General features: G+C 62.1%; 102 protein-coding genes and 1 tRNA gene (2 of these 103 only partly in view). 38 read left to right on the top strand and 65 right to left on the bottom strand.

What is annotated here, in order from left to right:
* Positions 1-185: the final stretch of a UDP-N-acetylmuramoyl-L-alanyl-D-glutamate--2,6-diaminopimelate ligase gene (locus IPM16_18865; protein ID MBK9125165.1), read on the top strand. The gene continues 1,390 nt to the left of window position 1, outside the view; only the last 185 of its 1,575 coding nucleotides appear in the window; its start codon lies off the left edge, out of view; it ends in the stop codon at positions 183-185.
* Between the two features lie 78 nt (positions 186-263).
* Here IPM16_18865 and IPM16_18860 read toward each other — a convergent pair whose 3' ends face one another.
* Both IPM16_18860 and IPM16_18855 read right to left on the bottom strand, forming a co-directional pair.
* Entirely contained in the window at positions 264-1,172 is a 909-nt protein-coding gene (locus IPM16_18860) for a hypothetical protein (protein MBK9125164.1), read from the bottom strand.
* The gene (locus IPM16_18855; protein MBK9125163.1) at positions 1,169-2,311 is read right to left on the bottom strand and encodes a hypothetical protein; all 1,143 of its coding nucleotides are present in this window, start codon (positions 2,309-2,311) and stop codon (positions 1,169-1,171) included. The genes IPM16_18860 and IPM16_18855 overlap by 4 nt, the downstream gene beginning before the upstream one ends.
* 193 nt (positions 2,312-2,504) lie before the next feature.
* On the opposite strand from IPM16_18855, the gene ccsA reads away from it, so the two are divergent.
* Both ccsA and IPM16_18845 read left to right on the top strand, forming a co-directional pair.
* Complete coding sequence (gene ccsA, locus IPM16_18850) at positions 2,505-3,251, top strand: cytochrome c biogenesis protein CcsA (GenBank protein MBK9125162.1); 747 nt, start codon at positions 2,505-2,507, stop codon at positions 3,249-3,251.
* Between the two features lie 15 nt (positions 3,252-3,266).
* Complete coding sequence (locus tag IPM16_18845; GenBank protein ID MBK9125161.1) at positions 3,267-3,404, top strand: hypothetical protein; 138 nt, start codon at positions 3,267-3,269, stop codon at positions 3,402-3,404.
* 68 nt (positions 3,405-3,472) lie between these two features.
* Here the strand turns inward: IPM16_18845 and ilvD are convergent, their stop codons facing one another.
* The 10 genes from ilvD to IPM16_18795 all read right to left on the bottom strand — a co-directional run bounded on the left by ilvD (position 3,473) and on the right by IPM16_18795 (position 17,216).
* On the bottom strand, positions 3,473-5,188 hold the full coding sequence (gene ilvD, locus IPM16_18840) for a dihydroxy-acid dehydratase (protein ID MBK9125160.1): 1,716 nt from the start codon (positions 5,186-5,188) through the stop codon (positions 3,473-3,475).
* A 60-nt stretch (positions 5,189-5,248) separates the two neighbouring features.
* A complete protein-coding gene (locus IPM16_18835) occupies positions 5,249-6,040 on the bottom strand; it encodes an MBL fold metallo-hydrolase (GenBank protein ID MBK9125159.1) in 792 nt (263 codons plus the stop codon).
* A gap of 135 nt (positions 6,041-6,175) precedes the next feature.
* Positions 6,176-6,814 (bottom strand): ThuA domain-containing protein, encoded by a 639-nt coding sequence (locus IPM16_18830; protein ID MBK9125158.1) that lies wholly within the window; start codon positions 6,812-6,814, stop codon positions 6,176-6,178.
* A 56-nt stretch (positions 6,815-6,870) separates the two neighbouring features.
* Positions 6,871-7,941 carry a Gfo/Idh/MocA family oxidoreductase gene (locus IPM16_18825; GenBank protein MBK9125157.1) on the bottom strand — a complete coding sequence of 357 codons (1,071 nt, stop codon included), beginning with the start codon at positions 7,939-7,941 and terminating at the stop codon, positions 6,871-6,873.
* Between the two features lie 198 nt (positions 7,942-8,139).
* Positions 8,140-9,039: a carbohydrate ABC transporter permease gene (locus IPM16_18820; GenBank protein ID MBK9125156.1), complete on the bottom strand. Its 900-nt coding sequence runs from the start codon at positions 9,037-9,039 to the stop codon at positions 8,140-8,142.
* The gene (locus IPM16_18815; GenBank protein ID MBK9125155.1) at positions 9,039-10,007 is read right to left on the bottom strand and encodes a sugar ABC transporter permease; all 969 of its coding nucleotides are present in this window, start codon (positions 10,005-10,007) and stop codon (positions 9,039-9,041) included. The genes IPM16_18820 and IPM16_18815 overlap by 1 nt, the downstream gene beginning before the upstream one ends.
* A gap of 9 nt (positions 10,008-10,016) precedes the next feature.
* Positions 10,017-11,084 carry an ABC transporter ATP-binding protein gene (locus tag IPM16_18810; protein MBK9125154.1) on the bottom strand — a complete coding sequence of 356 codons (1,068 nt, stop codon included), beginning with the start codon at positions 11,082-11,084 and terminating at the stop codon, positions 10,017-10,019.
* Between the two features lie 127 nt (positions 11,085-11,211).
* Positions 11,212-12,615: an extracellular solute-binding protein gene (locus IPM16_18805; protein ID MBK9125153.1), complete on the bottom strand. Its 1,404-nt coding sequence runs from the start codon at positions 12,613-12,615 to the stop codon at positions 11,212-11,214.
* Between the two features lie 498 nt (positions 12,616-13,113).
* Positions 13,114-14,403 (bottom strand): 2-oxoglutarate dehydrogenase complex dihydrolipoyllysine-residue succinyltransferase, encoded by a 1,290-nt coding sequence (odhB, locus tag IPM16_18800; GenBank protein ID MBK9125152.1) that lies wholly within the window; start codon positions 14,401-14,403, stop codon positions 13,114-13,116.
* Positions 14,404-14,432: 29 nt separating this feature from the next.
* Positions 14,433-17,216, bottom strand: a complete 2,784-nt coding sequence (locus tag IPM16_18795; GenBank protein ID MBK9125151.1) for a 2-oxoglutarate dehydrogenase E1 component — start codon at positions 17,214-17,216, stop codon at positions 14,433-14,435.
* 244 nt (positions 17,217-17,460) lie between these two features.
* Here IPM16_18795 and IPM16_18790 point away from each other — a divergent pair, with 244 nt between their 5' ends.
* From IPM16_18790 to IPM16_18780, 3 genes are all read left to right on the top strand, one after another.
* A complete protein-coding gene (locus tag IPM16_18790) occupies positions 17,461-18,711 on the top strand; it encodes an MFS transporter (GenBank protein ID MBK9125150.1) in 1,251 nt (416 codons plus the stop codon).
* Positions 18,712-18,786: 75 nt separating this feature from the next.
* Positions 18,787-19,944 carry a hypothetical protein gene (locus IPM16_18785; GenBank protein ID MBK9125149.1) on the top strand — a complete coding sequence of 386 codons (1,158 nt, stop codon included), beginning with the start codon at positions 18,787-18,789 and terminating at the stop codon, positions 19,942-19,944.
* A gap of 88 nt (positions 19,945-20,032) precedes the next feature.
* On the top strand, positions 20,033-20,569 hold the full coding sequence (locus tag IPM16_18780) for a hypothetical protein (GenBank protein MBK9125148.1): 537 nt from the start codon (positions 20,033-20,035) through the stop codon (positions 20,567-20,569).
* Positions 20,570-20,581: 12 nt separating this feature from the next.
* Here IPM16_18780 and IPM16_18775 read toward each other — a convergent pair whose 3' ends face one another.
* The 4 genes from IPM16_18775 to IPM16_18760 form a co-directional block, all read right to left on the bottom strand.
* Complete coding sequence (locus IPM16_18775) at positions 20,582-21,058, bottom strand: maleylpyruvate isomerase N-terminal domain-containing protein (protein ID MBK9125147.1); 477 nt, start codon at positions 21,056-21,058, stop codon at positions 20,582-20,584.
* A 45-nt stretch (positions 21,059-21,103) separates the two neighbouring features.
* Entirely contained in the window at positions 21,104-22,498 is a 1,395-nt protein-coding gene (locus tag IPM16_18770) for an aldehyde dehydrogenase family protein (protein ID MBK9125146.1), read from the bottom strand.
* An 8-nt stretch (positions 22,499-22,506) separates the two neighbouring features.
* Positions 22,507-23,280, bottom strand: coding sequence for a glucose 1-dehydrogenase (locus IPM16_18765; protein ID MBK9125145.1), 774 nt, complete (start codon positions 23,278-23,280; stop codon positions 22,507-22,509).
* Positions 23,281-23,472: 192 nt separating this feature from the next.
* Positions 23,473-24,831, bottom strand: a complete 1,359-nt coding sequence (locus IPM16_18760; protein ID MBK9125144.1) for a glutamine synthetase — start codon at positions 24,829-24,831, stop codon at positions 23,473-23,475.
* Between the two features lie 227 nt (positions 24,832-25,058).
* Between IPM16_18760 and IPM16_18755 the strand changes: the two genes are divergently transcribed.
* The 5 genes from IPM16_18755 to IPM16_18735 all read left to right on the top strand — a co-directional run bounded on the left by IPM16_18755 (position 25,059) and on the right by IPM16_18735 (position 31,387).
* A complete protein-coding gene (locus tag IPM16_18755) occupies positions 25,059-26,672 on the top strand; it encodes a methylcrotonoyl-CoA carboxylase (GenBank protein ID MBK9125143.1) in 1,614 nt (537 codons plus the stop codon).
* Between the two features lie 6 nt (positions 26,673-26,678).
* Positions 26,679-28,379 (top strand): CHASE domain-containing protein, encoded by a 1,701-nt coding sequence (locus IPM16_18750; protein MBK9125142.1) that lies wholly within the window; start codon positions 26,679-26,681, stop codon positions 28,377-28,379.
* Between the two features lie 110 nt (positions 28,380-28,489).
* The gene (locus tag IPM16_18745; GenBank protein MBK9125141.1) at positions 28,490-29,995 is read left to right on the top strand and encodes an amino acid decarboxylase; all 1,506 of its coding nucleotides are present in this window, start codon (positions 28,490-28,492) and stop codon (positions 29,993-29,995) included.
* 146 nt (positions 29,996-30,141) lie between these two features.
* Positions 30,142-30,891 carry a hypothetical protein gene (locus IPM16_18740; GenBank protein ID MBK9125140.1) on the top strand — a complete coding sequence of 250 codons (750 nt, stop codon included), beginning with the start codon at positions 30,142-30,144 and terminating at the stop codon, positions 30,889-30,891.
* A 115-nt stretch (positions 30,892-31,006) separates the two neighbouring features.
* On the top strand, positions 31,007-31,387 hold the full coding sequence (locus IPM16_18735) for a VOC family protein (GenBank protein MBK9125139.1): 381 nt from the start codon (positions 31,007-31,009) through the stop codon (positions 31,385-31,387).
* 7 nt (positions 31,388-31,394) lie between these two features.
* Here IPM16_18735 and IPM16_18730 read toward each other — a convergent pair whose 3' ends face one another.
* The 3 genes from IPM16_18730 to IPM16_18720 all read right to left on the bottom strand — a co-directional run bounded on the left by IPM16_18730 (position 31,395) and on the right by IPM16_18720 (position 32,532).
* Positions 31,395-31,571, bottom strand: coding sequence for a hypothetical protein (locus IPM16_18730; protein MBK9125138.1), 177 nt, complete (start codon positions 31,569-31,571; stop codon positions 31,395-31,397).
* A gap of 1 nt (position 31,572) precedes the next feature.
* Positions 31,573-31,746, bottom strand: coding sequence for a hypothetical protein (locus IPM16_18725; protein ID MBK9125137.1), 174 nt, complete (start codon positions 31,744-31,746; stop codon positions 31,573-31,575).
* A 69-nt stretch (positions 31,747-31,815) separates the two neighbouring features.
* Positions 31,816-32,532 (bottom strand): hypothetical protein, encoded by a 717-nt coding sequence (locus tag IPM16_18720; protein MBK9125136.1) that lies wholly within the window; start codon positions 32,530-32,532, stop codon positions 31,816-31,818.
* Positions 32,533-32,766: 234 nt separating this feature from the next.
* On the opposite strand from IPM16_18720, the gene IPM16_18715 reads away from it, so the two are divergent.
* Complete coding sequence (locus IPM16_18715) at positions 32,767-33,636, top strand: sulfotransferase family 2 domain-containing protein (protein ID MBK9125135.1); 870 nt, start codon at positions 32,767-32,769, stop codon at positions 33,634-33,636.
* A gap of 50 nt (positions 33,637-33,686) precedes the next feature.
* Here IPM16_18715 and IPM16_18710 read toward each other — a convergent pair whose 3' ends face one another.
* From IPM16_18710 to IPM16_18700, 3 genes are all read right to left on the bottom strand, one after another.
* Positions 33,687-34,307: a hypothetical protein gene (locus IPM16_18710; protein MBK9125134.1), complete on the bottom strand. Its 621-nt coding sequence runs from the start codon at positions 34,305-34,307 to the stop codon at positions 33,687-33,689.
* Between the two features lie 55 nt (positions 34,308-34,362).
* Complete coding sequence (locus tag IPM16_18705) at positions 34,363-35,208, bottom strand: hypothetical protein (GenBank protein MBK9125133.1); 846 nt, start codon at positions 35,206-35,208, stop codon at positions 34,363-34,365.
* Between the two features lie 111 nt (positions 35,209-35,319).
* Positions 35,320-36,132 (bottom strand): IS5 family transposase, encoded by an 813-nt coding sequence (locus IPM16_18700; protein ID MBK9125132.1) that lies wholly within the window; start codon positions 36,130-36,132, stop codon positions 35,320-35,322.
* A gap of 200 nt (positions 36,133-36,332) precedes the next feature.
* Here IPM16_18700 and IPM16_18695 point away from each other — a divergent pair, with 200 nt between their 5' ends.
* Complete coding sequence (locus IPM16_18695; protein MBK9125131.1) at positions 36,333-36,482, top strand: hypothetical protein; 150 nt, start codon at positions 36,333-36,335, stop codon at positions 36,480-36,482.
* Here IPM16_18695 and IPM16_18690 read toward each other — a convergent pair.
* The 15 genes from IPM16_18690 to greA form a co-directional block, all read right to left on the bottom strand.
* Positions 36,479-36,820 (bottom strand): thiol reductase thioredoxin, encoded by a 342-nt coding sequence (locus IPM16_18690; GenBank protein MBK9125130.1) that lies wholly within the window; start codon positions 36,818-36,820, stop codon positions 36,479-36,481. The genes IPM16_18695 and IPM16_18690 overlap by 4 nt on opposite strands.
* Before the next feature lie 77 nt (positions 36,821-36,897).
* Positions 36,898-37,182, bottom strand: coding sequence for a hypothetical protein (locus tag IPM16_18685; GenBank protein MBK9125129.1), 285 nt, complete (start codon positions 37,180-37,182; stop codon positions 36,898-36,900).
* A 90-nt stretch (positions 37,183-37,272) separates the two neighbouring features.
* A complete protein-coding gene (locus tag IPM16_18680; protein MBK9125128.1) occupies positions 37,273-38,109 on the bottom strand; it encodes an aminotransferase class IV family protein in 837 nt (278 codons plus the stop codon).
* Between the two features lie 5 nt (positions 38,110-38,114).
* Entirely contained in the window at positions 38,115-39,476 is a 1,362-nt protein-coding gene (locus IPM16_18675) for a glycoside hydrolase family 18 protein (protein MBK9125127.1), read from the bottom strand.
* Positions 39,477-39,489: 13 nt separating this feature from the next.
* The gene (locus IPM16_18670) at positions 39,490-39,933 is read right to left on the bottom strand and encodes a diacylglycerol kinase family protein (GenBank protein MBK9125126.1); all 444 of its coding nucleotides are present in this window, start codon (positions 39,931-39,933) and stop codon (positions 39,490-39,492) included.
* Entirely contained in the window at positions 39,926-40,429 is a 504-nt protein-coding gene (ybeY, locus tag IPM16_18665; protein MBK9125125.1) for an rRNA maturation RNase YbeY, read from the bottom strand. The genes IPM16_18670 and ybeY overlap by 8 nt, the downstream gene beginning before the upstream one ends.
* Positions 40,404-42,674, bottom strand: coding sequence for an HDIG domain-containing protein (locus tag IPM16_18660; GenBank protein MBK9125124.1), 2,271 nt, complete (start codon positions 42,672-42,674; stop codon positions 40,404-40,406). Before IPM16_18660 ends, ybeY begins: the two co-directional genes overlap by 26 nt.
* Positions 42,675-42,677: 3 nt before the next feature.
* Positions 42,678-43,127 (bottom strand): GatB/YqeY domain-containing protein, encoded by a 450-nt coding sequence (locus tag IPM16_18655; protein MBK9125123.1) that lies wholly within the window; start codon positions 43,125-43,127, stop codon positions 42,678-42,680.
* Position 43,128: 1 nt separating this feature from the next.
* Positions 43,129-44,412 carry a tRNA (N(6)-L-threonylcarbamoyladenosine(37)-C(2))-methylthiotransferase MtaB gene (gene mtaB, locus IPM16_18650; protein MBK9125122.1) on the bottom strand — a complete coding sequence of 428 codons (1,284 nt, stop codon included), beginning with the start codon at positions 44,410-44,412 and terminating at the stop codon, positions 43,129-43,131.
* Positions 44,409-45,140, bottom strand: a complete 732-nt coding sequence (locus IPM16_18645) for a hypothetical protein (GenBank protein ID MBK9125121.1) — start codon at positions 45,138-45,140, stop codon at positions 44,409-44,411. The genes mtaB and IPM16_18645 overlap by 4 nt, the downstream gene beginning before the upstream one ends.
* Positions 45,141-45,157: 17 nt before the next feature.
* Complete coding sequence (serS, locus tag IPM16_18640) at positions 45,158-46,564, bottom strand: serine--tRNA ligase (protein MBK9125120.1); 1,407 nt, start codon at positions 46,562-46,564, stop codon at positions 45,158-45,160.
* An 11-nt stretch (positions 46,565-46,575) separates the two neighbouring features.
* Positions 46,576-46,794: a hypothetical protein gene (locus IPM16_18635; GenBank protein MBK9125119.1), complete on the bottom strand. Its 219-nt coding sequence runs from the start codon at positions 46,792-46,794 to the stop codon at positions 46,576-46,578.
* An 87-nt stretch (positions 46,795-46,881) separates the two neighbouring features.
* Positions 46,882-48,009: a sensor histidine kinase gene (locus IPM16_18630; GenBank protein MBK9125118.1), complete on the bottom strand. Its 1,128-nt coding sequence runs from the start codon at positions 48,007-48,009 to the stop codon at positions 46,882-46,884.
* A 39-nt stretch (positions 48,010-48,048) separates the two neighbouring features.
* Entirely contained in the window at positions 48,049-49,572 is a 1,524-nt protein-coding gene (gene lysS, locus IPM16_18625) for a lysine--tRNA ligase (GenBank protein MBK9125117.1), read from the bottom strand.
* Between the two features lie 4 nt (positions 49,573-49,576).
* Positions 49,577-50,050 (bottom strand): transcription elongation factor GreA, encoded by a 474-nt coding sequence (gene greA / locus IPM16_18620; GenBank protein MBK9125116.1) that lies wholly within the window; start codon positions 50,048-50,050, stop codon positions 49,577-49,579.
* Between the two features lie 320 nt (positions 50,051-50,370).
* On the opposite strand from greA, the gene IPM16_18615 reads away from it, so the two are divergent.
* Positions 50,371-51,267: a DUF368 domain-containing protein gene (locus IPM16_18615; GenBank protein ID MBK9125115.1), complete on the top strand. Its 897-nt coding sequence runs from the start codon at positions 50,371-50,373 to the stop codon at positions 51,265-51,267.
* A gap of 2 nt (positions 51,268-51,269) precedes the next feature.
* Here the strand turns inward: IPM16_18615 and IPM16_18610 are convergent, their stop codons facing one another.
* From IPM16_18610 to IPM16_18565, 10 genes are all read right to left on the bottom strand, one after another.
* Entirely contained in the window at positions 51,270-52,250 is a 981-nt protein-coding gene (locus IPM16_18610) for a hypothetical protein (protein MBK9125114.1), read from the bottom strand.
* Positions 52,251-52,252: 2 nt separating this feature from the next.
* Positions 52,253-52,888, bottom strand: a complete 636-nt coding sequence (locus tag IPM16_18605; GenBank protein ID MBK9125113.1) for a haloacid dehalogenase — start codon at positions 52,886-52,888, stop codon at positions 52,253-52,255.
* A gap of 9 nt (positions 52,889-52,897) precedes the next feature.
* A complete protein-coding gene (locus tag IPM16_18600; GenBank protein ID MBK9125112.1) occupies positions 52,898-53,242 on the bottom strand; it encodes a DUF3467 domain-containing protein in 345 nt (114 codons plus the stop codon).
* A gap of 6 nt (positions 53,243-53,248) precedes the next feature.
* Complete coding sequence (locus IPM16_18595) at positions 53,249-55,324, bottom strand: hypothetical protein (protein MBK9125111.1); 2,076 nt, start codon at positions 55,322-55,324, stop codon at positions 53,249-53,251.
* A gap of 120 nt (positions 55,325-55,444) precedes the next feature.
* Complete coding sequence (locus IPM16_18590; protein MBK9125110.1) at positions 55,445-56,275, bottom strand: LLM class flavin-dependent oxidoreductase; 831 nt, start codon at positions 56,273-56,275, stop codon at positions 55,445-55,447.
* A gap of 135 nt (positions 56,276-56,410) precedes the next feature.
* The gene (locus IPM16_18585) at positions 56,411-57,502 is read right to left on the bottom strand and encodes a cellulase family glycosylhydrolase (protein MBK9125109.1); all 1,092 of its coding nucleotides are present in this window, start codon (positions 57,500-57,502) and stop codon (positions 56,411-56,413) included.
* Between the two features lie 13 nt (positions 57,503-57,515).
* Positions 57,516-58,412, bottom strand: coding sequence for a carbohydrate ABC transporter permease (locus IPM16_18580; protein MBK9125108.1), 897 nt, complete (start codon positions 58,410-58,412; stop codon positions 57,516-57,518).
* 3 nt (positions 58,413-58,415) lie between these two features.
* On the bottom strand, positions 58,416-59,474 hold the full coding sequence (locus tag IPM16_18575) for a sugar ABC transporter permease (GenBank protein MBK9125107.1): 1,059 nt from the start codon (positions 59,472-59,474) through the stop codon (positions 58,416-58,418).
* Positions 59,475-59,696: 222 nt separating this feature from the next.
* Complete coding sequence (locus IPM16_18570; GenBank protein ID MBK9125106.1) at positions 59,697-61,058, bottom strand: extracellular solute-binding protein; 1,362 nt, start codon at positions 61,056-61,058, stop codon at positions 59,697-59,699.
* A 134-nt stretch (positions 61,059-61,192) separates the two neighbouring features.
* Positions 61,193-62,215, bottom strand: a complete 1,023-nt coding sequence (locus tag IPM16_18565; GenBank protein MBK9125105.1) for an MBL fold metallo-hydrolase — start codon at positions 62,213-62,215, stop codon at positions 61,193-61,195.
* Between the two features lie 231 nt (positions 62,216-62,446).
* Between IPM16_18565 and IPM16_18560 the strand changes: the two genes are divergently transcribed.
* From IPM16_18560 to IPM16_18515, 10 genes are all read left to right on the top strand, one after another.
* Positions 62,447-63,766 (top strand): ABC transporter substrate-binding protein, encoded by a 1,320-nt coding sequence (locus IPM16_18560; protein MBK9125104.1) that lies wholly within the window; start codon positions 62,447-62,449, stop codon positions 63,764-63,766.
* Positions 63,767-63,880: 114 nt separating this feature from the next.
* Positions 63,881-64,114, top strand: a complete 234-nt coding sequence (locus IPM16_18555; protein MBK9125103.1) for a hypothetical protein — start codon at positions 63,881-63,883, stop codon at positions 64,112-64,114.
* A 131-nt stretch (positions 64,115-64,245) separates the two neighbouring features.
* A complete protein-coding gene (locus tag IPM16_18550) occupies positions 64,246-65,430 on the top strand; it encodes a sugar ABC transporter permease (GenBank protein ID MBK9125102.1) in 1,185 nt (394 codons plus the stop codon).
* Positions 65,427-66,317: a carbohydrate ABC transporter permease gene (locus IPM16_18545; protein ID MBK9125101.1), complete on the top strand. Its 891-nt coding sequence runs from the start codon at positions 65,427-65,429 to the stop codon at positions 66,315-66,317. Before IPM16_18550 ends, IPM16_18545 begins: the two co-directional genes overlap by 4 nt.
* 125 nt (positions 66,318-66,442) lie before the next feature.
* Positions 66,443-67,141: a TetR/AcrR family transcriptional regulator gene (locus tag IPM16_18540; GenBank protein ID MBK9125100.1), complete on the top strand. Its 699-nt coding sequence runs from the start codon at positions 66,443-66,445 to the stop codon at positions 67,139-67,141.
* Positions 67,134-68,084: an ABC transporter ATP-binding protein gene (locus tag IPM16_18535; protein MBK9125099.1), complete on the top strand. Its 951-nt coding sequence runs from the start codon at positions 67,134-67,136 to the stop codon at positions 68,082-68,084. Before IPM16_18540 ends, IPM16_18535 begins: the two co-directional genes overlap by 8 nt.
* 11 nt (positions 68,085-68,095) lie before the next feature.
* Positions 68,096-68,908 (top strand): ABC transporter permease subunit, encoded by an 813-nt coding sequence (locus tag IPM16_18530; protein ID MBK9125098.1) that lies wholly within the window; start codon positions 68,096-68,098, stop codon positions 68,906-68,908.
* A gap of 11 nt (positions 68,909-68,919) precedes the next feature.
* Positions 68,920-69,729 carry an ABC transporter permease subunit gene (locus IPM16_18525; GenBank protein MBK9125097.1) on the top strand — a complete coding sequence of 270 codons (810 nt, stop codon included), beginning with the start codon at positions 68,920-68,922 and terminating at the stop codon, positions 69,727-69,729.
* Positions 69,730-69,907: 178 nt separating this feature from the next.
* Entirely contained in the window at positions 69,908-72,586 is a 2,679-nt protein-coding gene (locus IPM16_18520) for a BMP family ABC transporter substrate-binding protein (protein ID MBK9125096.1), read from the top strand.
* A gap of 110 nt (positions 72,587-72,696) precedes the next feature.
* Positions 72,697-74,709: a BMP family ABC transporter substrate-binding protein gene (locus IPM16_18515; protein MBK9125095.1), complete on the top strand. Its 2,013-nt coding sequence runs from the start codon at positions 72,697-72,699 to the stop codon at positions 74,707-74,709.
* A gap of 198 nt (positions 74,710-74,907) precedes the next feature.
* Here IPM16_18515 and rny read toward each other — a convergent pair whose 3' ends face one another.
* Entirely contained in the window at positions 74,908-76,449 is a 1,542-nt protein-coding gene (gene rny, locus IPM16_18510; protein ID MBK9125094.1) for a ribonuclease Y, read from the bottom strand.
* A 15-nt stretch (positions 76,450-76,464) separates the two neighbouring features.
* On the bottom strand, positions 76,465-77,136 hold the full coding sequence (locus tag IPM16_18505) for a RecX family transcriptional regulator (protein ID MBK9125093.1): 672 nt from the start codon (positions 77,134-77,136) through the stop codon (positions 76,465-76,467).
* Between the two features lie 123 nt (positions 77,137-77,259).
* Here IPM16_18505 and IPM16_18500 point away from each other — a divergent pair, with 123 nt between their 5' ends.
* The 9 genes from IPM16_18500 (at position 77,260) to IPM16_18460 (ending at position 92,371) form a co-directional block, all read left to right on the top strand.
* The gene (locus IPM16_18500) at positions 77,260-78,120 is read left to right on the top strand and encodes a YdcF family protein (GenBank protein MBK9125092.1); all 861 of its coding nucleotides are present in this window, start codon (positions 77,260-77,262) and stop codon (positions 78,118-78,120) included.
* A 112-nt stretch (positions 78,121-78,232) separates the two neighbouring features.
* Positions 78,233-78,871, top strand: a complete 639-nt coding sequence (locus IPM16_18495; GenBank protein ID MBK9125091.1) for a YdcF family protein — start codon at positions 78,233-78,235, stop codon at positions 78,869-78,871.
* Between the two features lie 8 nt (positions 78,872-78,879).
* Positions 78,880-79,860 (top strand): NAD-dependent epimerase/dehydratase family protein, encoded by a 981-nt coding sequence (locus tag IPM16_18490; protein MBK9125090.1) that lies wholly within the window; start codon positions 78,880-78,882, stop codon positions 79,858-79,860.
* A gap of 52 nt (positions 79,861-79,912) precedes the next feature.
* Positions 79,913-79,985 (top strand) — tRNA-Val (locus IPM16_18485).
* A gap of 687 nt (positions 79,986-80,672) precedes the next feature.
* A complete protein-coding gene (locus tag IPM16_18480) occupies positions 80,673-83,207 on the top strand; it encodes a tetratricopeptide repeat protein (protein ID MBK9125089.1) in 2,535 nt (844 codons plus the stop codon).
* A gap of 195 nt (positions 83,208-83,402) precedes the next feature.
* Positions 83,403-83,834 carry a cupin domain-containing protein gene (locus tag IPM16_18475; GenBank protein ID MBK9125088.1) on the top strand — a complete coding sequence of 144 codons (432 nt, stop codon included), beginning with the start codon at positions 83,403-83,405 and terminating at the stop codon, positions 83,832-83,834.
* A gap of 210 nt (positions 83,835-84,044) precedes the next feature.
* Entirely contained in the window at positions 84,045-85,388 is a 1,344-nt protein-coding gene (locus IPM16_18470; protein MBK9125087.1) for an NAD(P)/FAD-dependent oxidoreductase, read from the top strand.
* Positions 85,389-85,728: 340 nt separating this feature from the next.
* Complete coding sequence (locus tag IPM16_18465; protein MBK9125086.1) at positions 85,729-86,700, top strand: hypothetical protein; 972 nt, start codon at positions 85,729-85,731, stop codon at positions 86,698-86,700.
* A gap of 55 nt (positions 86,701-86,755) precedes the next feature.
* Positions 86,756-92,371: a pyridoxal phosphate-dependent aminotransferase gene (locus IPM16_18460; GenBank protein MBK9125085.1), complete on the top strand. Its 5,616-nt coding sequence runs from the start codon at positions 86,756-86,758 to the stop codon at positions 92,369-92,371.
* A 359-nt stretch (positions 92,372-92,730) separates the two neighbouring features.
* On the opposite strand, the gene IPM16_18455 is transcribed toward IPM16_18460, so the two are convergent.
* The 5 genes from IPM16_18455 to IPM16_18435 form a co-directional block, all read right to left on the bottom strand.
* Positions 92,731-94,158 (bottom strand): sulfatase-like hydrolase/transferase, encoded by a 1,428-nt coding sequence (locus tag IPM16_18455; protein MBK9125084.1) that lies wholly within the window; start codon positions 94,156-94,158, stop codon positions 92,731-92,733.
* A 25-nt stretch (positions 94,159-94,183) separates the two neighbouring features.
* Positions 94,184-94,375 carry a hypothetical protein gene (locus tag IPM16_18450; GenBank protein ID MBK9125083.1) on the bottom strand — a complete coding sequence of 64 codons (192 nt, stop codon included), beginning with the start codon at positions 94,373-94,375 and terminating at the stop codon, positions 94,184-94,186.
* A gap of 81 nt (positions 94,376-94,456) precedes the next feature.
* Positions 94,457-95,404, bottom strand: coding sequence for an alpha/beta hydrolase (locus tag IPM16_18445; protein ID MBK9125082.1), 948 nt, complete (start codon positions 95,402-95,404; stop codon positions 94,457-94,459).
* 62 nt (positions 95,405-95,466) lie between these two features.
* The gene (locus IPM16_18440) at positions 95,467-95,688 is read right to left on the bottom strand and encodes a hypothetical protein (protein ID MBK9125081.1); all 222 of its coding nucleotides are present in this window, start codon (positions 95,686-95,688) and stop codon (positions 95,467-95,469) included.
* A 7-nt stretch (positions 95,689-95,695) separates the two neighbouring features.
* Positions 95,696-96,124 (bottom strand): response regulator transcription factor, encoded by a 429-nt coding sequence (locus tag IPM16_18435; protein ID MBK9125080.1) that lies wholly within the window; start codon positions 96,122-96,124, stop codon positions 95,696-95,698.
* A gap of 291 nt (positions 96,125-96,415) precedes the next feature.
* On the opposite strand from IPM16_18435, the gene IPM16_18430 reads away from it, so the two are divergent.
* Positions 96,416-96,565, top strand: coding sequence for a hypothetical protein (locus IPM16_18430; GenBank protein MBK9125079.1), 150 nt, complete (start codon positions 96,416-96,418; stop codon positions 96,563-96,565).
* Positions 96,566-96,692: 127 nt separating this feature from the next.
* On the opposite strand, the gene IPM16_18425 is transcribed toward IPM16_18430, so the two are convergent.
* Genes IPM16_18425 through IPM16_18405 form a run of 5 tightly spaced genes read right to left on the bottom strand, consistent with a single transcriptional unit; the run spans position 96,693 to position 104,326 of the window.
* A complete protein-coding gene (locus IPM16_18425; protein ID MBK9125078.1) occupies positions 96,693-98,081 on the bottom strand; it encodes a response regulator in 1,389 nt (462 codons plus the stop codon).
* A 14-nt stretch (positions 98,082-98,095) separates the two neighbouring features.
* Positions 98,096-98,461, bottom strand: coding sequence for an Hpt domain-containing protein (locus IPM16_18420; protein MBK9125077.1), 366 nt, complete (start codon positions 98,459-98,461; stop codon positions 98,096-98,098).
* The gene (locus IPM16_18415; GenBank protein ID MBK9125076.1) at positions 98,458-101,994 is read right to left on the bottom strand and encodes a GAF domain-containing protein; all 3,537 of its coding nucleotides are present in this window, start codon (positions 101,992-101,994) and stop codon (positions 98,458-98,460) included. The genes IPM16_18420 and IPM16_18415 overlap by 4 nt, the downstream gene beginning before the upstream one ends.
* Positions 101,995-102,035: 41 nt before the next feature.
* Positions 102,036-102,605 (bottom strand): hypothetical protein, encoded by a 570-nt coding sequence (locus IPM16_18410; protein MBK9125075.1) that lies wholly within the window; start codon positions 102,603-102,605, stop codon positions 102,036-102,038.
* Positions 102,606-102,664: 59 nt separating this feature from the next.
* A complete protein-coding gene (locus IPM16_18405; protein MBK9125074.1) occupies positions 102,665-104,326 on the bottom strand; it encodes an FAD-dependent oxidoreductase in 1,662 nt (553 codons plus the stop codon).
* Positions 104,327-104,979: 653 nt separating this feature from the next.
* Between IPM16_18405 and IPM16_18400 the strand changes: the two genes are divergently transcribed.
* On the top strand, positions 104,980-105,567 hold the full coding sequence (locus tag IPM16_18400; protein MBK9125073.1) for a methyltransferase domain-containing protein: 588 nt from the start codon (positions 104,980-104,982) through the stop codon (positions 105,565-105,567).
* 115 nt (positions 105,568-105,682) lie between these two features.
* Here IPM16_18400 and IPM16_18395 read toward each other — a convergent pair whose 3' ends face one another.
* The 6 genes from IPM16_18395 to IPM16_18370 form a co-directional block, all read right to left on the bottom strand.
* Positions 105,683-106,567, bottom strand: a complete 885-nt coding sequence (locus tag IPM16_18395) for an NAD(P)/FAD-dependent oxidoreductase (GenBank protein ID MBK9125072.1) — start codon at positions 106,565-106,567, stop codon at positions 105,683-105,685.
* A 1-nt stretch (position 106,568) separates the two neighbouring features.
* Positions 106,569-107,564 (bottom strand): NAD(P)-dependent alcohol dehydrogenase, encoded by a 996-nt coding sequence (locus IPM16_18390; GenBank protein MBK9125071.1) that lies wholly within the window; start codon positions 107,562-107,564, stop codon positions 106,569-106,571.
* A 45-nt stretch (positions 107,565-107,609) separates the two neighbouring features.
* Positions 107,610-108,599: an NAD(P)-dependent alcohol dehydrogenase gene (locus IPM16_18385; protein ID MBK9125070.1), complete on the bottom strand. Its 990-nt coding sequence runs from the start codon at positions 108,597-108,599 to the stop codon at positions 107,610-107,612.
* A 102-nt stretch (positions 108,600-108,701) separates the two neighbouring features.
* Positions 108,702-109,463, bottom strand: a complete 762-nt coding sequence (locus IPM16_18380; GenBank protein ID MBK9125069.1) for a DUF4386 domain-containing protein — start codon at positions 109,461-109,463, stop codon at positions 108,702-108,704.
* Between the two features lie 49 nt (positions 109,464-109,512).
* Positions 109,513-109,728, bottom strand: coding sequence for a hypothetical protein (locus IPM16_18375; GenBank protein ID MBK9125068.1), 216 nt, complete (start codon positions 109,726-109,728; stop codon positions 109,513-109,515).
* Positions 109,729-109,924: 196 nt separating this feature from the next.
* Positions 109,925-112,630: a helix-turn-helix transcriptional regulator gene (locus IPM16_18370; GenBank protein MBK9125067.1), complete on the bottom strand. Its 2,706-nt coding sequence runs from the start codon at positions 112,628-112,630 to the stop codon at positions 109,925-109,927.
* Positions 112,631-113,136: 506 nt separating this feature from the next.
* Between IPM16_18370 and IPM16_18365 the strand changes: the two genes are divergently transcribed.
* The 3 genes from IPM16_18365 to IPM16_18355 form a co-directional block, all read left to right on the top strand.
* Positions 113,137-114,069 carry a GNAT family N-acetyltransferase gene (locus IPM16_18365; GenBank protein ID MBK9125066.1) on the top strand — a complete coding sequence of 311 codons (933 nt, stop codon included), beginning with the start codon at positions 113,137-113,139 and terminating at the stop codon, positions 114,067-114,069.
* Between the two features lie 73 nt (positions 114,070-114,142).
* On the top strand, positions 114,143-114,763 hold the full coding sequence (locus tag IPM16_18360) for a LysE family transporter (protein MBK9125065.1): 621 nt from the start codon (positions 114,143-114,145) through the stop codon (positions 114,761-114,763).
* Positions 114,764-114,854: 91 nt separating this feature from the next.
* A protein-coding gene (locus IPM16_18355; GenBank protein ID MBK9125064.1) for an FHA domain-containing protein crosses the window boundary here: on the top strand, positions 114,855-115,343 show its start. 1,563 nt of this gene lie beyond the right edge of the window; only the first 489 of its 2,052 coding nucleotides appear in the window; it begins with the start codon at positions 114,855-114,857; its stop codon lies beyond the right edge, outside the window.

Raw genomic sequence — 115,343 nt, 5'->3', positions numbered from 1 at the left:
GCGGCGAGGCGATCTTCCGCGCCTGCCAGATGGCCCGCCCCGGCGACATCGTGATGGCGTGTGGCAAGGGCCACGAGCAGTCGATGTGTTTCGGGACGATCGAATACCCGTGGGACGACCGCGACGCGCTACGCGCTGCCCTGCGCGGCGAACCCCTCAAGACGCTGCCGACCGCACGGCATTGAGCTGTCCGTCTGGGCGGAGGCGTCGTCTGTACACCGCCGCGGCGGGCGAACGCCGAGAATGTTTGTCAGTACCGGGGCTTATCCCTGCGACGGGTTCGGCAGGTTCTGCGGCTCGGAGTCAACGCTTGGCGGCCAATCCTGCGATCGCGGCGGGACGCTCAGATATGGCGACGCGTGCGCCAGACGTGCAGCGACTTCCACCACGCGCACCGATGCGAACACGAATCCGGCAAGGACCGTCAGGCCAATAAGACCGTACACGACAAATCCGAGACGGTCCGGCTCGCTCAACATCCGGTTGATCATCCCCGCCAGCCAAAACACGCCGCCGAACAGCGTGATGCCGCGCACCGCCAGCGCCACCGGCAGCATTACCGGGCGCCACTGCGGGGCCAGTGCCGACGCGATCGCCGCCGAGACCGACAGCACAGTGTCCATCACCGTCCACAACACGACCCACATTGTCAGATACAGCGCGTCGAACGGCGTGAACTGCGACCCGGCGTACAGGTCGCGAATGAGGTCGATAGCCAGCATCAGCAGGCCGACGCGCAGGATCGTGACGATGGCGGTGTCGCGGCGCAGCACCCACAACGACGCGGCGATTTTGCCGAGCGCGATTGCCCGTGCGCTCTGCTTCGTCAGGACCAGCAGGTCCCACGTATGATTGCGCTGCTCGCGCTGAACGCTCATCACGGCGAGTCCGCTCGACACCAGCGCGACGACGAGGTAGTGCGCCAGATTCATCGTGATCAGCGCAATAGCGCCAATGGTGTAGACCGCCTCGCCCACGGTATCGATATTCGAGATTATGGGAATTGGGGGAAGCCGGACGCCGAGTACGCCGACCAGCACGGTAAACGCGCCCGAAGCGATCAACGCGGGGACGAGCAGCACCAGCGCCAGCAGAATCCAAAGCGTCGGGCTGCGGTTGGTACGCAGCACGTAATCTTGATGTCGTACTTCCGCACGATAGACCGGATTCACGAGATCAGGCCGATTTCCTTCGCCTGATCCCAGTCGAGCTTGCCTTTGCCAGCCTGAGACGACTTGCTCAAGTCCTCGAGCACATCGAGATCGAAGAGTTGATCGGCGTCGCCTTCGACCGCGATGTCGTCGCTGAACAGCGCGTCGAGGTCGAGGTCTTCGATCGGTTCGAGCGTCAGCTCCGGCTGAGGTTCGTACTCGGGTGTCGTTTCAATGAACTCCGCCTTCGCCAGCGGCACTTCGAGCGTCGAGTCGCTGCGCTCAAGCCGGACAGCCTTCAAGCGCGCGGTCGAACGCACCGGCTCCGGTTCGTCCGTCGTGGGCTGCCAGATAAATGCGTCCGCGCCGATCAACGCGATGATGTCCTCCGCGCCGCGCCGGCCAAACCGGTTGACCGCGCCGAACTGGCGCGCGCCGTTCGACCCGCCGTATAGCACGCACAAGAAGTGATGCAGCCCGATCGACAGCACGAACACGGCGTACGACTCGCCGTCGTAGAACTGCACGGTCGAGATCTGGCCGCCCACCACATCGCGGACGTCACGCCCGGTCTTCATGGTCGGGGCCAGCATGCCCACCAACCGGTCGGAATCAAGCGTGCCGAGCGCACCCTTCGACACGACTAAATGGCCAGTGCGGGCGGCCAGCAGCAGACCCAACGCGCCGAGATCGATTTGAAGCTGTTCCAGTACACGGTCAAGCGCAACCGGATCGACGTGGGGGATGTGCGAGCTTTCGGGTTCGGTCATGAGCGGGATGGCGGCGGTACGGCGAACCGCTTCGCGGATGCTGCGGCGGTGAATTGCCGCCTCGACGGCGCGCACGAACGAGATGGCATTCCCACGGCTGATCACGACGACCGAGTCGTGGGGGGCTTCCTCGTCGTCTTCGGTGACCAGCACCACGGCGATGTCGTCGTTGTGGTTGGCCACCTGTGCGGCGATCTCGCTGCCGGACTGTGCGTCAAGTTCTTCCGCGACGACCAGCAGTGTCGCCCCGCGGTCGATCTCGCGCATCGCAGCTTCCACCGTTGGCGCATCGACCTGAACCGGCACGAGATCCAGCAGTTCCAATGCACTGCGGACCATCCGTCCAGCGGTTCCCGATGGATCCAAGGTGATGATGCGCGCATCAGCCATAGTGTCAACCCTCACGCTGTAAACATGGCGTATGTCGCCTGTGTTGTGGCGGACTCACATTATACTCGACCATTGTACGCCAAACCGTGAAGCTCTTGCGTTGCATTCTCTAGGCAATTCTTCCCAGGGTTTGTATACTTTTGGAGCTTTACACAGATTTCTTTAGGTTCGAGACAGGCAGGAGTCTTCACCTATGAGTGCAGTCACGCAATCCCCCGTTACACAAGTCGAAGTCGCACGCACCCCTATGCCTCGCCGGTTGTTGATCTTGACGGTCGTCACGGCCGTCGCGGTCGCCGTCGGCACCGTTCTGGCGCTGTTCGTCGTCAGCCCCGACGCCGACCAGGGAGACGTTCAGCGGCTGTTCTACATCCACATGCCATCCTTCTTCGGCGCGTTCTTTGCGTTCGGTGCCGCGGTTGTTGGCGGCATCGGATACTTGCGCACGCGCAACGTCAAATGGGACACGCTTGCCCTGAGCGGCATCGAGGTCGGTCTCGCCTGCTCGATCGTGACGCTGGCGACCGGATCGATCTGGGCGCGCCCGATCTGGAACACGTGGTGGACGTGGGACCCGCGCCTGACATCCGCCGCCATTATGGCGCTGACCTACGCGGCGTACCTGATGCTGCGCGGCGCCATCGAGAACCCCGATCAGCGCCGGCGCTTCGCTTCGGTCTACGGAATCATCGCGTTCGTCACGGTGATCTACACGCTGGTCATCATCCGCATTCGGCCGGACACCATCCACCCGGTCGTGATCGGCGCTAGCCCGCAGAGCGCCGAAGGTACCTTCGAAGCCACCGTCGGTACGGCAGTCGCGCTCGTACCGAACCTGATCATCTGGGGCGTACTGCTGCCGCTGACGTTGATGTGGCACCGCATCCGCCTTCAGAACCTGCTCGAACGCGTCGCCCGCCGCCGCGCAGAGCGCGACTAACCGGAGGATTCACACATGCCGCAAACCGCTGAATACCTGTACTTGGGCGTGGCCGTCGTCATACTCGTCATGGGTGGCCTTGTCTTTAGCATGTGGACTCGGCTGCGCAGCGCCGAGCGAGCCCTGCACGAACTGGACGCCGACGGGAACTAGCCCGCTGCATCCCGCACCCGACGCAAACGAAACGGCGCTCCGGTAACGGAGCGCCGTTTTCGTTCGGATTAGGCGAGAACGTTGGTGGCTGCGCCGTCGTCCGCTTGCAGCGCGGTGTTGGCGTATTTGCGCAGCACGCCGCTGGCATAATGCGGCTTGGGCGCGACCCACGCCGCCCGCCGCGCCTCGAGTTCCGCGTCGCTGAGCAGCACATTGAGGCTGCGCGTGGCGATGTCGCACTCGATAATGTCCCCCTCGCGCACCAGTCCGATCGGCCCGCCGACCATCGCTTCCGGCGCGACGTGCCCGATGCACATGCCTTTGGTGGCCCCGCTAAAGCGCCCGTCGGTGATCAGCAGCACGTCCCGGCCGAGGTTTTGACCGGTTAGCGCCGCGGTCACGCCCAGCATCTCGCGCATCCCCGGGCCGCCCACCGGCCCCTCATAGCGGATGATGACCACGTCGCCCGCCACGATGCGGTTGTTTTGCACCGCATCCATGGCGTCCTCTTCACGGTCGAACACGCGCGCCGGTCCCTTGTGATACGGCGGTTCGTCGCCTTTGCGCTTGATCACCGCACCGCGCGGCGCGAGATTACCCTTCAGCACCACCAACCCACCGCTGGCGTTGATCGGCGCGCTCAACGGCGCGATCACGGTCTGGCCGGGCGTCTCACGGGCTGATGCAGCTTCCTCGGCCAGCGTGCGCCCGGTGACGGTGCGCGCGTCGGCGTGGAGGTAGCCGCCTTCCACCATGCGCTGAACGAACAGGCGGATACCGCCGGCGGCGTGCAGATCGACCGCGGTGTACTTGCCGGTCGGCTTCATGTCGACCAACAGCGGCACGTGACTGCTGATCGACTCAATATCGTCGAGCGTGAACGGGATGCCGGCCTCGCGGGCGAAGGCGAGCGTGTGCAGGATGGCGTTGGTGCTGCCGCCGCTGCCCGCCGCGCCGACGATCGCATTTTCGAGACTCTGGCGGGTGATGTAACGCGAGGGCCGCCAGTCGCGCTCGATCAGGTCGAGGATCATCTCGCCGACGCGGGCCGCCGCGCCCTTCTTCTTTTCGGACACAGTGACTTTGTCATCGCCCACAGCCGGCACGTCGTTGACGCCCATCGGTGAAATGCCCATCAGCTCGGCGACCATCGACATCGTGTTGGCGGTGAACTGCCCGCCGCACGCCCCCACGCCGGGGCACGCTTCGTTCTCGATGGCAACGAATTCGTCATAGCTGATGCGGTTGGCGGCGTATGCGCCAATCGCCTCGTACACGTCCTGAATGGTCAGGTCGCGGCCGTTGTAGTGGCCGGGGGCGATGCTGCCGCCGTAGATCATCACGCTCGGCAGATCGAGCCGCAGCAGCGCCATGATTGTGCCGGGGATGGTCTTGTCGCACGACGAGATGGCGATCACACCGTCGAAGTAGTTGGCGCGCGTTACCAGTTCGATGCTGTCGGCGACCATCTCGCGGCTGATCAGGCTGGCCTTCATGCCTTCGGTGCCCATCGTGATGCCGTCGCTGATGCTGACAGTGTTGAATTCGAGCGGCGTGCCGCCCGCCTTGCGGATGCCTTCTTTGATCGCATGGCTGAGGATGCGCAGGTGGTTGTGGTTGCACGGGCCGATCTCCGTCCACGTGTTTGCCACGGCGATCAGCGGCTTCTTGAGGTCGTCGTCAGTCAGGCCAATCGCCTTCAGCATCGCGCGGGCGCCCGCACGCTTGTCGCCTTCGACGAGCGTCCGGCTGCGGGCATTCAGTTGGGTTGTTACATCTGGCATGGTCATTAGGTGGTGTCCCAAAAGGTGATATGCGGTTACCAGTATAGCGCGCCGTGCGGCTTACGGCGTCAAGACAACCCACCGATAACTGTCACGATCTCGCGCCACAAAGCCGACGCCGGGAAATGCGAAGTGATAGCCGAATACGCGCCGTTGCTCCACGACCGCCTTTTCGAGCAAGGCTCTCCGCGACGCGGACGCCATCGCCGGGTCGGCATCGAAGCGGAACGCCCAATCCGGCCTCGCCAGCGAGATCACGTTGTTGTTGGCCGCGTCCATGACCATCAGCAGCGACGTACCCTCGTTTTCAAGCAGAAACGCGGTGTGGCCGGGCGTGTGCCCGAATGCCGGGATCGCCGTGATGCCCGGAAGCCATTCGCCACTGTCCGGCATCACGCGCAGGCGGTCGGCGTGTGTGTACGGGGTCAGCCGCGAGAGCGACGCGGCCTGCGCATCGAACTCGGTTTGGCCGATCATCACCGTCGCGTTCGGGTAGACACCGGTCGTGTCGTCCGACAACCCGCCGACGTGATCCATGTGGCTGTGCGAGATCAGAATGTCGGTGATGCTGGCTGGATCGACCTCGAGGAGCCTGAGGGTCGGCAGCAGCCGGCCCGCGTCGCCGCCGATGCCTGTATCAATCAGGATCTTGCGGTCGGCTGTTTCGATGAACATGACGTTGACGGTAGACATATAGACGGAGCGATTCAAGCCGTTGGCTGCCAACAGTGCGTCTAACTCCTCGGCCGACGCGTTCGCCGCGAGGTTGGCCGGATCGCCTTGCGCGTGACGATCTTGAACGACGGTCAGCGCCCAGCTTCCCAGCGCCATCTTGTAGAAAGAACCGAACATATCTCATGTCTCCCACGATTTGTGTGCACATGGGACTATACCGCATGAGAATCCATCGCCGAATCAAACAGGGCAGCCTCTCTGGACTGCCCCGTTCATACCTTGTATGCTGCATCTACGCCTTCGCCCTGCCGCCTAGAGGCAGCCCGCTGCCCACAGTAGGCCGCGCCGCACGATCTCGCGCGCTTCTGGCACGTCGAAGTCGCCGATGACGTGTCCCAGCGATGTGTAGAAGACGCGGCCATTGCCGAACCGGCGCGTCCAGACCACCGGCATCACTGTGCCATCGATCCAGTTCGCGTGCTCGCCGTTGAACGTGGTGGTCGCCAGCACGCTGTTGGATGGATCCACGTGCATGTAATACTGCTCGGAGTGCATATCGAAGTCGGGAAGGCCCGCTGTGATCGGGTGTTCGTTGTCTGTGATATTCACGCGGTAGTCGATGACTCCGCCCGGGTGTGCGACCCACTGGCCGCCGACCATGAACTGATAATCGGGGTTGTTGCGGAAGGCGTCGGCCATCCCGCCGTGCCATCCGCCACAGTTCACGCCGCCGTCCCGGATCGCGCCTAGCAGCGCCTTCTCCTGTTCAGGCGCGATCGTGCTCATCGTGTACAACGGCACGATGAGATCAAGCGACGCCATGAGGTCTGTGTCGAGGAAGCTGTCGAGCGACTCCGAGCGCGTGACGTGCATGCCGGCGTCGGTCAACAGTCGCGCAAAAAGCGCCGATGTCTCTTCCGGGTCGTGACCCTTCCAACCACCGTAGACGATGAGTGCTTTACCGTTCACTTCCGTATTTCCTTTTGCGCTGTCAGTCGCCGCCCGGCTCAGAAGGTCAACACCGCCGGGCGCTCGACGGTGGACTCCAACTCGATAAAGCGGCGCTCGGTGGAGGACTCGTCGAACGCCAGCATCGCATCGAGGACGTGATAGCCCAAGGCGCCAGAGGCACGGTGCGGCGTGCCTAGAGCGATGCTGCGGGCCATGTCTGCAACACCGACCCCGCGCATGTAGTCGGCACCCGGGCAGGGTGCGACCAAGTCCCATGACCGCGTTTCGGGCGTCCAGACCGATACGTTTCCGCCGAACCCATTCGGGTCCGGCACCATCATACTGCCTTCGGTCCCGTGGATTTCGATGTTCGGCAGGTGATGCTGCCATGTATCGAAGCTGGTGATTATCGTGGCGATCGTGCCGGATACGAACTCGATCGTGCCGGCATAATGCGTGCTGACCGTCACCGGCAGACGCTGCCCCCGGATCGCCTCGTGATTGGCTATGCGTTCGTTGAAGGCGCGCGTCGTAAACGCCGCAATACCCCGGATCGGGCCGAAGAGGTTGATCAGGGCCGTAAGGTAGTACGGACCCATGTCAAGCATTGGGCCGCCACCCTCGGTGAAGTAAAACCCAGGGTTGGGATGCCACGACTCCGGCCCATGGTTGGCCATGAACGCTGTCACTGAGATGGGACGCCCGATGCGGCCCTCGTCGATGGCTGTGCGGCTGGTCTGCCCGCCGGACCCGAGGAATGTATCCGGGGCGCAGCCCACGCGTAGACCTTTGCTCTCCGCAACTTCCACGATCGAACGCCCGTCGCTCCGATTGAGTGCAAGCGGCTTCTCTGTATAAACGTGCTTTCCGGCGTCGAGCACGCGCAAGCACGTTTCGTGGTGTGCGTTCGGAGTCGTCAGATTTACGATGATGTCGATGTCGTCGTGGGCGAGCAAGTCCTCGAGGCTCAACGCTTGGATGCCGTTGGCCTGCGCGAATGCCTGCGCCTTCCCAGCGACAAGGTCCGCGCACGCTGCGAGCGTAACATCATCGGGGAACATCCTCAGGCCGGTAACGTACTGCGGCGCAATGTTGCCGCAGCCGATCAACCCAATTTTCATGGGCATCTGACATCTCCTTGTGCGCGGGGAAATTTGACAGCATGCCCTCCCGATCCGCGCGTCAATACGGCTCGGTTCCGGCGGAACATGCACATGTGCGTACATTGTAGCGACAAATCCAAATCACGTCGCAACAACCACTGCGAACCAAGCCTGCCGCCGACAGCAGTAGCTGGCAGCGGCGGCTGATTACGTGCGCTTCGATCAGCCTTTGACGGCGCCGAGCGTAAACCCTGCAACGAACCGGTTGAGGAAGATGTTGTAGATGAGCGCGACCGGGATCGCGACGATGATGCCGGCGGACATGATCGACTGCCAGAAGTAGACGTCGCCGCGGATCAATTCGCTCGTTACGCCGATGCTGATGACCTTCTGTGCGCTCACGCTGACGAACGCCAGCGCGTAGATGAACTCGTGCATGGTCAGCGTGAACGAGAAGACCACGACGGTCAGCAGACCCGGCAGCGCCAGCGGCATGATCACGCGGACGACCCCGCCGAACCGCGTGTAGCCGTCGACGGTCGCCTGTTCTTCGATGTCGGCCGGAATCGACTTCATGAAGCCCATCAACAGCCACGTGCAGAACGGCACGGTGAAAGTGGGATACACGAGGATCAGCGACCAGATCGAGTCGCGCAGGCCGAGCAGCGTAATCACGCGAGACATCGGGATGAACAGCAGGGTCGGCGGGATCAGGTATACCATGAACATCAAGATGCCGAGCTGTTCGCCCAAACGGCCGGAGAGCCGCGCGAGGGCATACGCGGCCGGGACGGCCAGCAGCAGTGTGATCAACACGACGGCGATGCCGATGAAGATGCTGTTGCCGATCCACACGGCGTAGTTCGTCTCGTTGAACAGCAGCTTGAGATTATCGAGCGTCGGGGACTGGTTGAAGATGAACGGGTTGTTGATCGGCCGATACAGGTCCTGATTGGTCTTGAACGTCGCAATCAGCATCCAGTAGAACGGGAAGGCCGCGAAGATCGTAAAGAACGCAATGATCACGGCCTGGAGCCCGCCCCGACCAAGCCGGTTGACGCGCCGCCGTGCCGGGGAGGGGATGTGCGGCCGGTACACCTTGACGCTCGTCTTTTCGGCCATCAGCGCACCTCCGACCGCCGCGCGATGCGCAGCAGAATCATCGCGAGACCGAGCAGCACCGGCAGCATGAAGATGGCGGTTGCCGCCCCCTGCGAGAGGTTGCCGCCGTCGATGCCTTTGTAGTAGGCGTAGCTTGCCAGCACTTGTGTGCTGTTGTCCGAGCTTCCGCGCGTGAGCACGTGGATGATGGTCATGTCGGTGAACGTAAAGATCACGCCGAACAAGAACGCCACGAGGATGATCGGACGGATCAGCGGGATCGTGACTTGGAAGTACGTGCGCCAGAAACCCACGCCATCGACCTCGGCCGCGTCCTTGACGTCCTGCGGGATCGATGACAGCCCGGCCATCAAGATGACGGTCGACATCGGCAGCATGCGCCAGATTTGCACGAGGATGACCGAAAACGGCCCATACTGCCCGAGCCAGTACATATTGGGTGCGGGTGAGATCAGGCCGACACGGTCACCCTGCATGCCGAGCAGACCGATCTGCCGGAAGATCCAGTCGATCGGGCTGTACACCGAGTCGTACATCCACAACCACCCGATCGAGCCAATCGCGATCGGCGTGGCCCACGGCAGCAGAATCAGCAGGCGGACGAACCACTTCCCGGGGAAATTCTTCATCAAGGCCAAAGCGAGGATATTCCCAAGCACCACCATCGACGCCTGAGAAATGATCGTGAAGCCGATCGAGTTGCCCAGCGAGCGGCGGAATACCGGGTCGTTGAGCACCGCCCCGAACGTGTTGAAGCTGAGTCCGTCGATTTCCGGGCTGGCCATCGTGGCGTCGCTGAAGCTGAACAGGATCGCGGTAATCAGCGGGATTCCCACCAGCAGCACAATGTAGATCACAGCCGGGAGCAGCATCGCCGACGCGAGAAAGCGCTCCGAGTCGAGCAGCTTGAGCATCCGGCTTTGACGGCGCTGCAGGTCGCGCGTGAGGGGCGGGGTTGTCGTCGTCATGACTCGCCTCTACGCCGTGCTGGCCGTGTCGCGCAGGCTGCGGAGCGCGAAGGGCGTCGGGGCGATGCGCTGGCCGGTGGACTTGTCGAAGTAGCTCAGATGACGGCGGTCGACCGTCATCGGGCAGATTGCGCCCGGCTCCGGCGTGTAGTCGATCACCGACGGCAGCTCGCCCACGACCTTGACCGGCCCGTCGGCGCTTTCGATCGTGCCGTACAGCAGGCGTTCGGAGCCGAGAAACTCGACCCGCGTCAGGTGAAAGTCGATAACCATGGGGTTCGGCGTGTCGGGATGCACCGCTTCGGGCAGGAAGTTTTCCGGCCGAAAGCCGAGCAGACACGAGTCCGTCTCGACCAGATTCATCGGCGGCGTGCCCAAAAATGTTGCCACAAATGTGTCGGCGGGCAGTTCGTAGAGGACTTGGGGCGTGCCGAGCTGGTGGATCAGGCCATCGCTCATGACCGCGACACGGTCGCCCATGCCCATCGCCTCGACCTGATCGTGCGTGACGTAGATCGTCGTAACGCCCAACTGCCGCTGAAACTGTTTGAGCTCGTCACGGGCCAACGCTCGCAGCTTGGCGTCGAGGTTGGACAACGGCTCGTCCAGCAGGAATACGTCGGGTTCGCGCACGATGGCCCGCGCCAGCGCCACGCGCTGACGTTGACCGCCGGAAAGCTGTCGCGGCTTGCGGTTGAGCAGGTGGTCAATGCTGAACATGCGCGCCGCCCACTGCACCTTGTCGTCGATCTGCTGACGGGTCATGCCCAGCGGGCGCAGGCTGAATGCGATGTTGTTGAACACCGACATGTGCGGGTAGAGTGCGTAACTCTGAAAGACCATCGCCACGTTGCGAAGGCGGGGCGGTAGGTCGTTGACGACGCGGTCGCCAATCTTGATTGTGCCGCCGGTGGGCTTTTCGAGGCCGGCGATCATCCGCATGAGTGTCGTCTTGCCGCTTCCCGAGGGGCCGAGAAGCACCAGAAACTCGCCCTCTTTGATTGTGATGTCGATGCCGTCTACTGCTTTGACGTCACCGAAGTGTTTGGACAGCTTCGCCGTCTCGACAACCGCCATCGTACTCGTCCTGTTCCATGTGCCGCGCTGCCGCCCGATAAAAGCACGCTCACGACTCGCTCCCCTGACCTCCGAAGATCGAGAGGAGCGAGTCGTCAGTGCGTGCGATGTCGTTGCGTGGCTAGGGCTACGCGCCGCCGCCCATCAAACCTTCCGCCTTCCAGCGTTCGAAGATCGGAACCATCTTGGCTTCGGCGTCGGCCGCGGCCTGTTCCGGCGTCATCTCGCCGCGTGCGACAGCGGAGAACATTTGCACGAGGATGAAGGTGTTGAACACTTCGCCGATGGCCGGGTTGGCCGGGCCGGGATGCCCGATTACGGTCGACCAATTCGGCGCATCGCGCAGCACCGCCAGCTTATCGACCGGACGGCCACCGAACGGGTCGAGGTCGAGCCAGCCACCATCCCGCGTCAGCTCCGGCACGAGGTCGAAGTAGGTCGGGAAGTTGTACAGCTTGCTGTTGAACACGATGCTGTCGCTGTTGGCGGTCAGGTGCAGCATGAACTCCTTGGCCGCGTCCGGGTTACGGGCGTGGTTCGGGATGATGTAGATGGGGATAACGTGTTCGCTGACCAAGCCGATGCCGGTTGGGCCGAGCAGCGGCGGGCCGAAGGCGATGTCGTCGGCGATGTTGTAGTCCACCTCGGCGGCCGTGCGGTATGCAGAAATCGAGTTCAGGATGTACGATGCCTGCCCGGCCACAAGAAGTTGGTTGTTGGACGCAGCCGTCCAGCTAAACACTTCCGGGGTCATGCAGTTCTCGTACAGGTTCTTCATGAACTCGAGCGCCGCGATCGTCTCCGGCGAGTTGATCGTGACGTTCTCGTTTGCATCCTGCTCGGTGGCCCCGAACGCCCACAGCACGGCGCGCACGGCGAGGTTGCTGTCAAGCTCGTTGGACATGCCGATGCCCATTTGAATGCCCTGCTCGTTGCGGATGCGGGTGCCGCCCTCGAGCAGGTCCGCCCACGTGGCTGGGCCATTCTCATAGCCCGCCGCGGCCCACATGCTGCGGCGATAGTTGGCCGGATCGGGCACCCAACTGTGGCAGTAGCCGTAGTATTTGCCGGTGGTCGGGTTATACGTCGAACGGCGGGTCAAGTCCACGCGCGTGCCGAAGCGCCGGTCGGCCTCTTCGTTGACGTCGGTCAAGTCCAAGACCGCAGGCTCAAGGTTCGACGGCGGGAACAGGTATTCGATCAGATCATGGCCCTCGCCCGCGGCGATTTCGGCTGCGGCTGCGCCCGGTATGTCGGCCAAGTTGACGTGATCGACAGACACGTTGACGCCGACCATATCGCCCCAAACGCGGGTGAACGGATCGAACCATTTGTCATACTGCGGGACGAAGTGACTCCATTGGAGGATTCGGAGATCACCTGAGAGTTGTTGAGACGGCGCCTGAAAGCGAGGTTCTGCTTGCGGACGAAGGCTCGGTAAAGACCCGGCGGCGAAGGCGGCACCTCCGACACCGACTGACTTTAGGAAGGAACGACGACTGACACCTCGGATCAAGTCTTTCTTGGCCATAACTCTTCCCTCGCAATAGTAAGGCACGCGCCGAAGCGCAAGACGTACGGGTAACATATTTGGAAATGCCGCGTCAACATTGATACAGGCGTCACAAACGTACGTAGGGGAAGCCGGTATCAGCCCGCCGATGGTGTTTTTACGGCGAAATGAGGGGGCATAACCTACGGGGATTCTTGCTGCGTCAACCACGTTGGAAGCGAGAATACGTCGTTCAACGGCAGGGTGAAAGACGGGAGCAGGGGCGATCTTGGGAAGATTGCTGGCGTGTGCGGGGGCTGCAGCTTAGGACACCGTTCTAAACCCTGCCAGAAGGCTTTCGCCCTCTGGACTCCCATTACCGCGGATCGGCCTCGCTCGAGAGGCCAATCCGCAGAAACGGGGTCAAGGGGTGCAAATCCCTTGTGGAGGTGTGGAGGCAACGCCTCCACATACTACATCGTAAAACGGGCGGCCAAGCGGCCGCCCGTGCTGGTTGTGAGGTCGGGAGTCAGGGTGCTATCCCTCGAGCAGAAGCTGCTCCGGTTCCTCGATCAATTCCTTGATCTTCACGAGGAACTGCACCGCCTCGCGCCCGTCGATGATGCGGTGATCGTAGGTCAGCGCGACGTACATCATCGGCCGAATGGCGATTTGGCCATCGACCACCACCGGCCGGTCCTTGATCGCGTGCAAGCCGAGAATGCCGACCTGCGGCGGGTTGAGGATCGGCGTCGACATCATCGAGCCGAAAATGCCGCCGTTGGTGATGGTAAACGTGCCGCCCATCAACGACTCGATTGACAGCGTACCGTCCTTGGCTTGCTGCGCATAGTCCTTGATCGCCTGCTCGATGGCGGCGAAGCTCAGCTTGTCGGCGTCGCGCAGCACCGGCACGACCAACCCCTCTTCCGCGCCGATAGCAATGCCGATGTCGTAGTAGTGCTTGTAGACGACATCGCGGTCCTGAATTTCGGCGTTGACCGCCGGAAACGCCTTGAGTGCGCCGATCGACGCCTTGACGAAGAACGAGCTGAAGCCGAGGCCGATACCATGCTTCTTCTGGAACGCCTCTTTGCGGCGCGTGCGGATGTCGATCACCGCGCTCATGTCGATCTCGTTGAAGGTCGTCAGCATAGCTGCGGTCGACTGCGCTTCGATCAGGCGCCGGGCGATGGTCTGGCGGCGGCGCGAGAGGCGCACCCGCTCTTCCTTGCGGCCGTTAGCGGTGGAGGTCCCGAGGGCCAAGACCTGCTGTGTGCTGGTGATCTTCGCTGGTGGTGCCGCGGGCGCAGGAGCCGATGCGGGCTTCTGCTGCTGCTCGACGTAGCTCTGCACGTCGGCTTTCGTCACCTTGCCGCCGCTGGCCGGGACTTGATCGACCGGCACGTTGTGGGCCGCGGCCACACGCTGCGCGACCGGCGTCGCTTTCGTGCCTTCAGCGCCCACGGCGGGCAGGGTCGCGGTCGGGCGGTCGGAGATGTCGAGCGGGCCGGTCTTGCGCGGGGCCTCGGTCGTCTCTGCCTTCTTGTCGGCGGCGGGCTGTGCAGGCGCGGGAGTACCAGCGGCGCCGTTGGCATCCAACGTGCCGAGCACCTGCTTGGCCTTGACGTCGCTGCCGGCAGGCTGGTCGATCGACGCGACCACGCCGTCCGAATCGGCCGTTACTTCCACGGCGACCTTGTCGGTCTCCAACGTGACCAGCACATCGCCGGCCTTCACGGCATCGCCCACGTTAACCATCCACTCGGCGACTGTCGCCTCGGACACGGATTCGCTGAGTTCCGGTACGGTGATATTCACTGCCATAACACCTGATCTCCCCTCGGCCTGCGAAGTTATTTGCCGAACTGCCAGCTGAACGCGTAATCCACGATCAGCGACTGATTCTTGATATGCGCGTTCTTGCTGCCCTCGGCGGCGCTGCCGCTGCGGCGCCGGCCGACGTAATCGACCGGGATTTTACCCTCAACCAGCTTGCGCAGACGCCACCCGATGTACTCCCAAGCGCCGGAGTTCTTCGGCTCCTCCTGCGCCCACACGATTTGGGCGAGGTTCGGATACGACTCAACCAGCGCGCGCAGCTCGCGCACGGGCAGCGGATAAAGCTGCTCGACGCGGACGACCGCAACCTCCGGATGCTTGGCGCGATGCTCGCTCTCGACTAGATCGTAGTAGTACTTGCCGCTGCACAACACGAGCCGCGTGACGGCGGACGGGTCTGCGGCCGTGTCCGGCAGAACAGGCTGCCAGCGGCCTTCGGCCAGCTCCCGGGCCGGGCTGAACACCGACTCCTTGCGCAGCAGCGACTTGGGTGCCATGACGACTAGCGGGAGCGGGTCGGTTTCCAAGAGCAGCGCCTGCCGGCGCAGCAGGTGGAAGTACTGCGCGGCAGTCGTCGGGTAGGCGATGCGGCTGTTAATCTTGGCGGCCATTTGCAGGAAGCGTTCAAGGCGCGCCGACGAGTGATCGGGGCCCGCCCCTTCGTGGCCGTGCGGCAGCAGCAGCACCAGCGAGGGGGTCTGTCCCCACTTCTCGCGGCCGGACATGATGAACTGGTCGATGATGACCTGCGCGCCGTTGGCGAAATCGCCGTACTGCGCCTCCCACAGCACCAACCGCGACGGCTCCTGCACGCTGTACCCGTACTCGAAGCCGAGCACCGCCGCCTCGCTCAACGGGCTGTTGTAGACCTCGAAGGTGGCGCGCGCCTGCGGGAAGTGATGCAAAGGCACCCATTTCTCGCCGGTCTTGGCGTCGCGCAGGACGGCGTGGCGCTGGCTGAACGTCGCGCGCTCGCTGTCCTGACCGGTCAGGCGCACCGGGGTGCCATCGGCGAGGATCGTCGCGAAGGCGAGTTCTTCGGCTGTGGCCCAGTCGATGCGCGGATCGTCCACGTCATCGAACGCTTCGCGCCGTTTTGCGAGCGTGCCCTTGAAGCGCACCGACGTGAAATTGAACTTCTCGGGGACGTTGGCAAGGCCGTCGTTGATCGCCTTGAGCGCCTCCATCGGCACGGCGGTGACGACCGCCGCGGCGGCGCCCTGCGGCGGATCGGGCGCGCGTTCGGGGCGCAGTTCTTCCGGCGGGGCCAACGTGTCGTTGATTTCGGTCAGATGCGCGATGTATTCGTCGTACATCGAAGACGCCGTCGTGGCGGTGATGTGCCCCTTCTCGATCAGCCGATCGGCCCACACCTGTCGCACGCCCTTCTTATCGCGCACGATGCGGTACATCAGCGGGTGGGTGTAGTTCGGCTCGTCCATCTCGTTGTGGCCGTAACGCCGGTAGCCGACGAGGTCGATCAGGATGTCCTTGCCGAAGCGCTGATGGTACGCGTAGGCGATGCGCGCGGTTTCGAGGACGGCTGCCGGGTCGTCGGCGTTGACATGCATGACCGGCACCTTAAAGCCTTTGGCGAGGTCGCTGGCGTACAAGGTGCTGCGCCCATCGACGGGCGAGGTCGTGAAGCCGAGCTGGTTGTTGGCGATGACGTGGATCGTCCCGCCGGTCCAATAGCCGGGCAGCAGCGACAGGTTGAACGTTTCGGCGACGATGCCCTGTCCGGGGAACGCCGCGTCGCCGTGGATCAACACTTGGAGTGTCAGTTCGTGGTCGAACTTCGCCGCGCCGGGGTGATCGGTGCGGGTGCCAGCGGCGCGCGCCATGCCGACCGCGACCGGGTTGACGAACTCGAGGTGGCTTGGGTTGGGCGGCATGGTCACGACCAGCGGCTCTCCGTTGGCGTTCTTGCCGACTTCGTACTGCACGCCCTTGTGGTACTTGACGTCACCAACGGTGTAGCCGACCTCGTCGACGATCAGCGCGTCGCGAAACTCGCTCAAGATTTGCGCGTACGGCTTGCCCATGATATGCGTCAGCACGTTGAGCCGCCCGCGGTGCGCCATGGCGATCGCGATGGTGGTCGTCACGCTGGTGGCCGTCAGCCGCACGATCTCGTCGAGCAGGGGCACCATCGTGTCCAGTCCCTCGATCGAGAAGCGGTATTTGGTCGGGAAGGTGTTCTGCAGGAACTGCTCGAACGCCTCGACTTGTGTGAGCCGATTGAGCATCGGCACGGTCAGCGACTGCGACCAGTTGAAGCGGTAGCGCCCGCTCTCGGCCGCCTCGCGCAGCCAGTTTCGCTCCTCGGGAATACGGATATGGTCGTTATCGAAGCCGATCGAGCCGCAATACACCTGCAAGAGGCGGTTGATAGCTTCGAACGCGTTGGACGCACTGCCGGCGATCGGCCCGCCGACGAGGCTGGCCGGGATGCCGCGCAGGTCGTCCCAACTGATGCCGTGGAACTCCGGCGACAGTTCAGGATCGCCGGGTCGCGGCGTGCCGAGCGGGTCGATCTGCGCTTCGACATGGCCGAACTGGCGGATCGCCTGCGCGAAGTTTACGGCACCGACGGCCTTGTGAATCTCGCGCATCGTCAGTTCGACGGTATCCAGACTCACGCCGTGAGCCGTGGCGCCGTAACCGTTCTCGACCACCTCGGGCGACCACGACGCGAAGAAGGCCCGTGTGCGCGGGTCCACCGAGTCCGGTTGCTTCTGATAACGGTCGTACAGTTCGAGGACGTAGCCCTCGTTGACACCATGAAAATGCGACATGTCGACTGTTCCATTGAGGGGCGGCCCGGAGGTGTTTTTCGGGCTGCCTGCGTGCGTTTATGCGAAGATTATAGTTCACCGCGCCGCAATTTGTGCAGACTTACTCATGTCGCGCCAAGCGAACAGGTGATAACGACAGGCAAGTTGTCGGTGTCCACGGGCCGAATTGGACCTTGTTACCCACACCGCCCGAACCTTAGAGTTGACACATCGCCCTTGCGCTATCTGTCCATAGGCTTACCCCATGACCACGCGTCGACTGCACTACGCTTGGATCGTTGCCGTTGTTACGTTTCTCGGCCTGCTGACGTCGGCGGGCGTGCGAACCGCGCCGAGCGTGGTGCTGGTGCCGCTTGAAGTCGAATTCGGCTGGACGCGCTCCGAGACGTCGTTCGCGGTCGCGATTAGCCTGTTCGTGTTTGGCTTCGGCGCTCCGTTGGGCGGCGCGCTGATGGATCGCTTCGGGCCGAGGCGCGTGCTGCTGGGCGGGCTGGCCGTGATTACCGCCGGCCTCGCGCTCATGCTGACGATGGATCAGCTCTGGCAGTTCCACTTGTGGTGGGGCGTGGTCGTCGGCATCGGCACCGGCGCGGTGGCCGGCACGCTGGGCGCGACCGTGGCGACGCGCTGGTTCAACGTCAAGCGCGGCATGGTGCTGGGGTTGTTCAGCGCGGCGGCCGCGGCAGGGCAGTTCCTGTTTACGCCCACGCTGATCGCGGCGGGCACCGGCGGCAACTGGCGTGCGGTGATCCTCGTGCTGGTCGGCGCAGGTATCGCGGCGGGCGGGCTTGCGCTAGTGTTCATGCGCAGTTCACCGGAGGACGCGCGCACGACGGCGTGGGGCAAAGCGTTGTCTGCGTCGGCTGTGCTTGCCGACAGCCGCACGACGCCGCTGCGCGAAGCGATCCGCACGCGCGATTTCTGGCTGCTGGCCGGCAGCTTCTTCGTGTGCGGCTACACCACCAACGGCATGATCGGCACGCATCTGCTGCCGCACGCGCTCGAACACGGCTTCGTCGAGGCCGAGATGGCCGGCGCGATCGCCGTCATGGGCGTGATGAACATCGTCGGGTCGCTCATCAGCGGCGCGCTCAGCGAACGCTTCGACAACCGCAAGCTGCTGGCGACGTACTACGGCTTCCGCGCGCTCAGCCTCGCCGCGCTGCCATTCGTGCTCGAAATGCAGGGCATGCTGCTGTTCACCATCATCTACGGCTTCGACTGGGTCGCCACCGTGCCGCCGACGATCAACCTTACGGCGGAACGCTTTGGCCGTAAGTCTTTAGGGTCGATCTACGGCTGGATCTACTGCTCGCACATGATCGGCGCGGGGATCGCCAGCTTTGCCGGCGGGTTCTTCCGCGATCACTTGGGCGACTACCATCTCATCTTCATCAGCGCGGCAATCATGGGCATCGTCGCCTCCGGCCTGACGCTGGGGATCAAGGGCCGTGGCGTCGCACGGCCTGTCCCTGCCGCCGCCGCCGCGGATTGAGCGCGATCGGCCGAATTTTGAGCACGGCCGATCGCCCGGTATTATCGGGACCGCCCCGCTCAACGGACCGCCGAAATGCCGCGCCAAATCCTTCCCGAGCTTGAACCCCTCGCCAACCAACTGCGCGGGATCGTGTCGTATTACCGCGCCCTGCTAGATGACGAGTTCATGTTCGGCGCGGCGGTCCAGATTCCGCAGGCCGCCGCGATCTTCGACCGCGTCGCACAGCGGCCGATCACCTTCGCCGGGGAAGAACTGCGGCTGAACGAACTTCTGACGCTGATCGCTTACCGCTACGGTTTCATGGACGTGCAGGAGGTTGGTCACGGCGGATATGCCATCGTGATCGGCCACCGTGAGGGCAGCGTGTCGGCCGGCGATCAGCGGCGCGTACTGCGCTTCGTGCCGGACCATCATGTCCGCACCATCACTGCCAACGGCCGCCCGGCCTACGAATTCGACGTGCGGCTCGACGCCAGTGGCGAGCCGATCCGCGATCCAGCGTACCCGCTGCTGTTGTCGGACCTGTTCCTGATGCCGCGCCACACGACCAAGCTGGTGTTTCACGACGCGGCCGGTCAGGCAATTCAAGCCGGCGGCTATCCTGCCAGCCTGCACTGCCAGCTCCTGCCACAGGTGCGTGCCTTCAACAGCCCCGACCTTGACCGGCGCATGGCCGAGGATGCCGGCAACCTGCTTGAAGCGGCGCTGGCGACGCTGGGCGTGAGCGTGGCCGATGCCCATGGCGGCAATGGCGGCGCGCTGGTCGGCCCGGACGGGACGGCGATCATCCGCCGTAACGCGGGCGAGACTTCCGGCGGACACTACATCCCGGTCGTGTTGGACTATGGCTATTACTCGCAGATTGGAGTCAAGACGCTGGCCGAACTACTGGCGCGTTACGGTGTGACGCCGCCGATGGTCGAGGGTATGCTGGCGCGCCACGCGCCCGGAATAGCGCTTCCGCACGATGGGCCGTGGCCCGTCCGCCTCGCGCATGTCATTGGCCATTCGGGATTGCCGCGCAGCACGTTCGGCCGGTTGCTGTATGCCGTCGACCCGCCTATCCTCGATCCTTCGATCTGGATCGACCCGGCCGAGGATCATTGGCGTACGACGAAGGAAAAGACCTACCCGCCGCTGCAATCGCGCTCGCGCCTCTCGCGGCTGTACCCGGACTTCGACGAAGTGATCTTCCCGCAGCGCATCGAGGCCTATCACTTCGTCATGTAGGCGGTGTCATCAAGCATCCGTGGTTCTGGCGTCAAGTACAAGAACGTATCGAGTGCTACACTTTTCGCATGAATGTGTGGAGCAGCGCATGCTAAGCCGATGGCACGTTATTGGTGTTTTCGGAGTAATCCTGTGCGGGTTGATCGCTATCATAGCCTTGTCCAATCGGACAGGTCAGTCGAACGACCCTTTTGCTGGTCTCATCATCTCTCGGGACGTTGCGCTTGATGGCATGCGCCGAACTGCGCAGCAATACGGCCTTGTTGGTGCCCCCACTTATGAAAAAATGGTCGTGATGAGTGTGGGGCAGTTCATGACTATGGTCGACCGAAACGACACCCCCGAACTGCTCGCGGGTCAGGGTCTCACGCGCGACTCTCAGCTGATTGTATATGAGGTTCGCGGCGACGTTCCTGTACTAGCCGGATTTGGATCGGCAGGCGGGAGGACAGATGTCACCGCCTTCCTGTTTGCGATAGACGGCACGACCGGTCGCGAGTTCGAGTCCATGGCCGCATCGGATGCCGACACGCTCCCAGACCTCACGCGAATTCCTATCGACGAGGGATGGGGAGATTTCGTGCCGCCTGAACCTAACGTGCCGCGCTATACACCCGATTCATAGTGGTGCCGTAGTTCACCGCAACGTGTCGCGGTAGACCATGATCTGCGCGGCATGTTCGCGCTTATGGCCGTAGTCCGTGTACACGATGTAATCGTCCAGCGCGTATCCTTCGCCGTACCACGGAATCGTCCCGACCTCGGCCAGCTTGGCCGCGCCGATCGCCTCGGCCCGCGCCATCTTCTCCGTATACGCCGCGTGGTACTCGTCAAGCACCGCTTGCGGCGTGAGGTGGCGCCGCTCGGCCACCGTATCGTCGTTCCACGTCTCATACGACGCCGCCATGCGGTCAAACATAGGCTTTTCGGCCGCCCCGGTGAACATGCCGAACACATCGCCGATCAGCAGCTCGTAGCACGCCATGTGGGCGACGATGTCCTTGACCGACCACACGCCGCACACGCCGCCCACCAGCCAATGATCGTGATCGAGCCCCTCAAGAGCTGCCAGAAGCGTCTTGTTGCCATAGAACATGATTGTCAGCGCGTCCATTGCAGGTTCCCCCGGCTGCAAAATTGCGATGACATTACTATACGCTCATGTCGCGATTCGCAGGTGGTACGATTTGGCCTGCGTGAAATGCTCGTAACCCAGTACCGACAGCGACATGCCGCGCCCGCTGTCTTTGACACCCGTCCACACCAGCGCCGGATCGAGGTAATCGCACCGGTTCATGTACACCGTTCCGGCCTCGATCTGCCCGCCGAGCGCGATCGCTGCGTCGACATCGCGCGTCCAGATCGATGCCGTCAGGCCGTAGACGCTGTCGTTCATCAGGCGCACCGCTTCCATGTCGTCCTTGACCGGCATGATGCCGACGACCGGGCCGAAGCTTTCCTCGCTCATCACGCGCATCGTGTGATCGACGTTGACCAGAATCTGCGGTGCCAGATAGGGCGAGTCGGGCCGGTCATCCGGGAAGCGCACAGGGTCGATGAGCGCCTGCGCGCCATGCGCGACCGCTTCCGCGATCTGCCCGCGCACGAAGTCGGCAGCGCGTGTACGCACCAGCGGGCCGAGCGTGACGTCCGACCCCAGCGGATTGCCCAACATATAGCTGTTGGTGAGCGCCACCGCGCCGTCCACGAACGACTGATATACGTCCTGATGCACGTAGATGCGTTCGACCGCGCAGCAGGACTGGCCGGAGTTGAACAGCACGCCGTCCATGACGTTCTCTATCGCGAAGGGCAGGCCAGCGTCGGCGCGCACATAGGCCGGGTCTTTGCCGCCCAACTCGGTCGCCACGCGCACGAAGCGCGTGCTGGCTGCCTGCGTCACGGCATGACCTCCCGCCACCGATCCCGTGAACACGACCGCGTCGACGCGCGGGTCTTGAATCACGCGAGCGACCGCCTCATGTGTCATGTGGATGTGTTGGAATACGCCGGCGGGCATGCCCGCCGCGTGCGCTGCTTCGGTGAGCCGTTCGGCCACCAACGGCGTTTGATCGGAGTGCTTGAGGATTACGCTGTTGCCCGCCATCAGCGCGGGGATGACGGCGTTGACGGCGGTTAGCCACGGATAATTCCACGGGGCCAGCACCAGGACCGTCCCGACCGGCTCACGGCGAATGAAACGGCGGAAACCCTCTTTGGGTGCGGGTTGGATGTTGGCCAGCGTCTCCGGCGCAACGCCGATCATGTACCGCGCGCGCTCCTGAAAGCCGCCGGCGATCTCGTTGGGCGTATAGCGCACCGGCCGGCCCATCTGCCACGTCAGCTCTTCGCCGAGCTGATCCTTGCGCGCCACGAGCCAGTCGACCAGCGCCGTGCAGGCCGCTGCGCGATCGGCAATCGAGGCCGCTCGCCATCCCGCTTGGGCGGCCTCGGCGTGTGTGAGTACGTCTTCGATCTGCGTGTCGTTTGCCAGTTCCCGCTCAAGGAACAGCGATCCGTCGACGGGCGTGTAGGTGCGTTGAATCTCGCTCATCGTTCTGCTCACTGCGGCGTGACGTATGCGGCGGTGATCCCGCCGTCGACAACGAACTCGGTGCCGGTCACATACGACGACTCGTCGGAGCCGAGGTACAGGGCGGCGTAGGCCATCTCCTTGGCCTCGCCGAAGCGCCCCATCGGGATATGCACCAGGCGGCGCTGCTTCTTCTCATCGGTGTTGAGGAACTTCATCAGCAGCTCGGTGCGCAGCGGGCCGGGACATAACGCGTTGACGCGGATGTTCTCGCGGGCGTGGATGATCGCCAGTTCGCGGGTCATCGAGAGCACCGCGCCCTTGCTGGCGGTGTACGCAAGCTGGGGCGTCGCCGCGCCGAGCAGCGCCACGAACGAGGCCGTGTTGATGATGCTGCCACCGCCCGCCCGCCGCAGCGCCGGAATACCGTACTTGCAGCCGAAGAACACACCTTTGACGTTGACGGCCATCGTCAAGTCCCACACCGTCTCGTCGGTGCTGATGGCGTCGTCGTCGGCGCTGAGCATGATGCCGGCGTTGTTAAACAGGATGTTGAGCTTGCCGTAGGTGTCCTCCGCCGCTTCGACCATCCTGGCGCAGTCGGACGCGCTCGACACGTCGGCGTGGACGTAAATCGCGCGGCCGCCGGCGTCAGTGATCTCCTTGATCGTCTGCTGGCCGCCCTCGTCATTGACATCGACGGCGACGACCGCCGCGCCTTCCTGCGCGAATACCAGCGCCGTGTGATAGCCGATACCGCTGCCGGCGCCGGTGATGAGTGCTACTTTGTCTTGCAACCGCATGAGATATGCTCCAGTGTACGTAAAGACGAGCCGTGTTTGCGGAGGCTTCGCCTCCACACCTCCACCAGAGGACTTACGCCCTCTGGACTCCCACTCCCGCGGATCGGCATCGCACCCGATGCCGATCCGCAAAGTGCGGGTGCAGGGATGCAAATCCCTGCCGGGGGTTGGGGCAGCGCCCCAATCAGCAGCCTAGATCCGTTCGAAATAGCGTGCGCGTTCCCAATCGGTGACGGCTTTGTTGTAGGCTTCGATCTCCTTGGTATAGAAGTGCGCGTAATGTTCGACGACATCCGCGCCAAAGGCCTGTTTGGCGAAACTGCTTGAGGCGAACACATCGACAGCGTGTTCCAGCGTGCGCGGCACGCGTGGGAGCTGCTGCGCGGCGTAAATGTCGCCGTCGAACATGGCCGGCGGCTCGATCTGATTGGCGATTCCGTCGATGCCGGAGGCCAACGACGCGGCATAGGCGAGGTACGGGTTGCAGTCCGCGCCGGGGATGCGGTTCTCGATGCGTAGGCCGGCCCCGCTGCCGAGGATGCGGAAGCCCGCCGTGCGGTTGTCGTAGCTCCACGCGATGCGTGTCGGCGCCCACGACAGGTCGATGAAGCGCTTGTAGCTGTTGACCGTGGGCGCGTAAAACACCATCAGCTCGGCGGCATGCGCCATCCACCCGCCGAGGAACCAGCGGAAGATGTCGGAACCGGCGACCTTGCCCAGCGGCGTATCGCCCTTGAAGGCGTTTTCTCCGTCCTTCCACAGGCTGAAGTGCAGATGTCCGCTCGAGCCGGCCTGCGTGTCGAACGGCTTGGCCATGAACGTTACGCTGAAGCCGAGCGCGTCGGCCACTTCTTTGAGGCACTGCTTAAAGATCGCGTGGCGGTCGGCCATGACGAGGCTCTCGGCATAGCGCACGTTAAGCTCGTGCTGGCCGTGTCCCCACTCGCCCTTCGAGTTTTCGACCGGGATGCCGGAGCGTTTGAGGTGACGGCGCGCCTCGGCGACGAACTTCTCCTCGCGGCTGGCTTGCAGGATGTGATAGTCCTCAATGTACCAGCCCATCGGCTGAAGGCCGGCGTAACCCTTCTCCTGCGCCTGCCGGTAGCTGTCCTCGAACGCAAAGAACTCAAGCTCCGACGCGGCCATCGCGGTGTATCCAAGCTCCGCTGTGCGCGCGATCTGACGGCGCAGGATCGAGCGCGGCGCGACCGGGACGTAGTCGTGCGCCTTGTCGTCCACGACGTCGCAGATCACCAGTGCGGTCTTGTCAAGCCAGCTCGCGACGCGCAAGGTCGACATATCCGGCACCATGTGAAAGTCGCCGAAGCCCATCTCCCAGTTGGCGTACTTGTAGCCGGGCGTCGGATCCATTTCCATATCGACGATCAGCAGGTAGTTGCATCCGTGGGTACCGTCTTCGGCGTTGGCGACGAAGAACTCGGCGTCGAAGCGTTTACCCATCAACCGCCCGTAGTGGTCGGTGAAGCCGAGGACGATGGTCTCGATCTCGCCGCGCTCTACGCGGGCGCGCAATTCCTCTAGCGTCAACATCCCATAAAGCATACGTCCCCCAAAGCCGGCGCGCGCAATATAAGCCGCTAGAAGATAGCGCGCGGGTGGGCGCTGACGCTAGCGATCTCTAGATACTTTCAAGACGCTGACGGTTGTGAACGCCACCGGCACCGCCGACATCCGCAACCGTTACGATCAACATTTATGGTATCCTAGCGCGTAGAATGCTGAATCATTGATGTGCCACACCTTTTGAATGGTCACGCATGGATATCCTCGAAACGCTCGTTAATCCGTCCGACCCGCGATTCGAGACCAATGCCGCGCACAACCGTGCCCTTGCCGAACAACTCAAGGAACGCCTGCGTCGGGTGAGCGAGGGCGGCGGGCCGCGCTATCAGCAGCGGCACCGCGAGCACGGCAAGCTGCTCGTGCGCGAGCGTATCGATAAGCTGCTCGACCCGGGATCGCCGTTTCTGGAGATCGCGCCGTTGGCCGCGTGGGAACTGTATCCTCCCGACGACACGCCCGCTGCGGGTATCGTCACCGGGATTGGCCGGGTCAGCGGCGTCGAGTGCCTGATCGTCGCCAATGACGCCACGGTCAAGGGAGGGTCGTACTACCCGATGACCGTCAAGAAGCACCTGCGCGCCCAGCAGGTCGCGCTTGAGAACAACCTCCCGTGCATCTATCTGGTCGATAGCGGCGGGGCGTTCCTGCCCATGCAGGACGAAGTGTTCCCCGACCACGACGACTTCGGCCGCATCTTCTATAACCAAGCACGCATGAGCGCCGCCAAAATCCCTCAGATCGCGTGCGTGATGGGAAGCTGCACGGCCGGCGGGGCATACGTGCCGGCCATGAGCGACGAGGCAGTGATCGTCAAAGGCACGGGGACGATCTTCCTCGGCGGGCCGCCGCTGGTGAAGGCCGCGACCGGCGAGGAGGTCACGGCAGAGGAATTGGGCGGCGCAGATGTGCACACGCGTGTTTCCGGCGTGGCCGATCATTTCGCCGAGAACGACGACCACGCGTTGGAAATCGTGCGCGGGATCGTGGCCAGCCTGAACCGCGTCAAGCGAGTCGATCAGGACGTGCGCCCGCCCGAACCGCCGCTATACGAGCCCGAAGAGCTGTACGGCATCCTGCCGACCTCGTTTCGCGAGACGTACGACGTGCGCGAGGTCATCGCGCGCTTGGTGGACGGCAGCCGCTTCCGCGAGTTCAAGGCGCGCTACGCCACCACGCTGGTGACCGGCTTCGCGCACATCGAAGGCTATCCGGTCGGGATCGTCGCCAACAACGGCGTGCTGTTCAGCGAGTCGGCGCTTAAGGGCGCGCACTTCATCGAACTGTGCACAGCGCGCCGCATTCCGCTGGTGTTTCTGCAAAACATCACCGGCTTCATGGTCGGCAAAGCTTATGAGCAGGGCGGCATCGCCAAGGACGGCGCCAAGATGGTGCACGCCGTCGCCAATGCCAACGTGCCGAAGTTTACGCTGATCATCGGCGGCAGCTTCGGGGCGGGCAACTATGGCATGTGCGGGCGTGCCTATGGCCCGCGCTTCCTGTGGATGTGGCCAAACGCCCGCATCTCGGTCATGGGCGGCGAGCAGGCGGCGAACGTGCTGCTGACCATCAAGCGCGATCAACTGGCACGCGCCGGCCAACCCGACATGACGCCGGAGGAACAGGCCGCCTTCAAACAGCCGATCCTCGACGACTACGAACACAAGGGAGACCCGTATTATTCGTCGGCACGGCTGTGGGACGACGGCATACTCGATCCGCTGCATACGCGGCGTGTGCTGGGGCTGGCGCTCTCCGCGGCGCTAAATGCCGAGGTCAGCGATACGACCTACGGCGTGTTCAGAATGTAGCCGCGTATGCGCGTGACGCGTTCGCTTTCTCCTACCGCCCGCTATCTGATCGTTGGTGCAATTGGCGTCGTGCTGGCCGTGTTCGTCATGCAGGTGTTGAATCAGCAGGCGCGGGCGACCGCAGTCGCACGCATCGAGCGGCGCACCGAGCAGGTGACTGTGTCGGTACAGCAGAGCATCGAGAGCACGCTGCACGTGCTGGAATCGTTTCAGGCGCTGTATGCCACCTCGCTCGATGTCGATCGCGCGTCGTTCGATACTTTTGCCGCACAAATGCTGCGGACGCACCCCGAAGTGCGCCTCGCCCAATGGGTGCCTTTCGTGAGCGCAACCGCCCGCACGGACTTCGAAACGGCGGGCCGTGAGGAATACGCGCCGGATTTCCAGATCGTCGAACGTGATGGCGATGGGGTCGTCGTGCGTGCCGCAGAGCGCGACGCGCATTTCCCAATCTACTTCCTGTCGCCGATGATCAATCCTGATGCGATCATCGGGATGGATCTCGGCGCTAACGAGACCCGCTACACGCTGCTTCTGGATACCGCGCGCCGGGGGACGATTGCCGCATCCCCGCCGACGCGGTTCGGGCTAGAGGAGCAGTACACGATCTACATCTACCAGCCCATTTACGCGCAAACCCCCCAGCCTGAGACCGACTCCGAGCGCATCGACACCGTGCGCGGGTTTGTCGTTCTCGTCTTGCAAGCGAGCGACTTTCTTGCGTCTGCCCTCGATCGTGTCGGCATGCCCGACATGGCGGTCGCGATCACCGATGCAGACGTTGCGAACGTGACGCTGTTCGAGACCGTCCCGGTGGAGACCCGTGCGAGCGAGTTCGGTGCGTACAGCAGCACGAAGGCGGTCGCGATTGCCGGCAGAACGTGGAACTTGTCGTTTGCGGTGTCCGATGACGGTATGCTGGCAGAGGCACAGAACAGCGGCTTGCTTGGCCTCCTGATCGTCCTCAGCGTCACCGCGATGCTGATCCTGTATCTGCGGCAGCGCACGCAAGCGGAGCTTGCGCTGCATCGGTACACGCGTTCCCTCGAGGAGACGAACAGCGAACTGCTCGCCTTCAATCACACGATCGCCCACGACTTAAAGTCTCCGCTGGCGATCATCCTCGGCTATGCCGATCTGCTGCAAGACGAAGACCTCACGCCCAACGGCCGGCGCATGCTGTCGATGATCCCTAAGATGGTCGATGCCCTGCTGGAGATGATCGAAGACCTGCTCAAGCTGGCGACCTTGCGCGATGCCGAGGCCAAGGTCGAGAAGGTCGATGTCAACGCGGTCGTCCAGCGCACGCTGGAACGCTTCGGCGACAACCGCGACAGCATCGTCATCGAGGACATGCTGCCACCGGCGATGGGGCATCCGCAGTGGATGACTGAAGTCTTCGCCAACCTGATCAGCAACGCGCTCAAGTACCGCGACGACCAGCGCGAGCTTCGCATCCACATTCGCGCCAAGCCGGACGGCGATCGCGTCCGCTACGAGGTGCAGGACAACGGTCTCGGCATCGCGCCGGAGGACAAAGCGCGCATATTCGCGCTGTTCACGCGGCTGAACTCCAACCACGAGCGCGGGCTGGGGATCGGCCTGTCAATCGTGCAGCGCATGGTGACCAAGCTCGGCGGCGAACTGGGCGTGGAAAGCGAACTGGGCAAAGGCAGCACGTTCTGGTTCACCCTGCCCAAGGGGTAGACCGCCGCGCACCCGAATTGGTCGACTGGAACGACCCACATTGGATGTAGGCTGTCGCTCAAAACCCGTGATACGCTACCTACCATGTTGTTCTGCTAGGGGAGTTCTCGATGACGCTGTTCGATGATTCGCAGATCACACTGCACGATGAATCGCTCGATCCCGCCACGACTGAGGCTTGGGAATCGCTGAAGACGCTCGGCCATCAGATGGTTGACGACATGTTCGACACGCTGCGCACCGTGCGCGAACGCCCGGTATGGAGGCCGCTGCCCGACGATGCGAAGGCGCGCATGGCCGTGCCGGTGCCGCACGACCCGCAGGACCCTGCCGCCGTCTATGCGGACTTCGTCAACGACGTGCTGCCCTACCCGATGGGCAACATCCATCCCCGCTTCTGGGGCTGGGTGATCGGCACCGGCACGCCGCTCGGCGCGCTGGGCGACTTCCTCGCCGCGGTCATGAACCCGAACACTGGCGGTGGCGAGCACATCGCCAACTACGTCGAACTGCAGGCGATCAACTGGCTCAAGGAAGCGGTCGGCTATCCGGCCGAGGCCAGCGGGGTCATGGTCAGCGGCGCGTCGGCCTCGAATCTGCTGGCCCTGACGGTTGCCCGCAATCAGATGGCTGGTTGGGACGTGCGCAAGCTCGGCGTCAAACCCGAGGGCGCGCCTCGCTTGATGTTCTATGCTTCGTCGGAGGTTCATTCGTGCGTGCCGCGCGCCGTCGAAGTGCTCGGCTTGGGCCGCGAGTCGCTGCGGATTATCCCGGTCAACGACGCGTTCGAGATCGACATCGCGGCCCTTGAACGCGCCATCGCGGAAGATCGCGCGGCGGGGCATCGGCCGGTGTGCGTGGTCGGCGCTGCAGGCACGGTCAACACCGGCGCGTTCGACGATCTGAATACTTTGGCCGACTTGTGCGCCCGCGAGAACCTGTGGTTCCACGTCGACGGCGCGTTCGGCGCGCTCGCTGCCCTCTCGCCTGAACTCCGCCCGCTCACGCGTGGTATGGAACGCGCCGACTCGCTGACCTTCGACCTGCACAAGTGGATGTACATCAACTACGAAGCGGCAGTCGTGCTGGTACGCTCGCAGGAGAAGCACTACAAGACGTTTACGACCACGCCGGAATACCTCGTGCACGGCAAGCGCGGTGCGTCCGCCGGCGAGGTGTGGTTCAGCGACCTCGGCATTCAGCTCTCGCGCGGGTTCAAGGCGCTCAAGGTGTGGATGTCGATCAAGGAGCATGGGATTGACAAGTACGGCCGGCTGATCGCGCAGAACGTTGCGCACACCCGCAAGCTGGCCGCGCGGGTCGATGCCGAGCCGGAGCTGGAACGCCTCGCGCCGTCTCCGCTCAACATCGTGTGTTTCCGCTATGTCGTGCCGGGGTTGGACGACGACGCGCTTAATGCCCTGAACGAGGAACTGCTGCTGCGGCAGCAGGAAGGCGGTGGATCGTTGGTCAGCTCGACGCGCCTGCACGGCAAGTACTGCCTTCGCGCATGCATCAGCAATCATCGCACGACGGCCGAAGACGTCGACGTGTTTGTCGCCGATGTATTGGCGCTCGGCCGGCAGTTGGCGAAGGAAATACCGGCCGCGGGTTAGTACGCAGTGACCCGTCGCACCTGAATCGAGAACACAAAGCGACCGGCCGACCGGTTGCTTTTTCGTTCAGAACGGTCTGGACGATTCCTAGACGCCGGCCCGGTATCGTTGTGGCATTGATCCGAAGCCAACACCGAGGCCCATTCATGACCAAGCGAGTTGTCACCGCCCTGTTGTTCATCCTGTCCGCGCTGCTGTCCGCGCAGGCCGCATCCGCGCAGGAGGCTCCGCTGCCTGTCCCGTCCGCCGACCCGCGCGTTGTCTTCATTCCGTTGTATCCGACGATCCTGTCGCCGTCATCCGGCGAAACGCTCTGGCCCGGCACGATCTTCAAGTGGGCCGACGCCGGCAGCAGCACGTACACGATGAAGTTCAAGGTGGTCGAGACGAGACAGGTGTTCAAGTACGATGTCGGCGCGCCGTGCCCGGACACGGAATGCGCACTGTATGTGCCGCCTACCGTCATGGCTCAGATCAAGGACGGCCACACCGTCAAGTTCAGCATCATCGCTAATTTCCCGAACAGCACAATCAAGAGCCAGAAGATCACGCTGACGGTGGACGAAGGCCCTGCCGCGACCCTGACATCGCCCGCTGACGGTGCGGTGTTCGTTAACCGCTTTGATTTCGACGGGTTCCGCTGGAATCATACGTTCTTCGCCAATCAGTACCGCGTGATCGTCCGCAATGCGGCCGGCGAGAAGGTGATCGACTACACCGACAGCAGTTGGGACTTCTGCAACATGGCGACGCAAACATGCGGGCTGGGCATGAATCCGCAGCTTCACAACCACATCGTCTTGCAGGAAGAACACACGTGGCAGGTGATCGCGATCACCGAGACCGAACCGGCCATCAAGTCCGAGAAGCGCCGCTTCACCATCCTGTACAACTAACCAAACAGCCAAACGTCGATACATGTGAAGGCGGCAAGGGGAAACCTCTGCCGCTTTTCGATTCGGGGACGGGTTCGCTACACTGCGGGCAACGCCTATCGGAGGAGAGGAACCGATGCGAATCGAACACGCGGCGCTGTGGACAGCGGACTTGGAGCGCTCGCGTGCGTTCTACGAGGCGTACTTCGGCGGATCGGCCGGAATGCGCTACGTCAACCCGCGCACTGGATTCGCGTCGTACTTCCTGACGTTCGACGGCGGTGCGCGCTTGGAGCTGATGCAGCGGCCTGACGTGGCCGGCGGTGACAGCACAGAACGCATCGGCTGGGCGCACGTCGCGTTCAGTGTGGGAAGCCGCGAGGCCGTCGACGCACTGACCGAGCGCCTGCGCGCCGATGGCTACACGGTTGTCAGCGGACCGCGCACCACCGGTGACGGGTACTACGAAAGCGTCGTGCTCGATCCGGACGGCGCACGGGTGGAGATCATGGTGTGAGGGGCGATTATTCGTACTGCTCGTCGCGCTTCGGTTTCTGCTTGCGCGGGCCGCGGATGAGGCGGTAGGCGACAATTGCCACTGTTCCCCAAAACAGCCACAGCGCAAACCCGCTGATGATGAGGTTACGAAGCATGATCTGCTGCGTATCACTGTTGATCCCGAGTCCAGACAGGTCGTTCATGTCAGTCCTCGAATTCGTCGCGCTTGGGTTTGTCCCTGCGTGGACGGCGGATGAGACGATAGACGACATATACGGTAGTCCCAGAAGCTAACAACCATGTTACAAAAGCGAGGTTGAGCCATTGCCCGATACTGAACCCACCGTTTACCCCCAGTTGTCCCAGTTCATTCTCCATACTGGTTCTCCTCAACTTGTCGTATGCAACAACCTCGATACCGTGGATTGGTAGGTAAAGAGTCGTCGGCTAGATGCAGTAGGTTGTGGTTGTATCGACCACCATGGTGACACCGAAGTAGGAGTTCGGCGGAGGCAATGGAAAGGCAGCCCATTGCAGTAATCCCCCTGCCACAAAGTAGAGCGCGCCTGATGTCAGCTTGATGTTCCAACCGGGAAACGCAGTGGGGCCGTCCAGCTGGATCCAAGCTGTCGGAAAGTAAGCTACGGTTCCGTTCAGGTGTCCCGCAATACCTTTCGCTGGAAGTCGGGGCAGACCACCACTTGCATTCGAGTACTTAATTGTAACGTTCTCTCGAAGTTGGGCCACGACTAGACCCAGTCCGTTGTAGATGTTTAACCCACACACTTGCGTCGTGATCCAACCGACGGGCATCGGTGCTGGAGAGCCTCTGCCGGCCGTCTTCGGGCGCGCATCGCTGATAGGATCATCGGCAATCATGTAGACCTCGAAGTAGCATGCGGAGTCGTCGGCACAGTTCTCGAGTTTGTATAACCGCGATGCGAATCGTTGGCCTTCCGCGTACTCCTCATCCGTAAGCGTTACAGGCGAGCGCTGATCCATCTCCGTAGTTGCAACAACTGTAGCATTTGCCATATCGTTCAGCGACAGTTGTTCCTTTGGTGCGGATTGGATCTCCTCATCACTGTCTTGGGCGGTGGCCGTGTAGGGAGTTATTCCCGTGAGAAAGACACTTAGAGCAAGAATGATGCACAAACGCTTCATCGCAACACAACTTTCTGTAATTGATCCATATTACCAATAATACTCAGAACACGCGCGCCGTCTTGACGGCGCGCGTGTTAAGGATCGTGGGAGATTAGTATGTCTGTGTTTATCGGACGCTCATGAAGCAAGATCCATGGTTCTATTTGAGGCCTTGGTTATGAAACAACATTGCCGTCGGTAGCTTGCTGATCGTGCGCCGGGTACTCTTGTAGGATACGAAAGGCGTCCCGCATGAGTATCGTCAACCAGCACGAAACGCTGATCTTCCTGCACATCCCCAAAACCGCAGGCACGACGCTGCGTCAAGTGGTCGGGCGGCAGTTCGTCGGCAAGCCGCAGTACCTGATCGGCTCAGGCACAGAGCGCAACTTCGAGGCGTTCCTCGCACTGCCGGAGGACGAACGCGCGCGCCTACGTTATGTGGGCGGTCATTTGCGCTACGGCGTGCACCGCTTCATCCCGAAACCCGCGCGCTACATCACCATGCTGCGCGATCCCCGCGAGCATCTCATCTCGTACTATCACTACTTCCTCGAGGACGAAGGCTCGGCCACGCAGGAGATGATCGTCGGCAAGACGTTCGAGGAGTTCCTGCAAATCGAGCGCATGCAGTCGATTCAGCTCGACCTGATCGTCGGGCTGGACGACACGCCCAACGCGGCGGGCCGGTGGGGCATGGGTCGGAATCGGTCGCTGCCGGTCGAGCAACGCCTGCAGATCGCCGAGCGCCACCTGCGCGAGCACTTCGTCGTGGTCGGGTTGGTCGAGCGATTTGACGAGAGCATGCTGCTGCTGCGTCAGCGGTTGGGGTGGAAGAACGTGCAGTACGCCCGCCTACGCGAGACCCAGACGCGGCCCAAGCAGGTCGAGGACAAGGCGCCGCTGCACGCACTGGTCGAGCAGTACGCGCAGCCCGATCTCGCCTTGTACGCCATCGCCAAGCGCATCTTCGAGGAGCAGGCCGCGCAGTATGACGGTGACTTATCTGCCGACCTCGCGGAGTACCGCCAGCGCAACGCCCGATTTGCGCGGCTGTGGACGCTCAGCCAGTCCTTGCGGCAAACCGGCCTATATCGCACGCTGCGCAAACTGCTGCGCTAGGGCGTACTGACCGGCTGGGCTTTGAGGTCGCGATATGCAGTCGAACTCCCCTAGTCGCTTGGCACAGGCAGCGGCGCCTGCGGAGTGAGCGCTACGTCGATCCCGCGGTAACCCCGGTCAGCGACATGAACATCAACAGCTTGCTGGCCTCGATCGAGTCCGACAGCGGTTGCGACAACGTCGCCATTCGTCAGATCGACAACAATCTCGATGAAATTCGCGCTCCGCCCTCCAGCATATGGCGCAACGTCGCCCCACAGCCGTGAAATCATCACAGGTACTGAGCGATCCGGCAGGCCAAGCGGGCTCACATTGATATTTATCAAAGTCATTCTCTGCCCGTACGTCAGCACATATTCTTCGATCTGGGACGGCGTATCTTGCAGACCGAGACTAGATGCTTCGTCAAGTACTATGCGTCGTAGACTTGTGATGGAGTAGCCAATACGTTGTACATCCACGTCTGGCGAAAGGCGATCAAGCTCGACAAGCTGCGTGATGAACTCAGCCGTGTCACTCTGTTGTGCATTGAAGGCAAGAATCGTTTCCTGGGATAAGGAAACCGGTCCGCGGTTTCCCAAACCGAGTACATTGACTGTGACAAAGGACAGGCTTATAACGACTGAAACGACGAGAACCGAGCGAAAGTGCCGCCGAATTTGGACGCGCATCGTTTCCACCTCTCAATCACTGGAACCTGAGATCTCTTACGGGCAGAATTGACGATTAGTCAGTGGCGTCGCCACAAGGATCGTAGATGTCTTCGCCTGATACGTTCCACGCGAAGAAACTATTCGAATCATCAGCCGTCGATCGGTAATTGTCTTGGCCGCTCCCCGGTAGTGCGAGCGTGATCGCATCAACAGCCATGTTATTCCACGGCTTCCACACAAACTGACCGGGCGATTGGTTGACTTCTTTGTACCACTCCATGTCCCCGAAGTATATGCTGCAGTCAAAGTATAGAACTTCGGGATTCGAAATAGGTGGATTCCGGAGGTGTTCTTTCTTGTAGAATGACACATCAACACCTGCAAACGCAGTGTCGCCACTGCCATACGCAATCTGATTCGTCGAAGGACCTACACTGACATCAGCGACGTATTGATGATTTCGAAAGAAGTACTTCGAACCCCCAAAGAAATGGAAATCATAGTTAAACAGGCTGGCATGTACTGGTATGGTAGCTCCAAAACTTTCGGTCCTATAGAAGCCGGCGCCGTCGATATATGCCAAGAGTAGTTTGTATGTGTTGGACGTATTCTTCTTCCACCCCCACTTAACAAACGCGTATCCATAGTTTAGTCGAGACGCGGCATACGCATAGACGTACGTGCCACTTCCTCCTGAAACTAGTAGTGGATCGGTCCACTGAATATCACCACCGACTCCTAGTACCTTTCCGTCCTTCTGAATTCCCATGCCGGTGTTGACATCGGCTTCCGCGTTTCCATCACCTACATAGTACAGATTTGTAGGTCGAGACATGAAGTCTTCTGCGTTAATCTTTCCACTGGCAGTCGCAACAGCCATCACCATAATCAGGACAGGAGCCAAATAATTCTTGTTCATCTTAGTATCCTCCCAAATACTTATTTAAGTATAATCACATACACGCGATTTGTCTTGACAAATCGCGTGCTGGACAGTGCGATTTCATGAAACAGGTACCTAGAGCCTATTTCAATAATACGGGGCGATGGCGGCAACAGGCCGCAGTAGCCGGTTGAGGGACCATTGGATAAAGGCAACCAGACAGAACGCTTTGAAGTTTTCCAGCTTGCGCTCGTAGCGCACGACCAGCCGACGGCAGTTGTCCATCCACGCGAAGGTGCGTTCGACAACCCAACGCCGGGTGCGTCCCAGCGGCGCCTGCGGCTGACCGCGCCGCGGTCGGTGGCCCTCGGCACGTTTGCGCTGCGGGATCCGGGGCCGGATCCCTCGCCGGCGCAAGGCGGCCCGCAGACGTCGGCTGTCGAACCCTTTGTCAGCGCCCAGCGCGCGCGGGCGACGCCGGGGTTTGCGCTTCGCACGGGGCACCATAACGTCATCAATCACGGCTTGCGCCAACGTGACTTCGTGAGGCGTGGCGCTTTCCACCACCACCCCAATTGGCAACCCATGTCCTTCTACCACCAGCATCACTTGACTGCCTTTGCCGACCTTCGTCGTTCCGACGCCGGCCCCCCTTTTTAGCGGGGTGAAACTCCCATCCAGAAACGCTTCGGTCCATTCCAACTTGCCTTGCGCATCCAGTTGCCCCAGCAGCGCCCGCCAGATCCGCTCCCACGTCCCGTCCCGCTGCCAGCGATCCAGCCGCCGCCAGCACGTCACATGGTCGCCGAACTCTTCGGGCATATCTTTCCATTGGCAGCCCGTCTTCAGGACGAACAGAATGCCGTTCAGCGTACGGCGATCATCCGCACGCGGTCGCCCGCGCCCCGGCTTCTGCTTAGGGATCAACGGCTCCAGAATTTCCCACTGTTGGTCAGTCACGTCATGTCGGCTCATCCCACCAGTGTACCGTTACCGCTCAATTTTTGAAACCGCTTCTAAGCAATTTTGCTTCTTCACTGTACTGTCAAAGAAACGCGGCAGTCGATTCTATGTTCCTGAGTGATCCACTTAAGCTTGTGCGATTGCTGGGTAGTGGATATGACTTTGAAACGTGATAGTTGACGCGGCGTTCGCTCTTAGTGCCGCGCTGGTCGAACACGCCGCGCAGTATGACGCCGCCGACCTCGCGGAGTACCGCCAGCGCAACGCGATTTGCGCGGCTGTGGACGCTCAGCCAGTCTTTGCGGCAAACTGGCCTGTATCGCACGCTGCGCAAACTGCTGCGCTAGCTGCCACCGATGTCTGCCGCCAGTGCATCCGCAAACGCTTCCACGATGGCGCGGCGGGTGAGCGTGGTGCTGGACCGCGCTACCGGCCGGCCGTCCTTGAACAGGATCAGCGTCGGGATGCCCATAAGCCCCAGCTCGCGCACGAGCGGACTGTCCTGCGACAGCCACAGCTTGGCGACCGTGACGCATTCGGCCCATTCGTCGGCCAGCGCGTCCATCACCGGCGCGAGTGCCGCGCACTTGGCGCAGTCGTCGCCCCAGAAGTCGACCAGCACCGGCCGATCAGCCGTCGTGATGGTCGACTTAAACGACTCCGGCGTCAGGTTGAGTGCAGGCATGCGAAACCTCCCCGGTCGGGTGATGAAACCTATCCGGGGTACGTGCTTGGCGTCGATACGGTTGCAGTAGGATTGGACTAGATCGCGGTCAGGCGCAGTCGCTGCGGGGTGGCTTTGGGCACGCGTTCGATTTCGCCGCGTGCTTCGAGGTCGAGCTTGACGGTCGTCGTATACCACTCGATCGAGCCGTCGAATGTCTCTCCGATCTGATCGCGCACCGCTTCGACCAAATCCCAGAACGGCAGGCCGGGGCTGCGCTCCAGCGCGCTGAGGATCGCGCCGCGCACCGTGTCGTACTTGCGCCGGTCGATGTTGACGCCAGCCTTGCCCTGCGGGTGCAGGGTCACAATAGTATCCGGCATGATCGTCCCTCCCACGGCTCTAAGTAATAGAACAAGTGTACTATTCTTGAGCGTCGGAGTCAATCGATACACGGCGCGTGGCGCAACTCACTAAATCTCCTCCAGATGCATCCCGACCCACGCCTGATACGCGTCGCGCAGGCGCAGCGTCCATACACCGGGTTTGCCGATACCGAGCGTGTGCCCGTCGATCTCGACCACCGGCACGATCCCACGGCTCGCACTGCTGATGAACGCCTCGTCGAGCGCCGGGACATCGTCGGCTTTGACCGGTGTCTCGACCAACGGAATGATGCGCTGGCCGACCTCGAACACGATCTGCCGGCTGATCCCGCCCAGCACCGTGCCGACAGGCGCGGTGTACAACGTGCCGCCGCGGATCGCGTAGAAGTTCGCGCCGACGCCTTCGAGCAGGTGGCCGTCCGCGTCTTGCAGAATCGTGTCGTAGATGCCGAGCGGCTGGGCAGCGATCAACGCCTCGCGCGCGTGCATCCAGTCGGTCGTCTTGGCCGCGGCGTTCTGGCGGGCGCTGTTGGGCGCGCTGATCACACGCACCCCGCGCAGGATGAACTCGGTCGTCAGCGGGGTGAACGGTTCGAGCGAGATGATCGCTTGATCGGGATGCGCCGCACTGATCGTCACGCGCCAGCGCACGTCGCCCACGTTGAAGTCGAGGATGCAGCGGCGCAGGGCGGCCCGGATCAAGCTGCGCGCCAGCCCGATTGCGATGCCCGCGCGCCGCGCCGAGTCTTCGAGTCGGTCGAAGTGCGCGTCAAGTTTGAGCGCCTTGGTGATCTCGAACGTGTTCGTGATCGTATACACGCCGTCGTCTGGCTCGTAGCGCCCGGCCTCGGCCAGAGACGCCGCTCCGTAATCGACCGGATGCAGGTTGCCGTCCGCCGTCAGCCGCCGGATGAACGTGGGCATGCCGGTTACCTTTGCACCCAGAACTGTAGGAACTGGCGCCATTCTTCGTCGTCGGTGTCGAACTCGGCGTAAATCGCGACGCCCTGCACCGCGCTTGCGGTGTTGCCAGCCTGCTCGAGGCCGTCGATCACGCCCTCGACCGCGGCGGGGATGTTCTCAACGGCCGGATCGTGCGCGTTGGTCACGTCGTCAAAAGTCGGGATTCCGATCCGCACCTCGGCGCCGCCGTCAACGTCCGCGATCGCGCGCGCGTACGTGGCGGTCTGGTACGCAACCCACTGGGTGTAATCGACGGGCGAGGACAGCGCCGAGTTGTAGGCCATGACGACGATCTCGTCGACCAGCAGGGCGATCCGCTGCTTGAACTCGGTGGTGTATTCGGTGCCGGGCGCGATCAACGGCGGCTTGGGGATGTTGGCTTCCGCCGGCGACCAGTCGGGGATCACCGCGACCGAAAGGCTGGCATCGCCGATTGCCCGGCGGACGGCCTGCAGCAGCGCGATGTAATCGTCGGCGCTGTCCTGAAACACCAGTTCGGCGTTGAGCATAATGCCATCGTAGCCAAGTTCGTTGACCAGCTTTGCGGCGAAATCAGCAACGATCTGGATAACGGCCGGGTCGTTAAGGTTGTACGCGCCGTTCTCGTCGCGGGCGCTGATCGGGAAGCCGACCCATCCGTACAGCGTTGCCTCAGGGTACGCCGCACGGAACTGCTGGATGAACTGCTCGACGTTGGGCTGCATCTCCTCGAACGTGTTGGTGCGGGCAACCAGCCCGCTCCACGTGTTGTCACTCTTGAGGAAGCTCGTCCACGCATATACGGTGCCGATCTGATGCGCCTTGAGTCTCTCGACAAGCAGCGCCACTTGCTCATCGGTCGGCTGCAGGAAGCTGTATTCGGAGCCGAGCCAGAGGGCGTTGGGATAGGTCGGCGCGGGCTCGTTCTTGAACAAGCCAAGCGCGAGGATCACGATCAGCACGATGGCGACGGCCCCGGCCCCAAACAGGTAGGGACGCCAGCGCGCCCAGTCGATCGGCGGCAGCTTCGGCCCGCCGGGCACAGCGGCCTGCTGCTGGCGCAACCGCGGCGCGGCCTGTGGCGGCGGGGCAGCTTCGCCGCGACGCCGGCGCGGCGTACGCTCGGTTTCGCCCGTGGGGGCGGTATCGGCCAGCACGTCCGGCGGCGGATTGCTGCCGCGCCGGCGGCGGTACCGTTCGCGTGCGCGGCCGCCTTTGCCGGCATTGGGCACTTCTTGCGGCTGTTTCGACTTCGCCTCTTGAAACAGGCTGTTCAGAAACTCGTCGTTGTCCGGAATACCGGTCGATGACGATTTGGGGTCCTTTGGGGGTTGGCTCTGGTCGTCCACGGTTTCTTTCCTCCTAGGTGACCAGGTCAATAAGCGGCGGGCCGAAGATCAGCAAGCCGATCAATACAGATGCGACGACGCCGAGCAGCACCGCCGCTGCGGCGACATCCTTGGCGACTTTCGCCATTGGATGATAATCCGGCGATGCGAGGTTGACCACCGCCTCGACCGCGGCGTTGATGAATTCGGCCATCCACACGATCGTGACCGACAGAATCAGAATCGCGATTTCGACAAAGCTGATTCGCAGCAGCAGGGCGAGCGCCAGCACCAGCAGACTCGCCACGCCTTGAATGCGCGTGTTGCGCTGCCAGCGCAGCATGTACAACCAACCGGCCAGCGCATAGCCCAAACTGACGGCGCGGTTGCGGCTGACCTTATAGCTGAATTCGTCCGGGTTGATGCGCGCCGTGCTGGTCAGCCGGTCCAGCCAATTCGGCCGGGTGTCGTCAGGCATGATCGGCGCCCTCCAGCCCCGGCACGATGCCCTCGGAAATGCTCAACGCGCGCAGGGCGTTCGCCTGTGCGTCCCACATCGCCGCGCGCCGTTCCGGGGTGTCGTGATCGTGGCCGAGCAAGTGGAGCGTGCCGTGGACGACCAGCAGCGATAGGCTGTCGGCCGGCGAGTGGCCGAGCCGTTCGGCCTGTGCGCAGGTGTACGGATAGGCGATCACCAGATCGCCCAGATAGGGTGGCTCGTCCATCTCCTGCGCGACCGCATCCGGCAGCGCCTCGGCCGGGAACGTCAGCACGTCGGTGACGCTGTCGACATGCCGGTATTCGCGGTTCAGCGCGCGTACTTCGTCGTCGCCGGTGAGTACAATCGTAATCCCGCCGCGATTGGTCGCCTCGTTCTGTTTCAAGGTCATCCGGGCCGCGTAGATCAACCTGTCTGCGTTGACCGGATAGCCGCGCGTGTTCTCGATCTCAATCCCATGCTCGGGCGCGGTCATCGCCGAATTCCTCATCGTCACGTTGGCTCGGGACGTCCAGCCCGCCGGTCGAAGGCCCTCGGCTGCCGGGTGCCCACTGCGCAGCCTCGGCAGGCACGACGGCGCGCATCGACTGCGTTTGCCGTGCCTTGTTAATCACCGCGTCGTAATTGATGCGCGGGTGGAGCGTCGCCTCGATCATATCGACGAATATGCGCTCGATCTGCTTGAGATCTTTGAGCGTCAGGCCGCTGTCGTCAAGCTGGCCGCCGTCCCGGTAGCCGTTGATGATCTTGGCGACCTGTGCCTTGATGTCGCTGCGGCTTTGCGGGTCGGTCGAGCGCAGCGCCGCCTCGCAGCTGTCGGCCAGCAGCATGACGCCGGTTTCCTTCGTTTGCGGGCGCGGGCCGGGATAGCGGAAGTTCCGGATGTCGACCTTGCTGGCGTCGTCCCCGGCGGCGATCACAGCCTGCTGGTAAAAGACTTTCACCAACGACGTGCCGTGATGTTCGCGGATAAAGTCGCGGATGCGCTGCGGCAAGCGGTGGTCAAGCGCCATCCGCTCGCCCTCGACCACGTGGTTGATGATGATCTGCGCGCTGCGCTGCGGGTCGTTGAGCAAGTCGTGCGGGCTTTCGCTGCCGCGCTGGTTCTCGGAGAAGAACGCCGGGTTCGCCAACTTGCCGATGTCGTGATACAGCGCCGCGACCGATACGAGGAACGCATTCGCCCCGATTTTTGCCGCGGCCTGCTCGCTCAAGTTGGCGACCTGCAGGGAATGCTGGTAGGTGCCGGGGGCTTCGCGCAGCAGGCGCACCAGCAGCGGATGACTGGGCTGGCTAAGTTCGTTGAGGCGCAGGATGGTGGGCAAGTTGAACACGCCGCCGAGCACGTACAGCCCGACCAGCGACAACGCCGCGGTGATGATACCGTTCAGCACGCAGAACACGAGCAGTTCGAGCCAGCGCTCCGGAGTCGTGCCTTCCTGCGCGAGGTTGAACGTGAACAGTACCGCGACGTTCACCAGCGCCACCAGCAGACCGGCGAAGATGTACGTATTGAGCCGGTCCGTTCGCCGCAGCACCAGCGTGCCGGTGATCCCGGCCGCGGCTATCAGCACCGAGACCTCGAAGCCGTTGCCCGCCATCAGGCCGACCAGAAACGCATAGCCAAGCGTCCCGATCAGCGCGATATCCGGCCCGGCGATGGCGACATACAGCAACGCCAGCACCCCGGCCGGGAAGATGTAGATCTCGCTGCCGGTGGCGACCCGCGCCGCGCCCAGCATCAGAATGAATAGCCCGACCAGAAGCGCGAGCAAACGAGGCTGGCTCTCAAGCAAGGCGTTGCGCCAGCGGGTCAAATAGGTGCCGAACAGCACCAGTACGATGAGCGACCCGATGACGGCGCGCATCACGATCGGAAGGCGCTGGTCGGGCGGCTGAAGCAGCCCAAGCTGTTCGAGCGCCTCGACGTCGGCTGGTTCTAATTTCGTGCCGGTGCTGACGACGATCTGCCCGCGCTGGAAGCTGCTGATCTGCTCGGGGACGGCCTGCGCGGCGGCCTCGCGCGCGGCCTGCGTGGCGGCGACGTTGAGTGTCCGGTTCGGGCGGATCAAGTCGCTGACGATGTCCACGATAATCGCGACGTCGCGGCCGTCGAAGCGCAAGCTGACCTGATTGGGCAGGCGCTCGAGGATGCTGGTGACTTCGCTTTCGCGGATGCTGTCCTGCATCACATTTTCGAGCAGACGCAGCGTTTCGGCGCGGATGAGTGCCCACTGCTCGTCGGTCATCGCCGCGATCGGCTCGGCGGTCGCGCGTTCGTCGAGGCGAAGCGCGGTGATCTGCTGGAGGTCGGCTACCTTTTGCGCAACGGTCGCGTACGGGTCGCGCCGGACGTTGTCGATGAATTCGAGGATACGCGCCGCCAAGCTGGTCTGCACGCGTGCCACGTTGAGGTCGGGCGGGTTGTAGACCGGCGCGGTCGAGGCGCGCGCTTCTTCACGGCGCAGCTCGGTGAGGACGTTGCTGACGTAACTACGGCTGATCGGCGCGTGAATGTCGCGCGGGGCGACCTGCCCAACCTCCAAGCTGCCCGTCAGCGACCGGCCGGGCAGGATCGAGTCGAACGCGATGATGAGGGTGGAAACAGCCACCAGTGCGATAGCGGCAGCAATCACGGCCGCCGCAGTCAGCCGTTCGATGGCCTGCGTGCGTGGAACGCCGAAGCGCCGGTGCAGGAAATCCGCAAGCGCCGGTATCATGCGCTAACCGTTGAGCAGCTCCCGGACAGCCTGGTTGACGAGCTTGCCGTCCGCCTGTCCCTTGACGCGAGCCATGATCGGCCCCATCACCTTCGATTGATCCTTCGGCCCGCTTGCCCCAACCTGCGCGATCACCTCGGCGGCAATCCGCTTGAGCTCGTCCAGCGAAAGCTGACGCGGCATGAACGTCTCGATAACCGCGAGTTCGGCCGACTCGGCAGCCACGAGGTCGTCGCGGTGGGCCTTGGTCGCCTCTTCGATCGTCTCGCGGCGCTTCTTGGCTTCTTTGATCACCACGGCGAGGATTTCGTCATCGCTAAGGGATTTCCGTGTGTCAATCTCGACCTGCTTGATGGCGCTCTGCAAGCCGCGCACCACGTCGCGGCGCAGGTTGTCCTTGGCCAGCATCGCCTCTTTGAGCGCGGCGGTGAGCGCGGTACGGAGGTCGGTCATGTCATCCTTCCAAGATGGGAACGGCCGTTGCGTGCGTGCGCGACGACCCCGATCCGAGGCGGGCCGGCGTGATCATGCCGGTCAGCGCGCGCGGGTGGGTGCAGTGGACACGCACGTAGTTGTCAGTATACCCCACATTGAGGAACCCGTCTTGGGTCGCGCCGGCCACGTTCTCCCACAAAACAGGGCGAACATCTCCGCTGAAACGGGCTGTGAACGCCTGAGTCTGGGCAGCGCTGTGAGCGAGCAAGATCTGCGCGCGGCGCTGACGCACCTCATGCGGCACCTGTCCCTTCATGCGGGCGGCGGCGGTGCCGGGGCGCGGACTGTACGGGAACACGTGCAGCCCGGCAAACTCCATCGTTTCGATGAACGCCGCGCTCTCGTCGAACTCGGCGTCGGTTTCACCGGGGAAGCCGGCGATGACGTCGGTGGTGACCGCCATGTCCGGCGCGGCGTCGCGTGCGGCCTCCACCAGTGCCGCGAACGACCGCTGCGAGGTGCGTCGCAGCATCCGTTTCAGCGTGCGGTCACAGCCCGATTGCAGCGGCAGGTGCAGATGCCGGCACAGCCGCGGTTCGTCCGCCCACAGCGCGAAGAACGCCGGTTCGAGGTCCCACGGCTCGAGCGAGGACAAGCGCAGTCGCGGGATGTCGGTGCCGGTCAATAGGGCGGTCACGAGGTCGCGCAGGCCGTCGGGTTTGCCGAGGTCGTGCCCGTAGCTGCCGAGATGCACGCCGGTCAGCACCGCTTCCTGATAGCCGATCGCGTGCAGCGCACGTACCTCGCCGACGACCTCACCCAGCGGGCGGCTTCGGCCTGCGCCGCGCGCCACGGTGGTGATGCAGAACGTGCACGCGTTGTCGCACCCGTCCTGCACCTTGACGAAAGCGCGGGTGCGGCCGGGGATCGCCTCGCGAGCGACTGGCTCGGCATCGAACGGCATCGCGGTTTGGCCAGTCAACTGCTCGACCAAAGTGTCTTTGCCGGTGTTGTCGATCACGCGCACGACCCCGCCGATCTTGCCGACGGCCTCCGGCGCGACCTGCGCATAGCAGCCCGTGACGGTGATCTGCGCATCCGGCCGAGCGCGGTGCAGCTCGCGAATCAGCTTGCGCGAACTGGCGGCGGCCTGCGTGGTCACGGCGCACGTGTTGACGACGTGCCAATCGGCGTCGGCGGCCTCACGGACGATCTCGTGCCCTTGTGCGGCGAACTGCCGCGCCATCGTGTCGAGCTCCGCCTGATTGAGGCGGCAGCCCGTCATGCGGAGGTGGACTTTCACGGCTTGGTCACCAAAAAGTTGTCGAACACGACGGAGACGTCCGGCTCGTTCTCGGCCACGGCGATCAGGCCGAGCTGGCCGGTCGCATGGGTCGAGTCGGTCAGCGTCGGCGTCAGCGTCCCGAAACATTGGCCGCCGGAGTAGGTGCTTTGGCCGTCAGGGTCGTCAGGAAGGCACAGTTCGACCTGCTGGCCGTTGATGCTGAACGTGAACTGGTCGCCGACGCCGCGTACACCGAGTACGTTGGGGCTGCCGAAGTCGACGTCGATCGCATCCGACGGAATCCACGTGCTGATCTCGCGCTCGACTCCGTCGACGGCGCGCGTCACCTGATAGTAGCCATCGCTGCTGATCAGGAAGCTGTAGTAGTCGCCGGCATCGCGCATGCGGAACACGATCCCGTACCCGTTCACCGACGGCCCGCCGACTGCCGCGGCGATCACCTGCGCGTCGAAATCTTTGAAATGCCAGCGGGTCGGCACGAACGGCGCACTCTGCACGTCGCCCACGTCGATCTTAAGGATGCCGCCCTCGATGCGCGCCGAAAGCCGGCCCTCATAGGTGTCCCACTCCTCGGGTGCGATCTCGAAGTCGGACGCGTACAGAACGGTGCCGCTTGGCCCGTCGATCACCGGGGGCGCGGCGCGCAGCACGTCCGCGAGGCGATAAGCCCCGAACGCGAGCAGCACGAGCGCGGCGGTGATGACAGGCGGGCCAAAGCGGCGCATGGGTAAACCTTTCCCCTCTACGGCGCCGGGATTTCGGTGGCGCCGCCCAGGTACGGGCGCAGCACGTCCGGGATCTCGATGCTGCCGTCCGCGCGCTGGTACGTCTCCATGAGGGCGATCAGCACGCGCGGCGCGGCCAGCCCCGAGCCGTTCAACGTGTGGACGAACTGCGGGCGTCCGCCACCTTCGGGCCGGTAGCGCACGTTGGCACGGCGCGCTTGGAACGTCTCAGTGTTCGAGCACGAGCTGACTTCCAGCCACTCGCCGCATCCGGGCGACCACACTTCCAGATCGAACTTCTTCGTCGCGCTGAAGCCGAGGTCGCCAGTGCAGATTTCGAGCCGGCGGAAGGGCAGCTTGAGCGCGCGCAGGATACCCGCGGCGTCCTCGATCAGCTTCTCCAGTTCGGCGTAGCTGTCTTCCGGCTTAGTGAACTTGTACAGCTCGACCTTCTGGAACTGATGCACGCGCTTGATCCCGCGCACGTCGCGGCCCGCGCTCGTACGTTCCCGGCGGAAGCACGGTGTATGGCCGACCATGTTGATCGTCAGTGCCGACTCGTCGAGGATTTCGTCGCGGTACAAATTCGTGATCGCGACCTCGGCGGTGGGCAGCATGTAGACGTCGGCGTCCGGGTCGAAATACACCACATCGCGGAACTTGGGGAACTGTGCCGCGCCGATCATCATGTCTTCCTTGACGAAGAACGGCAGATAGCACTCGGTGTAGCCGTTGGCGAAAGCCGTATCGAGGAACAGGTTCGTCAGCGCCCGCTGAAGCCGCGCGCCCCACGCCTTGAGCACGTACCCGCGCGACCCGGCGATCTTGACGCCGCGCTCGAAGTCGATGATGTCGAGCGCCGGGCCGAGGTCCCAATGCGGCTTCGGCTCGAAGTCGAACTCGCGCAGGGTGCCTTCCATAGGCCACGGCTTGTTGTCCTCGTCGCTCGCGCCGTACGCTGTCGACTCGTGCGGCAGGTTGGGCAGCCACAGCAGGTTGTCCTGCAGGGCCCCGTCGACCTCGCGGATGCGCGCGTTGTAGCCGTTGACGGTATCGCCCATCCCGGCCAGTGCGTCGAGCAGAGTCTGAAACTCGACCGGGGTGGCGGGAGCGGCGCTGCCGTTCCCTTCCATGACGTCGGCTGCGGCGGCGTAATCCCCGGCGGCAATGAGCGCGACGATTTGGCCGGCCCGTTGGGCGCGCGCGGCGTCGTCCAGCGACTTGTCCCCGCGCAGCCGGCCAACGCCTTTGTTCAGGCGGTTGCGGTGCTGCTGGATCGCCTCGCTTTGCGCCAACAGCGTGCGGCGGGCTTTGTCGAGTTCGAGGATCGTATCGATACGTCCTGCGGCCTGTTCGTCTTGAAGCCGCAGCAGCTCGGCTTTGACGAATTCGGGCTTTTCACGAATGACCGTGATGTCGAGCATGGAGAGTGTCCTTAGGGTTGAGAGTCCGGATTACGAGTCTCCGCCGATGCATCAGGTTGCGACGGCTTGCGGCGGCGGATAGGCTGGTCGGCACGGGAGGGCGGCAGTGGTTCCTCGTCACGCCGCGTAAAGTCGGTATACAGCCGCAGGGCGGCCAGCGCCGCGCCGACAATGAGCGTGCCGACGATCAGCGCATCCCATACTTCACGGGTCATGAACTCCAGAAACATGCGTGCTCCCAATACAAAGCGCCTCGCCCGAATGCGGACGAGGCGCGGCAGGTTAGCCGGACGGACGCAGGGGGCGGACGGGCGCGATTAAGCCTCGGATTTGGCCGAACTAGAACCGGCAGCAGGCAGCACGATGCTGAAGGTCGTGCCTGCGTTTTCGACGCTGTCGAACCAGATGCGGCCGTTCATCGCCTCTACCTCCTGCTTGCACAAATACAAACTCAGGCCGTAGCCGAATTCGCTGATGACCTGCGGCTGGCGCGCACGCCGGAACGGCGCGAAGACGCGGTCTTGTTCGCTCTCGCGAATGCCGATCCCGTCGTCGATCACATCGATCTGCACGGCGGCAAGTTTGCGCTGCGCCACGAGTTGAATGGCGGTCTCGGACATGCTGTACATGATAGCGTTGGCCAAAATGTCCTGCAAGATACGTGTAAGGTGCACCGGCGAGCATTCTGCACGCAGGTCTTCGGCGACCGACACGCGAATGCGGCTGCGCACGTCCCCGTAATCCGTGTCCGGGTCGACGATCGCAACGTTGTTGATTTCTTCCAGTAAATCCTCAATTAAAAGGGACAGGTCGACGCGCTTGCGCCGCGCTCGGATCTGGTCGCGCAGCGTTCCGGTACGCACCGCCGTGAGCCGTTCCAACATGATTAGCAGCCGGTCGGCGCGGATCATGTGCGTGTGAATAATGCGGTTGAACCCGGTGATCCGACGTGCCAGCGTGGCCGCGTCGTCTTCCGGTTTGAGCCGGTCGATCACCTGCTGGATCAGGTCGGCGTGACCGCGGGCCGACTCGACCGAGTTCGCCAGCTCTTGCCCGAAGTTGCCGAGCGCCTCGTTCAACGGCGCCCAATCGGTCGTCTCGAAGACCAGCATCGTGTACAGCAGGCCGTCCGGCCCTTCGATGACCGACACGACGACGGGTTGGGTCTCCCCGGCGCGGATGGCGCGCATACGCACCGGCTTGCCGCCGTTCAGCGCCTGCTGCCGCGCGTCTTCCAGCTTGAGCGCATCGTCGGGGAGTTGTTGATTGAGCAGGAATGAGGCAGCCCCGAAGCCGCTCTCGCGGATCACCACCAGATCGGCCGCCAGCACGGCGCGCGCGCTGCGGTTCTCGCTGACCAATTTGCCATCCGGCGCAAAGATCAGCACGCCCTGAATCATCCCATCGAGGACGGGCTGCAGCTCAGGGGTTCGGCTGGTCGGCATTGGCTACTCCAGATCGGCCTTCAGGCAGATTGTAGCGTGCTACTTTTGGTCACGCATGTGCGGGAAGAGCAGGACGTCGCGGATCGAGGACTGGTCGAGCAGCACCATCGCAAGGCGGTCGAGGCCCATGCCGAACCCGCCGTTAGGGGGCATGCCATAGCGCATCGCCCGCAGATAATCCTCGTCCAGCGGGGTCTCGTCGTCGTCGCCGGCACGGAATGTCTGCGCCATGTCGAGGAACCGCTGCTCTTGATCGAGCGGGTCGTTGAGTTCAGTGAAAGCGTTGCCCAACTCCATGCCACCGATGTAGAACTCGAACCGCTCGACGTGCAGGTCGTCCCCCGTGACGCGCTTGGCGAACGGCGAGATATCGCGCGGGTAATCATGCACGATGGTCGGGGCGATCAGGTTGCCTTCGGCGTATTCGCTGAACAGATGCTCGATCAGCTTGCCCCACGGCAGGCCCGGCTTGACCTGCATTCCGCGTCGGCGAATCTCGGCCTCGAGCAGTTCGGCCGTCGGGTAGTCCATGTAGTCGATGCCGCTGTGTTCTTTGACGATGTCGCGCATGGTCACGCGGCGCCACGGCGGCTTGAGCTCGATCTGCTGGCCGCGGTAGTCGATCAACGTGCTGCCCGTCGCATACTCGGCCGCGTACGCTACCATGCGTTCGGTGATCTCCATCACGCCGCGATAGTCGATGTAGGCCTTGTAGAACTCGAGCTGCGTGAACTCCGGGTTGTGCTTGAAGCTCACACCTTCGTTGCGGAAGTCGCGGCCAATCTCGTATACGCCATCGTATCCGCCTACCAGAAGCCGCTTGAGGTACAGCTCGAAGCTGACGCGCAGGTACAACTGTTGATCGAGTTCGTTGTGATGAGTCGTAAACGGACGCGCAGCGGCGCCGCCGTAGATCGGCTGCAGCACCGGCGTCTCAACCTCGAGGAAGCCGATATCGTCGAGATACCGACGGCAGGCTGTCGTGATGCGCGAACGCTTCACGAACGTGTCGCGCACCGCCCGGTTGACGGCCAAATCGGCATAGCGCTGGCGGTAGCGCGTTTCTTTGTCGTTGAACTCGCCGAATTCGACGATCGTGCCGTCGTCCAGCACCGATTGTTTGATGACCGGCAGCGGGCTGAGCGACTTGGCCAGCAGCACGAACTCGCGAGCCAGCACGCTGACCTCGCCCGCGCGGGTGCGCATCATCTCGCCGGTGGCCTGCACGAAGTCGTCGGTGTCGACCAACTTGTCGGCGATCAGCGCGTAGGTGTCGTCACCCAAGTCGTTGATGCGCAAGAAAAGCTGAACGCGGCCGCTCTCGTCTTCGATGTGCATGAAGGCGAGCTTGCCTTTGATGTTGACACGCCGGATACGCCCGCACACCGTAACCTCGACCGGAGTCGGCTCCGGCTGCGCTTCGGCCGCCTCGAACGCGGCGATCGCCTGTGCAGCTGTATGCGTGCGGTGCACGCGCGCTGGATACGCGGCGACACCGCGCGCTTCGAGTTCACGGAGCTTGTCCAGCCGTTCGGCTTCGAGCTTATTCGGCTGCCACGGCATGCGGCTACTCGATTTTCTTGATCGTGACCACGAAATCGCCGTCGGGGGCCTTGACGGTGACCTTCGCGCCCGTCTTGTGACCCATCAGGGCACGGCCCATCGGACTGTCGACACTGATTTTGCCTTCGCCGGGGTTGGCTTCGGCCGAGCCGACCAGCATATAGACTTCTGGATCTTTGGAGCCTTTCTCGACGATCGTCACGCGCGAACCGGCGCTGACGACGCCCTTAGACGCGCCTTCCTCGATGATCTGGGCGCTGGCAAGGATCGCCTCAAGACGCTGAATCTCGCCTTCCATGAAGGCCTGTTCGTTCTTGGCATCCTCGTACTCGGCGTTCTCGCTCAGGTCGCCGCCTTCTTCCATCGCACGGCGCAGCCGCTCGGCAATTTCGGGACGGCGAACCTCTTTGAGCATATTGAGCCGGTTCTCAAGCTGAGTGAGACCTTCCGACGTAAGGTATTGCGAATGCTCAAACATATCCTGCGACTCCAAAATGTCGTTAAATCGCATCGGCCGGAAATAGCAAAAGACACAGCGAGTGTGTCTGTGTCCCCGTCCGTAGCCTGTAGGTGCCGGAACGATAGCATAGGCCCGGCGATTCGTAAAGTAAAGATCGTGCAAGAATCCTTGCGAATCCCCAGCCTGTGGGGGCAGGATTGACGCCCCGACCGGCCTAAGGCATGATAGCCCGGTTATGCACGAGACCTGTCGGAGGCCGCATGCCCGAAACAACGCAAGACGTCATCGAAACGGAACGCCAACTGGGGCACCCGCGCACCCCGTTTCAATATCTGCGCATCTTCATCACCGGCTTCTTCATGGGGTCGGCAGACATCGTCCCCGGCGTCTCCGGCGGCACCATTGCGTTCATCATGGGCATCTACGACACCTTGATCGACGCGATCAAGTCGTTCAATCTCGACGCCATCCGGCTCGTGCTGGCGCGCAAAATCGGGGCGTTCGTTGATCACGTCAGCCTGCGCTTCCTGATCGCACTTGGCATCGGCATCCTTGCCGCCGTGTTCACGCTTTCGCACGTGCTGGAAGGGCTAATCGAAACCCAGCCGACGTACATTTTCGCGCTGTTCGGCGGGCTTGTGCTGGCGTCGATCATCGCCGTGTCGCCGAAGGTATCGTGGTCGCCAGTGACCATCGCAGTGCTGGTTGTCGGCGCAGTCTTCGCGTTTTGGCTGACCGGCCTTGGCGGGGCTGGAACCGGTGCCGAACCGGAAGCCACCGGCGCGGTCAGCTACGATCTGCTCACGCTGTTCGTCAGCGGCGCCATTGCCATCGTCGCCATGATCCTGCCGGGCATCTCCGGCTCGTTCATTCTGGTCATTCTCGGCCAGTATCGGATCGTGCTTGGACTCGTCAACGAACGCAACTTCTTCCCGTTGATCGTGTTCGCGCTCGGCTGTTTGGTCGGCATCATCCTGTTCAGCCGCGTCCTCAGCTTCCTGCTGCACCACTACCGGTCGATCACACTGGCCGCGCTGGTCGGGTTCATGCTCGGTTCGCTGCGCAAGCTGTGGATCGAGGCCAGTGCCGGCGTCGACGTGATGACGAATGCCGGGGCCGCGCCGAGCATCCTTTTGGTGATCGTGCTGATCGTGGTCGGGTTTGCGGTCGTCACCGTGCTCGATCATTTGTCGAGCCGGAACAATCCGATCTTGAAGCGCGTGCTGCCCGGATAACCCTACGGGCTTGGCTCGCGGCAGTCCGGCAATACGCCGTAGTCGCGTGGCCACGTCCGGCCATAGAACTCGAGATACTCCTCGACGTGTGACTGCCAGTACTCCGCGTCTGCACCGCCCACCGGGTTGATGATGTAAGTGTGCGGGATTTGGCGCGCGGTCAGCCGGTCGCTGAGAAGCTGCAGGCCGTTCGACGCGGCCTCGTCGGGCGCGCCGTTGTCGAAGTACATGCGGAAATTGGCCGTCGGCAGGATCGTGCTGTTGCGCGCAATCTCCAACGGGTTTTCGGCCGGCGGCACGCTGTTATCGAGTACCGCGCTGTGCCCACCGATCACGCTGAACAAATCCGGGGCCGTGAACGCCGTATGCACCGCCCAGAACCCGCCCTGCTCGAACCCGCCGATGGCGCGCAATGTGCGCTGCTCTACCACGCAGAAGTCGCGCTGAATGGCCGGCAGTAGTTCGTCCTTGATGATCGTGGATGCCGAGGCATCCGGCGGGAACTGCGCGCGCGACCCAAGCCGGCCAAGCTCGGCGACGACGACAATTGCCGGCGGGTAGGTGCCTGTCCGAATGCCCTCATCTAGAATTGCCGGCAGGTTCAGCGTCTCCATCAGGTCGCGGCGGCCCGGCTCAGGCGCAATCAGCAGCAGCAGCGGGAACCGCGCCGAAGATGAGCCGTAGCACGGCGGTAGGTAAGCCGTGTAGGGGACGTCCTCGCGGGCCGTCTCGCTGCGGTTGTCGGGGATGTCGATGACCAGTCCGTCCTCGTCGCACGGGAACGGTGTCGGCGTGGCGGTGAGTTCTGGCGTTGCGGTGGGGCGCGGTGTCGCGCTGAGTGTCGCGGTGGGGGTTGCGGTCGCGGTGCCGGACAGCGTCGGGGTCGCCACGGTCGGCTCGACCACCTGCGCCATCGGGTCGCACGCCGGCAGGATGACCGCCAGCACAAGGAGCAGCAACAACCCACACATCTTGCCGCGCACGGTCACATCCTCTCTTCGAACCGCTTGAGCGCGTTGACCAATCGGATTTGCTGCAGCGTGGTCGTCAGGTCGCCGCGCGTGCGTTCCAGTACGCCGCGCACGATGTCGGTCTGACGGCGCAGGTCGCGGGTGACGGCATCCGGGAAGTCGAATGTGACGAGCTGATCGTAGATGGCGTCCATCGCGGCGAGCAGGCGCTCGGCTTCTGGCGCGTGGTCCTCGGATTGGCGCATCAAGTCGAGGATCGCGCGCCGCAGTTCGGTCGCGGCTTCGGCAAGCCCGAGCATATAGGTTGCGGGTTCGACCTGCAGCGCGTCAGGCGTCGGAAGCGTGCTGCCGCCGCGTAAGATCGCGGACGCGGCGTGTGCCTCGACGACCTCTTTGAGCGCATCCTGCACATAGCCGCTGTGATACAACTCCGGATACCCAGCGACGCCGGCCCGCAGCGTCACGGCGTCGGCGGCGATGACCTCCAGCTGCGCGTCGACTTGATCCCACTCGCGCCGGTGCGCCGCGCGGATGCAGCCCGAGCAGTGGCGGATCAGCTCGCGCGAGGCGGCAAGGGCGGCGTCACGGGCGGCAGTCCGGGCCGCCATCGCATCGCGCAGAGACTCTGTGATGTCACCGAGGTTGTCCATACGATGCGCCTATTTGGGTTCGTCGGGTTCCGGGTTCTCGTTGCCGAGGTTGAACAACTGATCGGCCAGAGAAGGCGGACGCTGCGGCAGCGTTATTTCACCGTGCGTCTTCTCAAAATGCGCAATTCGGTCTTGCAGCGCGCGCAGCAGCAGCTTGGCATTGGCCGGTGTCATGGCGATCCGAGCGCGTACGCGCCCGCGCGGGTCGTTCGGCAGAATTTGCAGGAAGTCGAGGATGATCTCGCTGTGGGTCGAGTTAATGATCGCCGCGTTCGCGTATTCGGCGTTCAAGTCGGGCGGAAAGTCGATGCGCAGGCGATTAGCGCCGGTCGGGTTTTGAGGGTTAGCGGACATGCGGCCTCATTTCTGGATGACGAAGATACCGTTGCCGGATGCAACGTAGAGGAGTTGTTGGGCGGGGTTGCTCGCTACACCGCCCAAGGCGGTGAAAACCGTATCGTCGGACGCCTTGATGTTGGCATCAAACGTGCCGCCGAGCGTCATTTCGTGAATTGTTTGCGTGGCCGGGCTGGTGACATAGAAGGCGCGCCCGATCGGGTCTTCGTCGAGGGTCAGGGACGAGCCGTTGGACGGCTCTTGCCCGGGTGGAAAGCCACCAAGCCGGAATTCCTGAATCTGCGCGCGGAAATACTTGATCACCACACCGTCCGACCGCAAGATGAATACATTGCCGTCGCGGTCGATCTTGAAGTCCACGGCGAGTTGTAATGCCCCTTGATTGGCCCCGTCAAAGTACGGGTTGGCGATGCCGGAGTACGAACCGCCGGAGTTGTCGTAGCGCCAGATTTGGTTGACCGGCACGTCGAGCAGGTAGATGCGGTCGTCGCTGCCCCAGATCACCATCGCGCTCGGGTCGGTCCAGTTTTCGACCGAGCGGAGCTGCTCGGCCTCGCATTCCTGAACCTGCCTCCGCCGGCACTGCACCAGCACGCCGTTGGTGTCGAGCGCAAACAGCGAGTCGGTCGAGTTGGAGAAGCCGATGTCGATGAAGTCGCCGATGACGTACCCGTCGACATTCGCGCCACGGCTCATATCGAGGATCGGCGTCAGGCTGCGAGTCAGCGTCAGTCCGTCCTGCCCGAGCGTCGTCGTGTAAACGCGCTGACGGCTCGAATCGAGCACGTACAGGTCGAGGCCCTGCAGCAGGATCCGAGTGAAGGTCGCGTCGGGTAGGCTTTGCAGTAGGCGGGCGTCGCGCCGTGTCAGTTGATCGAGCGAGTCGATCACGCCCTGTGCTTCGCGCCGCACGCGGATCGAGTCTTCGTCGTCCGGACGCAGCGTCAAGCAGCGGTTCGCAACGCTGAGAACAGCCGACCACGCTGACCGCAAGCTTTCCGGGTTGCTGCTCGGTACGGTCCGCGCAATCTCAGTGAGGTTGGTTGCCTCGGCGTAGCATAATTCGAACTCGGATCGGCCCGTCCCGCCCAGCCACAATGCGACGACCAGCCCGACGACCAGCACCGGAATGAACACGGCGGCACCGGTCACGATGGACGATTGATACCAGCGTTTGCGTCCATCCGGGTCGGGGCCGAACGTCTTGTCGATCCCCGTGCTGACGATCCCCAGCGCGCGGCCGATCGCACCGGCGACGCTGCCGATCACACGCCAGATGCCGAGGAACACGAAGCCCAACCCGACCGAGGAGGTTTGACCCCGCCCGCCGGCCTCCGCGCCGCGCACCGCTTGCTGGACCGCCACGCTCGATTCGCCTTCCGGCACGGCGGGTGGGCTGGGCATTTCAGGCGGCACGAACTCGACCAACGTCAGCGTCAGGGTGAGCAGCGCGTTTTCTTTCATGCGCACGAGCGCGAGATCCAACCCCAACTCGCCAAGCGCCAGCGCGACACGCTCCGGGTTGAGTTCCAGCAGGTGACGGTCGGACAGCATCAGGCGGGTATTGGTCGCCACCTTATGCCGTGTCAACTTGATCTCCGGCATGTGCGAGGCGCCGAGCGCGGCGGGGACCTCATGCGGGAGGCTGTCAGGCAGCAGCGTAAGGACGCCCTCCACCCACAGCCCCGCCGCAGCCCCGCCGACGCGCGCGACGATGAGGTCTTCGCCGCGCAGCACCGCGCACGCCATGTCGGCGATGAACGGCTGACCGGGCTGCTGCCGGTTGTGGTCGTTCAGGTTCTGGTTCAGGTAGGTCAGGACTTCGCGTAAGGCCGCGGTCACGCTGCCGGCGCTCTCGAAGTACTTTTCGGCCGCAAGCTGCGCCATGTTCTCATAGAACGACGCTGGCGCGACATGCTGTCCTGCTGGCAGCACGAGCGCGAAGAACGTATCGACCTCGCGGCCGCGGGCCGCTTTGGCCGGGGCAACCTCGATGATTTGGCCGGGTGGGCTGGCGCTCACGGCGCGCCCACCGACGATATTCAAGTGCCCGACGAGGGCTTCGTACTCGAAAGCCATGAATTTCGGTCGCTCATGTGGTGCAAACGTACTGGACAGTCATTGTACAGCATGTGACGGGCGCCGTCAGCGCAGGGCGTCGACCGCGGCTTGGGGCTGGTACGCGGTAGCTAATGGCCTTCACCGAACCTGAGGGGGGCCCGCCTGCAGCCGTTCGATCGCCTCCGATTCGGATAGATCGAACATGGTCTCAATCCACCATGTCGCACCCGCCGCCTGCCATTCGGAGATCATGTCCTTCCGCTGAGTTGGCGCAAGATCGTTGGACTTGCCCTGCACGACGATGTCGAACGGGGATGTCAGCGTGCGCTGAGCTTGCACAAACGCGTGTACTTCACGCACATCGGCCGGCGTTACCTCCGCTGGCTGCCCCTCTGCATTTCGCTTTTCGAGCACGACCCCGTCGCATTTCAACACGCGCTGCATGGATTTTGGGTGCGGCCAGAGCCCGACCGCCCACAAAGGGATGCGCGGCTCCTGGATGGGCCGGGGCGGATAGTGCATCTCGTCCACCAGAGTGAGTTTGAGGTGGAAGTGCTTCCCCGCATAATCGAACGGTTTTCGTTGGTAGAGCAGCGTCAGAATGTCGATAGTCTCATCGAGCATCTCGGCGCGGGCACGCGTATCGGTGACCTCGTCGGGGAAACCCTGCCATCCCATCCATACAGCGCCGGCGCCCAGCCCCAGAATCAAGCGCCCGTCCGACAGTCGATCAAGTGCCACGGACTCACTGGCAAGTTTCCATGGACGGCGCAGCGGCACCGGGATGATCAGCGTGCCCAACCGGATCCGTTGCGTGACCATCGCCGCGGCGGCCAACGCAATCATCGGGTCTTCGCACCAGATCGCGTCGCCCAGAAAACAGCCATCCCATCCCGCCGCTTCGGCGGCTTGACAAAGCCTCGCGGTACTGCGCGCAGAGCTATAGGGCAGAGCCGCTCCAAACTTCATAGGTCACCTGCTTTCAACACAAGTTCGCACACCATGACGCCGACACCTCGTGCGTCGCGATCAGCCTCGCGAGACTCGGATTCTCGCTCGGTGTATAACCGCGCGCAACCGGCCAAAATACCAAGACACCCTCCGTCAGCGCACGGCGTCGACTGCCGCTTTGGGACGGTAATCCGCGCTCCACAATCCGAAGAAGTGTTCGGCGTTCAGCGCGCTCAAGCACGGCGCCGGGAAACACGTGACGTCCGGCGGGAAGTCGAACGCGGCCCACACCATCCACCCGAGCAGGCCGGCACGCTCGGCCGTGTCCAGCGCCGCCCCGAGGAGGCGTGCTTGTTCCGCCTCGCTGCGTTCGAACGTGCTGTAGCCGACCTCCTGCAGCAGGATCGGCAGGCCGGTTCGGGTGCGCAGCTCGCGAATCCGGCGCTCAAGGTCGGCCGCGTCCCACCAGTGATGGAAGCTGATGAAGTCGACGTAAGGCGCGGTGTCCTCGGCATGATACAGCCAGCCAGCGGTGACGAGATGTTCCGGCGCGTGATCTCGGACGATCGCGGCCGTTCCGCCCAGCCAATCCAGCACTGCGTCGCGCGGGAAGCGCCCGCCGAATGTGGCCTGACTGCCGTAGTCGATATCGCCCTCATTGCGCAGATCCCACGCGAGAATCGCGCGCTCGTCACGGTAGCGCTGTGCGAGGTAAGCGGTCTGCGCCCGCGTATGGGCGTGATCGTCGTAGAGGCGGTAATGGTCGAGGTCGGGCAGGTCGTGCAGGGTGAGGATCAACCGGAACCCGTGCTCGGCGGCCAACCGGATGAGCGCATCGAGCTTGAGCAGTCCCTGCGGCTCGGGAACTGCGCCGTCGGCCTCGCACTGAAATAGCGCCTCATGCCACAAGAACAATCGCAGGGTGTTGAAACCCGCGTCGGAGAGCAAGGCAAACTCGCGGCCGACTTCGTCAACGTCTGCCGTCAGGAAACGCCGCCACGGGAAGAGGGCCGGGTAGTAGTTCACGCCGCGCACGTCGTACGGCTCGCTGCTGACCGTGAATCGACCTTCGGTTAGCCGGACGAATTCCGCGGTTTGGCTGGGCATGTAATCCGGAACTTGCGCGAAAATTGCGGCACGCTCGACTGGGGTGCAGGATTGCAGGGGTGGCGCGCGCCATGGCTGCGATGCCGTCGTGATGAACACGGCGGCGAGCGCTATGACCGAAGCGACCCGCCGCCGCATGGTGTGTCCGATCCTATTTGTCCGTCGTGATCTGGAAGCCGCTCATGAACTGCTTCTGCAGGATGATGAACACGATCACCGGCGGGATGCTGGCGATCACCGCGCCGAGCATCAGCGGACCGTATTCGGTGGCCTGATCGCCGCCCAAGAGCGCGCGCAACCCCACCTGCACGACCTGAAAGTCGCCGCGCGTCATGATCAACTGCGGCCACAGGTACATGTTCCACGAATACACGAACTGGATCACGGCCAGCGCGCCGATGGTGTTCCAACTCATCGGAACCAGCACGCGCCACAGGAACTGCAGCGGATTGGCCCCATCCATCTGCGCCGCTTCGCTCAGCTCGGCCGGGATATTCGAGAAGTGCTGCCTGAACAGGAACGTACCCGTTGCGCTGGCAAGGAACGGCACGGCGACAGCTTGGAACGTCCCGCCCCATCCGAGGGTGCCGCTGACGTAGCGGAACAGACCGATCACCAGAATCTCGGTCGGCATCATCAGGGTGAGCAGCACGAACCCGAACACCAGCCATTTGCCTGGGAACCGAAAGTAAACGAACGCCAGACCCGAAAGCAGCGACAGGATGGTCTTGCCGACTGTGATTACGACTGACAGGGTCAGCGAATCCACCATGTATTTGCCCAGATTGCGGTTGACCATCACCCACTCGAGGTTGTCGGTGAAGGACGTGCCCGGAGCCAACACGAAGTTCGCAACCTGAGCGTTGTTCTGTGTGCTGACAAGCGCGGCGTACAGCAGCGGGAATCCCATGACGAGACAGGCGATCCACAAGATCAGGTGCGCATACCACCGTTCCGGGACGAACCGCTTCCATGCAGGCGGACCAGTTAGGGCGGTGGTCTGTTCACGCCCTTGCGATGTCGAGATGTGACGAGTCAGCTCTGCCATGGATCACTTCCCGTAGGTTACGCGTCGGCCGCTGGTTCGGAACTGAATCAGGGTGATAAGGATCACGATGCTGAACAGCACAAGCGATTGAGCCGCCGCAGTGCCGAGATCGAACTTCCTGAGTCCGTTGTCGACGATACGGTAGATCATCGTCGACGTCGCGCCGGCAGGCCCGCCGCTGGTCAAGAAGTCGATCGTGCCGTAGGTGTCGAAGAAGGCGTAGGTGATGTTGGTGATGATCAGGAAGAATGTGATCGGGGAAAGCATCGGGATGATCACACGGCGGAAGCGCTGCACGAAATTGGCACCGTCGATCGCCGCTGCTTCAACGAGGTCCATCGGCACGTTCTGTAGGCCGGCGATGTAAAACAAGATGTTGAATCCCATGGATTTCCATACGCTAGCTACGATGATCGTCCATGGCGCGATACTTGCGTTCTGAAGCCATTCGACAGGTGTTCCTCCGGCGGTGCGTATCAGGTGGTTCATGATGCCCGACGATGGATTGAAGACCAGGCTGAAAATGATACCGGCGACTGGCGGGCTGATGGCATACGGCCAGATGAGCAGTGTGCGGTAGATGCTTGCACCCCGTACGGGTTGATAGGCCACATACGCGATAAGCAGTGAAAGGACCAAGCCCAACACGACAGTGAAGAAAGCAATTAAGAACGTCGCGTACAGGGTTTGTCCATAGTTCTGACGCGGTTCGAGCAGTTTGGTGAAGTTATCGACACAGACGAACGCGGTGCGATCCGTGCCAAGCCGGGCCAGCAAGGTCGACAAACGAAGATTGTCAACGGCAGGAAGATAGAGGAACAACGCAAGAATTATCAACGTGGGGGCGAGCAGCGCAAACGGGATGAACGTCCCTTTGAACGTTCCAGCGCTGTGTTGTTCGCTGGTGAGCGAACCTAGGCCCTGACCCGAGCTGACGATCCGATGGACGATGGTCCCGATTGCGATGCCGATGACCATTCCTAACCCGATCAAGAGCACCCCAAACGCGGTGTCCGTGCTCGAGCGGTCGGCCTCGAACGTGCAGAAGTTCAGCGGAACCATAAAGAGCAGACCACCGATACCGCCGGAGAGGCCGCCGATGAGCGCGCCGGTGCCCGTGCCCGAACTGCGCAGCAGCCAACCCGCGCCGATCGCACCGGGGATTACTATGGTAAGGAGGACAATGAGTTCTGGCGGAAGCATACGTTCATTCCCAGCCTAAACAACCTCGGGGTGAGTTTGGCTCACCCCGAGGAAGATTTCAAATCGGACTATTCCGGCGACCTACTCGGTGACGTACAGGAAGTTGTACTCAGCGAGCGATTCGTCGGCCAGTTCCTTCGCTTCGTTCAACGCTTCGGTGACGTCGCGGTCGTTGACCAAGACTTCCTCAATTGCGGTCGTGAGGATGTCACGGATGGCCGGGAAGTTGCCGAAGATCGCGCCTGCAGTCGCGACGGTCTGCGCCGACCCATCGAGCTGCGCGCTGGCGACCAAGCTGTTGGGATTCTCTTCGTACCAGCCCTCGGCCTCGAGCAGCGCAATGCCCGCCTTAGTTACGGGGACATAGCCGGTCAGTTTGTGCCACGAGGCATCGTTTTCGGCGTTGGTCAGGTACAGCAGGAAGGTGAGCGCGCCGTCCTCGACCTCAGTCGACAGGCCGTTGCTCAGCCACAGCGTGCCGCCACCGATCAGGTTGCCGACGTACTCGACATCCTGATTGTGCGGGTAGAAGCTGGCGACGACCTCGAAACCTGCATCGCGGCCGGCGTTGGTCGCGTTCGAGGTGTCCGACGACGAGTAGATCAACATGGCGACCTGCTGCTGGATGAACAGGTTGTAGGTGCCGTTCCAGTCGCGCTGCACGCCGGTGTAGACGTAGTAGCCCTTGTTCTCGAGGTCTTTCCACCACTCGAGGTAGGCGATGCCGGCATCGCTGTTCAGGTACGTCTCGGTGGCACGGGCCTCACGGCCGTTGCCATTGTTGACCAGATCGGTGCCTTGCATGGCGACGGCCTGCTCGAAGAACCAGCCGTAGTTCGGCCACGTGATGCAGTTGGCGGGCGCGTTTTCCATCGCCATGATCTTCTCGCACGCGGCATCGACCTCAGCCCACGTGGTGGGGACGCTCTCGACGCCAGCGGCGTCCAGCATCGTCTTGTTGTTGAACATGATCGCCGACGAGGTGTTCCACGGGAACGACGTGAAGGTGCCGTCCAGCGTGTAGTAGTTGCGCACTGCGTCCACGAAGTTGTCGAAGTCTACCGGCAGGCCGTTGACTTCGGTGCGATCGCCGAAGGCCTCGGCGACGCTCTTGAACTGCGGGTTGCCCTCGAAACCGGCGTCGCGCGCGTTCTGCGTGCCGGCCTCGAAAAAGTGGATGATGGCCGGCTGAGTCCCTTGCTCGAACGCGAGGCTCGATGCGGAGAGCACCTCTTCATACGAGCGGTCGCCAACGACCACCACCTCATACTGCGGGAACAGTTCGTTGAATTCGGCAGCGACGCCCTGCGCCCACTCGAGACGGGCACCGCCAAACGCGATCCAGACCTGGATCTCGATCTTGTCTTGCGCCATGGCGGGTACGAATGCGACCAGCGCCATGATGACGGCCAACGCCGCCAAAAGCATACTTCTGCGAGACATTTGGAACTTTCTCCTTTGCAAACAAGCTAATGTCAGGTCTTCTTCCCGACGCTTCTCATTAGAGTGGAACGTCTTTAAGCCGACAGGCGTGCCAATGTTAAACGTCGGACCATTACATTTTACATTCCCTTAAACTACGACGCAACATATTTAAGGGCCGGGTTGTCCTCTGCTTCGACCTCGCGCAGGTTGGCGACCGAGAGCGCCCCGTGCTGATACAGGTACTCGATGTGCGCGCCGGCCTCTTCGACGGCGAGCAGGATGTTGTAGCCGTGCTTGTCCGGGTACATCGCCTGCGTGATCTGGTTGATCGTGACCGGTTCGCCGGCGTCGCGCACGATGTCCAGCACGCGGTTCAGCTTGCGGTCGTGGCTGGCGAGGATATCGGCGATGCGCTCGTGCAGGTTGTAGATCGGGTCTTCGTGCCCGCCCAGCGCGACACGGACCCCCTCCTGCTTGGCGACCTTGCGCAGCGCCTCGCGGTAGTGGCCGAGGCCGGTGTAATGCGTGATGCTTTCCGGCGCTTGATGCGGGGTGGTGTGGCTCAATACGTGATCGGCGCTGATGAGGATGTCGCCGATGCGGATGCACACCTGACCGGGGCAGTGGCCGGGCGCGTGGATGAACGTCATACCGTCGATCGGCTCGTCTTCGTCCAGATGGAACGCGACCGGCACAGACCGGACATGCCGCTTGGCAAACCCGTACATTTCGATCAGGTTCTGGCGTGTGTCTGGCTCGATCCCGGCGCGCTCGAGGTACACGCGCAGATCTTTCGTGGCGATCACGACGCGCTCTTCGTAATTGGTCAGCACGCGCCGATCCAGCTCGTGGACGCCCACCGCCGCGTCAGTCAGCTCGGCGATGTTGGCGACGCCGCCGAAGTGGTCGATGTGGCCGTGCGTGATGAAGATGCGTTCGATGTCCGCCGGTGCAAACGGCACACGAAACTCATCTGCGATGGCGTTCAAGCCTTCGATAAGGTGTTTGTCGCTGTCGGGGAATCCGCTCCCGCAGTCGATCAGGGTCGGCACGCCCTGACCGAGCAGCAGGTAGCTGTACGCGACAAAGCCGTTTGGAAACACGACCATCGGAATACGAAACAGTTCGGCGTCGGTGTCGGCGGTGAAGCGTTCAAGCGCGGGCAGTGCGGTCATGAGGGCGCCCCGGCATGGCGATGTGTGAATAAGACTCTCAAGACACTAATTTAGCGCCAGAGCGCTGCCTCGCGCCAATTCGTGCAAGTCGCACAAAACTAGGTGCCTTCGCTTGACGGTGATTTTGCCGAGGGGTACAGTCTGTAACGTCACCACAGGCGACACGGCATCGTGTTGCGCCGTGTTTCCTCCGTGACAGTCAAATCGGAATAAGTGAGGAGAGTTCGTATTATGGTACGCAAATCGCTAGGTTTGCTCCTCGTGATGGCCGTTGTGATGTCGCTTGGCGTCGCGTCGGTCAGCGCGCAGGACATGATGATGGAATGCCCGGAAGGCGACGCGGACATTGTGATCGCCGCGGGTGCCGTTGGTATTGAGTATGAGGTTGTGCAGGCGCAGGCCGAACGCTACATGGGCATGTGCCCGAATGTCAACATCTCGCTGCTGGAGACCCCGGATCTGGCAACGGACCGCCTCGGTCTGTACCAGCAGTATTGGGAAGCACAGACCCCGGATGTCGACATCTATCAGGTGGACGTGATTTGGGCCGGTATCATCGCCCCGCACGTTGTGGACCTGCTCGAGTACGTGCCTGATGGCTATCTCGACGAATTCTTCCCGGCCATGGTCGCCGGCCAGAACATCGGCGGCGCGCAGGTTGCCATTCCGTGGTTCACCGACGCGGCCGGCCTGTACTATCGCACCGACCTGCTTGAGAAGTACAGCCTCGAAGTTCCGACCACCTGGGACGAACTGACGGCGGCTGCGCAGACCATTCAGGATGGCGAGCGCGCTGAAGGCAACGCCGACTTTGCCGGTTACGTCTGGCAGGGTAACGCCTACGAAGGTCTGACCTGTGATGCGCACGAGTGGCTCGTCAGCGAGACCGGTGGATCCTTCATTTCGCCTGAAGGTGAAGTGAACGTGAACAACGACGCGTTCGTTGCGGCGCTGGAGCGCGCGGCCGGTTGGGTCGGCGGTATCAGCCCCGAGGGCGTGACCACCTACGGTGAAGAGGACAGCCGCGCGGTTTGGCAGGCGGGCAACGCTGCCTTCATGCGTAACTGGCCGTACGCCTACGGTCTGGGCAATGGTGAAGACAGCGCCGTCGCCGGCCTGTTCGACTACGCCCCGCTGCCGGTTGGCGCCACCGGTTCGCCGGCGGCCTGCCTCGGTGGCTGGCAGCTCGCGGTCAGCAAGTACAGCGATAACCCGGCTGCTGCCGCGTCGGTCGCCATCTTCATGGCCTCCTACGATGAGCAGAAGATCCGCGCGCTGAGCCCGCAGGGTGCCAACCCGACTATCCCGGCCCTCTACGAGGATCCGGAACTGATCGATGCCAACCCGCTGTTCAGCCGCATGGGCCCCATCTTGGCGAGCGCTTACCCGCGTCCGTCGGGCTTCACCGCTGCGCGCTACAACGACGCATCGACCCTCTTCTTCAGCGCTGTCCATGGCGTTCTGACCGGTGAGGTCGATGCCGTGACCGCGATGGAAGACCTCGAGCTTGATCTGCAGGATCTGGTCGACGAGATCATGGCCAGCATGTAGATCTGACTGCTCGCGCATGCTGCATAAGGCGGCCTGCGCCTGCAACCTTGTCTCTGCAGGGGAGGGCATCGCTCGATGCCTTCCCCTGTCTGTTTCATGGAAACGAGGGAGTTTATGGCTTATTCATCGACAGCTCGGGTCAGAGCAAGTATAGGGACGCAGGTTTATCTGATCACGGGCCTGATGCTCCTTCTTGGGGTCGGCGCCCTCTGGCTGTTCGTTACCGGCATTACCGGTGCGCTGATGGAGCGCGCCGCTGGCGAAGATTTCGGCACCACGCTGCTGCGCTACCTCAATCAAAACGGTATCATTCTCCCCTCATCGAGCTTGGCCTCGGCCTGTACCTGATTCGGCTGGGCGCGCGCTTCCTGCGTGGCGACGTACGCGCCGCGTTGTGGGTTCGGCAGCTGCTGCTCTGGGGTGTCGTTGCGTCCACGGTCTTCGTCGTCCAAAGCATCGGCAGCGCGCTTACGACTCAGATGGCGGCCACCGAGGCGTTTCTGATCCCGGTCATCGGCGTGATCCTCGCGCTGACACTGACCTACGCCTACCTGTGGATCGGCAGCAATATCGAGAAGTTCGAAGGTCAAGAAACCCTTGCAGAGTCGAGTTCGCGGTTTGCGTGGAATCTGTTGGTCCCGACCCTCTTGGTGCTCGTCTTCGTCGCGCTGAGGCCGTTGGAAAAGACCTTCATCGCCAGCTTGACCGATCAGCGGTTTGCCGCCGGCGCCGGCGCCGAAGTGAATTTTGTCGGCCTAGACAACTACGCCGAACTCCTTGGCGTTCGCTGGGACATTATTCAGTGCACGACGGATGAAACCGGCGCCTGCGCGTTAAATGAGGACGGCGCGACTGTCTTTCCACGGGCGCGCGACGCGCTGGACGAGACTTACCGCGATCTCCGTTACCGCGAGATTTCGACATGGCTGACGCTCGGCGGATCGAAGCTGATCTTCAGCGCACGCGATACCGACTTCATCGGGTCGATCGGCAACACGCTCACGTTCACGGTCGTCTCAGTGACGATCGAGCTGATCCTCGGCATCTTCATTGCCATGGTGATCAACTCGAAATTCACTGGCCGTGGTCTGATGCGCGCAGCAATGCTCGTGCCATGGGCTATCCCGACGGTGGTCTCGGCAAAGCTGTGGACGGTGATCCTGCGCGACAATTCGTCCGGGGTGCTGAACGCGGGCATCAACCTGATGCAGCGGACGCTCGGCCTACCCGAAGAATCGGTCGCGTGGCTCGCGCGGCCTGAAACGCAGATTTTGGCGATGATCGCGATCGACGTCTGGAAGACGACGCCGTTCATGGCGCTGATCCTGCTCGCCGGTCTGCAAACTATCCCGTCCGACATCTACGAGGCGGCCGATGTTGACGGAGCAAACCGCATCACCCAGTTCTTGAGGCTGACGCTTCCGCTCCTTCGCCCGACGATCGCCGTCGCACTGGTATTCCGCACGCTCGACGCAGTCAGGGTGTTCGACGTGTTCCAAGTCGTCCTCGCCCAAAAGCAGTATTCGATGGCGACGTACAACTACTACACGCTCACGAATAGTCAGGAGTTGGGCTACGCCTCGGCTGTCGGGGTGGTGATCTTCGTGATTATCCTGCTCTTTACCGTCGCGTACGTTCGGATTTTGGGGGTGAGTGCAGAATGACAACCGTGACCGCTACCCAATCCCCAACCTCAGGCAACCAGCAGTCCGGTCAGGGATGGCGCATTGCCCGCCGCGTCGGCTTTTGGTTCATCATCGTCCTGATCTTGTTCTACACGTTGTTCCCGTTCTATTGGGCATTCAACACGTCGCTCAAGAACGAGAACGAAGTATTCGCAACGGCCTATCTGTTCTCTCAGAACCCGTCGCTGCGCAACTACGAATCGGTGTTCCAGAACGAACGATTCGTGCGCGGCTTGTTCAACTCGACGCTAGTGGCCGGCGGCAGCACGATCCTTGCGCTGGGCGTTGGCTCGTTCGCCGCGTACGCGCTCGGTCGCCTGCAGTTCCGCGGCCGCTTGCTGATGCTGTACGCCGTGCTGGCTATGACGATGTTCCCGCAAATCTCGATCCTGTCGGGTTTGTTCAGCATCGTGCGAGACCTCGGGTTGTTCGGCTCGTTAGGCTCGCTGGTGGTGACGTATCCATTGATCACGCTGCCGTTCACGGTTTGGACGCTGACGACCTTCTTCAAAGGTTTGCCGTCCGAGCTTGAACAGGCGGCGTTGGTGGACGGCGCCACCGGCTTCCAGACGTTTTACATGATCCTGCTGCCGTTGACCGCGCCAGCACTCGTCACGACTGGTCTGCTCTCATTCATCAGCGCATGGAACGAATACCTGTTCGCGTTGACGTTTACGACGATCAATCCGTCGGCCCAGACAGTGCCGGTGGCGATCGCGCTTTTCAGCGGACAGGTGCAGCGTCAAGACCCGATTGCCGAGGTCATGGCGGCTTCGGTAATCGTGACCATTCCTTTGATCGTGCTCGTGCTGTACTTCCAGCGCCGCATCGTGGAAGGTTTGACGGCAGGCGCCGTGAAGGGCTAGGCCCGGGACGGACATCTGCGTAATCGTCGCTCAGGCCCCCAGAGATTGGGGGCCTTTTCGATTCTCGTTTGCAGTACATTTGACCAGAATGACGATTTTGGTCATACGGTCATGAGAGGGACGTTTTGAGCGACGAACGACGCGATCGAATACTGAACGCCGCCCGCGAGCTGCTGCTTCACTACGGGTACGACAAGACCACCGTAAGCGACATCGCGCAGGCGGCCGGAATCAGCAAAGGTGCGATCTATCTGCACTTTCCGAGCAAGGACGCGCTCGTCGAAGCGCTGCTGTGGCACGATGCCGAGCGCGCCCAGCACGAAATCGCGCGAAGGCTCGAAGCGGATCCGAACAGCGGGTCGTTCACCAGTCTCTATGCCCACTCGCTGCGCGTGGCGATGGAAATGCCGCTGCTGCGCGCCGTATACGGCAACCGTCAGCGCGTCTTCGGCGACCTGTTCAAACGGTTGGCGCCGCGCTTCAGCAATCAGGCTATGCGCGACGCGGCCGTCGATTTCATCCGCAAGTATCAGGCGTTGGGCTTGATCCGCGCGGACATCGACGCCAAAGTCGCAGCCTACATGCTGTCGTACATGCGCTATGGGCTGTTGACCGTCGAAGACGTCATTCCACCGGGCGACGCACCGCCCATCGACGCGGTGTTCGAACTGCTTATCGACGTGCTCGACCGGGGGTTTGCAACATCCGGCGGCGATACTGCCGCCGGTAGATCGGCGTTCATTTCGTTCACTTCGGATGCGATGAATGCGGTGCAGTCGCAGAAGCAACCTGCGACCGTGGAGGAAGAGGAAAACCATGAATAACAACAATCGTTCAGCAAGGACCGACACACCCGTGATTCAGGCCCGCGGGTTGTCAAAAGCGTACGGCCGGGGCGGCCCGCTGGCGCTCAGCCGGCTCGATCTCGACGTCCATCAGGGCGAAATCTTTGGCTACCTCGGGCCTAACGGCGCGGGCAAGTCGACGACAATCCGCATCCTCATGGACCTGATCCGCCCGACCGGCGGCACGGCCACGATCTTCGGCAAGGATGTGCGCGAGCATGCCGTCGAAATTCACCAGCGCGTCGGCTTCATGCCGGGCGAATTGAGCTTGTGGCCGGGCCACACCGGCCGCGACATCGTAGCGTACTTCAGCAAGGTACGTGGCAACGTCAATCCCAACGTCGTCAAGCAGATCACGGAACGCCTCAGCCTTGACCTGTCGCTGCGCGTCCGCGAGTACTCCAGCGGTAACAAGCGCAAGCTGGGCCTCCTGCTGGCAACGATGCACGAACCCGAGCTGCTCATCCTCGACGAGCCGACCAGTGGCCTCGATCCGCTGATGCAGCAGATTTTCAATGACATGATGCGCGAAGCCCGTGCGGCAGGCCGGACCGTGTTCCTGTCGTCGCATGTGTTGAGCGAGGTGCAGGCCATCTGCGACCGCGTGGCGATCCTGCGCGGCGGTGTGCTGCAAGCCGTCGAGACGATCGAGAAGCTGACTCGGGCCGACTTCCAGTGGGTGACGATCACCTTCCGCGAGCCGGTCAGCCCGTCGCACTTCGAGGGCAAGAACGGCATCACGGATGTCACCGCCGACGGAGCAAGCCTGCGCATGCGTGTGGTCGGGGACTTTGACGCGGTTATCCGCGCCATTGGCAGCGACTACGTGGTGAGCATGAAGGTGGCCGAGCCGACGCTGGAAGAGATCTTCCTCGCGTACTACGGCGAGAAGCCTGCCGTCCATCCGGTTGCCGTGTCGTAGGAGGTGTGTCGATGAGATGGGAAGTGTTCAAACACACGCTGCGGCGCGGGCTGCGTCCGGCACTGATCTGGGGCGTGGTGACGGCGGTCTTCGCCAACTACGTCATTCTGCTGACCCCGGACATGGAAGGACTGCAGGGTTTCATCGCCTTGTTCGAAGCCATGCCGCGGGTCATCCTGCAAGCGTTCGGCATCACCGACATCAACGTGATGGCGACGCCGGAAGGGTTCGTCGGGTTCGCGTTCTTCACCTATGCCTCGATCCTGCTGGCGATCTATGCCGTCAACGCCGGCATGAGCGTCACGGCGAACGATGAAGAGAAGGGCATCATGAACATGGTGCTGACTCTGCCGGTATCGCGTGGGGTGGTCGTCGTGGAGAAGGTACTGGCGCAGACAATCCTGGCGGCACTGGTCTGTGCCATCGGCTTCGCCGGGTTCTTCGCCGGTACGCGGATTAACCCGGTCGTCTCCGGTTTCGATCTGGGGCGGTCGGCTGAGGCGTTCGCTGCGCTGTGGGCGCTGATCGTTGCGGTCATGGGCATCACGGTGCTGTGCGGCGTGGTCATTCGCCGGCGCGGCATCGCCGAGGCTGTAGTGGCGGGCTATCTCGGCGTGAGCTATGTGGCGTATACGCTCGGCGCGATGGCTGGCGACCAGCTTGGGCCGGTGCTTGAGCGAATCTCGGTGTTTTCGTACTACGACGGCGGCGACATCATCCTCAACGGGTTGAACGTCATCGCACCGTTGGTGATGATCGCAATTGGCGCGGTGCTCGTCTGGATTTCGGTCCAGCTCTACGAACGCCGTGACATCAGCGGCTAGGAGGCAGAACGATGCGTGGATCAAATTTTCTGGAAACGCTGCGCCGTGAATGGCGTTCGGTCCTGCTATGGTCGCTTGGCTTCTTCGGCTATGGCATGCTCACGGTGGGCATCTTGCCGGACGCCGAAGGCATGCAGCAAATGAGCGAGGCGCTGGGCGCGGTGCCCAACTTCGTCTGGCAGATGATCGGCATTCAAGACGTATCGGTGCTGGCGACGGTGAGCGGGTTCATCTCGTTCCGCTTCTTCCTGACGGCATCAGTGCTGCTCGCGGTGTGGGCGGTCATCTCCGGCATGAATGTAACGCTGAACGAAGAAGTGAACGGCATCTCCAACATGGTGTTCAGCCTGCCGGCATCACGCACGCGTGTGATCGTCGAGAAGCTGGCGGCTTACGTGCCCATGGCGGTGATCATCCCGGTCAGCGGGCTTCTTGGCCTCGTGATCGGTATGGCGCTCAACACGCAGGCGACGACGGACGTCACGCCGCTGGTGCTCTCGACATTTGCGATGGTCCCGGTCGCCGTCCTGATCGTGTGCTTCACAGCGTTTGTCGCGTCGGTGATGCCGCGCAAGGCATGGGTTGCCGCGATCTCGGGCGGGTTTGTCGCCGTGAGCTTCTTCCTGAACTCGATCGGCGGCATGCTCCGCTCCGACCTCGGTACGGCGATGCAGCAGTTCTCGGTGTTTCACCACTCGGACGCGAGCCGCGTGCTGTTGAACGGGTTCCCGCTGATCGCCGCGACCGTGACGCTGATCGTCGCCGTCGCACTGGTCGCCGCGAGTACACGGGTGTTCACACGCCGCGATTTGGCCGGGTAACGCACGTCGAATCGTCCGAACATCGCTATACGAGTTGCACAGCCCCGGGAGACGTGATGGACTTCCGGGGCGACTCTTTTGTGCGAAGTGTCGCAAGGCGGTTGCAAGTGCACTGAAAACTGTTACGATTTACTCTGCGCTGACAATCTCAAACTTTTGCGCATTTTCAGGAGGAAGTATGAAGCGATTCGTGACGATCGTAACGCTGCTGCTTGTGGCGTCGTTCGCCCTTGCCGCATGTGCAACCGGTACCGAAGAGGCCGGCACTGCCACCCAGTCGGCCATCATGGCGACCGCCGACGCACAGGCGACCGAAGCGGCAGCAGCACAGGCGGCTCTGCAAGCCACCGCAGACGCGGTGACGGCGGAAGCTGCTCAGGCACTGGCGGATGCGCAGGCAACGGCGGATGCGGCAGCGACCACTGCGGCCGAAATGCCGACCGATGTGCCGACCGTTGTCCCGCCCACCGAGGAACCCACGGAAGTTCCGACCGAGGAACCCACCGAGGTCCCGACAGAAGTCCCGACGGACGTTCCCACCGAGGTTCCGCCGACGGATGTCCCGACCGAGGTTCCCCCCACCGACGTTCCGACCGTAGACCCGGCGATCGCTCAGGCGACGACCGAGGCCCGTCAGGCACGCGCGACGCAGCGTGCCGAAGCGGCTGCTGCGGCGACCGAGGCTGCTCAGCCGACCGAAGAACCGACGGCCGAACCCACAGAGGAACCGACGGCTGAACCGACCGCCGTGCCGACTGAGGAACCGACGGCCGAACCCACCGAAGCTCCGACCGAAGAAGCTTCAACCGGTGTGCCGTCCACAGTCTGTTTGGTCACCGATCTGGGCCGCGTGAACGACGGTACCTTCAACACGTATGCCTACGAAGGCATGCTGCGCGCTGAGGCTGACTTCACACTGACGACGCGCTACATCGAAACGCAGTCGCAGGCCGATTACGAGGCCAACATCAACACCTGCCTCGATGAAGGCTTCGACATCGTTGTGACCGTCGGGTTCCTGATTACCGGTGCAACTGCGGCTGCAGCGGAAGCCAATCCGAGCGTGTACTTTATCGGCGTAGATCAGTTCCACGAAACGGCCCTGCCGAATCTGGTCGGCATTCAGTTCCGTGAGGATCAGGCGGGCTACTTGGCTGGCGTCATGGCCGCGCTGATGACCGAGACCAATAAGGTCGGCGGCGTGTACGGCATCGACATCCCGCCGGTGCGCAAATTCCGCAACGGCTTTGAGCAGGGTGCGAAGTCGGTCAATCCCGACATCGAACTGTTCGGCGTCTACATCCCCGACTTCCTTGCCCCGCAGTTGGGTGCAGAAGCCGCGGACGCGATGGTCAGTGAAGAAGGTGTCGACGTGGTGTTTGGTGCGGGCGGCCCGACCGGTTCGGGCGGCATTGTGCAAGCTGCCGGGCTTGGCGCATGGGTCATCGGCGTCGACCAGGACGAGTACATCACGACGTTCGGTAACGGCGAAGCACCCAACGCGGACAAGATCATCACCAGCGCCATGAAGCGCGTCGATCAGGGCGTTTACGACATGATCGGTGTGCTGGTCGGCGGCGGCAGCTTCCCCGAAGGCTCGCTGTACCTGATGGACGCGGCAGTCAACGGTGTCGGATTCGCGCCGGCGCACGATGCCCCGGTGCCCGAGGAAGTGACCGCGCAGGTTCAGGCGGTTCTCGATGGCCTGACTTCCGGTGAGATCGAGACCGGCGTCGACCCGGTCACCGGCGACCTGCTGAACGCAGCGCCTGTTGAGGAAGCTACCGAAGAGACCCCGGCTGAAGAGCCGACGGCGGCACCGACCGAAGAGCCGACAGCCGAGCCGACGGAAGAAGCCGCAGCTGAACCGACCGCGGCTCCTGCGCCGGGCGAGACCGCCTCGACCGTCTGCTTAGTGACGGACATCGGCCGGATCAACGATGGCACGTTCAACACGTACGCGTATGATGGGATGCTGCGCGCAGAGGCCGACCTCGGCCTTTCGACGCGCTTCATCGAGACTCAGGCGCAGGCCGACTACGAGGCCAATATCAACACCTGTCTCGATGAAGGTTTCGACATCATCGTCACGGTCGGCTTCCTGATCACCGGCGCGACCGCGACCGCCGCTGAAACACATCCAGATGTGTACTTCATCGGTGTCGACCAGTTCTACGATACGGCGCTGCCGAATCTGGTCGGGATCCAGTTCCGCGAAGATCAGGCTGGCTATCTGGCTGGGGCGATGGCTGCGCTAATGACCGAGAGCGGCAAGGTTGGCGGCGTGTACGGCATCGACATTCCGCCGGTTCGCAAGTTCCGCAACGGTTTTGAGCAGGGCGCTAAGTCGATCAACCCTGATATCGAACTGTTCGGTGTGTACATCCCCGACTTCCTCGCCCCGCAGTTGGGCGCGGAAGCCGCGGACGCGATGGTCAGTGAAGAAGGCGTCGACGTGATCTTCGGTGCGGGCGGCCCGACCGGCTCGGGCGCGATCGTGCAGGCAGCGGCGCTCGGCGCATGGGTCATCGGCGTCGATCAGGACGAGTACATCACGACATTCGGTGATGGTGAAGCGCCCAACGCGGACAAGATCATCTCTAGCGCCATGAAGCGCGTTGATCAAGGTGTGTACGACATGATCACCGCGGTGGTCAACGGCACCGGTTTCGCAGAGAACTCGCTGTACCTGATGGATGCCTCGATCAACGGTGTCGGCTTCGCGCCCGCGCATGACGCCCCGGTGCCTGAGGACGTAACCGCGCAGGTGCAGGCCATCCTCGACGGCATGGCCGCGGGCGAGATCGAGACCGGCGTCGACCCGGTCACCGGCGACCTGCTGGAGGCGACCGAGTAACCTGCGGTCTGCTAGCAGCACCCGGTAAGTCAAGCTAAACTATGGCGAGCCTGTGTCTTCGAGACGCGGGCTCGCTGTATGTTTGTTTACAGAGGTCTTTGGAGGACTTCATGAGAACTCGCCTGTTTGCATTACTCTTGGTTGCTGCACTGCTGCTGACCGGCCTGAGCACGGTCACGGTAGCGCAGGATGAAATAACATCTGTATGCTTGGTGACGGATATCGGTCGCGTCAACGACGGCACGTTCAACCAGTTTGCCTATGAAGGTCTGCTGCGCGCCGTGGCGGACTTCGGCCTCGACTCGCGCTATATCGAGACACAGGCGCAGACCGATTACGAGGCTAACCTCCAGACGTGCGTCGACGAAGGCTTCGATGTCGTCGTGGTCGTCGGGTTCCTGATTACAGGTGCAACGGTGGAGTCGGCGAAGGCCAACCCCGACGTCTTCTTCATCGGCATCGATCAGTTCCCGCCGGAAGTCCTGCCCAACTACGTCGGCGTGCAGTACCGTGAAGATCAGGCCGGTTTCTTGGCCGGTACGATGGCTGCTCTGATGACCGAAAGCGGCAAGGTTGGCGGCGTTTACGGCATCGACATCCCGCCGGTTCGCAAGTTCCGCAACGGCTTCGAGCAGGGCGCGCGCTACATCAACCCAGACATCGAACTGTTCGGCGTCTATATCCCCGACTTCCAGGCCCCGCAGTTGGGCGCTGAAGCCGCGGATGCGTTCGTGAGCGAGCAGGGTGTCGACGTTGTATTCGGCGCGGGCGGCCCGACTGGCAGCGGTGGAATCGTTCGTGCCGCTGAGCTTGGCGCGTGGGTCATTGGTGTCGATCAGGACGAATACGGCACGACGTTCGGCAACGGCGAAGCGCCCAATTCCGATCGCATCATTACGAGCGCGATCAAGCGCGTCGACAACAGCGTGTACGACATGATTCAGGCGCTGGTGGATGGTGTAGGCTTCCCCGAAGACAGCCTCTATCTCATGGACGCGTCGATTGAAGGCGTCGGCTTCGCTCCGGCGCACGATGCGGCGGTTCCGGATGAGGTCATCGCACAGGTTCAGGACGTCTACGACATGCTGGCATCCGGCGAATTGACCACTGGCGTCGATGCGGCGACCGGTGACTTGCTCGAGATGGACATGAGCATGGGCATGGGTGGGGTCGAGTCGGTCTGTTTGGTGACGGACATCGGCCGTGTCAACGACGGGACATTCAACCAGTTCGCGTATGAGGGGATGCTTGCGGCAGCGGCGGATTACAACCTCGACAATCGTTACATCGAGACGACCGCTCAGACCGACTACGAGGCGAACGTCGCCACCTGTGTTGACGAAGGGTTCGACGTGATTGTGACGGTCGGGTTCCTGATCACAGGTGCCACGGCACAGGCGGCGGCCGATAACCCCGATGTGTACTTCATCGGCGTCGATCAGTTCCATGAGACGAGCCTGCCCAACCTTGTCGGCATTCAGTTCCGCGAAGATCAGGCCGGCTTCCTTGCCGGTGCGCTGGCCGCGCTGACGACCGAAAGCGGCAAGGTCGGCGGTGTGTACGGCATCGACATCCCGCCCGTCCGCAAGTTCCGCAGCGGTTTCGAGCAGGGCGCGCGTTACATCAACCCGGACATCGAGTTGTTCGGCGTATACATCCCCGACTTCCAAGCCCCGCAGCTGGGCGCTGAAGCCGCGGAAGCGTATGTCAGCGAGCAGGGCGTCGATGTCGTGTTTGGCGCGGGTGGCCCGACCGGTTCTGGCGCGATCGTGCAGGCGGCAGAACTGGGTGCCTTTGTGATCGGCGTCGATCAGGACGAGTACGGCACAACGTTCGGTAATGGCGAAGCGCCCAATGCGGACAAGATCATCAGCAGTGCGGTCAAGCGCGTCGATCAGGGCGTGTACGACATGATCGAAGTATTGGCGCTGGGTGGCAGCTTCCCCGAAGGCTCCCTGTACTTGATGGATGCGTCGGTCAACGGCGTTGGCTTCGCGCCGGCCCACGACGCGCCGGTGCCGGACGAAGTCACCGCGCAGATGGAAGACATCCTCGCAATGCTGGCCTCCGGCGAGCTGTCGACCGGTGTCGATCCGGTCAGCGGCGACCTGCTCGAAGAGTAGGGGTAAGGTGAAAGTGGAAAGGCGAAAGGGAGTTCTGGCTCCGTAGCGCCCGCCACGTTCATCCGCTCGGAATATCCAAACAAAGAGGGGCGGAGCCAATCACGGCTCCGCCCCTCTTTCATTGTCAGATTGTCACGTGCCAGGGTTCAGAGGGCGCAGAACTTACTTCCATTCCCCTTGTCCCTCTCCGCATTCCCCTTACTTCGCGTACTCCACGTGCCGCGACTCGCGGATCACGTGCACTTTGATCATGCCGGGGTACTGCATGGTGTCTTCGATCTGCTTGGCGATGTCGCGCGCAAGCTGCACCGCGCCAAGCTCGTCGACCTGCTCAGGCTTGACCAGAATACGGACCTCGCGGCCGGCTTGCAGTGCATAACTTGAATCGACGCCGGGGAAGCTCTTGGCGATATCTTCAAGCGTCTTGACGCGCTTGATATAACTGTCGACGTTCTCGCGGCGGGCGCCGGGCCGTGCGCCGCTGATCGCGTCGGCGGCCTCGACGATGTAGGCCTCGACGCACTCCTGTTCGACTTCGTGATGATGGCTGGCAATACAGTTGACGATTTTGGCGTTGACGCTGTAGCGCTTGCAGAACTCGGCGCCGATCATGGCGTGCGTGCCTTCGACTTCATGGTCGATGGCCTTGCCGAGGTCGTGCAGCAAGCCGCCGGCCTTGGCGATTTCGACGTTAGCGCCCAATTCAGCCGCGATCATGCCGGCGATGTGCGATGTCTCGATCGAGTGAGCGTGCATGTTCTGCCCGTAGCTAAAGCGGAACTTGAGCCGGCCCAACAGCTTGATAATCTCCGGGTGCAGGCCCGGGACGCCCGCCTCGTAAGCGGCGCGCTCTCCCTCCTCCCGGATGATCAGGTCGACCTCGTTGCGCGCGTCTTCGAGGAGTTTCTCGATGCGCGCCGGGTGGATTCGGCCATCCACGACCAGCTTCGACAGGGCGCGCCGCGCGACCTCGCGTCGGATCGGGTCGAAGCTGCTGATGGTCACGGCTTCGGGGGTGTCGTCTACGACGACATCCACGCCGGCCAGCATCTCGAAGGCGCGGATGTTACGGCCCGCGCGGCCGATAATGCGGCCCTTCATGTCGTCGCCCGGCAGCGGCACGACGCTCACCGCCGTCTCGCTGACGTGTTCGCTGGCAAGACGCTGCACCGCCAACGAGATCACGTCGCGGGCGCGCGTGTCCGCCTCGACTTTGGCCTCCGCCTCGACCTGCCGGATGATGCGTGCCATGTCGTTGCGCGCGTCCTGCTCGGCCTTCGCCAGCACTTGCTGCCGGGCCTCGTCGAGGGTCATCTCGCCGATGCGCTGAAGCGCCTCCATCTTCTCTTGCTCAAGCTTCTTAAGATCGTTTTCGCGCCGGTCGAGGTTGCTTTGCCGCTTGTTCAGGTTCTGATCCTGTTTTTCGAGGCGCTCAAGCCGCTGATCGAGATCCGACCTGCGGCGGGCGAGCCGTTCTTCCTCAGCATCGAGGTCGCGCCGGCGCCGGTTGATGGTCGTCTCCGTCTCATCCAGCAGGCTCTTGCTGCGATGTTCACTGTCTTTGAGGATGGCCTCGGATTGCGCCTTGGCCTCCAGCCGGGTCTTCTCCGCTTCTGCCTGAGCAAGCTGTGTGACAGCCGTGCCGGCGGCGCGCTGTTGACGGGTGTAGACGTAGACCCCGCCCACCGCGCCGGCGGCTGCGGCGACGATGATGAGGGCTATTGCCAGTATGGGTTCCATCTCTAGTGTCCATTCTTAGGGTTCGTGCTCGGTGTCGCCATCCTCGCCTGCGAAAAACGTTTCGTCGTCGGTCTCGACATCTTGAAACAGCTCGTCGAGCGCGGAACGGACGTCTTCAAAGGCGAAGCCGCGACGGGCAAGGGTCGTGCTGAGTTTCTGCCGCGCCGTACGGCGGTCGATACCGCGCATTCGTCGCAGCAGAGGTTCGGCGGCTTGACGCGCGCCGTGTTGATCATCTAGATCGGCGAGCGCGTGTTGAATAACGGCGTCGCTGACCCCTTTCTGACGGAGTTCGAAGCGCAGGGCAGATGAGCCGAGCGGCTTGAACTGAGTGCGGTTCTCAACCCAATACCGCGCAAATGCCGTATCGTCGAGGTATCCCATGCGCTCAAGGCGCTCGATCGCGGCGTCGATAATGCCGGCCTCGAAGTCCTTGTCTTTGAGATTTCGGCGCACTTCGGACACGCTGCGCGGGCGATACCCGAGGAACCGGGCAGCACTGTCGACGGCCCGCACGACAGCATCCTCGCCGCGCATCGCGGCGATGTCGCTGTCACTGAGCGTTTGGCCCGTGCGCAAAGACGCGGCGTCAACGATGTTCAGACTGAAGGCGTACGACCCGTCCAAATAGATGTTGACCCGTTCCTTGTTGCGCTTTTGAACCTCGACAGCGGTGACGACCGGCACCGGTAGGGCTCCTGAATCAAAAGAACCGCGATTACCGCCGCAATCACGGCTGAAACATTCCGGCCAACTGCCTAGACGGTCAGAAGATAGGCTGCATTATCGTCATAATGGGACGCACGCAGCATGCTGAAAACACTTCTTATCCGCCCAAGCCGGGCGGGTTCTGTCAACCGTTTTACGACCATGACCTGCAATCGTCGATGCTGCAGGATCGCTCCGATAGTAGCCATTTGGACGTTTTTTCGCAAGCAATCGATTGCATCTGTTTGCCCGATTTTTGAAACGCTTATAGTCGTTTGCCAATGTCGTACTATAATTCTGACACCGCAGTTTAATGGCAAGGCATACCGCGTGACCCGAGGCATCGTGCGAACACTCGTACCCACAGCGCTGATCGCGCTCGTCCTTTGGTCAACTGGATGTTCAAGCATCCAGACCGGCGCCGGGTTTTTAGGCGAGATTTCCAACGCACGTCCTGCCGATGTGATCATCGTGCTGGGTTCAGGGTTGGAGAACGATGGATCGGCCGGGGTTGCGCTCCAGCGCCGGGCCCGCCGCGCGGCCGAGGCGTTCCGCATTGGATTGGCTGGCCGGGTGATGTGTACCGGTGGCAGAACCGGTATGGCAGAACGCACCGAAGCCGATGCCTGCCGTGAGATTCTCGTTACGGAAGGTGTTCCACCGGATGCTATCCTCCTCGAGGACAATAGCAGCAGCACCGAAGAAAATGCGGTGAATGCCCGCTCGTTAATGGATGTCTTGGGCTTGCGATCCGCGATTCTCGTTACCGACGGCTTTCACATGCCGCGTGCAACGCTTATCTTCTCAGAGATGGGCGTTGCGCATTCGCGGTTCCCGGTATCGCGCCGGTTCCTGGACGTGGGAGCCTATGATGTCGCGATCCGCCGTGAGCTAACCGCGCTCCAGTGGTACTTCGTCAGGCGCGTGTTGGGACTATCGCCATCGACACGACTGTTCGGCTAAGTCCGGCGTCCGCACAGGCGGGTAAGCGCTCGTGAGGCGTCGGGCAGCGCGCTAGTCGGCCGGTCACGCGTCCCGTATAATGCCCGCAGGTTATGTGGAGCATCGAGTTCTTTTGCTGAGACGACTCAGAATCCGCCGCCGCCGGCTCTTGGTCGGCGCGTTGGTCGGCATCGGACTGTGGGGCGTGCTGTGTGTCGGCATCGTCGGGGCGGCACTCGCCATTGGCGATCAGAACAACGCCGAGCCTTCGGATGTCATCATTGTATTGGGAGCCGGTCTTCGCCGCGACGGGCGCCCGGGCGACGCGCTTTGGCGGCGTTCGTTGGTGGCGGCTCAGGCGTACCGCGAAGGATATGCCCCTGTCATCGTCTGTACCGGCGGCGTCAGCGAGAATCAGACCCGCAGCGAGGCTGAAGGTTGCCGCGAGATCCTGCTAGGTGAAGGTGTGCCCGATTCGGCGATCATCCTTGAGGAGCGCAGCCGAAGCACCGAACAGAACGCGATCAACACCAAAGCGATTATGGCCGCGCGCGGTTGGCAGCGCGCCGTGATTGTGACCGACAGTTACCACATGCTGCGGGCCGGGTGGATCTTCAGCGGCGAAGGTATCGAACACACGCGCTATCCGGTGCCGCGCAATCGCGTGCGGCTGCAGTGGACGGCGATCTCGCTGGTCCATGAACTAGCCGCCATTCATTGGCATGCGGTCAAGGGACTGCTTGGCCTTCAAGTTACCAACTTCCCCAACTAGGAGACGCCATGCGCGCATTGGTCACCGGGGGCACCGGGTTTGTCGGCTCGCACGTAGCACGTGCGCTCTCGGATGCTGGTCACAGTGTGCGCGTGCTGATGCGAACGAGCTCCAAGACCGCCGCACTCGAAGGCGTCGACCATGAGCCGGCTTACGGCGACGTGGTTGAACCAGATGCCCTGCGGGCCGCTGTTGACGGGTGCGATTGGGTGTTCCACGTTGCTGCGGTCGCCGATTACTGGCGCGCCGACCCCGGCCGAATGATGCGGATCAACGTGGACGGCACGGCCAACGTGTTGTCTGCGGCGCGGAATGCCGGCGTGAAGCGGGTGGTGTTCACCAGCAGCGCGGCCGCAGTCGGGTTGCTGGACGACCGACCCTCCGATGAATCGGTGCCATTCAACCTCCCGCCCGAACGGTTTCCATACGGGTACTCCAAAGTCCTTGCCGAACGGTTGGTAAGTGAAGCCGTGCGCGCCGGCCAAGAGGTGGTGATCGTCAACCCGGTCGTGGTTCTGGGGCCGGGCGATCTGAACCAGATCAGCGGAAGCATGGTGATCGAGGCGAGACAGCGCGGTCGCTGGATGCCGGTTCCGGCTGGTGGAGCAAGCTATGTCGACGTGCGCGATGTAGCTCGCTGGCAAATCCGCGCCGCCGAAGACGGGACACCGGGCGAACGGTATCTGCTCGGGACGGCAAACTACACGCATCGCGAATGGTTCGGCCTGATCGCCGATGTGGTGGGTGTGCCGCGCTCGATTGTCCCGGTGCCGCGCGTCGTCAGCCCGCTGATTGCCGGCGTGGTGGCACTCGGCCGTCGCATCGGGCTTGATCTGCCGCTGGACGCTAATCAGGTGCGATTGAGTGCGCGCGGCGTGTACTTTCGCTTTGACAAGGCATGGCAGACGTTCGGTGCGCCGGAGATCGACATGCGGCAAAGCCTGATCGACACAGCGGCTTGGTACGAGGCGCAGGGGCTGCTTGTATAAGCGCGGATGCCCTTGACCGCCTATGGGGGTTGCGATACACTACGGGTATCAAGGGCAATTAGCTCAATTGGCAGAGCGTCTCGTTGACGTCGAGAAGGTCATAGGTTCGAGTCCTATATTGCCCACATCCTAGGACTTCACGCAAACAGGTGGCGGAGACGCCGCCTGTTTTGTTTTTCGCCCCATGTTTCGTCAATCCGTCGCCGCCACATTGCGCAGACCTCGCTGCTTTCGATCTCAGTCGCTGGATATGAGTGTGATCAACCGCTGTCGATAGATGACGTGGCAGAGGTGTGGCGCCCGTGATATCAGACGATAATGAGCCTCGATTCGCTAGCGATCGTCATGCGCTCACATCCAAATTGGGTGCGATTCAGTCAGGCCAAGTCGACACCACGCGTGGACTGAGGAGAGCGACGACGCACGATGAATCTCGTTTCCCGTCGCATTCCTCAATGGCGACGAAAGCGATGTCGGGCAAGTCATCCGCATCGGTGACGTGCACGACGACCTGCCACGAGGGTCAGGGAATCTGGAGGCACAACGCACAAGGGCAGCGTCTCCTTGTTATCACATCGACCTGCAAGCACTGCTGCCCAAGACGAATCTGCCGCGTTCAGATTCACGCTCAAAACGTCCTTCCACACGATAAATGCGGTTACAATTCGAGTCTCATTCATGCGGTTGGCTCGCATGTGGTTTCCATGGCGACAGCTCGTCCGGTGACCTCCGTGTAGACGACCCCAACTGCAGTTCAAGGTAACGTCTTGGATGAGGCCGTAATCTGCTAAAGCCTTGGGCGGGGATTAGCAATGCCAGAAGGAGTATCAGGGCAGGACGGGAAGCCGGGTCAACAGCTTTCTCGCTTCATTGGACGTGAGCAGGAAACCGCCGCCGTCTTCCGTTCGCTGCAGAATCCCGATTGTCGCCTGTTGACTCTGGTCGGTCCCGGCGGCATCGGCAAGACACGCCTTGCCCTTCATGTCGCCGGATTGGCCGAAGATCACTTTGACGATGGTTGCCGCTGGATTGACCTGCAGCCGATTTCATCAGTCGACTTAATAGGTCACACAATTGCCGACGCCATCGACCTGACGGTCTCCGGTGATCCATTTCAGCAAATCGCCAATTCCCTCAAAAACCGACACATGCTGCTGGTGCTGGACAACTTCGAACACTTGCTCGATGGCGCGTTGCTGTTGACACCGCTGCTGGCAGCAGCGCCAGCCGTGAAGCTACTGATCACCTCGCGCGAAGCGCTCAACCTACGCGAGGAATGGATTCACCATTTGGAGGGCCTGTCCTATCCTATGGATCACCACGCCGGTGACATACGAACTTATGCGGCGGTCGAGCTTTTCGCAGCAACCGCCGAACGGCTCAATCCGTCTTTTGGGCTTGAGAATGACAAGGAAGCCGTCATCCGCATCTGCCGTCATGTTGACGGGATGCCGTTAGCGCTGGAACTGGCTGCATCTTGGGCTCGCACGTTGAGCTGTGCGCAGATCGCCGCCGAGATCGAACGAGGGTTCGGCCTGCTGACTGCCAAGGCCCGCAACCTGCCTGAACGTCATCGCAGCATACAGATCATCTTCCGCCAGACGTGCGACATGCTTACACAGGTGGAGTACGCGGTTTTCAAGCGGCTGGCAGTGTTCCGAGGCGGATTCACATGGGAAGCCGCTGAGCACGTCGCAGAGGCATCCATTCCGATCCTCTCCGTGCTGATCGACAAGTCACTGCTGAAACACGCATCGGGTGATCGCTACCAGATGCACGAATTGGTGCGGCAGTACGCGGCCGAGCAATTGAGCGCGATACCGGACGAAATGCAGCGTGTCCGGGAGCGGCACAGCGTCTTCTTCATGAGTTTTCTAAAACACTGGGAAGTTTCAATCATGGGTGGGGGACAGCGAGAGGGGATTGCCGCGCTGAAGGCCGATATGGACAACGTGCGTACCGCATGGCAATGGGCTGTCGAGCACGCCGCAGTCGCGCTGATCGAACAAGGAGCAACTGCGCTCGCAGAGTACGGTCAGGTGCAGAGTCATTATCAAGAGGCCGCCGTGAGTTTCGAGCAGGCGGTCGCATCTCTGGGCCGTCAGCAGCCAACCCAACGTCTCGAACGCACAAAGCTGCTTATCAGTCACTATCTGGCCGGCTTCTATCTGCGGATTGGTCGCCTGTCAGAAGCAGAACAGATCCTGCTGGAATGTGAAGCTACTTACCACCGACTGGGCATAACGCCCGTGGCGGGTTTCACAACCGACCCCGCGTTCAATCTGGGTATCTTGGCCCTGATTCGTGGTAACTATGCTGCTGCGCTGCAGTACGGTGAGCAGGCGCGTCAGACGAGCGAAACCTACCCACATCCCAATAATCGTCAGCTTGCTTATCACTTGCTTGCTGAGGCTGCGATCGGACTAGGAGACTACAAAAGCGCGGAACGGTACGCGCAGAAGTCTTACGCCCTTCTGGTCGAAACGGGCAATCGTTGGTTTATGGCCTATACCTTTAATCAATTGGGCACTATTGCCCGCGCGCTTCGGGACTACCAGACCGCGCGCCAGTATTTTGAAGCCAGCTACACGATCCGCGAGGAATTCAATGATCCGGAAGGCATGGCTCTGGCGCTGAATCATCTCGGTGAAATTGCGCTTCAGCAGCAAGCCTATGGTGACGCCGGCATCTTCTTTCACAAGAGCCTGACGATCTACGATGAGATCAGCGATCGGGGAGGGAGCGCCCGGGCACGCAACGGTCTTGCGATCACTGCCATGGCAGTCCGCGACTATCAAGCAGCGCGCGATCAACTGAAACGGGCACTTGAAATCGCAGTCGAAATCCAGTTCGTTTCTTTCATCCTGACCATCCTGATGAACATCGGTGAGTTGCTGGCGCGTGTCGGATTGATGGATCGCGCGGCCACGCTGTTATCTCTCGTTGCCCATCAACCCGCCGCCTCTCACGACACGCAGCTGCTAAGCCTCGGCCTGCTCGAACAATTCAAACTTGAACGCCTGCCTGATACACAAGTTCCTGAACTGGACATCGTCGTTTCAAGCCTCCTTCAGGTATTCCCTGAAATACCCGCCGAAGCTGCTAGCGTGAGGGAGCATCCTTACACGCCCAAATTCCAGCAGTTCTCGGTCGAGCCGCTGACCGAGCGTGAGCAGGAAGTTCTCCACTACATCGCCGAAGGTCTGCAGAATCGTGAGATCGCACAGAAGCTCATCGTGACGGTGGGAACGGTAAAAGCCCACGTCAATCACATCTATAGCAAGCTGGATGTAACCAACCGTGTACAGGCCGTTGTCCGTGCACGAGAACTCAATCTTCTCCCCTGAGAGTCCCTCAGATCCTTATACCACGCGTATATGTTTCCTGTCGGTGGTGCGTTCTTTGTTCTGAACTTTCGACCTCTCGGAACAACAGATTCAACCTTAGTTGGATGAAACTTCATCCCCCTCGTGATGATACTGGTGATATAGGTGCGTCACAGATCGCACAATCGCCAGTATCACACCCACGGAGGAATCAGGATGTTGTCTGTAAAGCTCAATGATCTGCCGCTGCGCACCACGTGGACTGAAAACGTCCCGGGGCAGCGCGCGCACTCGACCTTTCCTTTCCTGGGAGCAGAGGAAAACGAGAATACGTCGGTCGTCTACTTCGAGCTCGATGCCGGAAATGAACTCGGCTCCCATACCGACAGCGCGGAAGAAATTCTGCTGATTATGGCGGGCAGTGTCGAGGTGACGGTTGGGGACGAGACTACCATCGTCGAAGGGCCAAGCCTGGCTTTGGTTCCAACGATGGTGCCACACAACTTGCGCAATGTGGGCGCAACGCGTGCGAAGGTGGTCGGCTTCTTCCCGTCCCGATACATCGTCGCCACGTTCGAGAACGCTTGGCTACCAGACAACGCCAGTATCCTGGACACCGAGCAGATCCTCCTCTCCATGCAGCGCTAGAGCTGCACTCAACCAGCAGGAGCTATGGGGATGGCATCGCGCTCATCCCCGTAGCGTTCCCTGAATCTACGCTACCGAACGCCATAAACAGGTTCTAGGCGGCAGTCTTCACCGTCCATACACGAACACACCAGCTGCGAATGAAGGTCGCACCAGACGTATGAGACACGGTCTTTCAGTCGCCAACACACTCAATGAGGAGAGTCAACCATGCACAAGCATCATGTCGTCATCGTAGGTGGCGGTTTCGGCGGACTGTACACCGCCAAGAAGCTGGGGAATTTGCCCGTAAACGTCACACTCATCGACCGGCGCAATCACCATCTCTTCCAGCCGCTGCTCTATCAAGTGGCAACTGGCGAGATATCTCCAGGTGACATCGCTTCACCTCTGCGTCGCCTGCTGATGAAGCAGAAGAACACACGGGTACTCATGGGTGAGGTCACAGGTTTTGACATCGCCAACCAGAAGGTGATCCTGCGTGATGGCCCGATCAAATACGATACGCTGGTCGTTGCCGCTGGTTCGGGTGACAACTACTTTGGCAATGACCAGTGGAAGAACTGGGCACCGAGCCTCAAGACGGTCGAAGATGCCACCGACATTCGCCGCCGTATTCTCCAGACGCTGGAGACTGCTGAGCGGATCCGTGACCCAGAACTGATTCGTGCTTGGCTGACTTTTGTCGTCATCGGCGCAGGACCGACCGGAGTGGAAATGGCCGGAGCGCTAGCCGAGATGGCCCACGAAACGCTCAGACCGGCGTTTCGTAACGTAGATCTCTCCAATGTCCGCATCGTGCTGGTGCAGAGCGGCGAGCGTGTCCTGCCCACTTATCCAGCGGAGTTATCGGCCAAGGCCGAAGCATCGCTGTCGCGGCTCGGCGTCGAGGTCATGACCGGCAGGCGGGTGACGGACATCAATGCCGAGGGTGTGACCATCAGCACGGGGGATCGACAGACGGAGTTCATAGCCAGCAGAAATGTGCTGTGGGCAGCAGGTGTGAAGGCATCTCCGCTGGGTGCGGCGCTGGCGAAGGAAACCAATGCGGACCTAGACCGAGGTGGTCGTGTGATGGTCGAGCCTGATCTCAGCTTGCCGGGGTATCCCAATGTCTTTGTCATCGGCGACCTCGCTCACTTCAACCACCAGACTGGCGACCCACTCCCAGGAGTTGCCCAGGTAGCGATCCAGCAGGGACGATACGTCGGAAGACTTATCGAGCGTCGTCTACAAGGCAAAGCCGTGGGTGCTTTCCGATATGCGGATCGGGGTACCATCGCAACTATCGGTCGCGGGGCCGCCGTGGCCGACATCGGCAGGATTCGCCTCTCCGGCTGGCCGGCCTGGATTGTCTGGCTCTACATTCACCTGATGTATCTGGCGGAAGTAGAGAACCGGGTGCTGGTGTTTGTGCAGTGGCTATGGCACTTCATCACTCGCAACCGGTCGGCGCTGCTCATCGTGAACAGCGACTCGGTGCCCACCGAGGCTCAACAGCAGGGTCCCGTTATCCTCAAAACCGATACCGGATCATGGCCAATCGTCAAGTGAGCATGCTGGCAGAGACTCTGTCTCTGCCAGCATAGTTTGTTGACCTGCGCGGTTCTAGCTTGAGGAGTACAGTCGCTCCATCTATCACACGGAGACAGACCAAGACGCGATCGCCGCTACAGCCCGGGGAGGCATACGTCGGTTTCTAGTGTCCCGCGTCATCGCCTGTCGGACAACGTGAGCTGCTAAACTTGGCGATTCTTTCGGGTCGGCTGACCCGTTCACAGACGATGGATTCGCGCTACAATGCGACCCGTGCAAGACGCGTGTCGCTTTGTGCCGTGACCATGAACCTAAGGCCCATAAGCCAGGCTTTCCCGCTCGCTTGAGGTAGCAATCGATGGACGCAATTTTGGTCGTTATCGGCATTCTGATCGCGGTCGCGGGTGCGCTTGCACTCTTCGAGTTGCGCGTCCGCCGACCAGATATGATCGTGCTCTACGAGTCAAATGGGCAGATTCGCACTCGCACCGGTGCGTTCTACCCGCGGCACTTTAGCCTTACGATGAAACGTACGACCTATCCGATTCAACTCACCGTCGATGCCGTCGCGGTCGGCAACCTCGGCGTACGTGTCAAGCTGGTCGGCGCGGCAGCCCCGTCGCCAGCGAACCTCCCCGCCTTGATGCACGTCGGCGGATGGGAGACCGATGCCGTCATCCAGGCCGTCGAACAGGTCAAGACCGTCCTGCAGGGTCTGGTCAAGGAGTACACCGAGCGCTCGCCGATCAGCGACATCTCATCGGCGGGCGTGCTCAAGCACCTGAATGGACACATCGAGGAGATCGCACAGCGTTTCGGCGTCGACCTGATCTCGCTCGCCGTGCAGTCGCTCGACCCGACAGATCCCAAGATCAGCGAGGCGCTGTCGCAGCAGGAGGAAGCCCGTCTGTTCGAGCAGACCGAACAGCTCAAGCATCAGGCGAGCGTTGCGGCCGCGCGTGCCAAGTTCCGTGCCGATGAGGAGATCGCCAAGCTGGAACATGAACTCGAGCTGAAACGCGCCGAGCTCAAGAAAATCGAGTTTGACAGCGAGGCCGAGCTCGCGCGGCGGCGGATTACTGACGAGTTGGAACGCAGCCGGCTGCGCTTAGCCTTCGAAAAGGAAGAACTGGAAGTCCTGATGAGCAGCCCGGAACTGCTGATGCTGACGCCGCAGGCGGCACGTCTTGCTGAAGCCAGCCAGAACCTGAAGAACGCCCGGACGGTCATTTCACTGACGCCACAGGATGTCTCCGCCGGCGGCTCGTCGTTGATTACCATGTTCCGCAACCTGCTGCAGAAAGACGCCGACACCAGCGACGAGGCCTAGAGTGAAACCGAGTCGTGCCGTCCACGCCGGAACGCCCGGATAGCGATGAACGACCATGCCTGACTCCAGCGATCCAGCCGCGCTGTTCCGGCTCAAGCCGTTGCGTGCCGCGCGCGTCTCCGAGGTGAGTGAAACCACGGCGGCGGCTCCCGTCTCGCCCGAGGAACGGATCAATTTCCACATCGGCAATCCGCTTCAGGATGCACGCCTGACGTCCGCTTATCTTCGGACGGCGCTCGGCATCGACATCCATCAAGAGATGCTGACTGACAGTGATCCCGACGGCCTAATGGACCATCTGGCGTGGGACGCGGCGGACCGACCCAAGCTTGACTTTCTGATCCGGGCCATCAACAGAAGCGGGCCCTATATGCCGCGCGGTGGCTATGCGGCCAAAGCGCCACACGGTGTCGTGAAGACGTTCAGCGCGTGGCTGGAAGGCCAGCAGGAAGGTCTGCACTACGAGACTGGAGAGACGTCCGGCCGGCGCGAGATCATCCTCGCATCCGGCGGTATTCAGGAGACGCTGCGCGTCCTGCTCTTCACGCTTTCGTCGTACCTCAAGGCAGTGCCGGCGCGCGTCGTCTGCTTCCAACAGCGCTTGCCATCGGCCTATCGCGCGATGCCGAACCTCGAGTTTTCCAACCTGCCTGACGAAGAACCGGCGGTCTGCGCAGCGCTCGAGACACTGCTGACCGAGTCTCCTCGGATGCCGACGTTCCTGGTCCTCGGTGACGTGCCGGCCGAAGCGACACGCCGTCGGCTGCGCGTCCTCAGCCTCAGCCATCCGCTGTTCTTCATCGAGGCCAGCAATGCGCCCAACCACCTGTCGCTGGCACGCGAGGTCAAGCTGGTTCAGCGCGTTGTCCGCCTGCTGACGCCGGCGATCTTCGCGCCGCGCCTGCATTCGCTTTCGCTCGTATTCGTCGCCGGCAACGCCGATCTGCTGGCAGCACTCGAAAGCGTCCACTTCAACTTAAAAGGTACGCCGTCCGCGTCCGAAGTCGAGCTGCTCAGTCTGCTGCTCGACATGCAGTCGCCGTCCAGTCCCAGTGCGGATCGTCTCCCGCTGCCTGAGGCGCCTACGCCGTTCGAAGGACTATATTTCGAAGGTGCACACGAGAGCGCTCTGCCGCGTGTTGCCGGCTCTGTAACCCGGCGGTTGGACGCGCTGATCGGCACCCGTTCCGCGGCGATCGAGCGTTCCCTTCGCACGTTGGAGGCCAATGCGGAACGGTTCTCGGCACGGATCAAGGGTGTGCGTGATAGCCGTCTGTTCGACGAGTTCGCCATGCTCGATGCGCGCGCGCTGATCGATTTCCTGATCGGCACGCTGCACGAGCCGGAGACGATTCGCGCTCTGCAGCGCAGCTTCCTCAGCGCGTTTGTGCGCCATCAGCCGCAGTACGATGCGCACGCTTGTAGGGTTACAAGCGGCTCGTCACGCACAGCGCTGGGCATCCTCGGTTTTCACTGCGGCATATCCGAGGTTGTCATTCCAGACCTGAGCTGGTCGTACGAGCAGTGCTTCCCGGTCGTTCACGCCGTTCCGTTGACACCGGCGCTTGATCTCGATACCGACGCCATGATCGACAAGCTGAAGGCATTGCTTCGACAGGATGCTGGTTGGGCACGGCGGGGTGCAGTTGCCATCAACAACCCGCACAATGCGACAGGCCGTATCTTCGCCGAAGACTCGCTGCGCAAGCTGTTTATTTTCTGCCTGGAAAACGATATCACCGTGATCGACGATTTGGCCTACCAGAACGTTGTCGCGGCGAACGATCTGCCCGAAATCAAGACGGTCCGCCAGATCGTGTCCGAGCTGATCCGGCTCGGCCATGTCAGCGACTCGAAGGCCGACCGCGTCCTAACCGTGCATTCGGTCTCAAAGACCGACTGCATGGCCGGTGCCCGCTTGGCCGTGGTCGAGATCCGCGACCGTACACTGCGTGCGCGTTTCGAGGCGGTTAACGATCATATTCAGCCCAATGTCGCGGCCGTACTCATTAGTTATCTCTTCTATCGCGGGGGTGCGCGGTCGGCACAGGTGTACTGGCAGTTGCGTAATGCCCTGTTCGCTGAGCGTACGCGCGCGCTGCTGATGGCGGTCGAGAACCTACCGCCCGATCGCAACCCGTACCGCATGATGGTCATTCCGCCGACCGGCAGTATGTATCCTCTCCTGCAGGTTGCGACGCTCCCGGCCGGACTATCGCTCGATTGGCTTTCCTCGTCACTGGCCCGGCGCGGGATCGGCCTGCTGCCCCTATCGACGTTCGCACGGACGGAGAAAGGCTTCGAGACGGCCCGGACGACCTTCCGCTTGACATTGGGCGGCAGCGACGGCGCAGACACGCTCTTGGCGAAGACGCGCCGCCTGCTGATCGACCTGAACCGGCTGATTGCCGAAGAACAGGCGCGCTACAACCGGCGCACGCCGCACTATCGGATACCCGCCCACGCGACGGATCGCTACGACGTGCTGAGCAAGCGAATGGACGCCATCACCGCGGACATCCTCGCGGGGACCGGAGACCTCGCGGTCTGGCGGCGGCTGTTGACGGCGCCCCAACTTGAACCGAAAGGCCTACAGGCCGAGTTCACGCACGACTACGCACCTGAACGGCTGACGGTCTTTCGAACGCGCCTGCTCGAACGCGCCCTGATCAGCGATGAACTGATGCGCAAGGCAGCGAGCGATAACGGGCAGTGGCTCGGCGATCGACTGGAGCGCGAGTTCACGAAGGATTCGCTGAGTCGACGCCAAAATCGTTTCAGGAGCCGGTCATACGATCGCACCGTCCACCCAACGCAGGTCTACTCGCTGCAGGCGGAGATGGCGTTTGACTCCATCATTTCCTCTCTGATCGCAGGCGCGCCGGTGACACAGCGCCAGATTGCCACTGCGCGCCGCGATCTGCTGCACGAATATCTGGGCTTGAACGTCACGATCACGTCGCGCTTGGAAGCCGATGAAATCCTGCTCGATCTGGCCGCGCTGGGGTCCGCCGAGCAGTATGCCGGCTTGTTCACGGATTCACATCTGCAGCCTTTCCTGTCGTTCTGGAGCGACTGGGACGGCAGCAGTCGCCCATCCGGACAGGGACACCAACTGCTGGCCATGCTCGTCATGGCAAATGTGCAGCGGATGGCGCGTATCCTGTCGCTGCTGCGCCAGGCCGACCCGACGATTGCCGTGAGCCCTGAGCTGGTGGACAAGTTGAACCGGTTGGAGCAGCGCAATCAGCGCTTCGTCCGCATCCTCAACGCGATTACCGACCTTACCAATCAGCTCGAGCGGCGTTACCGGGGCATTCTGCCCTACTCGGTCGAGTCGTCCCGCGTCGCCCAGTGGGCGACCCGCTTCCGTCTGCGCCGCGACCCGGCCCGGGTTCGCTTCGAGCACAATGATCGCTACGAGCAGAAGATGCTCGAACTGCGCCAGCAGCGGCGCGATTCCCTCGACGACTACTTCGCACTCAACCGGCAGCTGCGCAAGGAGCTGCATTCACTGATCCCGGCGATCCGGGCGCAGCGAGACGCGGATCCCTTACTGCGTGAGGTCGTCAGTTTTCAAGACGTCCTCCAACGCGCCGTCATCACGCCGCGCATTCAGCAGTCGATGATCACTGCGCGCGATCAGTTCGCCATCGACACGACCGTGCATAACCTGCACGAACTCAACTCGATCGCGGGCAAGCACAACAATCCCGGAATGACGCTGGCGCTGCAAATCAGCCTCTCGACTGACCCCGAAGCGTTGATTGCCCTCGATCGCAAGATGCGTAAACAACTCGAACAGGCGCATCGCGAGCACCCCGGCTGCGACTTGCCTTCGATCTGGCTGATCCCGCTGTTCGAAGACCTCAAGTCGGTACAGGGCATCCGCGACTACCTTGATCGCGTCTGGGATTACGCAGCGCAAAGCCGACAGACGACCGGCTCGGCCCGGGGGCGCTTTGCCGAGATCATCGCGGAAGTGTTCATCGCGGGCTCGGACCTCAGTCAGCAGGTCAGCCAAGCCAACAGCGCCTACCTGTTTCAACATGCAAAGCACGATATTCAGTCATGGCTCGTAGAACACGGCAGCGCCGAGGTGGTACGAGTCAAAATGGGCAGCGGCGAACCGATGCAACGTCAAGGCGGCTACTATTCGCAGGTAGCTGGTGCCAAAGCCTTTCGCGACTCGGCCGATGCCCGGGCCCGGTTCGACGCCTGCCTGATCGGCGCGGCGCGCCGCAGCACCTCTTATGCTGTCACGCCGCTGCAAGGCGTCTTCCTGGGCGGCGAACTGCGTACCTTCCAGAGCAACGTGTCCGAGCAGTTGCGGGCCCTGCCTGTTCGCGATCTGGTGAGCCTGCTCTTCCATGTGCGTGAGGCGCAGGCCGTCCACCGCGACGATCTGCTTCGCGCTGCAGAAATGTCCGGCGAAAGCCGCCTGATTGCCCGCAGCCGAAGCGCGCAAGAACTTGAGCGGCTGACAGTCGGCAACAGCGACGCGCTGTACGCCGGTTTCCTCGACGAGCTCACGGACAGCTTCCGTCACATCCTCTATGGGCGTGAAGAGGACGTGGTCGGTTTGCACATCGTCTCGTATTTCATCGGGCGCTCGATTCCGCAGCTTCGCGATCGCCCGAGCAGCCGGCGGACGCTGGGAAGCGGCGCCCAGCGCGGTCAGCGTATCTTGACGAACATCGCCGAGATCATCCCGCTGTCGAAGCAGGGCAGCCTCCTGCGCGCCATCGCCCATAACCAGGCACAGACGACCATCCTCGGCGTCAACCAACTCACGACCGGCCTGTTCCGCGCGCTTGAGCGTTTCAGCCAGAAATCACTCCGTGAGGCAGAACGTGAGCTCGTCATCGTCGACCGCCTGCTGCCGCATCTGCCGGTGTACGAGATTCTCAACACGCTGCGGATCTATCAGGAGCGAGAAGGGGCATTCGTACGCGCCGTCGAAACGGCCTTGCCCGCCGGCAACTCGGCTCTTGTCGCTCTGCGCGAGGATGAAGAGGCGATGCGGCGCTATTTGCCGCTGTTCCAGCAAGAGCTGGTGCGCCGCCATGGGGTCAATGTCACCCACTTCTTCGACAACGGAGTGTTCGTACCCGATCTTCTGCCCACGCTGCGGCCGGATCTGGCGGTCCTGCTGCAGCGCGATCTGTTCAACACCCGCCTCGACGCCATGGTACAGGACGTCAGCGGGACTATCGCCGACGACTGGCGGTCGGACGTTGCCCGACTTCTCGCGATCCCTGAGCAAATTCACACATGGCGAACCAACATCTGGTCGATGATCGAGAAGTCGATCTATCAGCGGGTCCAGAGCTTCTCGGAGCTCGGTACCGCCCTTTACGCCGCCACTGCCAACCGGTCGATCAGCGCGCCGCCCCCCGCCGCTCGCGGTGCCATGTTGTCGCCAAGCCTCGCGGCATACTTCCGTACGGCGCGCAGCGACGATGAAATGCGCGGATTTCTGATCAGTGCGGTCGAATACCTGAGTTCATTCGCCGAAGGCAATCTCGAGATCCCCGTCAGCATCATTCGTGCGATTCATGATGTCGAGCGTATCGCCCAGATCGAGGAGAGCGCGCTCGCGCCTGAGATGCAAGCCGTCTTCCGCCACTCCCTGCTGCAGATCGCACGTCTAGCAGGCGAGAACGGGTAGCGCACGGCTTGCGATGTCGGCGGTATATGCCGCGTTAGCATTCTTTTCCGACGGCGTGTACTGCGTATCCCTCGCTCCTGTTTCCGCTGCCGATAATCGACTGCGCGACGAAATGCGCCGCTCGGGTGTCCATTCGCGTCTTCCGGCACGATGTTCACCTCGCATGAGATGAAATGGCATCGATGCCAGGCCCCGATCCTCAGCGCATTGTGCGACGTTGGGAAAGCTCATCTCGAATGACGTCCACGGCGGACTGAACGCCATCTTCTTCCGACATGGCGTCTCGCAGCGCGATCGCGCCGGCGACCGCAATTTCTGCAAAATCGAACCGTATTATCACGGGCCGACCCGAGCGCGCATCACTTCATCTCGTAGCGACCGGTCGTGAGATGCTCGGGCGGTGTGTAACTCTCTTGTGTCCGCACGTCCAAGAGTGAACGCAGTGTCTGCCGGACCTCGCTGTAGCGCGGATCGTCGGCCAGGTTTACGGTCTCGTCCGGGTCGATCACGAGATCGACCAGCACCGCGTCCTCCTGCTCAGATGGCGGTGCCTCACCATTGATCCGCGTGTTGATCTCGAACCGGAAGCGCCGTGTCCGGATGCATGTCCGGCGGGGCCAACCGTGTTCGTAGTCCAGCGTACCCTGAGCCGAGCTCGGGAACGTGCGACTGCTTGTGTAACCATATCCCACCGTTGCATGAACCGCTTCTGGCGCGGGATCCGTGAACAGGCTTCGCCCTCGCAGATGGTCGGGCGCCGGGATATCCGCAAACGACAGCAGGGTTCGGGCAAGGTCCACGCCTTCGGCGATATCGGCGCGGCGCTGCCCGGCGGGAATCACACCGGGCCATGCGATGATGCGCGGCACGCGCAGCACCTCGGGCGCAAAGGTGAGTTTCTGCAGCCGACCGCCTTCCCCCAGCGAGGTGCCGTGGTCGGACTCGAAGACGATAATCGTGTTGTCGAGGCGCTTCGCTTCGCGTAATGCGGAGAGAAATTGGCCGATCTGCGCGTCGAGCCAAGCGACCAATCCGTAATACTCGACATGAATGCGACGAATCTGTTCGGGGGTGAGTTTGTCAGTGCCGACGATTTCGCGAAAGCGCGCCTCGAACTTGCTCACCGGCTGGGCGTTCGTCAGCGCATCGGGGAAATCGAGCGAGTCATAGAACCGATCGAACGGGGGTGGCGGTAACACAGGCGTGTGCGGCTGCAAGTAGGATAGCCGCATGAAGAACGGCTCAGGCGCGGTCCGTAGCCACCGTATCGCGTTTCGGGTCACCGGATCGGCGGGATACGGACGATCGCCCGGGTAGCGCCCGCCGATGACGATATAAGGGAAGTTCGGGACGTGGATGATGTCCAGTTCCTCGCGCGAAACGCCCTCATAGAATGGCTGCATCTCCCCGCCGTCTTCATCGCTGTGCATCCACGCATTCAGGCCGGGCGGGAGATGGACCTTGCCGAAGTTGGCGGTCGTGTATCCGTGACGGGCGAATACTTCCGGGAATGTCTCGTGGTTCTGCGGGAGACGATACTCCGCCTTGGCGGCCTCGTTGTTGTAAACGCCGGTGTCCTCGGGGTAGAGGCCGGTCAGTGTGCTCGTCCGGGACGACACGCACACGGGCGAGTTGACGAAGCTGTTTTCGAACAGGACGCCGCGTGACGCGATCGAGTCTATGTTCGGCGTGTGCATCCGGCCGTATCGATTGCCATAGCACTCGAGGGCATCGGTGCGCAGCTCGTCACAGTAGATCCACACGATGTTCGGCTTATGGTTGGGCATCGGTCCCCTGCTCCTTGCGGCGGATTTACGGTTCCGGGTGCAGCACGTCGATGTTGGACGCGTCGACAAGGTGGTGCTCGATATAGACCGCCGGAGGGACACGCTCGCCGCGGAGGATGCGGCCAACGAGGTCGACTAATCCCACGCCGTACTGCTCGGGCCGGCCACATCGCGTGACCGGCCCGATGTCATTTAGTGCATGTGCAGATGATGGCATCACGTTCTTACTCGGAGGGCGCGCCGCCCTGCCGCAGTGACGACGTACGACTTTACTTGTGCACCCCCAGTGTATATTGGGTCAGCGTCCCATCAACAGGTTACGCAGTGTGCCCAGTACGGCGTCGGTACGGTCGATATAGTACTCATGACCGCCCCCGACGACGAACGCCAGCTCACTGCGCGTAGAAAGTGCCGCTTGAGCCGCCTGACCGCGCACCCATGCGCTGTCCGCGTCGCTGGCGAGCGCCAGCCTTTCGCCAGCCACCAACACGTGCAGGGGTACGTCCCCCAATTCACCCGCGTCGATGACGCTCTGAGCATTTGCCAGTCGGCTGCCCCATTCTGCAAGCGCCGTCTCGATATAGATCGGGTTGACCGCCAGCGCGATGAACCCCCGCCGCAGGTCTGGCGCGATGTCGCTGGTCAGAGACAGCACCGGGAACAGATTCTGCGGCGTCCAGGCATTCGCCTGAGCAATCGCCAGCGTGGACCGCAAAAGTGCTTCCAGTCCTTGATCCTGTCCTGCGGTGATACCGCTGAGCAGAAATTCCGGCGGCGTGGCGTCGAGCAGGATCACTCCGGCGACGAGATCGGCGTGCTGCGCGGCGAACAAACGGGTGATGAAGCCGCCGAGCGATTGCGCTATCAGAATATACGCCTCGTCCATCTCCGTGCCAGACAGCAGGGCGAATAACTCGTCGCTCAACTGCTGGGTCGTGCGGGGGGTATCCGCCGGGGCGGGGTCGCTCCAGTCGAACCCGGCATGGTCGTAGGCGCATACGCGAGTCTCGGCTGTGAGCGCTTCTTGCAGCGCCCGCATGTTGAACGAAAAACGGGCGAATCCCGGTTCGAGAATGACGGTCGGACTGCCCTCGCCCATACATGTGATATGAAGACGATAGCCGCCAACGTCGATCAACTGCCCCGGCATGGGCGGCGGTTCTTCAAATTCGGTGATGTCCTGCGCCTGGATTGCCGCCCCACTAAAGAGTAGAGCGACGAGCAGGACGATGCGAAAGAAACGCATGGTGTGACCTCCAGTAGCTCATTGAACGTGACGTTCACGCTACAGGGGATCGGCGGCGCGTCCTATCGGTCAAAGGGTGGAAAATAGGTGGAGATTGCGCGAAGCCTCGTGACGATGTTCTCCCCGGCGAGTTCAGCCGTCGCCAGCAGCACAACGACCGCCAACAGCGCAGTCAGAAGGATGTCCTCGACCTGCACACCGTTCTGATGGCAAATGATGCCGGCAAATAGGCCGAATACAGCCCACACAACAGTCACTCCAATGAGGCGATCTTTCGAGTTCATGGTGCCCTCACGATACCAGTTGAAGCGCACGGGCACGGGAGAGGGCTTGCACCCGGCTGCGGACGGCGAGTTTGCGATAGAGATTGTTGATGTGTGTCTTGACGGTGCTGTGGCTGATCACTAGTTCGGCGGCGATCTCGGTGTTGGAACAGCCCTGGGCGATCAGCTCGAGTATCTCGATCTCGCGCGGCGTCCATGCCCCAGATTCAGGTACGGTAGGTTCACCAGGCGGGCTATTCGGTGCGGGCGGATGCGGCGGTAGTCCTTCGTCGGCGCGCGGCGCAAGCAGCAGCGCCGCTGCACAGCCACTGAACAGCAGTATCGCCGCAGGAAAGAATCGCGCAAGTCCGGTCGAGGTGGCGAAAACGATCAGGCTGGTGGTCACGGCAATGCCGAGCGCAGCGAAGACTGCCTGCTGGCGATGTTCTGGGCGCATACAAGAATCCGATCAACTGTGTTGGATGGTTGACTCTATGTACGGATTTCGCGCATTCCTGTTGCTGCTCCGGCTCCGGCGCGCCGCAGACAGCCCGGTCTGAGCGCGGCGCCGTACGTCACGGTCGGCCTGTTGGGCGTCGTGCCGATCGGACTGATCGTCCTTCCGTTGCGGTACCTCCTAGCTGAGACCGCCCGCGGACGTGGCGCGAATCGAACGGCTGACCGGTGTCGGCAATCGCTGGGAGCGGGTAGGGCCGAACCTACGGCCGATGTCCGTGCATGATGCGCTGTGCGTATCGCTTTTCCGACGCCGTCGTACATGCGCAACCGGTATGGCGTCTCACCGGGTAAGTCGGTGTGGCCATACTACGCGCACCGTTGGTTCGATCAGGGCCGCGAGGTCGTCGCGGTTACGCGGAAGCGCCAGCGCCAGCAGTAGATTCTGTATCCAAGCACTAATTGAGAACGGGAACATACGCTTGGACCGGATTCGCGTCACGGGAGTTCAAAATTGGCCCGCACGGCCACATCGTTCAACACGTGCGACCAACCTGTTCGGTCGCGTGTCAGCTTTGCGACAAGCGAAGCGGGATCGACACGGTAAAGCACGTGCGACCGGGTTCGGAGTCCACGGTAATCTCGCCTTTATGCTTCTGCACGATGATGTTGTAGCTGATGTTCAGCCCGAGCCCGGTCCCTTCGCCGATCGGCTTTGTCGTAAAGAATGGATCGAAGATTTTTGGCTGAATGTCGGGCGGAATGCCGGGGCCGGTGTCGCAAATCTCCACGACCACCCGATCGTGCGCCAGGCGAGTACGAATCGAGAGTTGGCCGTGACCGTTCATCGCCGCTGCGGCGTTGTCGACCAGATTTGTCCACACCTGATTCAATTCACTGCTGAATGCCTCGACAACCGGAATAGACTCGTCGTAATCGCGGTTGATCTGTATGCCGTGGCCGAGCCTGCTGCGCATCATCACCAGTGTGTTTTCGAGTCCCTCGTGAATGTTGACGTTCTGTACTGGCGCGCGATCCATGTAGGTGTAGGTCTTGAGCGCCTTGACCAGTTCGGACATGCGCTGTGCGGCCTCTTGCACTTCCTTGGACACCGACAGAATCGCGTAGCTTCCGGCCATCCACGCCAACGTATCGGCAAGCGCGTCCGGCCCGACCTGTTCGAGAATGCGCTGGCCATCTGCGACGCGCAGTCCCATCGCCGTGACGTCCGGGGCGAGTTCCCATGCGTTTTCGATGCCGTTTCCCTCGAGCCAGTCGGCAAGCTCTTGTTCGTAGTCGCTCCGGGTTAGCGAGTCCAGCACTTGCGGAGTCGCGACCGCCGTCATCACGGCATTGACCAGTCCGCCGAGCGTGCCGGCGTCCAGACGGAGACGCTGGCCAAGCCGAAGGTTCTTTTCGAACTGCTGGCGGATTTGCTTGCTCCCGCTTTGCACGGCCGCAGCAGGATTGTTCAGTTCGTGGGCCATACCGGCGCTCAACCGGCCCAGCGTGGCCAGCTTCTCGCTTTGGCGAAGCATCATTTCCTGATGCAGGTATGCCTGTTCTAAGTCTCGAAGCCTTTTCCGGCGCACGCACGACTCGAGGCGCGCCTTGAGAAACACGGCATTGAACGGTTTCGTGAGGAAGTCCTCCGCGCCCATCTCGATGCAGCGTACCGCGGCGTCGAGCTCGTCCAGCGCGGAGATGACGATCACCGGGATGTTTCGCAAGTCCGCATCGGCTTTCATGGATTCGAGGACTTGGTAGCCGTTCATTCCCGGCATCATGATGTCGAGCAGTACCAGATCGAACTCGCCGGTGGACAGCATTTCGAGTGCCACCCGTCCATCTTCAGCCGTTGCCACGTCGTGGCCCTGTTTGGACAGGTTGGCCGACAGCATCAGACGGTTGGTGCGGTTGTCATCGACCACGAGCACCCGCCCGGCGACCTCTTCCATGACGTTCTCTCCGGTCACTCCAGCGACGCGAGCAGGTCTTCGAGAGCTTGCGCCACGCCCTGATATTCGCGGGCGATCTGCGCGGCCAAACTGTGTGCGCCGTTTAGATCGCCGGTCTTGCCCATCATCTCCAATTGCAGGCAAAGTTTCGCCATGTGCAGCGCGCCGAAGTCGCCGGCGTTGCCCTTCAAGCTGTGGGCGTTCAAGCGGACCTGATCGGGGTTGCCGGCGTCGATTCCGCTGTGCAGCGCAGCCAACATGCGCGGGGCATCGGAGAGGAACGTCGTGACGATTTCCGAAAGGATGGCGTCGTCGCCGCCCACCATTTCGCGCAGATTCGCCAGCGCATTCGAGTCGAGCTGGACCGCTTCATTGCTCATGCCGTGCTGCCTCCTGTTTCCGCCGAACTCGCATGCACAAAAGCGGCGGCGCGCTCGAGGGCTTCGACCAGCGCCTGCACCCGGATCGGCTTGCTGACATAGTCGTTCATTCCGGCGGCGATGCACATTTCGCGATCGCCTTCCATCGCATTGGCCGTCATCGCGATGATGTAAGGCAGTTGAGATTGCGAATGGTCGGTGCGCAGCACGCGGGTCGCGGCAAGGCCGTCCATCTCGGGCATCTGGACGTCCATCAGGATCACCTGAAACGGAGTCTGGCCGTACGCTTCCACCGCAGCTATCCCGTTATTGGCCAATTCGGCGCGATACCCTAAGCGGCCCAGCAAGTGATAGGCCAGTTTCTGATTGGTCGGGTTGTCTTCCGCCAGCAGGATGGTCAGCGGCAGGCGGCTTGCCATCGACTCGTCAAACCCGGATGCCGCCGGCGGCGATTCGGCCTGCACGCTCTTGGCGTGTGACTCGCCGCCGTCCAGAATGTCGGCGAGGACGTTAAACACCTGTGATGGCTTGAGCGGTTTGGTCAGGAACGCGGCGAAGTCCTTCGCCTCCTCGACGCTCCGTCGACCCAGCGATGTCAGCATCACCAAGGGGAGGTCGGTGCGGTCTGGCATACTGCGAATCTCTTTCGCCAGCGCAAGCCCGTCCATATCAGGCATCTGCATATCGAGAATGGCGATGTCGAACGGCTCGCCCTCCCGCAGCCACGTCAGCGCCTGCTGCGGGGAGCCGCATGCGAGATATGTCATGCCCCAGGAATCCGCCTGAGTCGTGAGGATGAGCCGGTTCGTCTCGTTATCGTCCACGATCAACAGGCGCTTGCCGGAGAAGTCGTGCTGGGTCTGCTGACGCGCGCTTCGGACCTGTTGGTCGTTACTCTCGGTCGTTATCGTGAAATGGAAGGTCGCACCGCGTCCGGCCACGCCGTCGCTTTCCGCCCACATCGTGCCGCCCATCATCTCGCACAGGCGCTTGCTGATGGCAAGGCCAAGCCCGGTGCCGCCGTAGCGCCGGGTCGTCGACGCGTCCACCTGACTGAATGACCGGAACAGCCGGTGCATCTGTTCCGCGGGTATGCCGATCCCCGTGTCGCGCACCCTGAAGTGCAGCTCGTACGGGGGTCCAGTGTCAGCCGACGCACTGGCGATTCCGGGTACACGCCGCGCGTCGACCGTGAGCACGACCTCGCCCGACTCGGTGAACTTCACCGCATTGCTGAGCAGGTTGATGAGGATCTGGCGCAGCCGCGTCTCGTCGCCAAACAACGTCACGGGCGTCTTGGGGTCGATCAGGTAGGCGAGATCGAGGCCTTTTTCGGTGGCGCGCGCCGCCAACAAGTCGACGGCGCTTTCCATGCAGGTTCGCAGTTCGAACGGTTCGTGCTCTAGTTCGAGCTTGTCGGCCTCGATCTTCGAGAAATCGAGGATGTCGTTGATGATGGTCAGCAGCGATTCGCCGCTCGATCGAATAGTCTCGGCAAATTCGCGCTGCTGCGCCGTCATCGACGTGTCGAGCAGCAAACTGGTCATGCCGATAATCCCGTTCATCGGCGTCCGGATTTCGTGGCTCATCGTCGCGAGGAAGGCGCTCTTGGCCTCGTTCGCTGCTTCAGCGGCGAGCCGCGCGTCCTGCGCATCGGCATACAGCCGCGTGTTTTGAATCGTGATCGCCACCAGCGACGCCATCTGAGTGAGGAGGCTTTCATCGCTCGGGCTGTATACCGCGCGCTGCCTGCTGCCGACGTTGAGCGTTCCGATCACGCGGTCGGAGTAAATGAGGGGGGCCGTCAGCAGCGCGCGCAGGCCTTGCTTCGCCATCGCGCGGGCGTCGAGCAGCTCGCTGTCGTCGATGTCCTGAGTCATCAGCACACGTTTTTCGCGAACGACGATGCCGATACGCGTCCCCGACAGCGGCAGGCGATCGCCGACAGGATACTCTGAATCCGGGCCGCGCAAGGCCGTGACTTCGACGTGCTCACCGTCCTCGGTCAGCAGCGCGATGCTGACACGGTCGGCCGGGATGATCTGCGGAACATATTCCTTGACGACATCGAAGATGGCGTTGCTGCAGTCCGCTAAACTGAGCTGCTTGCCCATCTCGTTGAGCAATTCGAGCTTGTGCGCCTGCGTTTGCGTCATCGTAAACAGGCGCGCGTTGTCCAGCGCGACCGATGCCAGCTCGGCGAAGCGGTTGACCAAGTTGGTTTCCTGTTCGCCGATTGCGGCCTCGCGATCCGGGTCGAAGCCCAGCCCGATCGCCCCAATGGTCAGCTCGTTCGACTTGAGCGGCGCGGCGATCATGGTCTTAATCGGCATGCCGGGACCGTAGAACGACGGGCGGTTGGTCCACGTACGGTAATCCTCGATGATGGTCGTCTGCCCGGTTTCGACCACCTTTCCCGACAATCCCTCGCCGACCTTGAGCCGCGTGCCCACTTCGGTGTCGAATTCACCGGTGCCGATTCGCTTCTCCAGCACATCGCCCGCATCATTGAGCAGGTACATGAATGCGTGCCGGGTGCCTAAAAGCTGCGATGCGCGGCTGACGATGGCCTGCAGTACGTCTGTCAGGTCAAGGCGGCTGATAAGGCCGACGGTGGTGTCGTGCAAGGCGGCAAGATATTCGCGCTGCTTGTCGTTGGCCGCTTCGCTCATCTTGCGCTCGGTGATGTCCGCGCAGTAACAGCGAATCGAAGAACTGGTCGGGATGGGTTGAAAAACCTGCTGATACCAACTATCGCCTGACAGCAGTTCGCGCTGGATCGTGCGGTCAGGCCGCGCATGCAGCGCTTCGATTACTTCGGGGATGCCGCGCAGCAGCGGGTACTTGATCGGGTCGGTCTGATAATCCGGCAGCAGCGTCTTGCCAGCAGGGTTGATGTAGGTGATCGCACCGGCGTCATCGAATTCCAGCACAGGTCCGGGGTTGAGTTCGGGAAACGATGCGAGGCGTTCCAGTTCCTTATTGGCGGCCTGAAGCCGTTCGACTTGCAGTGCCCGATCAATTGCGAGCGCCAGATGGGCCGCAATGGACGTCGCGATCTTGACGTCTGCGCGCGAGAACGCGTCCTTCTTCTTGGCAGCGAAGATCAGCGCGCCCAGCACGCGCCCGTAAGCCGCCAGCGGGAGCGTGAGCAGCGATCCCACGTCATCCGTGAGCACCGCCGTGTCGCTGGCCTCCAACGGCTGCGGCTGTAGTGCGCTCACGTCGGGGATCGTGCGAATCTGCTTGGCATGGATCGCGGCGCCAACGATGCCGATACCGACTGGATACTCGGCGGTGGACGTGGGCACGTGTGTGCCGCTGAGTTCAAGCAGCGATCGATAGGTAAATGCCGTACCATTGTCGTTGGTGAGCGCCAGCAAGCATCGGTCGAAATCGAGCACCCATTTGATCTTGTTGATCAGGTCGCCATACAGCGAATGCAGGTCACCGCTGCCGGCGATGAGCAGCACGATCTCAGACAAGACGCCGAACCGCGCCGCCTGGATATGGGGTGATTCGGGCACCGTCATAGCGGCCTTCCTTGACTCTACGCGATCGGGGCGGGACGGACTCAGCGCGTCAGCGCCTCGACAACCTCCTCTTCGACCTGCAGCTTGAGCGCGTCGGCAAGCAGGTCATTGAACGTCGCACGCGCAGCAACGAGTGCGATCTGGATGATCTCGTCATTCGAGATGCCTAACTGACGCAGTCGTTCGTAGTCATCAAACACGAGTGATTTAGGCTCTTTAGCGACGCGCAGCCCGAATTCGACGATAGCGCGCACGCGTTCCGGCGACACGTTGCCCAGGTCTTCGACCACCTGCGCGAGCACATCCTCATCGATGCCGAGCATGCGGCACGTCAATTCATGATTTGCCTTGCAGTACTCGCACTTATTCCGCTCGGCGACGGCAAACTGCACGATTGACACGAGCGACTCCGGCAGCGTGATGGCATTCATGAAGCTTTTGATTTCGAACCATGCGTGCATCGCTACCGATGGCGACGCTCCAATCGCCTTGGCAAAGTTCGGAACCGACGAGATCTGATACGTTGTCTTGATCTCCTCGAAGAGCGTTGCGACCTCGGGTGACGCTTCTTCCTGCTCGACGATGGGTATACCAGTCTCGGGGTTCAACATGTCCGCCTCGCTTTCGATCCATGACGTCCCACGTGGTGTCTGTGCGGCGTCCAATTACCTTACACCGATTTCAAGTATTGGTGCACTAACCCAACAGCGATCGCGCCTTCGCCCACTGCGGACGCTACGCGCCTCACCGCGCCTTGACGCACGTCCCCGACGGCGAAGATGCCCGGAACGCTGGTCTCCAGATAGTACGGGTCGCGTTGGAGGGTCCAACCGCGCGGGCGTTTCCCTTCGCGAATCAAGTCCTGTCCGGTCAGGATGAAACCGGCGGCGTTGCGTTCGACGACGCCCGCGACGACCTCGGAATGCGGTTCGGCCCCGATGAACAGGAACACCGCGCTGCACGGCAGGCGCGATATCTCTCCCGAACCCACATCGGTGATCGTGATGGCATCGAGCTTCTGACTGCCCTCCATCTCGGCGATGGTTGTGCGCAACAGCACACGGATGTTTGGCGTGGCGCGTATCTGATCTACAAGGTACTGCGACATGCCGCGCTCCAGGCTGGATCCGCGCACCAACATCGTCACTTCGCTGGCGAACTTGGAGAAGAACAACGCGCCCTGTCCGGCCGAGTTGGCCCCGCCCACGATGCACACGTGTTGGCCGCGATAGTGGGCTGCCTCCGTAAGCGCCGCCCCGTAGTAGACGCCGGCGCCGGACAAGCGGCTTGCGCTCTCGATATCAAGCCGCTTGACGGTGACGCCGGTCGCTACGATCAGCGCATGGCAGCTCAGTTCGGTGCCATCGGACAGCGTGACGATGCGGTATGGACCATCGACACGTACGGACTTCGCCTCTTGCGTGGTCAGGATTTCGGTGCCGAAGCGGATCGCCTGTGTCGTCGCGCGCTGGGCAAGGTCAGCGCCGCTCAGCCCTTTGGGAAAGCCGAGGTAATTCTCGATGCGAGAGCTGGTGCCGGCTTGTCCGCCGGTGGCCTCTTTCTCGATCATGGCCGTGCGCAATCCCTCGGACGCGCCGTAAACTGCGGCGCCAAGGCCCGCCGGCCCGCCGCCAATGATGATCAGGTCGTAGAACGGTTCGCGCGCCTGGGTCTGCAGACCGATGATTTCGGCGATGTCGCGGTGTTCGGGGTTGCTGAGGAACGCGCCGTCGGGAAAGAACACCAGCGGGATGCTGGCTTGATCATCTGCCATGGACTCGACGAGCGCCGCCGCTTCTGCGTCGCGTTCGACATCGAGCCACAGGTACGGGATGCGGTTGCGCGACAGGAAATCCTTGATGTCGTGCGACCGCGGCGACCACAAGGTCCCGACGACCCGGATGCCGTCGTACGGGACCGGAACGGTGGCGAGCCAATCGGACAACAGGTCGTCAAGAATGGGGTAGAGCTGCTGATCGGGCGGATCCCACGGCTTCATGAGGTAGTAGTCGAGACCGATCTTGTTGATGCTGTCGATCGCCGCGTTGGTGTCGGCGTAGCCGGTCAGAAGGACTTTGCGTGCGTCGGGGTAGAACGGGCCGGCTTCTGCGAGAAAGGCAGTGCCCTCCATCTGCGGCATGCGTTGATCGACTAGGAACAAGGCCACTTGTTCGCTGCGCTGCTTCAATCGGTGAACGATGGTAATGGCTTCGGAGCCGCTGCCCGCGCTCACGATCCGATAGTCTTTCGCATAGTGCTGACGCAAATCACGCTCGATGGCGCTCCGTACCGCGGGATCGTCATCGACGGCCAGTATCACGGGCTTTGGCACGGAGGCTTTCCTTTCTGGGGTACGCCGGCCACTCGGCTGCGGCGTGTGCGACACGTGTACGTGTGTCGTGTTGTGTGATCAACGGACGAGCAGGTCCAGGACTTTCCGTCGGGTGCGCATTTCACAAGCCACACGACGTACGGGGTGAAGGTTCCCACTGGGTTCTGCCGCTGCGCGGGGTGCGCGTATTGCCGTGCGAACGGCATCCGGTTGCGTGAAGGAAGCGACGAGCGCAAACTCGCCTCAGCCAACCGATCCGGTGATCATGCTGAGTCACGGCTCAATACGGCGTGATGCATGCACGGCGAAGAGGAATACGTGTCGGTTCGGTCATACAGAGGCCCCCCTCGTCTTGACGTACCGATGTCTATGGTGGATGTGCGCGAACAAGCCCTCGGAATGTGCCCTACGCGGAGTCGTGCAAGTGCACACTGCGCGTCAGTGTAACAATTGTCGTTTCATTCGCAAAAAACGCAACCACGTCGACCGGCCAAGCCGGGGCGATACACCCAACGTGACGTGTGGAGGATGGCCGCATGGCCGCCGGCGGAGGGTCGCGGGATCCTATCCTCTGCCGTAGATTGACCCCATGGCGTAATATGGAGTCTTCGACAAGTGCCAAACGGAATTCCCGACTCGAAAGCGTGCTCCCAATGACGAGTGACTCGCGCAGCAGATTTGTCGAACGCTATGAGGTGCAAGATACCCCGTGGGATACGGGGATCACGCCGCCCGAGATTGTGCAGATCGTTCAGGAGCTGCCCCCCGGCAAAGCATTAGATCTGGGCTGCGGCACCGGGACCAATCTGGGCTATCTGCTGGACCACGGCTGGCAGGTGGATGGTGTGGACTTCGTGCCGCAAGCCGTGGAGCGCGCACAGGCCAAGCTGGCCGGCTTTCCGTCAGAACGGTTCAGTGTCTACTGCCACGACGTCACGCGGCTAAACGAGATAGCCGGGTTGCGCTCGCCGTACGATCTGGTGATCGATATTGGTTGTGGCCATGGCATTCCGGTGGATCAGGCAGCCCAATACGCCCGGGATGTGGCATCGCTGATGAGGCCGGGCGGCAGTTGGATGCTGTATGTCCATCAACCATCTGAGGGACGCGCCTTCGGTTGGCGACCCGACGATGTGCGGCGCATCTTCTCATTGGGCTTCGAACTGATGCAGGAGATCCTCAGCACGGATACGACGAATGGAAGCCCCTCAGGCTGGTATCGGCTGACCCGATCAGGCTGAACTGAAGGACTAGAGGAAACAGCGCAGCCTGTAGCAACTTCCCCGGGTTTGGCACAGACACGGGTGACGACCAGCGTGGCCAATGCAGCGCAGTGCCTCACGCTGCTAGTCCGCTTCACGAGAAATCCGTGTCGACTAGATCGGCATTGATGCCGTAAGCCGCGGCCGCGCCTTGCGCCACGGCAATCGCGACGCTCCTCATGGGCGAAGACAAGTCACCCGCCGCGTATACACCGTGAACCGTGGTTCGGCCACGCGAGTCGACCCGTACGACTCCGGCAGCATCCACGTCGCATCCCAGATCGACGGCGAACGTCGTCCTATGAGACGTCTTTGGGCGAATGAATAGGGCATCAACGGTCAGCGCGCTGCCATCTGCGAATCGAATTGCTTGGAGCTGAGAATCGGTGCTCTCGAGTGCGCTGATACGCCGCTCGACCACATGAATTCCATGACGGACCAACCGCTCGTGCTGCGCGGCCGACGGCGTCCACTGGCCATTGGTGCACAGCGTCAGGTTGCGCATCATCATCACGAGATGCAATACGTCCTCACTGGCGCCATATACCGCGATATGTTTCCCGCGTACTTCGTACCCGTCACAGTATGGACAGTGAAACACGCTCTTTCCCCACAAGCGATCGATGCCGTTCAGCGCAGGCAGTTCGTCCTGCAGTCCAGTTGCGAGCAGCACAGTCCGCGAAGCCAACTTGGACCCGTCCGAACTCACGACCTCGAGCCCCGAGTCCGTCTTGTCTATACGTGTGGCGGTTGCCGGCTTGAACGCCACAGTGGAATAGCGTTCGAGTTGTTCACGGGAGATGCGCAGCAGGTCTGACGGGAATGTGCCGTCCCGCGTCAGATATCCGTGCGACGCGTGCGAAAAACGATTGCAGGGTTTCTGGTCGTCAATGACGACGACCTTTCGCAGCGACCGTCCCAAGACCAAGGCTGCGCTCAAGCCGGCGCTGCTCCCACCAATGATGATGACGTCAAGCATTTCAGGACCCTCCATCGACGCTGATTACGACGTTGCCGGTCTTCTGTCCGGTCTCGACATACCGGTGCGCTTCCACCATGTGCTCGAGCGTGAAGCGCCGATCGATGACGGAGCGAAGCTGCCCCTGCTCGATCAACGCCTTGAGGAATTCCAGGTCGGCAGAGTTCGGATGCGACTGCCCGAACACCACGTGCTTGCCGCTGGTCAGGGCCGCCCAGCGCCCGCGGATCCGTTGTGCCAAGCTGGGGTTGGCGATGTGGTAGCACCCGTCCGGTGCCAGCGTCTTCAGGCTGCGGGCACATGGGCTTCTGCTGGCGATATCCAGAATGACGTTGTACGTCTCCCCGCTTCTGGTGAAGTCCTCCTGACCGTAGTCGACGACCCGGTCTGCCCCGATCGTACGCAGCGTGTCCAGTTTGTCGGCGCTGTCCACAGCCGTGACGGTCGCCCCGAAGTGCTTGGCGAGCTGCACCGCAAACGTGCCGATGGTGCCGCCTGCGCCGTTGATCAGCACCCGCTGCCCGGGCTGGATGTTGGCCTGCCGGAGGAAGTGAAGTGCTTCGAGCCCCCCGACGGGGACGGCGGCAGCTTCCTCGTCGGTCACGTTGGCCGGCTTGATCGCTATCGCTCCCCCGTCAGGGTTTTCTGGCAGACAGATATATTCTGCGTAGGTTCCGGTGCCGACGAACCCCGTCGCGCCAAACACCCGGTCGCCCGCCTTGAACCGCGTGACGGCTTTGCCGGTCACTTCGACCTCGCCGGCAAACTCCATCCCGAGGATCGTGATGCGCTTCGGGGACCGGAGGCCGACGTATGCACGCATCGCAAGGGTATACCAGTGGGCGTCACTCATCCGGCGCATTTCGCAGTCCCCGGACGGCACCGTCGTCGCGCGGATCCGTATCAGGACTTCGTCGTCCTTCGGTTCCGGTTTCGCCACGTTTTGGAGCTTTAGAACGTCCGGCGATCCGTACGCTGTCCAGAGTACTGCCTTCATGAGATTCCCTCAATGTGACTCGAACTTGATGTGTACGCGACTGGGTTACGCGCTGCGATCCTGCGCCACCGTGATGACGACCTTGCCGCGCGCGCGACCGGTCTCAAGATACCGCATCGCTTCGGCCGTCTCATGCAGCGGGTAGCAGCGGTCGATGACGGTCTTGATCTTCCCGGACTCAAGCAGCTGGCGCAGCGTCTCCATATCCTGCTTGTTCGGCGCTACCGTCCCCATGATGCCGACGCGCTTCTGCCCGGCCTTCGGCTTGAGCGACCCGAAGATCAGATGGCTGAACATGCGCCCCAGACTCTTGAACCCGACGATGACACCCACACCTTCTGCCGCGAGCGCGCGCTTGTATTCGGCGAGCGAGTAATTGCCGACCGTGCAGTAGATTGCATCATACGCAATCCCGTTCGTGGTGAAGTCTTCCTTGGTGTAGTCGATGACATGGTCGGCGCCAAGCGAGCGCACCATATCGACATTACGTGTGCTGGTCACGGCCGTCACCTCCGCCCCGAACGCTTTCGCGATCTGCACCGCATACGTGCCGACGCCGCCGGAAGCCCCATTGATGAGCACCTTCTGACCGGGTTTGATTTGGCACATCTGAAGCCCTTGCAGTGCGGTTCTCGCCGCGAGCGGTACCGCCGCCGCATCTTCGAACGACACGTGCTCCGGCTTCAGCACTAGCCGATCTTCCGCAACACAGACGTACTCCGCGAACCCGCCGAGGCCGGTCTGGAAATTATCGCCCATGACCGCATCGCCCGGCCGGAACTGCGTGACGCTGCTGCCGACAGCTTCGACCCGCCCTGACAGGTCGGCGCCGAGCCGGGTTTGCTTCGGCTTGAACAGACCGTTATCGAGGCGTGCCAGGAAGGGCGTCGCCCGCATCATGCGCCAGTCAAGGGCATTGGCAGACGAGGCGTAGATCTTCACGAGAACCTCATTGGCCTTCGGAGTCGGCTTCTCGGTGTCCGTGTATTGCAGGACGTCGGCAGATCCGTAGGTTTCGAAGATGATGGCTTTCATGGCTTGGTCTCCTTGTAGCGAATGTGCTGTCAAAGGGTCAAATTGAGCTGCTGGCGCGAAGGTGGTTCCGCAGGGCGAAGATCGACGGTATTTCCGGGTGAGTTAGCGTTCCGTAGTCAGCGCCGCGAGTGCCGCCGGGCGAAAGCCTCTGACGATCATCCAAAGGGCGAGCGAGACCTCCCATGCGAAGATCGGGAGTACCGCGACAGCAGCCCATGGGGGCAGTTGGTCGTAACCACCGAACATGCGCACCAGCGTAAAGACGAAGATCAGCGGGCCGCCCACGAGGCCGAGTATGGGGATGAAGCGCGGCACGAGGCGCGAGCCATACAGAACGTAGGCCATCACCACCGTGTTCGTCGCACACACCAGACCCGGCCCGATAAGCAGGGTCCACTTGTAGATCATGACGAGCGCGTCACTGAGCAGTGCAGCATTCGTCACGTCGAGTGCACCTGCGGCCGACTGGCGTAAGGTGACGAGCGTCAGCAGTGGGAGCACTCCGACCGCGATAACACCTGCTTCGAGTGTGCGCAGGCCGACATAGCCCAGCGCCGCCCCTTCGTTCCATCGTCTGGCGACCGGATACAGCGTCACCGCGGTGCCGACGACGGCCAAGGCGAGAATGACCTCAAGCAGCGCACCGATCAGGAGCTGCGTGTCCGTGCCTGCGCTGGACGCCGTACTGCTCGTCGCCAGTCCATTCAGGGCGGGCGCTCCGATGGCGGTGACATGCGTGATCAGGAAACACACGCCTGCCGCAATGGCGAGCTTGCGCGGCGAGGCCGCCGTATGCCCGCGCTGGCGGGTGGTCAGGGAGTATGGACTGTCAGCGAATTCGGTTGATGGGTTGAGTGTGACCATGGTCTTCCTCCTCGGTAAGCGAAGGCGTTCGGTGTTCGGTCGGTACTGGCTAGTCGCGTGCGATGGCGTTCACAGAGATCAATGTCATTCCCAAATCGCGCACCTTTCTGAGCAGTCCATGCAGCGCCGCCTGATCGGCGACTGTACCGGTGAGCACGGTCTCCCCGTTATCCTCCAGCGTGATGGTCAGTCCTTCGAACCAGTCCGCCCAGCGTGTGTCGAGGTGGCCGTCAATGCGAATTTCGTATCGATCGGATTTGTCCATGCTCTACCACGTGTTCCCAGTCTTCTTGGCTGCATCTGCTTCGTTCATGCCAACAAGATACCGGTCGATGTGGGGAGCAGGCATCACCACATGTGGTGATTGATGTGGTGAAGGGTGTTTCGGGATGTGGTGGGAGGAGATAGTCCGGCGCGGGGTTTGAAGGAAGCGGCGGAAACGCTGCCGGTGAACAGGGCAGCTACAGCAGCTTGAGTTCCTCTGCCCGGCGAACGGCAGCCCGCCGGCTGTTTACGCCGAGCTTGGTGTAGATGTTCTTGGTATGGGTGCGGACGGTATTCAGCGATACGACCAACAGACGGGCGATCTCTGGTCCGTCGAGGTCCGTTGCAAGCAGCCGAAGCACATCCATTTCTCGCTCGCTGAGTGGCTCGATCAAGTCCGGACGTGACGGCGTTGCGGTCTCGACCCTGCCGAAAGCGGCGAGGAGCTGATGGACGTAGGCCGGCGCGATCCGGTGTTTTAGTGCATCTTCCAGCAGATGCGCCATGGGGAGGCCTTCGTCAACGAAGGTTCGCACATAGCCTTCCGGCTCAGCCAGCGCGAGGGCGCGCTTCAGGGCTGCAAGCGCGGCAGCGGTGTCGCTTCGCGCCTGCTGGGTCAGCGCCAGCACGACCAGTATCTCGAGCACGTTTCCCATGCGGCCGCCATCTTCCGCTGCTTGCAGCACGCGTGCCAGCAGACCGACAGCTTCATGAAGCGCTCGGACATCCCGGTCTTGCGTGTACTGGGCCAGAAGCATGCGGGCGAGCGTAATATGCTCGAACTCACGCGCGTAGCTCGGCTCGTCTTCGCTGGACAAGCCGCGCTCGTGCGCCCAGCGGCGGGCTTCACTCAGCCGGCCCTGTGCAATCCATACGCGCGCCTTGGACGCTGCCACGGGCCGCACGTTGGGCGAGAAGTCCCCCGCGTAAAGCCGCTCTGCCTCGTCAAGGAGTACGAGCGCACCGTCCAGATCGCCGTCAATCTGCAGCAGTTGGGCCATGGCGGCACGCCAACGATACGGGTTCTGCGGCATGCCAGCGAGATCGCCCAGTTCCCTGCTCGTTTGAAGGTACTTCCGCGCTGTGCTCAGATCGTTCCACTCACGGTGGATCTGGCTCATCCCGACGTACATGTCCGCCGTTCCGCGAAGCGACGGCGCACCTTGATCCACCGCCAACTGAAGCGCTCGCTGATAGATTTGCATTGCGTCGTGCAGGCGGCCCTGCGTGATGCGGATCGCGGCCAGCGATACAGCGGAACCGATGGTGTCGGCGATGTATCCGGCCTTCTGGACACTTGCCATGCCGTCGGCATACGTCCGATACGCGGCTTCGAGATCGCCGGACGCCCACGTCGCAAGCCCTAGGAGCGCCGATGCAGCGCCCCGTCCAAGAAAGTCATTATCCGCTGCGAGTTCGAGTGCTCGCCGGGCATGAACCATCGTCGCATTCACGTCACCCGAAACCAAACTCAGACCGGCACGGTACATCGAGATCCGGGTGGGCAGGTTGCGAAACTCGGCGTCATCTACGACGATCATCTTCGAGTCCGGTCGCTCACGCAGCGAGTCACCCGTGTCCAGCCACTTTTCCGCTTCGATCAGCCAATCCTCTACGCCGTCAAGCCGTCCGCTTTGCAGCAGCGACCCGGCAAAGTGCACACAAAGCACGGGCCGGTATGTGAGAACTTCGCCGGGCAGTGCCTGCAGCCAGTTAAGCATGGTGGCTTCGCGTCGGCTCCTGCGCAGTTCCGGCACCGCCAGTTCGATCAGGTCAGCGGCCCGCGCGAAATCTCTGGCCGTCAGCGCATGTCGGACTGCGTCGCTCGTCGATCCGTTCTGCTCGAACCATACGCTCGCACGGAGATGCAGGGCGGGTACGTGGTCGGGCTGTTCGGCAGTCAAGTGCGCGCGGAGCACATCAGCAAAGAGATGGTGGTAACGAAACCAATGGCGATTGTCGTCCAGCGGCACGATGAAGAAGTTGCCGCGTTCCAAAGCGTTCAGCCGTGCCGCGCCGTCGGTCTGCCCGGTGACGGCATCGCACAGCGGGCCATTGAGGCGATCGAGGATCGCGGTCTGCAGCAAGAAGTTGCGGATAGACTCGGGCTGGCGTGCGAGGACTTCCTCGACCAGATAGTCCACGATGAAGCGGTGGTTTCCGGCGAACGCCTGCACAAAGCCCGTAACATCGTGCTGCCTTTGCAGTGAGAGCGCGGCAAGCTGCAGCCCGGCGATCCACCCCTCCGTGCGGTCTTCCAAAGCGGCGATGTTGTCGGCCGAAAGGTTCAAGCCCATGAGTTCGTTTAGAAACTCTGCAGCCTCGGACGGGGTGAAACGCAAATCCGCGGCGCGCAGTTCGGTCAACTGACCGCGCGCGCGAAGCCGGGCTAACGGCAGCGGTGGATCCTCGCGCGTGGCGATGACCAGATGCAGTTGGGGCGGAAGATGCTCGGTCAAGAAGACGAGCGCGCGGGTCACTTCGGCGGTGTCGATCGCGTGCAGGTCGTCAAGGACTAGCACGAACTTAATCGCTGCGGCGCCGATGTCGTTTAGCAGCGCCGTGAGCAGGAGTTCGGTGGATGGTGTCGCGGTGGATTGGATCGCGCTTAGGGCCGTCTCGCCGATTGAGGAGTCGATGGTCTGTAAAGCGGCGATCAGGTAACGCAGAAAGCGTGCAGGGTCGTTGTCGCCTTCATCGAGTGAAAGCCAAGCCGCGGGAATTCCGGTGTGGGCGAGCCATTCGCTGAGCAGAGTGGTCTTGCCGAACCCGGCCGGGGCGGAGATCAGCGTCAGTTTGTGTTGAAGACCTGCATCGAGACGTTCGATGAGGCGCACGCGGGGAACGAGATTGCGCCCTGCCGGATGGAGATAGAGCTTGGTGGCGATGATTGGCATGGACATAACTCAAGTATAGGGCTGCACTGAATTTCCCGACAAGCGAATCCAGCGCACTGCAACCTGATTCGCGCCTTGATCCGGTTCGGCGTTAGTTCGTGTGCCAACCCCCAATTTCTGCGGTGAGTCGACGTTGACTCGCTTGGTGCTACGCTTTCACACCCGCAGAGTGGTAGAATAATCGTGCACGCGATGCGGTGTGCTGGCATCGCATACGGCGCGTGCAGCCCGACCGATCTTGGTCGCAGAATGATTTTGAGTTGTCACGAACGCTTTACATCGACATTAGTCGACCCCCGGGGGTGCTTTTCCAGCAGTCTACGACGCGACCAACACCAATGTGTAAGCTGCCTTGCAGTACGCACCGGCTAACGGTGTGTCATTGGTTGTACGGCTTAGCCGTGCGTCACCCCGGATAAATCTCCCCGCGTGATGATCATGTGAGCCGCGCAATCAATCCTTATCAGGAAGAGTGAGTGCTGCCCCGAAGCGGGCAAGAGAGCGCATCTCGCATGAGTCGCACCATCATTACCCCATCTGCAGAATATACGTCGCGGCCATTTCAGGACGAGACCGACTTTTGGCGCGTTCGCCGGTTGTTGATCGATACAGTGGCTGATACCCCGGTCGGCTGGACGTGGGACATTCGTCGTTGGGACGGCTGGCGTTTCCACCGGGAATCCAGCGACATCACGCCCGAGTGGTCGAGGCGCTTCCATCTTTGGGAGAACGTCGACGGACACCTCGTCGGTGCCGCGCACCCGGAAGACGCCGGCGAAGTCTATTTGGAGATCCACCCGGACTTTCGCGCCGACATCGAGGAGGACATGTTCGCATGGGCAGAGCAGAGTCTATGCGATGACTCCGGCCTGCTGACGTGGGTCTTCGACTACGACGTCACACGCCAGAACCTGCTCAAGAGACGCGGCTATGCGCCGACCGACGCCATCATGGTGATGCGCCACATGCGCATGAGCCATCGCGAGATTCTGGCGCCGCAGATCGCATCCCCGTACGTGCTGCGCAGTACCGAAGACACTATGGATGACTGCGCGCGTGTCGCGGACGTGCTGAACGCGGGATTCAACCGGACGATCCACACCGCGGCGGAGTTTTTCACGTTCGCGACCAAGTCACCGTCGTACCGTGCCGACCTGAACCTCGTCGCAGAAGCGCCGGACGGCTCGTTCGCCGCGCTCGTTGGCTTGACGCTCGACACGGAAAGCGGACGCGCCATCATCGAGCCGGTGTGTACGCATCCTGATCACCGGCGACATGGCCTCGCCCACACGCTAATCCAAGAGGGAATGCGGCGCGTGCAGGCGCTTGGTGCCGTCGACATCACGGTTGAGACCGGCAGCTCGGAAGCCGCCAATAAGCTGTACGACGACTTCGGGTTCAGCGGCGTGTATCGCGGCGTAGCGTGGCGCAAGACGTTCGAATAGACCGGTACGACTGCAGCTCCGTGCGGTATAATTCCGCCCTGCGAACGACGACCGAACATCGAACGGACCGGGTTTGACCGCACTGCTGACACAAGCAGCGAGCTTTGGCTTTGCCGCCGGCACGAGCTTTGGCTCGCTGCACATGCTTCTGATGAGCGTGACGCTGGCGCAGGGCTGGCGTTACGGCTTGCTCATCGTCCTAAGCCCACTGCTGACCGACGCACCGATCATCGTGTTGATGGTCGTCCTGCTGAGCAGTCTGCCGCCGATCTTCGCGCCGCTGCTGAACATTGTCGGCGGTGTCGCGGTGTTTTTTATCGCGTGGCGTGCGTATCAGTCGCTGCGGCGGCCCCTGTCCGTTGAGCCGGCGGGCAGCGCGAAAGTCACGCGGGAGACGCTGCTGCGGGGTATTGTCGTCAACTTGCTCAACCCCGCGCCGTACATCTTTTGGGGAACGATGACCGGGCCGCTGTTGGTCGAGGCGTTCGCGATCTCGGCCGTGGGCGGGCTGTTGTTCCTGCTGGCGTTCTATGGCGTCTTCCTCGGCCTAATGACGCTGTTCGTCGTGATGTTCGACCGGCTGCGCGGGGTTGACGTACGCTTAACCCGCTGGCTGACGATGGCGTCGCTGGTGGTGCTGGCGGCGCTCGGCGTGCAGCTCATCCTGCGCGGAATCAACGGACTGTCGGGTTGACCTACGGTGTACCGCTGGTCGCTGGTCGCAGGGGCGGTTCGGGTTTAGAATCAGAAGCTGAGAGGCACGAACCGGTTACGGGAGCATCGCCTTGAAGAAAGCCTACGGACGGCTCGACATCTTCTGGCCGGACGGCCGGGTTGAGACGGCCCTGCTGACGGACGATGTCACCGATGTCGGGCGGCTGGGTAATTCCCAAGTCGTCGTCGACCATGACGGCGTGGATGCAAGCCATTTGCGTTTGAGCCGCACCAAGCAGGGTGCGATGCTGCATGCCCTGACGCAGAAATTCGAAACGTTTGTCGATGGCGTCGCAGTTAAGCCCGGCACCTCGGTACCGCTCAACGGCGGCGAGGAGTTCCAGCTCGGGTCGCTGCGCGTGGTTTTTCGAGTCGTTGACGACACGCCGACGCTGCCGATGATCCCGGCCGTGGACGACACGCAGCGCATCGTCAGCGAGAGCGCGCCGTTCCGCATCGAGCTTCAGCTTCCGCATATCACGGTCGTCCCCGGCGCGTACATCTCGGTCGAACTCAGTGTGAGCAACACGGGGCGCGAGAGCGAACGCTTTACGATCGAT

Origin of the sequence: Candidatus Flexicrinis affinis (assembly GCA_016716525.1) — a bacterium.
GTDB lineage: Bacteria > Chloroflexota > Anaerolineae > Aggregatilineales > Phototrophicaceae > Flexicrinis > Flexicrinis affinis.
The sequence above is the reverse complement of the archived record's forward strand: the minus strand, read 5'-3'. Positions and strand labels throughout refer to the sequence as shown.

What these genes read in the sequence shown, in the direction of transcription:
- IPM16_18740 (MBK9125140.1), top strand. Translation starts at nt 30,142, where the DNA reads ATGACCAAGCGAGTTGTCACCGCCCTGTTGTTCATCCTGTCCGCGCTG.
- IPM16_18605 (MBK9125113.1), bottom strand. Translation starts at nt 52,888, where the DNA reads ATGGACAACCTCGGTGACATCACAGAGTCTCTGCGCGATGCGATGGCG.
- ilvD (MBK9125160.1), bottom strand. Translation starts at nt 5,188, where the DNA reads ATGCCAGATGTAACAACCCAACTGAATGCCCGCAGCCGGACGCTCGTC.
- IPM16_18460 (MBK9125085.1), top strand. Translation starts at nt 86,756, where the DNA reads ATGCCTGACTCCAGCGATCCAGCCGCGCTGTTCCGGCTCAAGCCGTTG.
- IPM16_18720 (MBK9125136.1), bottom strand. Translation starts at nt 32,532, where the DNA reads ATGAAGCGTTTGTGCATCATTCTTGCTCTAAGTGTCTTTCTCACGGGA.
- IPM16_18560 (MBK9125104.1), top strand. Translation starts at nt 62,447, where the DNA reads ATGGTACGCAAATCGCTAGGTTTGCTCCTCGTGATGGCCGTTGTGATG.
- IPM16_18520 (MBK9125096.1), top strand. Translation starts at nt 69,908, where the DNA reads ATGAAGCGATTCGTGACGATCGTAACGCTGCTGCTTGTGGCGTCGTTC.
- IPM16_18410 (MBK9125075.1), bottom strand. Translation starts at nt 102,605, where the DNA reads ATGTTGAACCCCGAGACTGGTATACCCATCGTCGAGCAGGAAGAAGCG.
- IPM16_18515 (MBK9125095.1), top strand. Translation starts at nt 72,697, where the DNA reads ATGAGAACTCGCCTGTTTGCATTACTCTTGGTTGCTGCACTGCTGCTG.
- greA (MBK9125116.1), bottom strand. Translation starts at nt 50,050, where the DNA reads ATGTTTGAGCATTCGCAATACCTTACGTCGGAAGGTCTCACTCAGCTT.
- IPM16_18415 (MBK9125076.1), bottom strand. Translation starts at nt 101,994, where the DNA reads ATGACGGTGCCCGAATCACCCCATATCCAGGCGGCGCGGTTCGGCGTC.
- IPM16_18715 (MBK9125135.1), top strand. Translation starts at nt 32,767, where the DNA reads ATGAGTATCGTCAACCAGCACGAAACGCTGATCTTCCTGCACATCCCC.
- IPM16_18825 (MBK9125157.1), bottom strand. Translation starts at nt 7,941, where the DNA reads ATGCCCATGAAAATTGGGTTGATCGGCTGCGGCAACATTGCGCCGCAG.
- IPM16_18855 (MBK9125163.1), bottom strand. Translation starts at nt 2,311, where the DNA reads ATGGCTGATGCGCGCATCATCACCTTGGATCCATCGGGAACCGCTGGA.
- IPM16_18380 (MBK9125069.1), bottom strand. Translation starts at nt 109,463, where the DNA reads ATGGTCACACTCAACCCATCAACCGAATTCGCTGACAGTCCATACTCC.
- IPM16_18590 (MBK9125110.1), bottom strand. Translation starts at nt 56,275, where the DNA reads ATGAAGTTTGGAGCGGCTCTGCCCTATAGCTCTGCGCGCAGTACCGCG.
- IPM16_18385 (MBK9125070.1), bottom strand. Translation starts at nt 108,599, where the DNA reads ATGAAAGCCATCATCTTCGAAACCTACGGATCTGCCGACGTCCTGCAA.
- IPM16_18550 (MBK9125102.1), top strand. Translation starts at nt 64,246, where the DNA reads ATGGCGGCCACCGAGGCGTTTCTGATCCCGGTCATCGGCGTGATCCTC.
- IPM16_18820 (MBK9125156.1), bottom strand. Translation starts at nt 9,039, where the DNA reads ATGGCCGAAAAGACGAGCGTCAAGGTGTACCGGCCGCACATCCCCTCC.
- IPM16_18435 (MBK9125080.1), bottom strand. Translation starts at nt 96,124, where the DNA reads ATGCGCCCAGAACATCGCCAGCAGGCAGTCTTCGCTGCGCTCGGCATT.
- odhB (MBK9125152.1), bottom strand. Translation starts at nt 14,403, where the DNA reads ATGGCAGTGAATATCACCGTACCGGAACTCAGCGAATCCGTGTCCGAG.
- IPM16_18480 (MBK9125089.1), top strand. Translation starts at nt 80,673, where the DNA reads ATGCCAGAAGGAGTATCAGGGCAGGACGGGAAGCCGGGTCAACAGCTT.
- IPM16_18400 (MBK9125073.1), top strand. Translation starts at nt 104,980, where the DNA reads ATGACGAGTGACTCGCGCAGCAGATTTGTCGAACGCTATGAGGTGCAA.
- IPM16_18685 (MBK9125129.1), bottom strand. Translation starts at nt 37,182, where the DNA reads ATGCCGGATACTATTGTGACCCTGCACCCGCAGGGCAAGGCTGGCGTC.
- IPM16_18595 (MBK9125111.1), bottom strand. Translation starts at nt 55,324, where the DNA reads ATGGCTTTCGAGTACGAAGCCCTCGTCGGGCACTTGAATATCGTCGGT.
- IPM16_18845 (MBK9125161.1), top strand. Translation starts at nt 3,267, where the DNA reads ATGCCGCAAACCGCTGAATACCTGTACTTGGGCGTGGCCGTCGTCATA.
- IPM16_18750 (MBK9125142.1), top strand. Translation starts at nt 26,679, where the DNA reads ATGCGCGTGACGCGTTCGCTTTCTCCTACCGCCCGCTATCTGATCGTT.
- IPM16_18770 (MBK9125146.1), bottom strand. Translation starts at nt 22,498, where the DNA reads ATGAGCGAGATTCAACGCACCTACACGCCCGTCGACGGATCGCTGTTC.
- IPM16_18645 (MBK9125121.1), bottom strand. Translation starts at nt 45,140, where the DNA reads ATGCGCCGCTTTGGCCCGCCTGTCATCACCGCCGCGCTCGTGCTGCTC.
- IPM16_18535 (MBK9125099.1), top strand. Translation starts at nt 67,134, where the DNA reads ATGAATAACAACAATCGTTCAGCAAGGACCGACACACCCGTGATTCAG.
- IPM16_18530 (MBK9125098.1), top strand. Translation starts at nt 68,096, where the DNA reads ATGAGATGGGAAGTGTTCAAACACACGCTGCGGCGCGGGCTGCGTCCG.
- IPM16_18475 (MBK9125088.1), top strand. Translation starts at nt 83,403, where the DNA reads ATGTTGTCTGTAAAGCTCAATGATCTGCCGCTGCGCACCACGTGGACT.
- IPM16_18500 (MBK9125092.1), top strand. Translation starts at nt 77,260, where the DNA reads ATGCTGAAAACACTTCTTATCCGCCCAAGCCGGGCGGGTTCTGTCAAC.
- IPM16_18465 (MBK9125086.1), top strand. Translation starts at nt 85,729, where the DNA reads ATGGACGCAATTTTGGTCGTTATCGGCATTCTGATCGCGGTCGCGGGT.
- IPM16_18450 (MBK9125083.1), bottom strand. Translation starts at nt 94,375, where the DNA reads ATGCCATCATCTGCACATGCACTAAATGACATCGGGCCGGTCACGCGA.
- IPM16_18420 (MBK9125077.1), bottom strand. Translation starts at nt 98,461, where the DNA reads ATGAGCAATGAAGCGGTCCAGCTCGACTCGAATGCGCTGGCGAATCTG.
- IPM16_18370 (MBK9125067.1), bottom strand. Translation starts at nt 112,630, where the DNA reads ATGTCCATGCCAATCATCGCCACCAAGCTCTATCTCCATCCGGCAGGG.
- IPM16_18730 (MBK9125138.1), bottom strand. Translation starts at nt 31,571, where the DNA reads ATGAACGACCTGTCTGGACTCGGGATCAACAGTGATACGCAGCAGATC.
- IPM16_18425 (MBK9125078.1), bottom strand. Translation starts at nt 98,081, where the DNA reads ATGGAAGAGGTCGCCGGGCGGGTGCTCGTGGTCGATGACAACCGCACC.
- IPM16_18725 (MBK9125137.1), bottom strand. Translation starts at nt 31,746, where the DNA reads ATGGAGAATGAACTGGGACAACTGGGGGTAAACGGTGGGTTCAGTATC.
- IPM16_18395 (MBK9125072.1), bottom strand. Translation starts at nt 106,567, where the DNA reads ATGCTTGACGTCATCATCATTGGTGGGAGCAGCGCCGGCTTGAGCGCA.
- IPM16_18805 (MBK9125153.1), bottom strand. Translation starts at nt 12,615, where the DNA reads ATGGCCAAGAAAGACTTGATCCGAGGTGTCAGTCGTCGTTCCTTCCTA.
- lysS (MBK9125117.1), bottom strand. Translation starts at nt 49,572, where the DNA reads ATGCCGTGGCAGCCGAATAAGCTCGAAGCCGAACGGCTGGACAAGCTC.
- IPM16_18585 (MBK9125109.1), bottom strand. Translation starts at nt 57,502, where the DNA reads ATGCGGCGGCGGGTCGCTTCGGTCATAGCGCTCGCCGCCGTGTTCATC.
- IPM16_18365 (MBK9125066.1), top strand. Translation starts at nt 113,137, where the DNA reads ATGAGTCGCACCATCATTACCCCATCTGCAGAATATACGTCGCGGCCA.
- IPM16_18525 (MBK9125097.1), top strand. Translation starts at nt 68,920, where the DNA reads ATGCGTGGATCAAATTTTCTGGAAACGCTGCGCCGTGAATGGCGTTCG.
- IPM16_18470 (MBK9125087.1), top strand. Translation starts at nt 84,045, where the DNA reads ATGCACAAGCATCATGTCGTCATCGTAGGTGGCGGTTTCGGCGGACTG.
- ybeY (MBK9125125.1), bottom strand. Translation starts at nt 40,429, where the DNA reads ATGACCGCGCCCGAGCATGGGATTGAGATCGAGAACACGCGCGGCTAT.
- IPM16_18680 (MBK9125128.1), bottom strand. Translation starts at nt 38,109, where the DNA reads ATGCCCACGTTCATCCGGCGGCTGACGGCGGACGGCAACCTGCATCCG.
- IPM16_18440 (MBK9125081.1), bottom strand. Translation starts at nt 95,688, where the DNA reads ATGAACTCGAAAGATCGCCTCATTGGAGTGACTGTTGTGTGGGCTGTA.
- IPM16_18835 (MBK9125159.1), bottom strand. Translation starts at nt 6,040, where the DNA reads ATGTTCGGTTCTTTCTACAAGATGGCGCTGGGAAGCTGGGCGCTGACC.
- IPM16_18660 (MBK9125124.1), bottom strand. Translation starts at nt 42,674, where the DNA reads ATGATACCGGCGCTTGCGGATTTCCTGCACCGGCGCTTCGGCGTTCCA.
- IPM16_18760 (MBK9125144.1), bottom strand. Translation starts at nt 24,831, where the DNA reads ATGTTGACGCTAGAGGAATTGCGCGCCCGCGTAGAGCGCGGCGAGATC.
- serS (MBK9125120.1), bottom strand. Translation starts at nt 46,564, where the DNA reads ATGCTCGACATCACGGTCATTCGTGAAAAGCCCGAATTCGTCAAAGCC.
- IPM16_18775 (MBK9125147.1), bottom strand. Translation starts at nt 21,058, where the DNA reads ATGGACGCGCTGACAATCATGTTCTATGGCAACAAGACGCTTCTGGCA.
- IPM16_18445 (MBK9125082.1), bottom strand. Translation starts at nt 95,404, where the DNA reads ATGCGTTTCTTTCGCATCGTCCTGCTCGTCGCTCTACTCTTTAGTGGG.
- IPM16_18745 (MBK9125141.1), top strand. Translation starts at nt 28,490, where the DNA reads ATGACGCTGTTCGATGATTCGCAGATCACACTGCACGATGAATCGCTC.
- IPM16_18390 (MBK9125071.1), bottom strand. Translation starts at nt 107,564, where the DNA reads ATGAAGGCAGTACTCTGGACAGCGTACGGATCGCCGGACGTTCTAAAG.
- IPM16_18790 (MBK9125150.1), top strand. Translation starts at nt 17,461, where the DNA reads ATGACCACGCGTCGACTGCACTACGCTTGGATCGTTGCCGTTGTTACG.
- IPM16_18635 (MBK9125119.1), bottom strand. Translation starts at nt 46,794, where the DNA reads ATGTTTCTGGAGTTCATGACCCGTGAAGTATGGGATGCGCTGATCGTC.
- IPM16_18755 (MBK9125143.1), top strand. Translation starts at nt 25,059, where the DNA reads ATGGATATCCTCGAAACGCTCGTTAATCCGTCCGACCCGCGATTCGAG.
- IPM16_18810 (MBK9125154.1), bottom strand. Translation starts at nt 11,084, where the DNA reads ATGGCGGTTGTCGAGACGGCGAAGCTGTCCAAACACTTCGGTGACGTC.
- IPM16_18630 (MBK9125118.1), bottom strand. Translation starts at nt 48,009, where the DNA reads ATGCCGACCAGCCGAACCCCTGAGCTGCAGCCCGTCCTCGATGGGATG.
- IPM16_18375 (MBK9125068.1), bottom strand. Translation starts at nt 109,728, where the DNA reads ATGGACAAATCCGATCGATACGAAATTCGCATTGACGGCCACCTCGAC.
- IPM16_18545 (MBK9125101.1), top strand. Translation starts at nt 65,427, where the DNA reads ATGACAACCGTGACCGCTACCCAATCCCCAACCTCAGGCAACCAGCAG.
- IPM16_18575 (MBK9125107.1), bottom strand. Translation starts at nt 59,474, where the DNA reads ATGGTTCCGCTGAACTTCTGCACGTTCGAGGCCGACCGCTCGAGCACG.
- IPM16_18705 (MBK9125133.1), bottom strand. Translation starts at nt 35,208, where the DNA reads ATGAACAAGAATTATTTGGCTCCTGTCCTGATTATGGTGATGGCTGTT.
- IPM16_18455 (MBK9125084.1), bottom strand. Translation starts at nt 94,158, where the DNA reads ATGCCCAACCATAAGCCGAACATCGTGTGGATCTACTGTGACGAGCTG.
- IPM16_18765 (MBK9125145.1), bottom strand. Translation starts at nt 23,280, where the DNA reads ATGCGGTTGCAAGACAAAGTAGCACTCATCACCGGCGCCGGCAGCGGT.
- rny (MBK9125094.1), bottom strand. Translation starts at nt 76,449, where the DNA reads ATGGAACCCATACTGGCAATAGCCCTCATCATCGTCGCCGCAGCCGCC.
- IPM16_18570 (MBK9125106.1), bottom strand. Translation starts at nt 61,058, where the DNA reads ATGTCTCGCAGAAGTATGCTTTTGGCGGCGTTGGCCGTCATCATGGCG.
- IPM16_18555 (MBK9125103.1), top strand. Translation starts at nt 63,881, where the DNA reads ATGGCTTATTCATCGACAGCTCGGGTCAGAGCAAGTATAGGGACGCAG.
- IPM16_18655 (MBK9125123.1), bottom strand. Translation starts at nt 43,127, where the DNA reads ATGACCGACCTCCGTACCGCGCTCACCGCCGCGCTCAAAGAGGCGATG.
- IPM16_18490 (MBK9125090.1), top strand. Translation starts at nt 78,880, where the DNA reads ATGCGCGCATTGGTCACCGGGGGCACCGGGTTTGTCGGCTCGCACGTA.
- IPM16_18735 (MBK9125139.1), top strand. Translation starts at nt 31,007, where the DNA reads ATGCGAATCGAACACGCGGCGCTGTGGACAGCGGACTTGGAGCGCTCG.
- IPM16_18690 (MBK9125130.1), bottom strand. Translation starts at nt 36,820, where the DNA reads ATGCCTGCACTCAACCTGACGCCGGAGTCGTTTAAGTCGACCATCACG.
- IPM16_18600 (MBK9125112.1), bottom strand. Translation starts at nt 53,242, where the DNA reads ATGTCCGCTAACCCTCAAAACCCGACCGGCGCTAATCGCCTGCGCATC.
- ccsA (MBK9125162.1), top strand. Translation starts at nt 2,505, where the DNA reads ATGAGTGCAGTCACGCAATCCCCCGTTACACAAGTCGAAGTCGCACGC.
- IPM16_18710 (MBK9125134.1), bottom strand. Translation starts at nt 34,307, where the DNA reads ATGCGCGTCCAAATTCGGCGGCACTTTCGCTCGGTTCTCGTCGTTTCA.
- IPM16_18565 (MBK9125105.1), bottom strand. Translation starts at nt 62,215, where the DNA reads ATGACCGCACTGCCCGCGCTTGAACGCTTCACCGCCGACACCGACGCC.
- IPM16_18580 (MBK9125108.1), bottom strand. Translation starts at nt 58,412, where the DNA reads ATGGCAGAGCTGACTCGTCACATCTCGACATCGCAAGGGCGTGAACAG.
- IPM16_18780 (MBK9125148.1), top strand. Translation starts at nt 20,033, where the DNA reads ATGCTAAGCCGATGGCACGTTATTGGTGTTTTCGGAGTAATCCTGTGC.
- IPM16_18795 (MBK9125151.1), bottom strand. Translation starts at nt 17,216, where the DNA reads ATGTCGCATTTTCATGGTGTCAACGAGGGCTACGTCCTCGAACTGTAC.
- IPM16_18785 (MBK9125149.1), top strand. Translation starts at nt 18,787, where the DNA reads ATGCCGCGCCAAATCCTTCCCGAGCTTGAACCCCTCGCCAACCAACTG.
- IPM16_18815 (MBK9125155.1), bottom strand. Translation starts at nt 10,007, where the DNA reads ATGACGACGACAACCCCGCCCCTCACGCGCGACCTGCAGCGCCGTCAA.
- IPM16_18670 (MBK9125126.1), bottom strand. Translation starts at nt 39,933, where the DNA reads ATGCCTGACGACACCCGGCCGAATTGGCTGGACCGGCTGACCAGCACG.